80 protein-coding genes, 2 tRNA genes and 1 other RNA gene (1 of these 83 cut by a window edge) are annotated in these 89,874 nt (G+C 71.6%); 44 read left to right on the top strand and 39 right to left on the bottom strand.

Features of this window, described 5'->3' with window-relative positions:
• The first annotated feature begins 120 nt into the window (after nucleotides 1-120).
• The 3 genes from dapE (at nucleotide 121) to AC5RVZ_RS17270 (ending at nucleotide 2,666) form a co-directional block, all read left to right on the top strand.
• On the top strand, nucleotides 121-1,197 hold the full coding sequence (dapE, locus tag AC5RVZ_RS17280; protein ID WP_494066983.1) for a succinyl-diaminopimelate desuccinylase: 1,077 nt from the start codon (nucleotides 121-123) through the stop codon (nucleotides 1,195-1,197).
• On the top strand, nucleotides 1,179-2,399 hold the full coding sequence (locus tag AC5RVZ_RS17275) for a hypothetical protein (RefSeq protein ID WP_494066982.1): 1,221 nt from the start codon (nucleotides 1,179-1,181) through the stop codon (nucleotides 2,397-2,399). Before dapE ends, AC5RVZ_RS17275 begins: the two co-directional genes overlap by 19 nt.
• A gap of 93 nt (nucleotides 2,400-2,492) precedes the next feature.
• On the top strand, nucleotides 2,493-2,666 hold the full coding sequence (locus AC5RVZ_RS17270; protein ID WP_019179788.1) for a DUF3117 domain-containing protein: 174 nt from the start codon (nucleotides 2,493-2,495) through the stop codon (nucleotides 2,664-2,666).
• Between the two features lie 78 nt (nucleotides 2,667-2,744).
• Here the strand turns inward: AC5RVZ_RS17270 and AC5RVZ_RS17265 are convergent, their stop codons facing one another.
• On the bottom strand, nucleotides 2,745-3,380 hold the full coding sequence (locus AC5RVZ_RS17265) for an O-methyltransferase (RefSeq protein ID WP_494066981.1): 636 nt from the start codon (nucleotides 3,378-3,380) through the stop codon (nucleotides 2,745-2,747).
• Nucleotides 3,381-3,452: 72 nt separating this feature from the next.
• On the opposite strand from AC5RVZ_RS17265, the gene AC5RVZ_RS17260 reads away from it, so the two are divergent.
• On the top strand, nucleotides 3,453-3,845 hold the full coding sequence (locus AC5RVZ_RS17260; RefSeq protein ID WP_494066980.1) for a twin-arginine translocase TatA/TatE family subunit: 393 nt from the start codon (nucleotides 3,453-3,455) through the stop codon (nucleotides 3,843-3,845).
• Nucleotides 3,846-3,851: 6 nt separating this feature from the next.
• On the opposite strand, the gene AC5RVZ_RS17255 is transcribed toward AC5RVZ_RS17260, so the two are convergent.
• Genes AC5RVZ_RS17255 through AC5RVZ_RS17245 form a run of 3 tightly spaced genes read right to left on the bottom strand, consistent with a single transcriptional unit; the run spans nucleotide 3,852 to nucleotide 6,807 of the window.
• The gene (locus tag AC5RVZ_RS17255) at nucleotides 3,852-5,003 is read right to left on the bottom strand and encodes an Mrp/NBP35 family ATP-binding protein (RefSeq protein WP_494066979.1); all 1,152 of its coding nucleotides are present in this window, start codon (nucleotides 5,001-5,003) and stop codon (nucleotides 3,852-3,854) included.
• Nucleotides 5,000-5,533 (bottom strand): DUF1003 domain-containing protein, encoded by a 534-nt coding sequence (locus AC5RVZ_RS17250; RefSeq protein ID WP_494067011.1) that lies wholly within the window; start codon nucleotides 5,531-5,533, stop codon nucleotides 5,000-5,002. Before AC5RVZ_RS17250 ends, AC5RVZ_RS17255 begins: the two co-directional genes overlap by 4 nt.
• Nucleotides 5,533-6,807 carry a magnesium transporter MgtE N-terminal domain-containing protein gene (locus AC5RVZ_RS17245; RefSeq protein ID WP_494066978.1) on the bottom strand — a complete coding sequence of 425 codons (1,275 nt, stop codon included), beginning with the start codon at nucleotides 6,805-6,807 and terminating at the stop codon, nucleotides 5,533-5,535. The genes AC5RVZ_RS17250 and AC5RVZ_RS17245 overlap by 1 nt, the downstream gene beginning before the upstream one ends.
• Before the next feature lie 39 nt (nucleotides 6,808-6,846).
• Between AC5RVZ_RS17245 and AC5RVZ_RS17240 the strand changes: the two genes are divergently transcribed.
• A complete protein-coding gene (locus AC5RVZ_RS17240; protein WP_494066977.1) occupies nucleotides 6,847-7,491 on the top strand; it encodes a YflT domain-containing protein in 645 nt (214 codons plus the stop codon).
• Nucleotides 7,488-8,168, top strand: coding sequence for an alpha/beta hydrolase family protein (locus AC5RVZ_RS17235; protein WP_494066976.1), 681 nt, complete (start codon nucleotides 7,488-7,490; stop codon nucleotides 8,166-8,168). Before AC5RVZ_RS17240 ends, AC5RVZ_RS17235 begins: the two co-directional genes overlap by 4 nt.
• Before the next feature lie 25 nt (nucleotides 8,169-8,193).
• On the opposite strand, the gene AC5RVZ_RS17230 is transcribed toward AC5RVZ_RS17235, so the two are convergent.
• The 3 genes from AC5RVZ_RS17230 to AC5RVZ_RS17220 form a co-directional block, all read right to left on the bottom strand.
• Entirely contained in the window at nucleotides 8,194-9,933 is a 1,740-nt protein-coding gene (locus tag AC5RVZ_RS17230) for a gamma-glutamyltransferase family protein (RefSeq protein ID WP_494067010.1), read from the bottom strand.
• Nucleotides 9,934-10,013: 80 nt separating this feature from the next.
• The gene (locus AC5RVZ_RS17225) at nucleotides 10,014-11,456 is read right to left on the bottom strand and encodes an aminopeptidase P family protein (protein WP_494066975.1); all 1,443 of its coding nucleotides are present in this window, start codon (nucleotides 11,454-11,456) and stop codon (nucleotides 10,014-10,016) included.
• Between the two features lie 37 nt (nucleotides 11,457-11,493).
• Nucleotides 11,494-12,516, bottom strand: a complete 1,023-nt coding sequence (locus tag AC5RVZ_RS17220) for an endonuclease/exonuclease/phosphatase family protein (RefSeq protein WP_494066974.1) — start codon at nucleotides 12,514-12,516, stop codon at nucleotides 11,494-11,496.
• Nucleotides 12,517-12,589: 73 nt separating this feature from the next.
• Between AC5RVZ_RS17220 and AC5RVZ_RS17215 the strand changes: the two genes are divergently transcribed.
• Nucleotides 12,590-13,513, top strand: a complete 924-nt coding sequence (locus AC5RVZ_RS17215; protein ID WP_494066973.1) for a PHP domain-containing protein — start codon at nucleotides 12,590-12,592, stop codon at nucleotides 13,511-13,513.
• 42 nt (nucleotides 13,514-13,555) lie between these two features.
• Here the strand turns inward: AC5RVZ_RS17215 and AC5RVZ_RS17210 are convergent, their stop codons facing one another.
• Nucleotides 13,556-15,070 carry a DEAD/DEAH box helicase gene (locus tag AC5RVZ_RS17210; protein ID WP_494066972.1) on the bottom strand — a complete coding sequence of 505 codons (1,515 nt, stop codon included), beginning with the start codon at nucleotides 15,068-15,070 and terminating at the stop codon, nucleotides 13,556-13,558.
• 234 nt (nucleotides 15,071-15,304) lie between these two features.
• On the opposite strand from AC5RVZ_RS17210, the gene AC5RVZ_RS17205 reads away from it, so the two are divergent.
• Nucleotides 15,305-16,018 carry a ferritin-like fold-containing protein gene (locus AC5RVZ_RS17205; protein ID WP_494066971.1) on the top strand — a complete coding sequence of 238 codons (714 nt, stop codon included), beginning with the start codon at nucleotides 15,305-15,307 and terminating at the stop codon, nucleotides 16,016-16,018.
• Between the two features lie 43 nt (nucleotides 16,019-16,061).
• Here AC5RVZ_RS17205 and AC5RVZ_RS17200 read toward each other — a convergent pair whose 3' ends face one another.
• Nucleotides 16,062-16,352 carry a hypothetical protein gene (locus AC5RVZ_RS17200; protein WP_494066970.1) on the bottom strand — a complete coding sequence of 97 codons (291 nt, stop codon included), beginning with the start codon at nucleotides 16,350-16,352 and terminating at the stop codon, nucleotides 16,062-16,064.
• 11 nt (nucleotides 16,353-16,363) lie between these two features.
• The gene (locus AC5RVZ_RS17195) at nucleotides 16,364-16,588 is read right to left on the bottom strand and encodes a DUF3107 domain-containing protein (RefSeq protein WP_494066969.1); all 225 of its coding nucleotides are present in this window, start codon (nucleotides 16,586-16,588) and stop codon (nucleotides 16,364-16,366) included.
• 158 nt (nucleotides 16,589-16,746) lie between these two features.
• On the opposite strand from AC5RVZ_RS17195, the gene AC5RVZ_RS17190 reads away from it, so the two are divergent.
• Together AC5RVZ_RS17190 and AC5RVZ_RS17185 are read left to right on the top strand one after the other, a co-directional pair.
• Nucleotides 16,747-19,917, top strand: a complete 3,171-nt coding sequence (locus AC5RVZ_RS17190) for an ATP-dependent helicase (RefSeq protein ID WP_494066968.1) — start codon at nucleotides 16,747-16,749, stop codon at nucleotides 19,915-19,917.
• Nucleotides 19,914-23,231 carry an ATP-dependent DNA helicase gene (locus tag AC5RVZ_RS17185; RefSeq protein ID WP_494066967.1) on the top strand — a complete coding sequence of 1,106 codons (3,318 nt, stop codon included), beginning with the start codon at nucleotides 19,914-19,916 and terminating at the stop codon, nucleotides 23,229-23,231. The genes AC5RVZ_RS17190 and AC5RVZ_RS17185 overlap by 4 nt, the downstream gene beginning before the upstream one ends.
• A gap of 27 nt (nucleotides 23,232-23,258) precedes the next feature.
• Here AC5RVZ_RS17185 and AC5RVZ_RS17180 read toward each other — a convergent pair whose 3' ends face one another.
• Nucleotides 23,259-24,569 (bottom strand): phosphotransferase, encoded by a 1,311-nt coding sequence (locus AC5RVZ_RS17180; protein WP_494066966.1) that lies wholly within the window; start codon nucleotides 24,567-24,569, stop codon nucleotides 23,259-23,261.
• Between the two features lie 116 nt (nucleotides 24,570-24,685).
• Here AC5RVZ_RS17180 and nudC point away from each other — a divergent pair, with 116 nt between their 5' ends.
• Both nudC and AC5RVZ_RS17170 read left to right on the top strand, forming a co-directional pair.
• On the top strand, nucleotides 24,686-25,603 hold the full coding sequence (gene nudC, locus AC5RVZ_RS17175) for an NAD(+) diphosphatase (protein WP_494066965.1): 918 nt from the start codon (nucleotides 24,686-24,688) through the stop codon (nucleotides 25,601-25,603).
• Nucleotides 25,600-27,369 (top strand): ATP-dependent helicase, encoded by a 1,770-nt coding sequence (locus tag AC5RVZ_RS17170; RefSeq protein ID WP_494066964.1) that lies wholly within the window; start codon nucleotides 25,600-25,602, stop codon nucleotides 27,367-27,369. The genes nudC and AC5RVZ_RS17170 overlap by 4 nt, the downstream gene beginning before the upstream one ends.
• A 758-nt stretch (nucleotides 27,370-28,127) precedes the next feature.
• Here AC5RVZ_RS17170 and AC5RVZ_RS17165 read toward each other — a convergent pair.
• Nucleotides 28,128-29,555 (bottom strand): zinc-dependent metalloprotease, encoded by a 1,428-nt coding sequence (locus tag AC5RVZ_RS17165; protein ID WP_494066963.1) that lies wholly within the window; start codon nucleotides 29,553-29,555, stop codon nucleotides 28,128-28,130.
• 144 nt (nucleotides 29,556-29,699) lie between these two features.
• Here AC5RVZ_RS17165 and AC5RVZ_RS17160 point away from each other — a divergent pair, with 144 nt between their 5' ends.
• Both AC5RVZ_RS17160 and AC5RVZ_RS17155 read left to right on the top strand, forming a co-directional pair.
• Entirely contained in the window at nucleotides 29,700-30,824 is a 1,125-nt protein-coding gene (locus AC5RVZ_RS17160; protein WP_494066962.1) for a YlbL family protein, read from the top strand.
• Nucleotides 30,825-30,904: 80 nt separating this feature from the next.
• Nucleotides 30,905-33,826 (top strand): UPF0182 family membrane protein, encoded by a 2,922-nt coding sequence (locus AC5RVZ_RS17155; RefSeq protein ID WP_494066961.1) that lies wholly within the window; start codon nucleotides 30,905-30,907, stop codon nucleotides 33,824-33,826.
• 53 nt (nucleotides 33,827-33,879) lie between these two features.
• Here the strand turns inward: AC5RVZ_RS17155 and AC5RVZ_RS17150 are convergent, their stop codons facing one another.
• From AC5RVZ_RS17150 to idi, 7 genes are read right to left on the bottom strand one after another with little or no spacing between them, the layout of a single operon-like run.
• Nucleotides 33,880-34,764, bottom strand: coding sequence for a prenyltransferase (locus tag AC5RVZ_RS17150; protein ID WP_494066960.1), 885 nt, complete (start codon nucleotides 34,762-34,764; stop codon nucleotides 33,880-33,882).
• A complete protein-coding gene (locus tag AC5RVZ_RS17145; protein WP_494066959.1) occupies nucleotides 34,761-35,099 on the bottom strand; it encodes a lycopene cyclase domain-containing protein in 339 nt (112 codons plus the stop codon). The genes AC5RVZ_RS17150 and AC5RVZ_RS17145 overlap by 4 nt, the downstream gene beginning before the upstream one ends.
• Complete coding sequence (locus AC5RVZ_RS17140; RefSeq protein WP_494066958.1) at nucleotides 35,096-35,443, bottom strand: lycopene cyclase domain-containing protein; 348 nt, start codon at nucleotides 35,441-35,443, stop codon at nucleotides 35,096-35,098. The genes AC5RVZ_RS17145 and AC5RVZ_RS17140 overlap by 4 nt, the downstream gene beginning before the upstream one ends.
• 2 nt (nucleotides 35,444-35,445) lie before the next feature.
• The gene (crtI, locus tag AC5RVZ_RS17135; RefSeq protein WP_494067009.1) at nucleotides 35,446-36,996 is read right to left on the bottom strand and encodes a phytoene desaturase family protein; all 1,551 of its coding nucleotides are present in this window, start codon (nucleotides 36,994-36,996) and stop codon (nucleotides 35,446-35,448) included.
• Nucleotides 36,997-37,004: 8 nt separating this feature from the next.
• Nucleotides 37,005-37,883, bottom strand: coding sequence for a phytoene/squalene synthase family protein (locus AC5RVZ_RS17130; protein ID WP_494066957.1), 879 nt, complete (start codon nucleotides 37,881-37,883; stop codon nucleotides 37,005-37,007).
• A complete protein-coding gene (locus tag AC5RVZ_RS17125) occupies nucleotides 37,880-38,935 on the bottom strand; it encodes a polyprenyl synthetase family protein (protein ID WP_494066956.1) in 1,056 nt (351 codons plus the stop codon). The genes AC5RVZ_RS17130 and AC5RVZ_RS17125 overlap by 4 nt, the downstream gene beginning before the upstream one ends.
• Nucleotides 38,932-39,483, bottom strand: a complete 552-nt coding sequence (gene idi, locus AC5RVZ_RS17120) for an isopentenyl-diphosphate Delta-isomerase (RefSeq protein WP_494066955.1) — start codon at nucleotides 39,481-39,483, stop codon at nucleotides 38,932-38,934. Before idi ends, AC5RVZ_RS17125 begins: the two co-directional genes overlap by 4 nt.
• Before the next feature lie 74 nt (nucleotides 39,484-39,557).
• Between idi and AC5RVZ_RS17115 the strand changes: the two genes are divergently transcribed.
• Nucleotides 39,558-40,037 (top strand): MarR family winged helix-turn-helix transcriptional regulator, encoded by a 480-nt coding sequence (locus AC5RVZ_RS17115; RefSeq protein ID WP_494066954.1) that lies wholly within the window; start codon nucleotides 39,558-39,560, stop codon nucleotides 40,035-40,037.
• A gap of 93 nt (nucleotides 40,038-40,130) precedes the next feature.
• Here AC5RVZ_RS17115 and AC5RVZ_RS17110 read toward each other — a convergent pair.
• Nucleotides 40,131-40,204: transfer RNA gene (locus AC5RVZ_RS17110), tRNA-Met, on the bottom strand.
• 93 nt (nucleotides 40,205-40,297) lie between these two features.
• On the opposite strand from AC5RVZ_RS17110, the gene AC5RVZ_RS17105 reads away from it, so the two are divergent.
• Nucleotides 40,298-40,816, top strand: a complete 519-nt coding sequence (locus AC5RVZ_RS17105; RefSeq protein ID WP_494066953.1) for a DUF6328 family protein — start codon at nucleotides 40,298-40,300, stop codon at nucleotides 40,814-40,816.
• Nucleotides 40,813-41,622 (top strand): carbon-nitrogen hydrolase family protein, encoded by an 810-nt coding sequence (locus AC5RVZ_RS17100; protein ID WP_494066952.1) that lies wholly within the window; start codon nucleotides 40,813-40,815, stop codon nucleotides 41,620-41,622. The genes AC5RVZ_RS17105 and AC5RVZ_RS17100 overlap by 4 nt, the downstream gene beginning before the upstream one ends.
• 3 nt (nucleotides 41,623-41,625) lie before the next feature.
• On the opposite strand, the gene AC5RVZ_RS17095 is transcribed toward AC5RVZ_RS17100, so the two are convergent.
• On the bottom strand, nucleotides 41,626-42,825 hold the full coding sequence (locus tag AC5RVZ_RS17095) for an aminotransferase class I/II-fold pyridoxal phosphate-dependent enzyme (protein ID WP_494066951.1): 1,200 nt from the start codon (nucleotides 42,823-42,825) through the stop codon (nucleotides 41,626-41,628).
• Between the two features lie 128 nt (nucleotides 42,826-42,953).
• Between AC5RVZ_RS17095 and AC5RVZ_RS17090 the strand changes: the two genes are divergently transcribed.
• Genes AC5RVZ_RS17090 through AC5RVZ_RS17080 form a run of 3 tightly spaced genes read left to right on the top strand, consistent with a single transcriptional unit; the run spans nucleotide 42,954 to nucleotide 47,392 of the window.
• Nucleotides 42,954-44,618, top strand: coding sequence for a S1C family serine protease (locus AC5RVZ_RS17090; RefSeq protein WP_494066950.1), 1,665 nt, complete (start codon nucleotides 42,954-42,956; stop codon nucleotides 44,616-44,618).
• A gap of 42 nt (nucleotides 44,619-44,660) precedes the next feature.
• The gene (locus tag AC5RVZ_RS17085) at nucleotides 44,661-45,947 is read left to right on the top strand and encodes a CDP-glycerol glycerophosphotransferase family protein (RefSeq protein ID WP_494066949.1); all 1,287 of its coding nucleotides are present in this window, start codon (nucleotides 44,661-44,663) and stop codon (nucleotides 45,945-45,947) included.
• A complete protein-coding gene (locus AC5RVZ_RS17080; protein WP_494066948.1) occupies nucleotides 45,944-47,392 on the top strand; it encodes a CDP-glycerol glycerophosphotransferase family protein in 1,449 nt (482 codons plus the stop codon). The genes AC5RVZ_RS17085 and AC5RVZ_RS17080 overlap by 4 nt, the downstream gene beginning before the upstream one ends.
• 32 nt (nucleotides 47,393-47,424) lie before the next feature.
• On the opposite strand, the gene AC5RVZ_RS17075 is transcribed toward AC5RVZ_RS17080, so the two are convergent.
• A complete protein-coding gene (locus tag AC5RVZ_RS17075; RefSeq protein WP_494067008.1) occupies nucleotides 47,425-48,450 on the bottom strand; it encodes a glycosyltransferase family 2 protein in 1,026 nt (341 codons plus the stop codon).
• A gap of 129 nt (nucleotides 48,451-48,579) precedes the next feature.
• Here AC5RVZ_RS17075 and AC5RVZ_RS17070 point away from each other — a divergent pair, with 129 nt between their 5' ends.
• Nucleotides 48,580-49,869 (top strand): CDP-glycerol glycerophosphotransferase family protein, encoded by a 1,290-nt coding sequence (locus tag AC5RVZ_RS17070; protein WP_494066947.1) that lies wholly within the window; start codon nucleotides 48,580-48,582, stop codon nucleotides 49,867-49,869.
• Here the strand turns inward: AC5RVZ_RS17070 and AC5RVZ_RS17065 are convergent.
• From AC5RVZ_RS17065 to AC5RVZ_RS17050, 4 genes are all read right to left on the bottom strand, one after another.
• Nucleotides 49,758-51,230, bottom strand: a complete 1,473-nt coding sequence (locus AC5RVZ_RS17065) for a maltokinase N-terminal cap-like domain-containing protein (RefSeq protein WP_494066946.1) — start codon at nucleotides 51,228-51,230, stop codon at nucleotides 49,758-49,760. The two genes, AC5RVZ_RS17070 and AC5RVZ_RS17065, sit on opposite strands and share 112 nt — an antisense overlap.
• Before the next feature lie 98 nt (nucleotides 51,231-51,328).
• Nucleotides 51,329-51,562, bottom strand: a complete 234-nt coding sequence (locus AC5RVZ_RS17060; protein WP_494066945.1) for a hypothetical protein — start codon at nucleotides 51,560-51,562, stop codon at nucleotides 51,329-51,331.
• A 37-nt stretch (nucleotides 51,563-51,599) separates the two neighbouring features.
• Nucleotides 51,600-52,571, bottom strand: a complete 972-nt coding sequence (locus AC5RVZ_RS17055; protein WP_494066944.1) for a hypothetical protein — start codon at nucleotides 52,569-52,571, stop codon at nucleotides 51,600-51,602.
• A 74-nt stretch (nucleotides 52,572-52,645) separates the two neighbouring features.
• Nucleotides 52,646-53,338 (bottom strand): phosphocholine cytidylyltransferase family protein, encoded by a 693-nt coding sequence (locus AC5RVZ_RS17050; protein WP_494066943.1) that lies wholly within the window; start codon nucleotides 53,336-53,338, stop codon nucleotides 52,646-52,648.
• A 194-nt stretch (nucleotides 53,339-53,532) separates the two neighbouring features.
• On the opposite strand from AC5RVZ_RS17050, the gene AC5RVZ_RS17045 reads away from it, so the two are divergent.
• The 3 genes from AC5RVZ_RS17045 to AC5RVZ_RS17035 are packed head-to-tail and all read left to right on the top strand — an operon-like array spanning nucleotide 53,533 to nucleotide 56,934.
• Complete coding sequence (locus AC5RVZ_RS17045) at nucleotides 53,533-55,074, top strand: ABC transporter ATP-binding protein (protein ID WP_494066942.1); 1,542 nt, start codon at nucleotides 53,533-53,535, stop codon at nucleotides 55,072-55,074.
• Nucleotides 55,050-56,618 carry a hypothetical protein gene (locus tag AC5RVZ_RS17040; protein WP_494066941.1) on the top strand — a complete coding sequence of 523 codons (1,569 nt, stop codon included), beginning with the start codon at nucleotides 55,050-55,052 and terminating at the stop codon, nucleotides 56,616-56,618. Before AC5RVZ_RS17045 ends, AC5RVZ_RS17040 begins: the two co-directional genes overlap by 25 nt.
• A gap of 49 nt (nucleotides 56,619-56,667) precedes the next feature.
• On the top strand, nucleotides 56,668-56,934 hold the full coding sequence (locus tag AC5RVZ_RS17035) for a DUF3039 domain-containing protein (RefSeq protein ID WP_494066940.1): 267 nt from the start codon (nucleotides 56,668-56,670) through the stop codon (nucleotides 56,932-56,934).
• Between the two features lie 33 nt (nucleotides 56,935-56,967).
• Here the strand turns inward: AC5RVZ_RS17035 and AC5RVZ_RS17030 are convergent, their stop codons facing one another.
• Nucleotides 56,968-58,317, bottom strand: a complete 1,350-nt coding sequence (locus tag AC5RVZ_RS17030; RefSeq protein ID WP_494066939.1) for a nicotinate phosphoribosyltransferase — start codon at nucleotides 58,315-58,317, stop codon at nucleotides 56,968-56,970.
• Nucleotides 58,318-58,358: 41 nt separating this feature from the next.
• Here AC5RVZ_RS17030 and murI point away from each other — a divergent pair, with 41 nt between their 5' ends.
• From murI to rdgB, 3 genes are all read left to right on the top strand, one after another.
• Nucleotides 58,359-59,210 carry a glutamate racemase gene (murI, locus tag AC5RVZ_RS17025; protein WP_494066938.1) on the top strand — a complete coding sequence of 284 codons (852 nt, stop codon included), beginning with the start codon at nucleotides 58,359-58,361 and terminating at the stop codon, nucleotides 59,208-59,210.
• A 101-nt stretch (nucleotides 59,211-59,311) separates the two neighbouring features.
• Nucleotides 59,312-60,049 (top strand): ribonuclease PH, encoded by a 738-nt coding sequence (rph, locus tag AC5RVZ_RS17020; protein ID WP_494066937.1) that lies wholly within the window; start codon nucleotides 59,312-59,314, stop codon nucleotides 60,047-60,049.
• A gap of 3 nt (nucleotides 60,050-60,052) precedes the next feature.
• Nucleotides 60,053-60,658 (top strand): RdgB/HAM1 family non-canonical purine NTP pyrophosphatase, encoded by a 606-nt coding sequence (rdgB, locus tag AC5RVZ_RS17015; protein WP_494066936.1) that lies wholly within the window; start codon nucleotides 60,053-60,055, stop codon nucleotides 60,656-60,658.
• Here the strand turns inward: rdgB and AC5RVZ_RS17010 are convergent.
• Nucleotides 60,645-62,279: a CocE/NonD family hydrolase gene (locus AC5RVZ_RS17010; RefSeq protein WP_494067007.1), complete on the bottom strand. Its 1,635-nt coding sequence runs from the start codon at nucleotides 62,277-62,279 to the stop codon at nucleotides 60,645-60,647. The genes rdgB and AC5RVZ_RS17010 overlap by 14 nt on opposite strands.
• Nucleotides 62,280-62,386: 107 nt before the next feature.
• Here AC5RVZ_RS17010 and AC5RVZ_RS17005 point away from each other — a divergent pair, with 107 nt between their 5' ends.
• Entirely contained in the window at nucleotides 62,387-63,298 is a 912-nt protein-coding gene (locus AC5RVZ_RS17005) for a cation diffusion facilitator family transporter (RefSeq protein ID WP_494066935.1), read from the top strand.
• A 47-nt stretch (nucleotides 63,299-63,345) separates the two neighbouring features.
• On the opposite strand, the gene AC5RVZ_RS17000 is transcribed toward AC5RVZ_RS17005, so the two are convergent.
• Nucleotides 63,346-66,009, bottom strand: coding sequence for an ATP-dependent DNA ligase (locus tag AC5RVZ_RS17000; RefSeq protein WP_494066934.1), 2,664 nt, complete (start codon nucleotides 66,007-66,009; stop codon nucleotides 63,346-63,348).
• Between the two features lie 77 nt (nucleotides 66,010-66,086).
• Here AC5RVZ_RS17000 and ku point away from each other — a divergent pair, with 77 nt between their 5' ends.
• Nucleotides 66,087-67,016 carry a non-homologous end joining protein Ku gene (ku, locus tag AC5RVZ_RS16995; protein ID WP_494066933.1) on the top strand — a complete coding sequence of 310 codons (930 nt, stop codon included), beginning with the start codon at nucleotides 66,087-66,089 and terminating at the stop codon, nucleotides 67,014-67,016.
• An 18-nt stretch (nucleotides 67,017-67,034) separates the two neighbouring features.
• Here ku and AC5RVZ_RS16990 read toward each other — a convergent pair whose 3' ends face one another.
• The 3 genes from AC5RVZ_RS16990 to AC5RVZ_RS16980 all read right to left on the bottom strand — a co-directional run bounded on the left by AC5RVZ_RS16990 (nucleotide 67,035) and on the right by AC5RVZ_RS16980 (nucleotide 68,307).
• The gene (locus tag AC5RVZ_RS16990) at nucleotides 67,035-67,814 is read right to left on the bottom strand and encodes a DedA family protein (protein WP_494066932.1); all 780 of its coding nucleotides are present in this window, start codon (nucleotides 67,812-67,814) and stop codon (nucleotides 67,035-67,037) included.
• A gap of 54 nt (nucleotides 67,815-67,868) precedes the next feature.
• Nucleotides 67,869-67,950: transfer RNA gene (locus tag AC5RVZ_RS16985), tRNA-Leu, on the bottom strand.
• A 75-nt stretch (nucleotides 67,951-68,025) separates the two neighbouring features.
• Entirely contained in the window at nucleotides 68,026-68,307 is a 282-nt protein-coding gene (locus tag AC5RVZ_RS16980; protein ID WP_494066931.1) for a PLDc N-terminal domain-containing protein, read from the bottom strand.
• Between the two features lie 210 nt (nucleotides 68,308-68,517).
• On the opposite strand from AC5RVZ_RS16980, the gene AC5RVZ_RS16975 reads away from it, so the two are divergent.
• On the top strand, nucleotides 68,518-74,034 hold the full coding sequence (locus AC5RVZ_RS16975) for a DUF7507 domain-containing protein (protein WP_494066930.1): 5,517 nt from the start codon (nucleotides 68,518-68,520) through the stop codon (nucleotides 74,032-74,034).
• 65 nt (nucleotides 74,035-74,099) lie between these two features.
• Here the strand turns inward: AC5RVZ_RS16975 and AC5RVZ_RS16970 are convergent, their stop codons facing one another.
• A complete protein-coding gene (locus AC5RVZ_RS16970; RefSeq protein WP_494066929.1) occupies nucleotides 74,100-74,639 on the bottom strand; it encodes a hypothetical protein in 540 nt (179 codons plus the stop codon).
• Between the two features lie 304 nt (nucleotides 74,640-74,943).
• On the opposite strand from AC5RVZ_RS16970, the gene AC5RVZ_RS16965 reads away from it, so the two are divergent.
• From AC5RVZ_RS16965 to AC5RVZ_RS16930, 8 genes are all read left to right on the top strand, one after another.
• Nucleotides 74,944-76,107, top strand: coding sequence for a TadA family conjugal transfer-associated ATPase (locus AC5RVZ_RS16965; RefSeq protein ID WP_494066928.1), 1,164 nt, complete (start codon nucleotides 74,944-74,946; stop codon nucleotides 76,105-76,107).
• A complete protein-coding gene (locus AC5RVZ_RS16960; protein ID WP_494066927.1) occupies nucleotides 76,104-76,961 on the top strand; it encodes a type II secretion system F family protein in 858 nt (285 codons plus the stop codon). The genes AC5RVZ_RS16965 and AC5RVZ_RS16960 overlap by 4 nt, the downstream gene beginning before the upstream one ends.
• Nucleotides 76,958-77,899, top strand: coding sequence for a type II secretion system F family protein (locus AC5RVZ_RS16955; RefSeq protein WP_494066926.1), 942 nt, complete (start codon nucleotides 76,958-76,960; stop codon nucleotides 77,897-77,899). Before AC5RVZ_RS16960 ends, AC5RVZ_RS16955 begins: the two co-directional genes overlap by 4 nt.
• A 36-nt stretch (nucleotides 77,900-77,935) precedes the next feature.
• Complete coding sequence (locus AC5RVZ_RS16950) at nucleotides 77,936-78,124, top strand: hypothetical protein (protein ID WP_494067006.1); 189 nt, start codon at nucleotides 77,936-77,938, stop codon at nucleotides 78,122-78,124.
• Between the two features lie 59 nt (nucleotides 78,125-78,183).
• Nucleotides 78,184-78,579 carry a TadE/TadG family type IV pilus assembly protein gene (locus AC5RVZ_RS16945; protein ID WP_494067005.1) on the top strand — a complete coding sequence of 132 codons (396 nt, stop codon included), beginning with the start codon at nucleotides 78,184-78,186 and terminating at the stop codon, nucleotides 78,577-78,579.
• Nucleotides 78,554-79,039: a TadE/TadG family type IV pilus assembly protein gene (locus tag AC5RVZ_RS16940; RefSeq protein ID WP_494066925.1), complete on the top strand. Its 486-nt coding sequence runs from the start codon at nucleotides 78,554-78,556 to the stop codon at nucleotides 79,037-79,039. The genes AC5RVZ_RS16945 and AC5RVZ_RS16940 overlap by 26 nt, the downstream gene beginning before the upstream one ends.
• Nucleotides 79,036-79,464, top strand: coding sequence for a pilus assembly protein TadG-related protein (locus AC5RVZ_RS16935; RefSeq protein ID WP_494066924.1), 429 nt, complete (start codon nucleotides 79,036-79,038; stop codon nucleotides 79,462-79,464). Before AC5RVZ_RS16940 ends, AC5RVZ_RS16935 begins: the two co-directional genes overlap by 4 nt.
• A 190-nt stretch (nucleotides 79,465-79,654) precedes the next feature.
• On the top strand, nucleotides 79,655-80,479 hold the full coding sequence (locus AC5RVZ_RS16930) for a serine protein kinase RIO (protein WP_494066923.1): 825 nt from the start codon (nucleotides 79,655-79,657) through the stop codon (nucleotides 80,477-80,479).
• Between the two features lie 31 nt (nucleotides 80,480-80,510).
• Here the strand turns inward: AC5RVZ_RS16930 and AC5RVZ_RS16925 are convergent, their stop codons facing one another.
• Together AC5RVZ_RS16925 and AC5RVZ_RS16920 are read right to left on the bottom strand one after the other, a co-directional pair.
• Nucleotides 80,511-80,849, bottom strand: coding sequence for a hypothetical protein (locus AC5RVZ_RS16925; protein WP_494066922.1), 339 nt, complete (start codon nucleotides 80,847-80,849; stop codon nucleotides 80,511-80,513).
• Complete coding sequence (locus tag AC5RVZ_RS16920) at nucleotides 80,846-82,135, bottom strand: MFS transporter (RefSeq protein WP_494067004.1); 1,290 nt, start codon at nucleotides 82,133-82,135, stop codon at nucleotides 80,846-80,848. Before AC5RVZ_RS16920 ends, AC5RVZ_RS16925 begins: the two co-directional genes overlap by 4 nt.
• A gap of 25 nt (nucleotides 82,136-82,160) precedes the next feature.
• Between AC5RVZ_RS16920 and prfB the strand changes: the two genes are divergently transcribed.
• The 4 genes from prfB to smpB all read left to right on the top strand — a co-directional run bounded on the left by prfB (nucleotide 82,161) and on the right by smpB (nucleotide 86,058).
• Nucleotides 82,161-83,273 (top strand): peptide chain release factor 2, encoded by a 1,113-nt coding sequence (prfB, locus tag AC5RVZ_RS16915; protein WP_494066921.1) that lies wholly within the window; start codon nucleotides 82,161-82,163, stop codon nucleotides 83,271-83,273.
• A 65-nt stretch (nucleotides 83,274-83,338) separates the two neighbouring features.
• Entirely contained in the window at nucleotides 83,339-84,583 is a 1,245-nt protein-coding gene (ftsE, locus tag AC5RVZ_RS16910; protein WP_494066920.1) for a cell division ATP-binding protein FtsE, read from the top strand.
• Nucleotides 84,580-85,494 (top strand): permease-like cell division protein FtsX, encoded by a 915-nt coding sequence (ftsX, locus tag AC5RVZ_RS16905; protein WP_494066919.1) that lies wholly within the window; start codon nucleotides 84,580-84,582, stop codon nucleotides 85,492-85,494. The genes ftsE and ftsX overlap by 4 nt, the downstream gene beginning before the upstream one ends.
• Nucleotides 85,495-85,581: 87 nt before the next feature.
• Nucleotides 85,582-86,058 carry an SsrA-binding protein SmpB gene (gene smpB, locus AC5RVZ_RS16900; protein WP_494066918.1) on the top strand — a complete coding sequence of 159 codons (477 nt, stop codon included), beginning with the start codon at nucleotides 85,582-85,584 and terminating at the stop codon, nucleotides 86,056-86,058.
• A 3-nt stretch (nucleotides 86,059-86,061) separates the two neighbouring features.
• Here the strand turns inward: smpB and AC5RVZ_RS16895 are convergent, their stop codons facing one another.
• Complete coding sequence (locus tag AC5RVZ_RS16895) at nucleotides 86,062-86,733, bottom strand: SIMPL domain-containing protein (RefSeq protein ID WP_494066917.1); 672 nt, start codon at nucleotides 86,731-86,733, stop codon at nucleotides 86,062-86,064.
• A gap of 162 nt (nucleotides 86,734-86,895) precedes the next feature.
• Here AC5RVZ_RS16895 and ssrA point away from each other — a divergent pair.
• Nucleotides 86,896-87,264, top strand: a transfer-messenger RNA (tmRNA) gene (gene ssrA / locus AC5RVZ_RS16890).
• A gap of 67 nt (nucleotides 87,265-87,331) precedes the next feature.
• Here ssrA and AC5RVZ_RS16885 read toward each other — a convergent pair.
• Nucleotides 87,332-88,723 (bottom strand): MFS transporter, encoded by a 1,392-nt coding sequence (locus tag AC5RVZ_RS16885; RefSeq protein ID WP_494066916.1) that lies wholly within the window; start codon nucleotides 88,721-88,723, stop codon nucleotides 87,332-87,334.
• A 62-nt stretch (nucleotides 88,724-88,785) separates the two neighbouring features.
• Between AC5RVZ_RS16885 and AC5RVZ_RS16880 the strand changes: the two genes are divergently transcribed.
• Entirely contained in the window at nucleotides 88,786-89,211 is a 426-nt protein-coding gene (locus AC5RVZ_RS16880) for a winged helix-turn-helix transcriptional regulator (RefSeq protein WP_494066915.1), read from the top strand.
• Nucleotide 89,212: 1 nt separating this feature from the next.
• Here the strand turns inward: AC5RVZ_RS16880 and AC5RVZ_RS16875 are convergent, their stop codons facing one another.
• Together AC5RVZ_RS16875 and AC5RVZ_RS16870 are read right to left on the bottom strand one after the other, a co-directional pair.
• Complete coding sequence (locus AC5RVZ_RS16875; RefSeq protein ID WP_494066914.1) at nucleotides 89,213-89,752, bottom strand: YaeQ family protein; 540 nt, start codon at nucleotides 89,750-89,752, stop codon at nucleotides 89,213-89,215.
• 57 nt (nucleotides 89,753-89,809) lie between these two features.
• On the bottom strand, nucleotides 89,810-89,874 hold the 3' portion of the coding sequence (locus AC5RVZ_RS16870) for a hypothetical protein (protein ID WP_494066913.1). The gene runs 130 nt beyond the window's last position; 65 of the gene's 195 nt are visible here — the last part of the coding sequence; its start codon lies off the right edge, out of view; it ends in the stop codon at nucleotides 89,810-89,812.

The following is an 89,874-nucleotide window of genomic DNA, read 5'->3' as shown; positions in this document are numbered from 1 at the left end:
CCTGTGGGAGAGTAGGACACCGCCGGACTCCCTTTCACGAAATGGCCACCCCACCGGGGTGGCCATTTCGCGTTAACAACCCCACAGGGAACCACGCGCACGCCTCGGTAGACTTCTGGGATGCCCGCGCTCGATCTGTCCCTCTCCGCCGTCGACCTCACGCGCACGATCTGCGACATCCCGAGCGTCTCGAGCGAGGAGACGCCTCTCGCGGATGCGATCCACGACGCGGTCACGCGGATGCCGCACCTCGAGGTGTACCGCGATGGCGACACGATCGTCGCGCGCACGCAGCTGGGCCGGCCTCAGCGCGTTGTGATCGCCGGCCACATCGACACGGTGCCGATCAACGGCAACGTCCCCACGCGCGACATCGCCATCGACGGCGAGGCCTTCCTGTGGGGTCGTGGCACCGTCGACATGAAGGCCGGGGTCGCCGTGCAGCTCAAGCTCGCGGCCGAGCTTTCCGAGCCTCGTGTCGACATCACCTGGATGTGGTACGACCATGAAGAGGTCGACGCCGACCTCAACGGCCTGACACGACTGGCCCGCACGCGCCCTGATCTGTTCGCGGGGGACTTCGCCATCCTCGGCGAGCCGTCCAACGGAGAGGTCGAGGGCGGCTGCAACGGCAACCTCCGCGCCATCGTGCGCACCGACGGTGTCCGCGCGCACAGCGCCCGGGCGTGGATCGGCGAGAACGCCATCCACAAGGCCGCGCCCGTGCTGTCCCGTCTCGCGGAGTACCGCCCGCGTGAGATCGCCGTCGAAGGGCTGCTGTACCGCGAGGGTCTCAACGCGGTGCGGGTCCGCGGCGGCATCGCGGGCAATGTCATCCCCGACCTCTGCGAGGTCGAGGTGAACTACCGGTTCGCCCCGAGCCGCACGGTCGCGGAAGCGGAGCGTCACGTCCGGGACGTGTTCGCGGGCTTCGACGTCGAGGTCGTCGATGCCGCCGCCGGGGCACGTCCTGGCCTCGACGCGCCCCTCGCGCAGGAGTTCCTGGCCGCCGTGGACGCCCAGCCCCGGCCGAAATACGGCTGGACCGACGTGGCGCGCTTCAGCGCGCTCGGCGTGCCGGCGGTGAACTACGGCCCCGGCGACCCGCACCTCGCCCACCACGACGAGGAGCGCGTGGCCCTCTCCCAGATCGAGGCGGTCGAGCGGGGCCTGCGGGCGTGGCTGTCGAGTCGCTGACCACTGCGTCCGCGCGCTCCGGCTGGGGCGCCGTGGCGCTGCGCATCGCGTTCATCTATGCCGCGGCGCGCGTCGTCACGACGGCCTTCCTGCTGCTTGCGGCGGAGCTGTCGGGGTTCGGCTCGCGGATGGGGCCCGACGCGTCACTGTCGGACACGGTCGTCGCGTGGGACGGTCAGTGGTACTGGTACGTGGCGGAGGCGGGATACCCGAGCGATCTGCCCCGGACCGACGACGGCCGCGTCGCCGAGAACCAGTGGGCGTTCATGCCGGTGTTCGCCTACCTCGCCAAGGCGGTGGGCGCGCCGTTCGGCAGCTGGGCGGTCGGGGCCTTCCTGGTCTCCCTGCTCGCGGGGTACGCGGCATCCCTCGTGCTGTACCACCTGCTCCGCATCAAGCTGGACGACTCCGCCGCCACCTGGTCGGTGGTCTTCTTCGCCTCGGCGCCCCTGGCCGCGCTGTTCCAGGTCGGGTACGCCGAATCGCTGAACCTGCTGTGGCTCTTCTGCGCGCTGTGGTGCGTGCTCGCACGTCGCTACCGGTGGCTCTATCTGCTCATCCCGCTGATGGCGTTCACCCGGCCGGGAGTCCTCGCCTTCGCGCTGATGCTGGGCCTCGTCGGCATCTGGCGGTGGACGCGGCGCGCGAAGGAGCCGCTGGGCGCGGCCGAGATCGCCCACATCGTCGCACTCGGGAGCCTCGCGGTGGCCTGCGGCTTCGCCTGGCAGGTGATCGCGGGACTGGTGACGGGGGAGCCGGGCGCCTATCTCGCGACCGAGCTCGCGTGGCGCCGCAACTGGATCCCCGGCGACGCGGAGTTCTTCCCGCTCGAGGGGTTCCTCAGCGCGGCCGCGTTCTGGTTCGGCACCATGTGGCATCTCCCGGCGTTCCTGGGCCCCATAGCCCTGGCGGCCCTCGTGCTGGGTGCGGCGGCGGCGCTGATCCTCCTGCCGCAGGTGCGCGCCCTCGGCGTCGAGCTGCGCCTGTGGGCTGCCAGTTACCTCGTGTACCTGCTGCTGGTGTTCTTCCCGCAGTCGAGCATCTTCCGGCTGCTGATTCCGCTGTCGCCGCTGTGGGGCGCGATCGCCGTCCCGCGGTCGAGGGTCTGGCGGGGGAGCATCCTCGTGCTGTGCCTGGCGGGGCAGTGGTGGTGGATCTACAACATGTATGCGCTCGGAAGCACCCCGTGGCAGGTTCCGTGACGGCTCGAGGGGGCGCTTTCCGGCAGGAATGTCGCGAGGAAACGCTCTCACGATAAACTCATCTGTGCAGACCATCGATGAAAGGGAGCCGCAATGGCAGCCATGAAGCCGAGAACCGGAGACGGGCCGATGGAGGCCGTGAAGGAGGGTCGCCTCATCATCGTGCGCGTGCCGCTCGAAGGTGGGGGCCGCCTCGTCGTCTCGGTGAACGACGCTGAGGCCAAGGAGCTCTACGACGTGTTGGGCGGCGTGGTCAACGCCGCGTGAGTCGCATCGTCTCGCGGACGGCCGGTCTTCGGACCGGCCGTTTCCGTTCGCGCGAGGGCCCTGCTCGTCGATGCCCGCTCAGTCGCGGGCGACGGTGGTCAGCTGAAGCAGACCTTCCCCGGTGATCGAGAGGGCCCCGATGACGGCCGGCGACGACTGCGTCTCCTGGATGAGGGACCGGTAGGCGGTCGTGACGGGGTCACGGCGGACAGGGTCGGCGACCGCACCGCCGGCGAGGACGCGGGGCACCAGCACGGTGCCGCCGGCCCGCACGAGCCGGAGACCGTGCTCGACGTACTCGATCACGCCTTCGGGATCGGCATCCACGAGCACGATGTCGTAGGACGCCTCGTTCATGCGGGGCAGCACGTCCGCCGCCCGGCCCGTGATGAAGCGCGCGCGGGCAGGCGGGATCCGCGCGTCCGAGAACGCCTGCCGTGCCGCACCGAGGTGCTCGGGCTCTTTGTCGATCGTCGTCAGGGTCGCGCGCGGCGAGCCGTGGTGCAGCCAGAGCCCCGAGACGCCGGCGCCCGTGCCGATCTCGACGATGTTCAGTGCCTGGGATGCCGCGGCGATCAAGGCGCACTGCGCGCCCACGGCGGGACTGATGGGGGCTGCGCCCAGCTCGAGGGCGTGCGCGCGCGCCTTCGCGATGTGCTCCGGTTCCACCGTCGCCTCATCGACGAAACGCTGGTTCGCGCTCTGCTCTCCCATCGAAACCCTCCGCCGTCAGCCTACGCGGGCGGGCGGCGCATCCCGCTGAGGCGCGGCGGGTAACCTGATGTCATGTTCTTCGGCCTGACGATCGAGAAGCTGCTGCTCATCGGTCTCATCGCGGCGCTCATCGTCGGTCCGGAGCGCCTGCCGCGGTACGCGGAGTCCCTCGCCGTCTTCACGCGCCGCGCGCGCGACTGGGTGTCCACGGCCAAGACCCGCGTGCGCGACGAGATGGGCGAGGACTTCGACGACGTCGACTGGCGCACGCTGGACCCCCGCCAGTACGATCCCCGGCGCATCATCCGCGAAGCGCTGCTGGACGATGCGCCCGTGCCGACGGTCCGTGCCGCGGGGGTCGCCGGAGCGATGGCGGCGACCGGTGCGCCTCCCGCTCCGCCGGTCCGATCTCCGTTCCGCGGTCCCGAGGCGGAGCCTCCGCCGTTCGACTCCGAAGCGACCTGATCGTCCTCAGGCGGGGCGGAACGGGAGCGACTTCCCGGCGAGGCCCCGAGGAGTCCCGGCCAGGCTTTCGGCGACCTGGGCGATGGCGCGGGACGCCGGATCCCCCGGATGCGCCAGCACGGCCGGGATGCCGGCATCCGCATCCTGCCGCAGCGACGGACTGAGCGGAACCGACGCCAGCACGGGCACCCGGTCATCCGGTCGCGACAGCGCCGCCGCCACAGCCGCGCCCCCGCCGCTGCCGAAGACATCGACCACGGTGCCGTCGGGAAGCGTCATCGCCGCCATGTTCTCCACGACCCCGACCACACGCTGACCCGTCTGCCGGGCGACCAGGCCGCTGCGCACCGCGACATCGGATGCCGCCGTCTGCGGGGTGGTCACCACCAGGACGTCCGCGTGCGGGAGGAGCTGCCCGACCGAGATGGCCACATCGCCGGTGCCCGGCGGCATGTCCAGCAGCAGCACATCCAGATCGCCGAAGTACACGTCGGTGAGGAACTGCTGCACGGTGCGGTGCAGCATCGGCCCGCGCCAGGCGACGGCCCCCAGCGGCCCGTCGCCGGCGCCGCGGCGCAGGAACATGCCGATCGAGATGACCTTGACGCCATGGGCGACCGGGGGGAGCATCACGTCGTCGATCCGGGTGGGCTGCGGGACGCTCCCGTCCGCGGCGACGAGTCCGAGCTGGCCCGGGATCGAGAACCCGTGCACGTCCGCGTCGATCAAGCCGACGGACAGGCCGGAGTGGGCCAGCGCCACGGCCAGATTGGCCGTGATCGTCGACTTTCCGACGCCGCCCTTGCCGCTGGTCACCGCGATCACGCGCGTGAGCGCGTCCGGACCGAACGGCATCTCGCGGCTGCGCCCGCCCCGGAGCCGCTCGGTGAGCTGCGCGCGCTGCTGCGGTGTCATGACGCCCACCTCGAGGGAGACCTCGACGACCCCCGGAACGGATGCCGCGGCGGAGCGGACGTCCGTGCTGATCCGGTCCGCAGCGGGGCAGCCCACGATCGTGAGCGCGATGGCGACGTGGGCGACGCCGTCGGTCACGGTGACCTCGCGCACCATGTCGAGCTCGCCGATGGGGCGCCGGAGCTCGGGGTCGGGGACGGCCCCGACCGCGCGGCGGACATCGTCCGCGGTCGCGACGGTCATCGGGCGGCGCCCTCCTCGTCCTCGTCCTGATCAGCGTGCTCCAGCTTGTCCAGAAGGACGCGGAGCTCGGCGCGCAGGACATCGCGGGTGAGGACCTGATCCGAGAAGTCGTTCACCGCCATGCGCAGCGCGACGACCTCGCGGGCGAGGTACTCGGTGTCGGCGAGGTTGCGCTCGGCGCGCTGGCGATCCTGCTCGATCTGCACCCGGTCGCGGTCGTCCTGCCGGTTCTGCGCCAACAGGATGAGAGGTGCGGCATAGGAAGCCTGCAGGGACAGGATCAGGGTCAGCAGGGTGTAGTTGAACTCGCGCGGGTCGAACTGCAACTCCCGCGGGGCGAGAGTGTTCCACGCCAGCCAGACGACGACGAACACCGTCATCCCCAGCAGGAAGCCCGAGGTGCCCATGGCGCGTGCGAACGCCTCCGAGAACCGGCCGAAGCGGTCGCGTGAGGGCTGCGGCGTGCGCTGCAGCATGCCGCCGCGGCCGCGGGGGGCGTCCAGAGCGGGCCCCTTGTTGCGCCGCGCCATCATCGGCCCGCCCCGGTCGACGCGTGCGTTGACGCGGAGTGCTCCTCCTGCGAACGCCAGTCGTCGGGAAGCAGGTGGTCCAGCACGTCGTCGATGCTGACCGCGCCGACGAGGCGCCGCGCCTGATCGATCACCGGCACCGACACGAGGTTGTAGCTGGCAAGGAGCCTGGCGACCTCGGCCGCCGACGCGCTCGCCGGCACGGGTTCGAGGGTGTCGTCGATGATCGCGCCGACGCGCTCGTGCGGCGGATATCGCAGCATGCGCTGGAAGTGCACGGTCCCCAGGAAGCGGCCCGTCGGCGTCTCGTAGGGCGGCAGGGTGATGAAGACGGCCGCCGCGAGCGCGGGGTGGAGCTCATGGCGCCGGATCAGCGCGAGAGCCTCGGCCACCGTGGCGTCGGCCGACAGGACGATGGGCTCGCTCGTCATGAGTCCGCCGGCCGTGTCGGGGCCGTACTTCAGCAGCGCGCGGACGTCTTCGGCCTCCTCGGGCTCCATGAGATCGAGCAGCTCCTCGGAGCGCTCCTCCGAGAGCTGGCCCAGCAGGTCGGCCGCGTCGTCGGGCTCCATCGCGTCGAGGATGTCCGCGGCGCGCTCGTCGCCCAGCGCCTCGAGGATGTGCACCTGCTCGTCCTCGGGCATCTCCTCGAGCGCGTCGGCGAGCCGATCGTCGGGCAGTTCCTCGGCCACCTCGATGAGGCGCTCCTCGGGGAGGTCGAGGAGCGTGTTGGCCAGGTCGGCGGGCTTGAGGTCGGAGTAGGTCGCCACGAGCTGCTCGGCCGACTGCGCTTCGCCGGGATTCTGCTGCTCGCGCACCTCCGACCACGACGCGAAGGTCGTGGCGCCCTTGGCGAAGGGGGAGGCGCTGGTGCGCGGCCGGCGGAGGAAGAGCTGGCCGACGTCCCAGCCGCCGAGGCGATCGCGCTCGATCGCCACGTCCTCGATGACGGCCTCGCCGGATCCGTCGTTGAGATACACCTTGCGGCCGAGCAGCTCGGCCATCACGCGCACCTCGCCACCGCGCTGCTGGAACCGACGGACGTTGATGAGCCCGGTGGTGATGACCTGCCCGGTGGCGATCGAGGTGACACGCCCGATGGAGACGAAGACGTGACGCCGCCCCGGGATCTCGACGACCAGTCCGACCACGCGCGGCGGGTCGTTCTTGCGATAGATGACGACCACGTCGCGGACCTTGCCGAGGCGGTCGCCCGCAGGGTCGAAGACGGCGCAGCCGGACAGGCGCGCGACGAAAACCCTCTGCGTGCTCACGATCCCAGCGTAGTCGGCGGGCCGTGGGAGGATGGGGGAATGACCATGATGGGCGGCCGGTTCCCGAAGGGCTCGGACGAGGTCGGTCAGACCGTCGCGAGCTTCCCGACGTACGAGGCTGCGCAGAAGGTGGTGTCCTCCCTCATCGCGGCCGAGATCCCCGCGCGGGACATCGCCATCGTGGGGCAGGGGCTGCGCTCGATCGAACGCATCACGGGCCGGCTCGGCTACGCGTCCGCGGCGCGGTCGGGTGCGGTGAACGGTCTGCTCCTGGGTCTGCTCTTCTCGGCCATCCTCGTCATCGGGTCTCCGGCGGTCCCGATCCAGGCCTTCGTGGGGGTGCTGTTCGTCGGCATCGCGATCGGGATGCTGCTGAGCATCGTCACCTACTCCCTGGTCCGTCGCCGCCGCGACTACGCGTCGGTGGTCCAGGTCGTCGCCGATCACTACGAGGTGACGGTCTCGGCGGGAAGCCTGCACCGTGCGCGTCAGGTCCTGGGCCCGCAGTCGGCGCCCGTGGCAGCCGACGCTCCGCCTCCGGTGAGCCCGTCGTCGGCGGCGCCGGTCGAGCCGCCGCGGTACGGCGAGCGGATCGAGCCGACCGGCGACGAGCCCGAGAGCGACGTCCCGGGCGACGCCGGCGAACAGACGCCGGAGCGCCCTCAGGAGCGCGACGCTCGATGACCGCCGCGCCGGCCGAGGTCCGCATCCCGGTCGCTCTGCCCGCGGGCGCGACCGAGGTGTCGGCGACCCTGACCGTCGCGCCCGACGCCTGGTCGTCCGTCGCGCTGGCGCACGGCGCGGGGGCGGGCTATCGGCATCCGTTCCTGTCCGGCTTCGCCGAGGGGCTTCGGCGGCAGGGCGTGAGCACCCTGCGCTTCAACTTCCCCTATGCCGAGGCGGGACGCCGGATGCCGGGCCCCGCAGCCCACGCGGTCGCCGCGTGGCGCGCAGCCTTCATGTGGCTGCGGGAGCACGCCGGGAACCTCCCCGTCTTCGCCGCGGGCAAGTCGTACGGCGGGCGCATGGCGTCCATGGCCGCCGCCGAGGGCGTCATCTCGCCGGCCGGCCTGGTGTACCTCGGCTACCCGCTGCATCCCCCCGGCAGCCCCGACAAAGTCCGCACCGCGCATCTGCCCGACATCACGCAGCCGCAGCTGTTCGTCGAGGGCACCGAGGACCCGTTCATCGATCCCCACCAGCAGCTGGCGGATGCCGTCGCCTCCTGCCGTGCCGCCGACATCGCCTGGATCGAGGGCGGCGGTCACTCGTTCGAGGTGAAGGGCCGCAAGCGGCCTGCCGACGAGGTCGCCGCCGACCTCGCTCCGCTCGTCGCGGACTGGATGCGCTCGCACGCCTGACCGTCGCGACGCGATCCCGGAAGCGTCAGCGCCCTGCGGCGTATCCCTGCATCCCGCGCGGGTTCGCGGCGGCCCAGAGCGCGCCCGTGGCAGCGTCGCGACCCACGGCGGAGACGCGCCCGAGCGCCCAGTCACCGGCACGGGTGATGCGGTGCCCGCGGCGCTCCAGGCCCCGGATGACGTCCTCACCCAGCCGGGTCTCCACCACGGCGCCGGCGGGGGTCCAGGTGCGGGGCCAGAAGGACTCCGGCATCGCGGTGGTGTGCAGCGCCGGGGCGTCGATGGCCTGCTGGGGCGTGTAGCCGCCCACGATGATCCGCAGCAGCGCCAGCAGCTGCCACTGGTCCTGCTGGTCGCCGCCGGGGGAGCCGATCGCGAACTCCGGTCGGCCGTCCGAGAGCACGAGCGTGGGCGTGAGCGTGGTGCGCGGCCGCTTCCCCGGAACGAGGGAGGACGGATGCCCCGGTTCGAGCCACGTCATCTGCAGGCGCGTGCCCAGGCAGAAGCCCAGCGCGGGGATCGTCGGCGAGGACTGCAGCCAGCCGCCCGACGGCGTCGCGGAGACGATGTTCCCCCAGCGGTCCACGACGTCGAGGTGACAGGTGTCGCCCCGGGTCTCGCCCGTCTTGGCGACGGTCGGCTCGCCGGTCCCGACTCCGGTCGCCGCGTACGAGGTGCGCAGCGGCGGCTGGAATCCTGCTCGACCCGCGATCGTCCCGGGACGGAACTGCTCGGATGCCTCCGCCGTGATGAGCTCCCGCCGCTGGGCGAGGTAGTCCTCGGACAGCAGGGCGTCGAGATCGACCTCGTCGTCGCCGAACCAGGCGTCGCGGTCGGCGAGGGCGAGCTTCTGCGCCTCGAGGATGGTGTGCGCCCCCAGCTCCTGCGACGGGTCGAGGGCGTCGTCCGCGAGCGGTTCGAGGAGCGCCAGCGTCTGCAGCAGCGCCGGTCCCTGCGTCCACGCGCCCGCCTTGGCGATGGCGCGGCCGCGGAACGCGCGGGTCACCGACTCCTCGTACCCCGCCTGGAACGCCGCGAAGTCGTCGGGGGTGATCACGGCCGCGTGGGCGCCGCCGTGCGAGTGGCGATGCGGGCGGGCCAGGAACGCCGAGGCCTCGTGGGCCACGATCCCCTCCCGCCACTCCCGGCGGGCCGCGTCGATGCGCGCCGCGCGGCCGACCGGTCCGTCGTCGCGCACCGTGCAGGACGCGTGCACGAGGCTGTCGAGCACATCGCCGTACGCGGGATTGCGGACGATGTCGCCCGCTGCCGGCGGCGCACCGGAGGGCATCCACAGGTCCGCCGAGGTCGTCCAGTCATCGGCGAACAGCTGAGCGACCCGCGCGATGGTGGCGGCGGCGCCGGCGACCAGCGGGTGTCCGTCTCGGGCGTACCCGATCGCGTACGACAGCACGTCGGCCAGCTCCCACGTGCCGTGGTCGCGCAGCAGCAGCAGCCATGCGTCGACCGCGCCGGGCACCGCCGCGGCGAGACCGCCGGCCCCGGGCACCAGGTCGAGGCCTTCGTCGCGGTAGTGCTCGATCGTCGCACCGGCCGGCGCCGGACCCTGTCCCATCAGCACCGTCGGGGAGGAGGCATCCGCTGTCTGGAAGATCGCAACGAGATCGCCGCCGGGACCGTTCAGGTGCGGCTCGACGACGTGGAGGACGAAAGCGCCGGCGACGGCGGCGTCGAAGGCGTTGCCCCCGCGCTCGAGCACTGCCTGGGTCGTGGCCGTGGCGATCCAGTGGGTGGAGGCGGCCATGCCGAACGTCCCGGTGAGGGTGGGACGGGTGGTGAAGGCGGGAGGAGCGGTGTAGGTCGTCACGGCGCTGCGGCGGAAGGTCAGCGGTCCGTGCCGGACAGCCGTGCGACCCAGGCTTCGACCTCGTCGGCGGTGCGAGGGATGTCGGCGGAGAGGTTCACCGGGCCGTCCTCGGTCAGGAGGATGTCGTCCTCGATGCGCACGCCGATGCCGCGGTACTCCTCGGGGACGGTCAGGTCGTCGATCTGGAAGTACAGGCCGGGCTCGATGGTGAAGACCATCCCCGGCTGCAGCGTGCCGCCGGCGTACAGCTCCCGGCGCGCCTGCGCGCAGTCGTGCACGTCCAGGCCCAGGTGGTGGCTGGTGCCGTGCACCATGTACCGGCGGTGGTGATGCCCCGTGTCGGGGTCCATCGCCTCCTCGGCGCTGACCGGCAGGATGCCCCACTCCGCGGTGCGGCGCGCAATGACCTCCCACGCCGCGCGGTTGAGATCGCTGAACTTCGCGCCCGGCTGCGCTGCGGCGAAGGCGGCGTCCGCCGCTTCGCGCACCGTCTCGTAGATCCGGCGCTGGATGTCGCTGAACCGGCCGCTGACCGGCAGCGTGCGCGTGATGTCGGCGGTGTAGAGGCTGTCGATCTCGACGCCGGCGTCGATGAGGATGAGATCTCCCGGGAGCACCGCCCCGTCGTTGCGGGTCCAGTGCAGGTAGCACGCGTGCGGGCCGGATGCCGCGATCGTGTCATACCCGACCGCGTTGCCGTCGCTGCGGGCACGCTGGTGGAACACGCCCTCGACGACCCGCTCGCCGCGCGGGTGCTCGATGACCGTCGGGAGGTGGGCGACGATGTCGTCGAAGCCCCGCGCGGTGACCTCGACGGCGAGCTTGAGCTGCTCGATCTCGTAGTCGTCCTTGATCAGGCGCAGCTCCGAGACGAAGCGCGTGAGGTCCTCGTCCTCGTCCACGACGAGGTCGCCGTCGCGCGACTCGAACTCGTCGATGTGCGCCGTCTCCAGACCGAGGTCCGCCGCCACCGCGCCCAGAGCCGGGCGAGGACCGATCCAGAACTCGCCGATGGAGGCATCCGAGTAGAACTCCGAGGTGGTGCGGTCGGCGCGCTCGCGGAAGTACAGCGTCACGTCGTGTCCGTCGCCGTTCGGCTCGAACACCAGCATCGCGCCGGGTTCGGCGTCGGCGGCCCATCCGGTCAGATGTGCGAACGCCGAGTGGGCTCGGAACGGGTAGTCGGTGTCGTTGCTGCGCTGCTTGAGGTCGCCGGCCGGCACGACGAGGCGCTTGCCGGTGAACGCCGCCGAGACCGCGTCGCGCCGCGCGGCGGCGTACGAGGCCTGCGGACGTGCGGGCGGGATCGTCTCGGGGCGGTCGGCCCATCCCATCGAGATGGTGTCGAGGAAGCCCTGGCCGAAGGGCTGCCGCCGGTTGGTGCTCGAGGTCGTGGGTTCGGCGGGAGCCTCGGCGATCGTGTCGCTGGTGCCCGTCGGGCGGTCGGCTGCGCTGCTCATGCTCCCAGTGTCCCACGTCGCGCGGGCCCCTGCGGGATCAGTCTGCGGGCTCGAACTGGACGATGAGCGGCCGGTGATCCGAGCCCGACCCGTCCAGCGAGCGCAGCACCAGGGAGCCGGTGGCCTTCCAATGCTCGGACGCCATGACGTGGTCGATCGGCGCACCGAGCATCGCCGGGAACTGGGCCGACCAGGTGCCCACCGAGCCGCTGCCGGTCGCCACGGCGGCGTCGGTGCAGTGTCCCAGGGTCGCGCCGTCGATGCCGAGGCCGGTCATGTGGTCCACGGTGGCGTTGAAGTCCCCGGCCATGATGACGTTGCTCTGGCCGCACTGGTCCGCGAGCCACTGCAGGTCGTCGCGCCAGCGCTGCATGTAGCTGGGCCGCGGCGCGACCGCGTGCGCGGCGACCACGATCGGCCCGTCCCCATCGGTGGGCATCGCGACGGCGCTGGGAACGGTGGAGGTGTTGCTCATCCCCTCGACGGAGGACTCGATGACGGCGTAGTCGCCCATGTCGGGGGAGATGAGGAGGGTCGTCGACCCGGCATCCCACTCGGTCGAGGGGTCCTCCGCGTGATGCGCCCACATGCGATGGCCCAGCTCGCGCATCGCGACGGCCACCTTCTCGCCGGTTTCGATCGTCGTCTCCGGCAGGGCGACGATGTCGGCATCCATCGCCACGGCGATCTTGGCGATGGTCTCGGGCGCCGTCGCCGGTCCGGCGGTGTTCCACGTCATGACCCGCACGCTCGATTCGGTCTTGGCCGGAAGCGACTCCGGACCCATGCCGCCGCGGCCGACGATCACCACGGCGTTCGCCACGGCCGCCACGGCCGCGACGATCGCGAGCGAGAACGCGAACCCGCGCACGGGACGGGCGATCGCGAGCAGGAGGGCCAGGACGACCGCGGCGACGAAGACGGCGACCATCAGGCCGCGGAAGGACACGATCTGCGCGACCGGATACGTGCGCTCCAGCCGGAAGAAGGCCGGCCACGTGAGGACCGCCGCCGCGATCGCGCACAGCACGGTCACGAGGATCCCCAACAGGCGAAGCACGACGCGACTCTAGGGGAGCAGCCTGAAAGATCGGTCAGCGGTCGTGGGCATGTCGCCGCGCTACGCTCGAAGGATGCCGGGACCGTCGCCACGTGCTTCGTCCGCGTCGCGCGAGCGCCGCGAGGAGCCGCGGCTCGCGAGGGCCCAGCGGTTCGAGGGGCCGAGCGACCTGCACCTGCACTCCGCGAACTCCGACGGCACGCAGCCGCCCGCAGAGGTGATGTCCGCCGCGCACCGGCACGGGATCCGCACCGCCGCGCTCACCGACCACGACACGACCTCGGGCTGGGCGGAGGCGGCCGAGGCGGCGACATCGCTCGGCATGACGTTCATCCCCGGCATGGAGCTGTCCGCGCGCCACCAGTGGCGCAGCGTCCACGTGCTGGCGTATCTGCCCGATCCCGATGACGCGGCCCTGCGTGCGATGACCGAGCGCATCCGCTCGTCGCGACTGGATCGCGCGCGCCTCATGGCGGACCGCATCTCGCGGGACTACGACCTGGTCTGGGACGACATCCTCGCGCAGACCAGCGACGGCGCCACGGTGGGACGCCCGCACATCGCCGACGCTCTGGTGGCCCGCGGCCTCGTGCGCGACCGGGCGGAGGCGTTCTCGGGAATCCTCAGCCCGGGCGGGGACTACTACGTCGCTCTGTTCGCACCCGACCCGGTGACCGCCGTCGAGCTCGTCGTCGGAGCGGGTGGCGTCCCGATCATCGCCCATCCCGCGGGGCGGGCGGGCCTGCTGCCGCCCGCGCTCATGGAGCGGATGCTCGAGGCGGGGCTCGCCGGCTTCGAACTGGGGCATCGGGAGAACGTCGGCGCCGGGCTCCGGACGCTCCGTGAGCTGTGCCGCGACCGGGACCTGATCGTGACCGGCTCCAGCGACTACCACGGCATGGGCAAGCCCAATCAGCCGGGGGAGAACACCACCAGCGACGAGATGGTGGCCCGCATCATCGAGCGGGCACGAGGAAGCGCCCCCGTCCACCCCTGAGGGGACCGGAGGCGCTTCCTCGAGTGCAGCTCTTCGCGGGCGTCAGGCGCCGACGGAGGCGGCGCCGGCGGTGCCGGAACCGCCGCGGCGACGCCGCCGGCGCCGGGGCGCCGCATTGCCGTCGTGGTGGCCCTTCCCGGCGCCGTCGTGGGTACCTGCACCCTCGGCGGTGCGGTCGGCGCCCGCGGGCCGCGATGATCCTGCCGCGGCCTTCGCGTCGGCTCCCTGCTCGAAGCTCGCGCCCACGCGCTCGGCCGATGCGCTCGTCCGGCGGCGGCGCCGGCGCGTGCTGACGCGACCCTCGGACGCGGCTTCGGCGGCGGCGTCCGCCGCGCGCTCAGGCTGCACCCGCACGGACTGCGTCTTCGGCGCCGTCGCGATGCGGCCCTTCGTGCCCGCGGGGATGTCGAGTTCGGCGTACAGGTGCGGGCTCGACGAGTACGTCTCGACCGGCTCGGGCTGCCCGAACTCGAGCGCCCGGTTGATGAGGGCCCACTTGTGCAGGTCCTCCCAGTCGACGAAGGTGACGGCGATGCCGGTCTTGCCGGCGCGGCCCGTTCGACCGGCGCGGTGGAGGTAGGTCTTCTCGTCGTCGGGGATGGTGTGGTTGATCACGTGCGTGACATCGTCCACGTCGATTCCGCGCGCGGCCACGTCCGTCGCGATGAGCACGTCCTTCTTGCCGGCCTTGAAGGCCGCCATCGAGCGCTCGCGCGCCTCCTGGCTCATGTCGCCGTGCACCGCTCCGGCGTTGAAGCCGCGGTCGTTCAGCTCGTCGACGAGCTTCTGGGCGGCGCGCTTGGTCCGCGTGAAGATCACCGTCTTGCCGCGGCCCTCGGCCTGCAGGATGCGGGCGATGACCTCGTCCTTGTCGAGGCTGTGGGCGCGGTAGACCAGGTGACGGATGTTGGCCTGTGTGAGGCCCTCGTCCGGGTCGTTGGCGCGGATGTGGATGGGGTTCGACATGAACCGCCGTGCCAGCGCGACGATCGGTCCGGGCATCGTCGCGGAGAACAGCTGCGTGTGCCGGATCGCGGGGACCTTGGTGAAGATCTTCTCGATGTCGGGAAGGAACCCGAGGTCGAGCATCTTGTCGGCCTCGTCGAGCACGACCTCCGTCGCGTTCGACAGATCCAGCAGGCGCTGGTTGTTGAGGTCGATCAGGCGCCCGGGCGTGCCCACGACGATCTGCGCGCCCGCCCTGAGCTGGTCGATCTGACCCTCGTAGGCCTTGCCGCCGTAGATGGCCACGACGCTGGTCGAGCGGCCGGAGGTGAGCATGTCCATGTCCTCGTACACCTGCACCGCGAGCTCGCGGGTGGGAACGACGATCAGCGCCTTGACGCCGGGCGCGGGGTTCTGGCCGAGCCGCTGGACGACGGGGATGCCGAAGCCGAACGTCTTGCCCGTTCCGGTCTTGGCCTGCCCGATGATGTCCTGGCCGGGAAGCCCCAACGGGATGGTCTGCTCCTGGATCGGGAATGCGTCGACGATGCCGCGTGCTGCGAGCACGTCGACGATGTCCTGGTCTACGCCGAGGTCGGCGAAGGTCGTCACGATGAGTGCCTGTCCGGCAGTGAGATGCTGCCTGAGTCCGTGCCCTGGCGCGTCAGGCGGTGCCGTCGCGCGGGCGGAGATGAGGTCCACGCCCTTCTCTCAGCCACAGGCGCGGTGCCCCGATCCGACGCCGGGGCCGCATCCACGATACCGGAGCCAGCTGTGGGGTGCCCGCGAGACGTGCCGGGAGCGGGATGCCGCGTCGCGGCTCGGCCGGACCCTAGGCTGTTCTGCGTGGTGAAGTGGTTCTGGCAGCGCCGCGAACCCGGGCGTCGTCTGCAGCTCAGGTCGCGTGACGACGTGTCGGGCGTGCATCGTGTCGATTTCGAAGAGCTCGCCCCCGACATCGACACGTTCCTCGGGCAGGCGGCCTATCTGCAGCTGGGCTACTTCGAGACGCTGAGCGAGCTCATCCAGACCACGCCGGAGCTGGCGGAGAAGGAGGCGCTCTCGCGCGCCGCGGGCGCGGCGCTGCGCAAGCATCAGGACCTGATCCAGCTCATCCGCGAGCGCGGCGACGATCCGACGGCGCTGATGCGTCCCTTCCGGGAGCCGCTGGACGCCTTCCGCCGCGAGACCCACGGCGTGCGACCCCAGGAGACCATGCTCTCGGTGCACATCACGGCGGGGATGCTCGACGACTTCTACCTCGCCCTGTCGGCCAGCTACGGCCAGACCGGCGACCGCGTCGCGCGGATCCTCCGCGCCGACAGCGACCGGCAGGCGATCGTGGATCTCGTCACGACGACCATCGACAGCGATGCGGAATGGCGTTCGCTGCTCGCGCTGTGGGGGCGCCGGCTCGTGGGGGACACCCTGCTCATCGCCCGCGCCGCACTGCGCCGCACGGCACTGGGCGGCGCAGCCGCCGACAAGGCCGAGCCGGTGTTCACCGAGCTGATGGCCGCGCACTCGCGCCGCATGGACGCCATGGGGCTCTCGGCCTGAGCGGCCGGCGGTACGGCGCCGCACCGGCCGGATCGTGATGTGGTCAGGCGATGCCCAGACGCTGCTTCTCGCGCGCATCCCGCGCGACGCGCATGCGCGAGAGCACCGCGATGGCGGGATAGGCGACCGCGGCGGGCACCACGAGAGCGGCGAGCCACGGCCATGGCGTGTCGACGCCGACGCCCGACCACGTCAGGGCGGTCCAGGCGAGCCCGGCCGTCACGGCGCCGATCATGGGCGCCACGACGACGCCGCGGGTGAGGCGCTGACGCAGGTGGAAGTGCACGGCGACGCCGATCACGGCGCCGATGATGAAAGCGAGCAGGATCTGCACGGCGGCTCCGCTCAGGCGACGAAGCCGACGCGCCGCGACTCCTCGGTGCCCAGCTCGATGTACGCCAGACCCGCGGTGGGGACGATGTAGGAGTTGCCCTTGGAATCGGCGAAGGTCACGTGCGTCGCGCCGGCGTCCAACGCGTCCGCGATGCTCTTCTTGACCTCGGCGGCGGGCTCGTTCGTCTCGAAGTTGAGCTCGCGGCCGGTGTTCGCGATGCCGATGCGGATCTCCACGTGATGACCTCCTGCGCGGGGCGACGGTTGCTCGCCGGAAAGGCTGAGGGCTCCCCGGACGCATGGCCACTCTACGACACCCGGCGCGAGGTCCCGGTCGCCCGCGAAACGCTCTGGGCGAACGGTCGATGTCGGCCGGTCGCGCTACCGTCGAGGACATGGTTCCCCCAGGCGCAGCGACGATCACGGACGATGTCCGCGACGTCGCCGCGACGACCCGGACGCCGCCCCCGAGCGCGCTGCGGTTCGAGCCCGACGCCGATCAGGCCGACGTGATCGGGCTGCCGGCGGACGACTGCGGCGTGGTCGCCGGCGCTCCCGGATCCGGCAAGACGGCGACGCTGATCGCTCGCGTCGCGGCCCTCGTTCAGGCCGGGGTGGAACCCGACGGCATCCTGGTGCTGACGCCATCGCGCCAGACCGCGACGGCACTCCGCGACCGCCTCGGGCTCGCGGTAGGACGGGCGACGGCGGGGCCGCTCGCGCGCTCGGTCGCGTCGTACGCCTTCCAGCTCGTTCGCGCGCACGCCGTGGCGACCGAAGCCGAGCCGCCGCAGCTGCTCACCGGAGGCGAGGAGGACCAGATCATCCGCGACCTCCTGGACGGCGACGCGGAGGACGAGACGGCCGGACCGTCGCGCTGGCCCGACTGGCTCGGACCCGCCGTCCGCGGCACCGCCGGCTTCCGCACCGAGGTGCGCACGTTCCTGGCCGAGTGCACGACGCTCGGCATCGAGCCCGCGCGTCTGCGCGCACTGGGGGAGCGCGACGGGATCCCGGCGTGGGTGTCGCTGTCCTCTTTCTTCGCCGAGTACCTGCAGGTGCGCGCAGGCATGCGAGGTGCGCATCGCGACGCCGCAGGCCTGGTGCGCGAGGCGGTCGGGCTGCTGCGCACCGCGCCCCCCGGCAACCCGGCGATCGATCGCGTCCGGGTCGTGCTGGTCGACGATGCGCAGGAGCTCACGCTGGGCGGCGTCGAGCTCGTGGAGGCCGCGCGCATGCGTGGGGCCGCTGTGCTGGCCTTCGGCGACCCCGACGTGGGCTCGGGGTCCTTCCGAGGCGCGACACCCGAGAACTTCGCGCGTCTGGCCGCATCACTGGGCGTCGTCCACGTGCTCCGCGCCTCCCACCGGGGTACCGCGTGGCAGCGCGAGCTCGTGCGGCGGGTGACTCAGCGCATCGGCGCCGTCGGGGTCGTCGCGCACCGTACACCCGGATCCGACGCCCACCCGGACGGCTCCGTCCGCGCTCTCACCCTGCGGTCGCAGGCGGAGGAGTACGACGCCGTCGCGCGGCTGCTGCGTGAGCGGCACGTGCACGAGGGGGTGGCGTGGGACGCATGCGCCGTGATCGCTCACGACACCCGTCAGATCGCGGCACTCGAGGCGGAGCTGTCGGCACGGGACGTGCCGGCACGATCGAGCGGTCCCGGTCGCGCACTGGGAACGCTCCGACCTGTCCGGGATCTGCTGCGCCTGATCGATCTCGCCGCTCGCGAGGACTGGACCTTCGAGGACGTCACCGAGGCGCTCGTGGGCACGTACGGACGACTGGATCCGATCGAGCTGCGGCGGCTGCGATCGGCGCTGCGCCACGTCGAGCTCCGCGCCGGTGCCGAGAGCGAGCGATCGGGTCGCGAGCTGGTGCTGTCGGCGATGCTCCGGCCGCTCGAGTTCGACCTCCTCGACACGCGTGAGGCTCGCCGGGCGGCTGCACTGGCCCGCACGCTGGCCGCCCTGCGCGACGAGCTCGATCGCGGTGCGACGGCGCACGAGCTGCTGTGGACGGCGTGGGATCGCAGCGGCCTCGAACGGGTGTGGGCCGAGCTCGCCCGCGGGCACGGGCCGCTCGCCGAGCAGGCCAACCGGGATCTCGACGCGGTCGTGGCACTGTTCCAGGCCGCGAAGCGCTTCGTGGAGCGTTCGGTCGACGCCGACCCGCGGGTGTTCGTCCGCTCGATCCTCGACAGCGGCGTGGCCGAGGATCGCCTCGACGCGCCGCCGAGCGAGGGCACGGTCCGCATCCTCACCCCGGCCGGCGCCCTCGGACTCGAGTTCGACACCGTCGTCATCGCGGGCATGCAGGAGGGCGTATGGCCCAACACGCGTCTGCGCGGCAGCCTGCTCGACACCTGGCGCCTCGCGGATGCCGCCACGCGGGGGGACCACGCGCCGGCAGGCGCCGTCGATCGCCGGCGCGCCGCGATGCACGATGAGCTGCGACTGCTGGCCCGTGCGCTCTCGCGGGCGACATCCCGCGTCGTGGTGACCGCGGTGGACGATGACGACACCGGTCCGAGCGTGTTCTTCGAGCTCCTGCCCGACCCCGAGCGATACACGGTGGACCATCCGCTGTCGCTTCGCGGCTTGGTCGCGCTCCATCGCCGGACCTTGACCGAGGGTGCCCCGCGTGCGGCAGCGGAGCACGCCGCCGGTCAGCTCGCACTGCTGGCCGACGCCGCAGTCGCCGGTGCGGCGCCGCGGGACTGGTACGGCGTGGCGCCGCCGACATCCGCGGGACCGCTGCGTGATCTCTCGCGGGAGGACATCCGCGTGTCGCCGTCGCGTCTGCATGCGCTGGAGGAGTGCGAGCTGAACTGGGTCATCGGCGACCTCGGCGGCGACCCCGGCAGTACGACTGCGGGTCTGGGAACCATCATCCACGCCGCGCTGGAGCACGCATCCGGCATCGATGAGGACAGCCTGTGGGCGCAGGTGGAGGCACGCTGGGGCGAGCTCACGTTCGAAGCGCCGTGGCGGGATCGCGCCGAGCAGGCACGCGCACGCGACCTCGTGCGGCGCCTGCACCTCTACCTGCGTCGGTTCGAGCAGTCGGGCGGATCGCTCATCGAGGCCGAGCCGCACTTCGAGGTCGCGATCCCGGTGGCCGATGCCGGCGACGAGCACGGCGTGATCCTCTCAGGCTTCATCGACCGCGTCGAACGCACCCCGGAGGGCACCGTCGTGATCGTGGACCTGAAGACCGGCAAGCGCGAACCGCAGACCGACGCCAAGGTGATCGACAACCCGCAGCTGGCGGCCTATCAGCTGGCGTTCGAGGCGGGTGCCATCTCGGCGGCGGCGGATCTGGCGCCCGGCGGTGCGAAGCTCCTCGTGCTGCGGCCGACGGCGGCGAAGGCCGACTACGTCACGCCCTGGCAGCCGCCCTTCGACGACGAGCGCCGTGCGGCGTTCCTCGCCCGCGTGCAGGCCGCCGTCGACGTGATGCGGGGGACGACGTTCACGGCTCCCTACGAGGAGCACTGTCGGGACGAGCACGCGTACGGGCTGTGCCGGATCCACACGATCGGCGCGGTGAGCGCATCGTGAGCGCGGGAACCGGGCCCGTGCTGTCAGCGCGGGTGATCGCCGCGGCGCTCGGGCAGTTCTCTCCCACCGATGAGCAGACGGCCGTCATCGAGGCCCCGCTCGAACCCGCATTGGTGGTGGCGGGCGCCGGGAGCGGCAAGACCGAGACGATGGCGGCCCGGGTGGTGTGGCTCGTCGCGAACGGCATCGTGCGCCGCGACGAGGTGCTGGGGCTGACCTTCACGCGCAAGGCCGCGGGAGAGCTGTCCGAACGCATCCAGAAGCGCCTCGCGCGACTGGCCGAGTTCGAGCGTCGCGGTCTGCTGCCCGCACTCCCCGAGCTGGCCGCCGCGGGACGACTGGACGTCTTCGGCGACCTGGAGCGCTCCGGCGACGGTGCGCGTGCGGCGGCGGCCCGGCACGACGCGCTGGACGCACTCGCCCGGATGGTCGGCGCGCAGCCGCAGGAGGTCGATGACGACGCGCTCCTGCACCGCCCCACCGTTGCGACGTACAACAGCTTCGCGGATCAGATCGTGCGCGAGCATGCGGTGCGCATCGGGCGGGACGCCGAGTCGGCGGTGCTGTCGGAGTCGGCGGCATGGCTGCTGATGCGGCGCGTGGTGTTCGCCTCCGATGATCCCCGTCTCGAGCAGCGCGGCGAGGCGGTGCGCACCATCGTCGACGCGGCGCTGCGCATCGCGCGGGACGGCGTCGACAATCTCGTGGACTTCGATCAGCTCGCCGCCTTCCCCGCCCGGTTCCGGCGGGTGCTCGACCTTCCCTCCACCCGCAAAGGAACGACGGTGTACGCGCCCGTGGCGGAGGCGGTCGACAAGGTCGACGCGTTGAGCCTGCTGTGCGACCTCGCGCGCGAGTACGCCGCCGAGAAGCGGCGGCTGGGCGTCATCGACTTCTCCGACCAGGTCGCCGGCGCCCTGGAGGTGGTCGCGGGTCATCCTGCCGTGGCCGCAGAGCTCCGGGATCGCTACCGCGTGGTCCTCCTCGACGAGTACCAGGACACCTCGGTCGTGCAGACCGACCTGCTCGCGACGCTGTTCGCCGGCACCGGTGTGATGGCGGTGGGAGACCCGCATCAGGCGATCTACGGGTGGCGGGGAGCCAGCGCCGGGAACCTGGGCGGCTTCCCGGCGGCGTTCTCACCGGACGTCCCCTGCGCGCAGTACGCACTGCTGACGAGCTGGCGCAACAGCGCCTCCGTGCTGACCGCCGCCAACGCGGTGCTCGCGCCGCTGGCCGCCTCTGCGGCGGTGCCGGTCTCCGAGCTGCGAGCGCGGCCGGGCGCCCCGGACGGCGAGATCGAACTCGCCTTCGACGCCGACCTCGACAGCGAAGCCGATCGGGTCGCGGAGTGGTTCTCCCGCGTGCGCACCCGCAGAGCCGGCGAAGGGCGCACGACGACCGGTGCGATCCTGTTCCGCAGCAAGAAGCACATGGTGCGCTTCGCCGACGCGCTCGGGCGCCGGGGCATCCCGCACCGCATCCTCGGACTCGGAGGGCTCCTGTCCACGCCCGAGGTCGTCGACGTCGTCTGCGCGCTGCGGGTGATCAGCGACCCGACCGCAGGGTCGCCGCTGATCCGCCTCCTCGCCGGGCCCCGCTGGCGCATCGGCCTCCCGGATCTCCGGGAGCTGGCGGCGCTGGCGCGGCGGATCGCTCGGCACGACGCCGCTCTGCAGCCGCTGGCACCCGAGGTCGTCGAGCGGATCCGCGGCAGCGCCGGCGATGACGACGGCTCGCTCGTGGACGCGCTGGATTTCATCGCGCGCCACGCGCCCGACCACGGCTGGCTCGCGGGCTTCACTCCTGACGCGCGGGAGCGCCTGCGGGACGCCGCGTCCGTCTTCACCGGGCTCCGCCAGGCCATCGGGATGCCGATCCCCGATCTCGTGCGGCTGATCGAGCTGGAGCTGCGTCTGGACGTGGAACTGGCCGCGAACGAAGCGCGCGGACCCGCCCGCGTCGCGTCCGCGCAGCTGCGCGCGTTCGTCGACGAGGTGCACGCCTTCCTCGCAGCCGACGAGTCCGGGTCGCTGCCGAGTCTGCTGGCCTGGCTCGACCATGCCGAGCAGCTGGACGAGTTCGCGCCCCGCACCGAGCCGCCCGAAGACGACGTGGTGCAGCTTCTGACCATCCACGGCTCCAAAGGGCTCGAGTGGGATGCCGTCGCCGTGGTGCGGATGGTCAAGGACGAGCTGCCGAGCGCCCCGCGGGACACGAAAGCGTGGCTGGGATTCGGGGTCCTGCCGTACGCGTTCCGCGGCGACGCGCCCTGGCTTCCCTCACTCGCGTGGCAGTCGGCGCAGACGCAGCAGGAGCTCAAAGCCGCCATCGACGCCTTCGTCGAGGCGAACCGTGCGCGCCAGCACGACGAGGACCGCCGGCTGGCGTATGTCGCGGTGACACGCGCCCGCGAGCAGCTGATGCTGAGCGGGTCCAGCTGGTCGGGCACGAAGCGCCCGCGGGAGCGCAGCGTCTTCCTCTCCGAGATCGCCGACGCGCTCGGAGTGCCCCTGCCCGCGGACGATCCCGCCGACGACCCGTATCAGGGGGAGCGGCGCGCGCTGCAGTGGCCGATGGATCCGCTGGGCACCCGGCGTGCCGCCGTCGAGCGGGCCGCAGCAGCCGTGGAGCAGGCGATGTCGGCGCCGCGCGTCGAGCTCGATCCGCAGGCGGCGCTTCTGCTCGCCGAGCGCGACGCCCGACGCGCGCGACCGGTCAGGATCGCTCCGACCCGTATCGCGGCATCCCGCTACAAGGACTACGTCGCCGATCTCGAGGGGACGCTCGCACGCATCGCCCGGCCGATGCCCGAGCGGCCGTTCCGCCAGACCCGCCTGGGCACTCTTTTCCACGCGTGGGTGGAACAGCGATCCGGCGGCGTGGGGCTGGGCGGCTCGATCGACGACGCGCTGTGGGAGTCGGATGAGGAGCTGTCCGGGACGCAGTCGTCCAGCGAGGATGCCGCGGCGCTCGCGGCGCTGCGCGAACGATTCCTCGCGTCGGAGTGGGCGACGCTGCAGCCGATCGAGGTCGAGACCGAGATCGACTTCGCCACGACCGGGCCGGACGGCCGGCCGCACATCATCATCTGCAAGCTGGACGCGGTCTACCGTCGCGAGGATCGCGGAGGCCGCATAGAGATCGTCGACTGGAAGACCGGCGCGGCGCCGCGCACGGCGGCCGAGAAGCGGGAGCGGATGCTGCAGCTGGAGCTGTACCGGCAGGCGTATCACGCCAGGCACGGCGTCCCCCTGGATGAGATCGACGTGGCGCTGTTCTACGTCGGAGAGGACATCGTCCTGCGCGGCTGAACGGTTCGGCCGGTGGTCGCCGGAGCGTCAGTCGGCACGCCAGCGGCGCAGCGCCGCCTCCGAGGCGCGCTCGGCGTCGGCCGCGGCATCCGTCTCGGTGCCGTCGTCCGCCGTCGACGTGCGGCCGGACCGCGCGCCCGGAGACGTCGGCAGGAGGATCGGCGCGGTGGACAGTCGGTCGTGGGCGTGCGCGGCGCGTGACGTGTCGCCGGCGTCGCCCCGTTGGCCCTGCGCGCCCGTCCCGACCGCGTCATCGTCGTCGTGGCTGTCGTCCTGATCGGCCATCCACTGGGAGAGCTCTTCCGGATCGTACGTATCTGTGTGCATCGACGTGTCGACCGCAGGCGGGGCCGCCTCCGGCATCCGGTCCAGCAGCGCGATCGCCTCGTCCACGCCGAGACCCGGCGCCGCCACGAGGTCCTCGTCGGCGACGCCGCGCGCGAGCGACTCCAGCAGCTCGACGGCATCGGACACGAGGTCATCGCGCCCGGATTCGTGGCCGTGCACCAGCCACTTCGCGAACTCCAGCTCTGCGTACAGGCGCGACCTGTCGCGCACGTGCGCGTCGGGCGCGCGGTCGCTGTGCGAGACGTAGGACTCGTAGACGTCGTCCGCCGCCGTGGGCGCTGCGGCGAGCCACTGCAGATCCGTCGCGGGATCGCCCACCGACAGACCGTGCCAGTCGAGCAGTCCCGTCACCGTGGGAACGCCCTCCAGGTCCTCGTACAGGAAGGATGCGGCGCCCGCTCCACCGAGCACGACCGCCGACTCGAAGCGCCACAGATCCTCGGCGTCGAGCGCCCGATGCCAGCGCCGCTCCAGCACGCGAGGCAGACGTCCGGTGGCGTCGGCGCGGTCGACGATGCGAGCGGCGTCCGCGCGGACCTGCTGAGGCGTGCGCGCCGGAAGGCCCTCGGCCCGGACGATCGACGGGGGAAGCGCGTGGAGTGCGGCGAGGGCGGCACCGACCGAGGTCGCCGCCCCGAAGCCCGGCGGCACGTGCGCAGCATCGACCCGGTAGCCGGGCAGGAAATCGACCACGACGACGCGGGCGTCGCCCAGCCCGGTCTCGCCCAGCAGCTCCGGCGCCCGGAAGGGGAGCAGACCCCGCACCCCGGGTGTGAGCGCACGCAGCGCCCGCACTTCGGCCGCCAGCTCCTCGCCCGCCGCAGAGTCGGCGGGAGCGCGGACGACCACGCGCCGGCCGTCGTCGAGATCCGCCACCGCGGTGTCGAACCGACCGGCGGCGCCCTCGGTGAGCGCACCGACTCCGACGACGCCGACGCGCGGCAGAGCCGAGGTGACGGACGCGGCTAGAGTGAGGGGGGAGCGTGCCATGTGCCCAGGGTAGGTCGGGCTCGCCCGTCCACCTTCGCGCCACGCCCTGGCCGCGCGACCGCACCGGGGAACGGCGGCGGCCGGACCGGCCCGATCGACGAACCGGAGACATCTCGATGACGGCGCCCGACAGCTCGAGCGTTCCGCCGCTGGCGCGCGCGGGACTGGACCGGTCCGCCACGGACAGGCTCGCACCGGACCTGATCGAGACCGCGAGGCGCGACCCGGCGACGCGGGTGCTCGTCGTGGTGGGGGATGCCGCGCCGCTGGCTCGTCCCGACGCGCTGCTGTGGCTCGCGCCGGACGCGGTGCCGGGCGGCGCGGAGTGGGCCTTCCTCGGCCGCGACACCGGGGGCGGCGTGCGGCTCACCGCGGTGTTCGCTGCCGCCGAGGAGGAGCCCCTCGACGCGCCGGCGGGATGGGCCGGCCTCCGCTCGGTCGGCGGCGCCCTCGCCGCCGACGACGCCGGGGCGTTCGTGGAGGCCCTCAGCCTCGGACGCTGGCTGATCGATTCGCCGCACTGCCCGTTCTGCGGAGCCCTCACCATGCTGATCGACGCCGGCTGGTCACGTCGCTGCCCGAGCTGTGGACGGCAGCATTTCCCGCGCACGGATCCCGCCGTCATCGTGGCGATCACGAGCGCCGACGATCCCGATGCCCTGCTGCTCGGGTCGAACGCGCTGTGGGGCCCCGAGCGGTTCTCGTGCTTCGCCGGCTTCGTCGAGGCAGGAGAGTCGCTGGAAGCGGCGGTCCGTCGCGAGGTCGCCGAGGAGTGCGGCGTGGACGTCGCCGAGGCGACCTACCGGGGCTCGCAGGCGTGGCCGTACCCGCGCTCGCTGATGCTCGGCTTCCTCGCGCGCGCCCGGGACGACGCGGCGGCGCGCGCGGACGGTGAGGAGATCGCGGCCGTCCGCTGGTTCCGTCGCGACGAGATCGGGGCCGCGCTCGCCGGGAGGGGCGATGTGGTCCTGCCCGGCTCCGCCTCGATCGCCCATCAGCTGATCAGCGATTGGTATGCGGGGGCGACGACGTGAGCGGCCGTGCCCTCCAGGGACTGGACGAGCGGCAGCTGGAGGCCGTGACGGCGCTGCGCGGCCCCGTGGTCGTGCTCGCGGGAGCCGGCACGGGCAAGACCCGCGTCATCACCCACCGCATCGCGCACGGCGTCGACACGGGCGCCTACTCGCCCGGACGCGTCATGGCGGTGACGTTCACCACCAAGGCGGCCGGCGAGATGCGGGGGCGGCTGCGCGCGATGGGCGTGGAAGGCGTGTCGGCGCGCACCTTCCACGCGGCGGCCCTCGCGCAGCTGAACTACTTCTGGCCGACCCTCGCCGGTGACACCGCTCCCGGGATCGTCGACAACAAGGTCCGCCTTCTCGCGCACGCGGCCGACGGCATCGGCATCACGCCGGATACGGCGACGCTCCGAGACGTCGCGAGCGCCATCGAGTGGCGCAAGGTCTCGATGCTGAGCATCGACGAGTACGCCGCCGCGAGGCCCGGCGGCGTGGGCCGCCTGTCCGTCGACCGCGTCGTCGCGCTGCAGCACGCCTACGAGAAGCTCAAGGACGAGCGCCGCCAGCTGGACTTCGAGGATGTGCTGCTCGCCTGCGCCGGGATGCTCGAGGCCGAGCCCAAGGTGGTCGCCGCTGTCCGCGAGCAGTACCGGCACTTCACCGTCGACGAGTTCCAGGACGTCTCCCCGCTGCAGAACCGCCTGCTCGAGCTCTGGCTCGGCGATCGCCGTGACCTCTGCGTCGTCGGCGACGCCAGCCAGACGATCTATTCGTTCGCCGGCGCCGAGGCGCGGTTCCTGCTCGACTTCGACAGGCGATACGAGGGCGCCCGTGTGGTGCGCCTGGAGACGAACTACCGCTCGGACGCGCCCATCCTCGCCGTCGCGAACGAGCTGATGCGCGGCCGGCCGGGTGCGCTGCATCTGAGCGCCGCCGCACAGCGCTCGCCCGAGCCCGAGGCGGTGCCGACACTGACCGCGTTCGACGACGACGCCGCGGAGGCGCGCGCCGTGGCGAGCCGCATCCGGCAGCAGATCGCAGGAGGCGTCGATCCCCGGCGGATCGCGGTGCTGTATCGCGCGCACGCGCAGTCCGCCGAACTCGTCGCCGCTCTCGCCGACGCCGGAATCGCCTCCACGGTGCTGGGAGGGCGGCGCTTCTTCGACCTGCCCGAGGTGCGTCAGGCGATCATGGCGCTGCGCGGCGCGTCGGTCGCGCCGATGGAGCGCGGGTTCGTCGACGCGGTCCGCGACGTGCTGCGCTCGCTCGGCCTCACAGACGAGCCGCCGGAAGCCGGCGGCGCGTTGCGCGACGCGTGGGAAGCGCGAGCGGCGCTGCTGCGGCTGGCGGAGGAGGCGCCGCCGGGAACCAACCTGCGCGTCTTCACCGACGACCTCGCCGCGCGAGCCCGTGCCCACGACGAGCCGTCGCTGCGGACGGTGACCCTGTCGACCCTCCACGCCGCGAAGGGTCTGGAGTGGGATCACGTGCACCTGGTGGGCGTGGCGGAGGGGCTGCTCCCGATCTCGTACGCGACCACGTTCGAGCAGGTCGACGAGGAGCGCCGGCTGGCTTATGTCGGCATCACGCGGGCCGGGCGAACGCTGTCCCTGACATGGTCGCGCGGGGGAAGGGAACGGCAGCCGTCGCGGTTCCTGCGAGAGATCGGCAACGGCACGCTGCGTGCGGTCGGTGGGTCCGGACGCTCCGGTGCAGCGAGCCGGCGCGCAAGCCCACCGCGCGGGTCGCGGCGCGGGACGGGTGCCGATCGCGTTCGGTGAGAAGCCGCGCCGCGACGATCCCCGCCTCCCACGCCACCGACTCCTCGGTCTCGACCGGCCGGCCCATCAGCTGCGCCGCGACGGCCGGCCAGGCCGCATCCTCCTGCGCGCGGCGGGCGTCGACGCACGAGAGGCACGCCGTCACGCCCGGAATGACGAGGGGTCCTACTTCGGCCGCCGTGCCCGCGAGGATCACCGGGAGATGATGCGCGTCGGCCGCCATCAGGGCCGCCCCGGCGGCGGGCGGGACCACGTGCTGCGCGACCAGCACGACCGGGGCCGCTCCGGGCGCCACACCGCCGAGCGGATCGGATCCCGGGGCCTGTCGGACCTCCAGGCGTCCGGCGGTGAGCCCCGCCGCGACGGCGGCGCGCGCGGCATCCGGCACGTTCCCGATCGTGCGCAGGATCACCGTGCGCGGCGGGGACGCGGCCGCAAGACACGGCCTGATACAGGCGAGGAAGGCCGCAGCCGCCTCCTCCGACGGAGCGCCCAGCGCCTCGGCGAGTGGGCCGTAGGCGCTGTCGGGGATGCCCCGCTCGAGCTCGCGCACGACGCGGAGCTGCCACGGAGCGGGGTCGGCCACGCGGGCCACCGGCACGGCGCCGAACTGCAGAACCGTCGGCGAGCGCCACACCGGAGGATGAGCCGAGTCGATGCGCATGGCTCGATCCTGCCGTCGGCCCTGTCGCGGTGAACGGCTGTCCACAGGCTCGGCGCCTCCGCGCCGGCGCGCCGAACCTGTGGAGGAGTCGATGTCACTCCGAGCGGCTGCTCCCCGGCGCGTCGTCGTCCTCATCCGTCGGGCGCTCGGCCGCGGCATCGTCCTCCGGGGACGGCGCGTCGGCCTGCGCCGCACCGTCCTCGTCGGCGAGCAGCCGTGCCAGCGCGTCGTCCATCTCGTCGCGCACGGGAGCCTCCCCGCGCGCACGCGCCTCCAGGCGGGCCACGAGACCGGCCGGGTCGTCGATGTCGGTCGCCGAGGGCATCAGGTCGGGATAGTCCCAGAGGGCGTCCCGCGCCGTGGGGCCGACGGCCTCGGTGACGGCACGCCACATGGCCGCGGCCTCGCGCATCCGGCGCGGCCGCAGCTCGAGGCCCACGAGCGACCCGAGCGCCCGCTCGGCGGGGCCGCCGACGGCCCGGCGGCGCCGGACCGCCTCCGCGATGCGGGGCGCGGCGGGCAGGCGCGAGGTGGCGTCGTCGGTCACGACCTCCACCCAGCCCTCGATCGTGGCCAGCAGGTTCTCGAGGCGGGCGAGGGCGGCCTTCTGCGCTTCCGAGCGCTCTGGCAGCAGCGCGCCGCTCTCGAGCGCCCGGCGCAGCTCCTCCGGCTCGGACGGATCGAAGCGGGCGGCCATCTCCTCGAGCGCATCGGTGTCGACGTGCACGCCTCGGGCGAACTCCGTCACCTGCGAGATGACATGCAGGCGCAGCCAGCGCGCGTGCCGGAACAGGCGTGCGTGCGCGAGTTCGCGCGTCGCGACATAGAGGGCCAGCTGGTCCTCGGGCACCTCCAGGTCGCGGCCGAAGTCGGCGAAGTTCTGAGGCAGGATCGCCGCGTCGCCGTCGGGCATGAGGGGGATGCCGACGTCTCCGCCGCTGACGACCTCCTTCGAGAGGTTGCCGACGACCTGACCCAGCTGGGAGGCGAACAGCGAGCCGCCCACCGTGCGCATCAGGCGGCCTGCACCCTGCACGAGGCCCTGCATCTCCTCCGGCGCCTGAGCGCTCAGCGCCGAGGTGAGAGCGTCCGCGATGCTCGTGGCCACCGGCTCGGCCAGCTCCTGCCATACCGGCAGCGTGGCCTCCACCCATGCGCCCCGCGTGATCGAACGCGGCGGGGATGCCAGCTCGGAGATCGCCGTCGCCTCGCTCAGCCACAGGTTCGCCAGCGCGAACGCCTGGTCGAGGTCGGTGCGCTGGCCCGTCGTGACCACGAGCCCGTCCTGGTTGGCGATGTGCAGGGCCTGACGCTGCGTCATGTCCCACGAGATGCCGTTCTGGCCGGCGCCTGCGAAGGCGCCCTGCAGGTGGCGCATCACCGTCTGCATCATGGCCGGATCGATGTTCATGCCCGTGAGCTCCGAGAGCTGCTCCGGGTCGAGATCGCCTGCTCCGCCGCCGAAGAGTCGCCGGATCAGCTCCTGGAACTCCTCCTCGGGACCGCGGTCTTCGTCTGCCACTTCAGTCGCCTTTCAGCCGGTCGAGACCCACGCGTTCTACGCTAGTGGCAGCATCCGTCGCACTCCCCGGCAGGGACCTGAACGCCTTACGCCGGTCGCGAACGACCAGGCATCCCTCATCAGGCACGACAGGAAGGCCCCCGCGTGGCGCTGTTCGACGAGAGCACGACGATCGAGCCCGCTGCGAAGCATCCGCTGTCGCGCCGCTCGATCGCCGGGATCTGGGCGCTCGCCATCGCGATGGTCATCCTGCTCGTGATCACGTTCCTGCCGACGTCCTACGTCATCCAGCAGCCGGGACCGGTGTACAACACTCTCGGTGAGGCGGAGGCCACGGACGGCGAGGACGTGCCCCTCATCTCGGTGGAGGGGGCCCCGACGTATCGGACGGCGGGCGCGCTGGACCTGCTCACGGTGCAGGTGCAGGGCAATCGCGAACGGACGCCGTCCTGGTTCGAGCTGGCGACCGCGTGGTTCGATCCGAGCAAGGCGGTGCTGCCGATCGATGCCGTGTTCCCCGAGGGGCAGACCACGGAGGAGCGCAACGACGAGAGCGCGGCGATGATGGTCGACTCGCAGCACGAGGCCACCGCGGCCGCGCTCACCGAGTTGGGATACGACGTGGGCGCGCGGCTGTCGGTCTACTCGCTCGTGGAGGACTCCGCCTCCGCGGGGGTCCTGGCGGAGGGCGATGTCATCCTCCGTGCGAACGGGAACGAGGTCGCCGACGTGCAGGAGCTGCGCGCGGTGATCAACGACGCCGAGGGGGATCCGATCGAGCTGGTCATCGAGCGGGACGGTCAGGAGCGTACCGTCGAGGTGACCCCGAAGGAGGCCATCGACGACGGCGAGACCATCTGGATCATCGGCGTCAACCTGATCACCGACTACGACTTCCCGATCGACGTCACGATCCAGCTCAACAACGTCGGCGGTCCGAGCGCGGGGATGATGTTCGCGCTGGGGATCATCGACACGCTCACTCCCGGCGAGCTCAACGGCGGGCAGCGCATCGCCGGCACGGGCACCATCACGGCCGAGGGCACCGTCGGGCCCATCGGCGGCATCCGGCAGAAGCTGTGGGGCGCCGTGGATGCCGGGGCGGAGTGGTTCCTCGCACCCGAGGCGAACTGCGACGAGGTCGTCGGCCATGTCCCCGGCGACCTGCAGGTCTTCGCCGTCGACGACCTCGACGACGCGCTCGCCGTCCTGGATGCCGTGCGTGACGGCGGCGATCTCGACGCGCTGCCCACCTGCACCGCCGGATGAGGCCTGCCGACCGCGGCTTCGCGGCGTACGCCCAGCGCGGACAAGGCGGGGGCGCAGAGCGGTCCGCCTAGGATGGGATCGTGACCACGACCTCAGCGCCGACTCCGGCCACACCCTCCCGAACCAGACGCGTCATCGCCATCACCCTCGCGGTCATCGCCGCGCTCGTGGTGGCGTTCTTCATCTTCGCCAGCCTCTATGCGGACTGGCTGTGGTACGACCAGCTCGGCTTCGAGTCGGTCCTGCTGACCCAGTGGGTCGCGCGCGTCGTGATGTTCGTCATCGGGTTCCTGGCGATGGCCGTTCCGGTGTGGGTCTCCATCCAGCTGGCGTACCGGCTGCGTCCCGTCTACGCGCGGCTGAGCTCGCAGCTGGACCGGTATCAGGAGGTCGTGGAGCCGCTGCGACGGCTGGCGATGTGGGGCATCCCGATCTTCTTCGGCTTCTTCGCCGGCTTCGCCGCGTCCGCGCAGTGGGAGACCACGTGGATGTGGTTCAACGGCGTGGCCACCGACACCCGCGACCCCGAGTTCGGTCTCGACACCGGCTTCTACATGTTCGCGCTCCCGTTCTGGGGCGCGCTGGTCGGGTTCGTCTCGGCGGTGCTGCTGATCTCGCTGCTGGTGACGGCGCTGGTGTCGTACCTCTACGGCTCGGTGCGCGTGGGGCAGCGCGAGCTGCGCATCTCGAAAGCGGCGCGCATCCAGCTGGCGGTGATCGCGGGGCTCTACCTCCTCGTGCAGGGCGTGAGCCTGTGGCTCGACCGGTTCCGCACGATGGTCGACACCGGCGGCCTCGGGCGGATCACCGGTCCCGGATACACCGAGGTGAACGCGGTGATCCCCGGTCAGACGATCCTGGCCTTCGTGGCGGTGATCGTCGCCCTGCTGTTCTTCGTGACGGCCTTCATCGGCCGGTGGCGCTTCCCGCTCATCGGGACGGCGCTGCTGGTGGTCTCGGCGATCGTGGTGGGCGTCGGCTACCCCTGGATCGTCAACACGTTCCAGGTGCAGCCGAACCAGCTCTCGCTCGAGCGCGAGTACTACCAGCGCAACCTCGACGGCACGAAGGACGCCTTCGGCATCGACGACATGGAGAAGACCGAGTTCACGGCGCAGACGAGCGCCGAGGCGGGTCAGCTGCGCGAGGACGCGCAGACCACCGCGCAGATCCGCATCATGGATCCCGCCATCATCGGCCCGACCGTGCGTCAGCTGGAGCAGTACCGTGCGTACTACCAGTTCCAGGATCCGCTGGATGTCGACCGCTACGAGATCGACGGCCAGCTGCAGGACACCATCGTCTCGGTGCGCGAGCTGAACATGGAGCAGCTGGGGACCGGCTCGTCGTGGGTGAACGAGACGCTCGTGTACACGCACGGGTACGGCATGGTGGCGGCGGCCGGCAACGAGCGGACCACCGACGGCAACCCGGTGTTCCTCGAGCGCGGCATCCCGGCCACCGGGTTCCTCTCCGAGAGCGAGGACTTCCAGCCGCGGGTCTACTTCGGGGAGTTCTCTCCGGCCTACTCGATCGTCGGCGCGCCGGAGGGCACCGACCCGATCGAGCTCGACTACCCGTCGGGCTCGGACGGCAGCACCGGGCCGCGTACGACGTTCTCGGGCGACGGCGGCCCGTCGGTGGGGAACATCTTCCACCGGCTGATCTACGCGCTGAAGTTCCAGTCCGAGCAGATCCTGTTCTCCGACGACGTCAACGAGGAATCCCAGATCCTCTACGACCGCGACCCGCTCACCCGTGTGCAGAAGGCCGCGCCGTACCTGACGCTCGACAACGATCCGTATCCGAGCGTCGTGGACGGCCGGATCGTCTGGATCGTCGACGGGTACACGCTGAGCGCGAACTACCCCTACTCCTCGACGGTCAGCCTCTCGAACGCGATCTCGGACTCGAGCAACCCGGCTCCGCGCTACGCGCTCGATGACATCAACTACATCCGCAACTCGGTGAAGGCCACCGTCGACGCGTACGACGGGTCGGTGACGCTGTACGCCTGGGAGGAGGACGACCCGATCCTGCAGGCGTGGCAGAAGGTGTACCCGTCGACGGTGAAGCCCATCAGCGAGATGTCGGGCGAGCTCATGAGCCACGTGCGCTACCCGACGGACCTCTTCAAGGTCCAGCGCGCGATGCTGCAGACGTACCACGTCGACGACGCCCAGTCGTTCTACGAGCGCGACAACGCGTGGGCCACGCCGGAGGACCCGCAGAACGCCAACCAGCTGCAGCCGCCGTACTACCTGACGATGCGGATGCCGGGTCAGGACACCTCCACGTTCTCGATGTTCACCACCTTCATCCCGTCCTCGCAGGGGGCGGCCAGCCGCAACGTGCTCATGGGGTACCTCGCCGCTGACTCGAACGCCGGCAGCGAGGCGGGGGTCAAGGGCGAGGACTACGGGAAGCTGCGGATGCTCGAGATCGCCGCCGACACGACGATCCCCGGACCCGGTCAGGTGCAGAACCGCTTCGACTCCGACCCGACGGTGTCGCAGCAGATCAACGTCCTGACCATCGGCCAGTCGGAGGTTCTCAACGGGAACCTGCTGACGCTGCCCGTGGGCGGCGGCCTGCTCTACGTGCAGCCGGTGTACGTGCAGGCCGCCGAGGGAACGCAGCTGCCGCAGCTGCGGAAGGTGCTGGTCGCCTTCGGTGACGACATCGCCTTCGAGGACACCCTCACCGGGGCGCTGGACGTGCTCTTCGGCGGTGACGCGGGCGCGAGCGCCGGCGACGGCGAGGTCGTCCCGGACGACGGCGGCGAGCCCGTGCCGGCACCGGAGCCGACCGGACCCGGCACGGAGCCCACGCCGCAGCCGACGGCGCCCACGGATGAGTACGGCGCGGCCCTCGAGGAGGCTCGTCAGGCGATGCTGGACCGCGACGAGGCCCTGCAGGCCGGCGACCTGGCTGCCTTCGCCGAGGCCGACGAGCGGCTGACTGCGGCCGTCGAGAAGCTCATCGAGCTGGGCGCGCAGTAACGACGACGAGAAAGGGGCCGGTCCGTCAGGACCGGCCCCTTTCTCGTGCGCTCTCACGCCGTGAGCAGCGCGTACCAGATGAGCAGCAGCGTCACGACGAAGCCGGACAGCTGATTCAGCCAGAGGAAGGCGCGCCATCCGCGCGTGGCCCTCGACGCCTGCGCGTCGTCGATCGAGCGGTACGGCCACACGGTGGCCAGGTACGGCAGCGCCGCCACCGCCGCGAGCGGCCCGGGCCATGCGGCCAGGAGCATCACCAGGCCCGCGGCGGCGTAGCAGGCCAGGGAGAAGCGCACGGTCCAGCGGGCGCCGCGCGCCGTCGCGATCGAGGCGATCCCGGCCTCCCGGTCGGCCACGACGTCCTGGACGGCGCCGAAGGCGTGCGAAGCGACGCCCCACAGCGCGAAGGCGGCGATGACCGCGGCGAGCCGCCAGGTCCACACGACGCCGGCCAGCGTCAGGGCGTACACGGCGGGGGAGAAGAAGTGGATGCTGCTGGTGAGCGAGTCGGCGAACGGACGTTCCTTCAGGCGCAGCGGAGGCGCGCTGTAGAAGACGACGAAGAACAGGCTCACCCCGAGCACGAGCCACGACGCGGGAGAGCCGATCAGCACCAGATACGCCACGAACGGCAGGCATGACAGGCCTGCCGCCCACAGCGTCACCGCATGCAGCCCGGGGTCCAGGACGGCGCCATGCGCCCCGCCCTTGCGGGGATTGCGGAGATCGGATTCGTAGTCGAAGACGTCGTTGATCCCGTACATCGCGAGGTTGTACGGCACGAGGAAGAACAGCGTCCCCACGATGAGGGCGGGGTCGACCTCCCGGGCGGCGAGGAGGTACGCCGCCGCGAACGGGTAGGCGGTGTTGACCCAGCTGACCGGCCGCGACGAGATCAGCAGCTGGCGGGTGACGGCGCGGGCGGATGCCCGGATCATGACGACGCTCCAGCGCGCGTGCCGTCGTGCGCCGCCGGCGTCCGCGCACCGAGCAGCAGCAGGACGGCGGGAACGAGGAAGGCGGCGCAGACCGGATACGCGAAGTCCTCGATCGGGGCGAGTCCTATGCGCACGCCGGAGATGAGCTCCTCCGGATACGTGAACAGGCCCGCCGCGATCATGAGGTTGTCGAACACCGCGGTGAGTGCGACGAGCACCGCCGCTGCGACGGCGGAGGATGCCATCCGCCGGCCGAATCGCGGCCGCGGAAGAGTCGACAGGACGACGGCGAGCGTGACGCCCGCGAACGGGAGGACGAGGAGGGGGTAGGTCACGACGACTCCGGTGGACGGCGGGACGCGCGATCCGCGCGGTCCAGCATGCGCCGCGCGGCAGCTTCGACGACGAGGGCCAGGTAGCAAAGGAACGCCAGGAAGAACGGCTCCTCCAGCGGCAGGTGCGGTGCGAGGTCGATCCCGATCAGCAGCGGGCTGTCGCCCTTCACGAAGACACCGGATGCGATGCCGACGGCGTCCCATGCCAGGAAGAACGCGGTGCCCAGGAGCACGGCGCCCGCGGTGCGCGCCGGTGCGTGCCACGCGGCGAGGCGCCATCGACGGTCCAGCAGCGCGATGCCCGCGGCGGACCCGATGATCGCGGTGAGGTAGAGCCCCGGCACGGTCACACCTCGGCACGCTCGGCGAGACGACCCGGTGAGCGGTCGCCGCGCACGCGCTTGAGGACGAGCTCGGCCGAGATGAGGCACATCGGCAGGCCAATCCCGGGCAGCGTGGACGAGCCGACGTACATCAGGCCCGCCACCTTCCGTGACGCGTTGCGCGGTCGGAACAGCGCACTCTGCCCGAGCGTGTGCGCGAGTCCGAGCGCGTTCCCGCGCCACGCGCCGAAGTCGGCCGCGAAGTCCCCGGGTGCGATCGTGCGGCGCACGCGCACCCTCGAGGGCAGATCCGGGATGCCGCACCACGCACCGATCTGCGCGATCACCCGATCGGCGGCGACCTCGATCGCCAGGTCTCCATCGCCGCCGGCACCGCCTCGGCCGAGAGCCGGGTCGGCGGGCACGGGCACGAGGACGAAGAGATTCTCATGGCCCGGCGGCGCGACGGTGGGGTCCGTCGCGCTCGGCCGGCAGATGTACAGCGACGCCGGATCGGGGATCGCCCGCCGCCGGCCGAAGATGTCCTCGAACCCCACGCGCCAGTCGTCCGCGAAGAGCAGCGTGTGATGGGCGAGCTGCGGCAGCGCGCCCTCCACGCCCAGCAGCAGCAGGAGCGCGCCGGGACTGGGCGTGCGCTTGCGCCACCAGGACTCCGGATAGGTCTGCTGGTCGCGGGGCAGCAGTGCCGTCTCGGTGTGGTGCAGGTCCGCCCCGGAGACGACGAGGGTGGCGTCGATGCGCCGCCCGTCGGCGAGCTCCACACCGGTTACACGACGCCGCTGCGTCGTGATCGCGCGTACGCGTGCGCCGGTCTCGATGCTCACACCCGCGGCACTGGCCAAGCGCGTCACGGCCGCGATCAGCTCGCCGAATCCGCCCCGCGGATAGAAGACGCCGTCGTCCAGGTCGAGGTGGCTCATCAGGTGATACAGACTCGGCACGCCGTACGGGGATCCGCCGAGGAAGACCGCCGGGTACTCGAGGATCTGGCGCAGCCGCGGGTCGGCGAAGCGGCTTTCGACGTGGCGGGCGAGCGTCCGCGCCAGCAGCGGCGCCAGCTGTGGCATCCGCCGCAGGAGCGCGGGGTCCCGCAGTCCTGCCGTGCTCTGGTACGTGTCGTAGAGGAAGCGGGAGACCGCGAGATCGTACGCGCCGGCCGCCGAGTCCAGATAGGCGTCCAGTCGGGCGCCTGCGCCGGCCTCGAGCCCCTCGAAGAGCGCGGTCGCCGCGGCGCGGCCGGATCGCACGTCGATCGGGTCGCGCTCCGTGGCGGGGTCCGAGTACACGCGGTAGGCGGGATCGAGCCGCACGAGATCGAGCTCGTCCCGTGCGGACGACCCGAGCAGCCGGAAGAAGTGGTCGAAGACGTCGGGCATGAGATACCAGCTGGGTCCGGTGTCGAACCGGAATCCGTCCCGCTCCCACGTCCCCGCTCGTCCGCCCAGCTGGTCACGTGCCTCGAACAGGCTGACCCGGTGCCCCTCGGCGGCCAGCAGGGCGCCCGCGGCGAGTCCGGCGATGCCTCCTCCGATGACGACGACGTGCTCCGACATGGCGTCCGTCATGCGCGTGCCTCGAGGGGAGGCCGCCCCAGCCACGCGCGCGCGGCCACGCGGACCTTCACGCGGTCCGGCACGCGCACCCGGGCCGTCGCTCCGCCGTCGGCTCGTAGGCGCGCGGAGAGCTCGGCGAACAGATCGTGCGCCGCCGTCACCGCGCGGCGGCAATCGGAGGGCAGCATCGGAATGACCGCGGCGGCGGCCGACAGGTCGCCGTCGATCCGGTCGAGGATCGCCGCCCGCGTCGCGATGCCGCTGGCCAGACCGAGATAGTCGCGTCCGAGTGACGAGGCGTCGTGATCGAGGTCTCGCAGGAAGTTGACGTCCTGAAAGGCCGAGCCCAGGCGTCGCGCGCCGTCGGCGACATCGGCCGCGGGCTCCACCGGCCGTGGCATCCCGGCGTTGAGGAAGACGCGCAGGCACATGAGGCCGACGACCTCCGCCGATCCGTAGACGTACTCGTCGTGGGATGCCGCGTCGTGCCGCCGGGTGACCAGGTCGGTGCGCATCGCGGCGAAGAAGGGCCGCACCAGCGCCTCGCCGATGCCGCACTCGCGCGCGGTCCTGGCGAAGGCGTGCACGACGAGGTTCGCGCTGAAGCCCCGCTCGAGCGCATCGAGCGTCGCGCGCTCGAGGTCCTCGAGAATGGCGGCGGCGGCATCGGGGGAGAGCCCGGCCGCCGCAGCGGGACCGTCCACGATCTCATCGGCGACGCGGACGAGCGCGTACACGTTCCGCACGTGCGGGCGGGGACGGGGACCGAGCAGGCGGCACGCCAGCGCGAAGGAGGTCGAGTACCGCTCGATGACCGTGGCGGCGGCATCGCTCGCGGTGCGGTCGTACAGCGCGAGACCGGTGGGCTCGTGGCGGAGGCGCGTCACGGGATCCGCCCCTGGATGCCGTCGGCCAGGTCCTGCAGCAGACGCGCAGCCAGTGCGGGCAGCGCGGGGTCGGTCGCGATCGCGCGGACGTCGGCCAGCGTGCGGTCGATCTCGTCGACCAGCCGCTGCCGGGCGCCGCTGCGCTCCAGCGCCGCCTGCGCCTGCCGCACCGCCACCGGCCCGGTGCGCGCGAGCGCCAGCGCCTCGTCGACGTGCGGCCATGCCTCGGAGTCGCGTGCCAGGGCGACCAGGGGCGTGCGCTTGGCCTCACGGAGGTCGGCGCCGCTGTCGCGGCCGGCCACCTCGGCCGTGGCGAACGCGCCGATGAGGTCGTCGACCAGCTGGAACGCCAGTCCGATGCGCCCGCCCGCGATGCCGATGACGCGCAGCGCTTCTGGTGACGCGCCGCCGAGCATCGCCCCCGCCTGCAGCGGGGCTCGGAACGAGTAGACGGCGGTCTTGTTGAAGGCGGCCTCGAAGATCCGGTCCGATGACGCGCAGTCGGCGGCGACGCTGTGCGAGACGTCGGCGAGCTCGCCGGCCGCCGAGATGTACACGGCGTCGTCGAGCAGCGTCATCAGGCGCTCCCGTGCGCCCGGGTCGGCGTCCGCCATCGACACGAGGCGGATGGCCTCATGCAGCAGCAGGTCGCCCGCGAGGATCGCCGCGGCATCGCCCAGCAGCGCCGCGCCGTCGGCGTCCGCGCCGCTGCGGCGGCCGCGTGCGCGGAACTCGCCGGCGATGTTCGGGTTGCCGCGGCGCACGGTGTCGTGATCGATGACGTCGTCGTGGATGACGAACGCGGTGTGGAGCAGCTCGAACGCCGCGGCCACCGAGAGCGCCGCCGACGCGTGCGCGTCGTCGGTGCGGAAGGCGTCGAAAGCCGCCAGGACCAGCGCGGGGCGGAACCGCTTGCCGCCGCGCGACGCGCGCAGGATCGCATCGCCGAGCGCGACGAAGTCGGCGCCCAGGTCAGCCGCACGGCCCCGGATGCGCGTCAGAGCCCCTTCGATCGCGATGTCGATGGCCGGCTCCGGAGCGAGCGCGATCATGACACCCTGCGCTGGGGCGCCGCCTGCTCGAAGAGGTGGAGCTGCTCCGCCTGGAGCACGAGCCACGGGCTGAAGGCCCAGGGGGTGGCGGTGATCGACGCCGCGAGCGCGCCCGGCTCGACCCATTGCGCGTCGACGACCTCGAGGGGGTTGAGAACGGGCTCCTCGTCGGCTCGTGCGGTGTACACGGGGCACACCTCATGCTCGACGATGCCGTTGGCGTCGGTCGCGCGGTAGCGGAAGAGCGGGAGCGCGAGCTCGATGTCGGACAGGGTCAGCCCGAGCTCGTAGTCCGCGCGACGGCGGACCGCCGCGAGCAGCGGCTCGGCAGGCCGAGGGTGTCCGCAGAAGGAGTTGGTCCACACCCCGGGCCACGTGCGCTTGTCGAGCGCGCGTCGAGTGACCAGCACCTCGCCGTGGCGGTTGACGACATGGCACGAGAAGGCCAGGTGCAGCGCGGTGTCGGTCCCGTGCACACTGCTCTTGAGCGCGGTGCCGATCGCCTTCCCGTCCTCATCGAGCAGGACCACCTGGTCGTCGTCGGTCATCGCCCCTCCTAAGATCGCTAGCTTAGCTAGCGATAAGTGTTGTGCGATGCTACAACGGGGGAGGAGGAACGTCCATGAGCTTGACGCAGCGGTGGGTGCCGCAGTCGTCGCACGACCGCGCCATCATGCGCGTGCTCACGTCCATCCGCGCGCTCAGCGACGCGATGGACCGCATGCACAGCGGCATGAAGGACGACATGGACATGAACGGCAGCGACCTGGCCGCTCTGCGCATGCTCGTCATGCGAGAGCAGGAGGGGCGTCTCGTCAGCCCCCGCGACATCGCCGATCACCTGCGGATCTCCACCGCCTCCACGACGAAGCTCCTGGACCGTCTCACCGCGTCCGGGCACATCGAGCGCCGGCCGCATCCCACGGACCGGCGGGCGCGGATCGTGGTGCTGACGCAGCTGTCGCGCAACGACTTCTTCCGCCTGTACGGCGAGCGTCTCCGCGCCATGCGGTCGGTCGCGGGGGAGTACGGCGAGACCGAGCTGGCCGTGATCGCGCGGTTCCTCGGCGAGGTGACCGACGCCCTCGACCCCACACGCTGACGCGGCCGGATCCTTGGGGGCACAGTCCCGCGCCGGTCCCGGAACAGCAACAAGAAGAGGGCGTCCCTGGCGGGACGCCCTCTTCTTTTCTTGTTGCGGGGACAGGATTTGAACCTGCGACCTCTGGGTTATGAGCCCAGCGAGCTACCGAGCTGCTCCACCCCGCGGCACAAGAAATGAGCTTAGCACGGGCCGGCGCGGGTCGCGAATCGGGCCGGGCCGGCTTGCTGGCGGAGGCACCGCACGCGAGGATGGTCGGCATGCTTGCCGAGCGCGATCCCGACGTGCGCGACGACCACGACGACGGACGCAACGAGTCACCCGCAGAACGCGCCGATCGGAACTGGAACGAGGTGCTGCAGGAGCTGCGAGTGCTGCAGACCGGCACGCAGATCCTCACCGGCTTCCTGCTCGCGCTGGCTTTCCAGCCGGCCTTCGACGACTTGAACGACGGTCAGCGCGCCGCTTACCTCGGCCTCGTCGTCCTCTCGGCAGTGAGCTCGATCGTCGCGCTGACGCCGGTGGCCATGCACCGCGTGCTGTTCCAGCAGCGTGCGAAGCGGGAGGTGGTCCGGTACGGTCATGTCGCGCTGGTCACCGCGCTGCTTACGGTGTCGCTGCTGGTCGTGGGCGTCGTGGGCTTCGTCTTCGACGTCGTGCTCGGGGGCGCGGCGGTGTGGTGGGTCCTGGCGGCGCTCGCGGTGATGATCATCGCGCTCTGGGTGGTCCTGCCTGTCAGTGTGCGGATGAAGAAGCGAACGGACAGGGGACCCGGATGACCGAGACGATCGCCGTCGGCGTCGCCCAGTTCGCGCCGACCGCCGACACAGCGGCGAACCTGTCGACGATCCGGCAGCTCACGGCCACCGCAGCCGCGCGCGGCGCTCGCGTCGTGGTCTTCCCCGAGTACTCCAGCTACTTCGTCGACCCCTTCGACGCCTCCCTCGCCGAGCACGCGCAGGAACTCGACGGGACGTTCGTCCGGGAGCTGGGATCGATCGCCCGAGATCACGACGCGGTCGTGGTGGCGGGTCTGCTCGAGCGGGCGGCCGACGACCGCCGGGTCCGCAACACCGTGGTCGCTGTGGGCGGTGACGGCCTGCTCGCGCACTACCGCAAGCTGCACCTGTACGACGCGTTCGGCCAGCGCGAGTCGGACTGGGTGCAGGCGGGGGACCTGGATGAGCCGCGGACGTTCGAGACGGGCGGGCTGCGTTTCGGACTCATGACCTGCTACGACCTGCGGTTCCCCGAGGTGGGGCGCCTCCTGGCCGACGCGGGCGCCGACGTGTTCCTCGTGCCGGCCGAATGGGTCCGAGGCCCGCTGAAGGAGCACCACTGGCGGACGCTGCTGCACGCGCGGGCGATCGAGAACACCGTGTTCGTGGCCGCCGCCGACCACCCGCCGCCCCTCGGGGTCGGACATTCATCGGTGGTCGACCCGCAGGGCGTGGAACTGGCCGCGGTGGGCACGGCGACCGACGTCGCGGTCGCTCATCTGGATGTCACGGCCGTCGAGCGCGTGCGCCGAGTGAACCCTTCGCTGCGCCTGCGTCGACTCGGCGTCGTGCCTCGTGAGGCCTGACCGTCAGCCCAGAGCGGAGAGGCGGGATGCCGCCTCCTCCAGCACGTCCACGCGCTTGCACGCGGCGAAGCGCACGAGCGTCGCGTAGTCGGGCCGGCGGCCGGGCGTGACGAACGCGGTAAGCGGGATCGCCACCACTCCGGCGCGCTCCGGAAGGGCGCGGCAGAATGCCGCGGCATCCGTGACACCCAGGGGGCGCGCGTCGGCGACCGTGAAGTAGGAGCCTGCCGCCGTCGAGACCTCGAAGCCCGCGGTGCGCAGACCTGCACCCAACAGGTCCCGCTTCGTCCGGAGTGCGCCGGCGATGCCGCTGAAGAAGGCATCGTCCAGCCGCAGTCCGGTCGCGATGGCGGGCTGGAACGGGCTGCCGTTGACATAGGTGAGGAACTGCTTGACGGCGAGCACCGCATCCACCAGCGGAGCCGGGCCGCTGATCCAGCCGATCTTCCACCCCGTCGTGGAGAAGGTCTTGCCGCCGGAGGAGATCGTGAGCGTCCGCTCCCACGCACCAGGACGGGTCGCGATCGGGACGTGCGGACGATCGAACACGAGGTGCTCGTAGACCTCATCGGTGACGATGACGGCGTCGTGGCGGTCGGCGAGCCGGACGATCTCGTCCCGGATCTCGTCGTCGAGCATCGCTCCGGTGGGATTGTGCGGGTCGTTGACCAGGATCACGCGGGTGCGGTCCGTCACGGCGGCGCGCAGGTCGTCGAGGTCGGGCCGGAAGTCCGGCCACCGCAACGGCACCGTCACCAGACGGGCTCCGGCAAGAGCGGCCACGGCTGCGTAGGAGTCGTAGAAGGGCTCGAGGACGACGATCTCGTCGTCCGGCTCGCCCAGCAGCGCCAGAAGCGCCGCCGCGAGCGCCTCCGTGGCGCCGGCGGTGACGATCACATCCCGCTCGGGGTCGAGGCGAAGGCCGTAGAAGCGCTGCTGATGCTCGGCGATCGCGGCACGCAGATCCGGGATGCCGCGCCCCGGCGGGTACTGATTCACCCCGTTCGCGATGGCCGCCCGGGCGACCTCGAGCACCTCGGAGGGCCCGTCCTCGTCGGGGAAGCCCTGACCGAGATTGATCGCCCCGGTTCGCGCCGCGAGGGCCGACATCTCGGCGAAGATGGTGGGGTGGATCGACCCGTCCGAACCGACGAGTCCGGCACCGGCGGCCGTGCGGTGCCACGCTCCGGGGATCTGTCGCATCGCTTCACGGTACAGCGCCACGGTCCTGGGTCCGCTCAGGCTGATCGCATAGTCGGGTCCCATTCCCGGCATAAGAAACGCACAGCATCGGTGGGCACAGTGGTGAGTGCTTGGCAGAAGGAGCAATCATGAGTGAGATCCAGGGGGAGCGCCCCGAGGACCAGATCCCGTCGACCGGGTCCGAGGCCTCGACCGCATCGCAGCCTTCCACCGCCGGCGCTGACACGACTCCGGCGGCCGCCGGAGATCCGGCGCCGACGTGGGCCGCCGGTCCCGTGCCGCCGGTGCCGAACATGCCCGCAGCGGCGGCCGCTCAGCAGATGCCGCCCGCGCCGCACGCGGGACACTCCGGCGCGGCCGGCGCGACCCAGCCGGTTCCCCCCGCGGGCTACCCCGCCGGCCCCCATGCCTACGCGCGTCCCCAGGGATACGCCGGACAGCCCGCCGGCCACCACGGCGGCTTCGCCGGCCAGCACGGTGCCGCGTTCGGCGTCCGCGCCGGCGACACGCAGCCGACCGTTCCGCTCGGCGGCGGTCGCGACGGCGCGGAGGGCGACCCGACCGCCACCTCGTCCTCAGCCGGATCGCGCAAGTCCTCCGGCGCGGGCAAGATCGTGAGCCTCATGGTCGCCGCGGCGATCGTCGGAGGCACCGCGGGGCTCGGAGGCGCGTACGCGGGCGTCAACTGGTTCGCACCCGAGAACGCCGCTCCGGCAGCCGGTCCCAGCACCGTCACGGTGAACGACACCGAGTCGGTCAACCAGACCACCGGCATCGCGGCGAAGGTCGTGCCGAGCGTCGTGACGATCGAGGCGACGAGCTCGGCCGGCGCTGGGACCGGCTCGGGCGTCGTGCTCACGGAGGACGGCTACGTCGTCACCAACACCCACGTCGTGACGCTCGATGGGGCCACAGGCGACGCGGCGATCCGCGTCACCACCTCCGACGGCCGCGTGTACGACGCCGAGGTCGTGGGGCTCGACCCGATGTACGACCTCGCGGTCATCAGGCTCACGGATGCCGAAGGCCTCACGCCGATCGAATTCGCCGACTCCAGCGAGCTCAATGTCGGCGACAGCGCGATCGCCGTGGGGGCGCCGCTCGGGCTCGCGAACACCGTCACGACCGGTATCGTCAGCGCGCTGAACCGATCGATCTCGATCGCATCCGCCGCCGCCCCCGACACCGGTGACGGGGAGCAGAACCAGGAAGACGACGGACAGGGCGAGCAGGGTCCGTTCCGGTTCGATTTCGGTCAGCCCGATCAGCAGCAGACGCCGACGCAGACGATCTCCATCGCGGTCATCCAGACCGATGCCGCCATCAACCCTGGCAACTCCGGGGGCGCGCTGGTCGACTCGGAGGGGAAGCTCATCGGCATCAATGTGGCGATCGCCACGGCGGGCGGCGCCACCTCCGAAGGCTCCGGCTCCATCGGCGTGGGCTTCTCCATCCCGTCCGACATCGTTCAGCGCATCACGGACGAGATCATCGACAACGGCGAGGCGACGCACGGACTGCTCGGGGCGAGCGTCCAGCCCGCCGCGTCCGTGGAGGGCTCGACCATCACCGGCGCCTACATCGCCGAGGTGGTCGCCGACGGCGCGGCGGACCGGGCGGGACTGCGTGAGGGGGACATCGTGACCGGCTTCAACGATCTGCCGATCACCGACGCGACCGACCTCACCGCCCAGGTGCGCGCGGCCGCCGCCGGCAGCGAGGCCACCATCACGTATGTGCGCGACGGTGAGACCCGCACGGTCGATGTGACGCTCGGCGCGCTCGAGCAGTAGCACCGACAGGGGACGCCATCCCGCGAGCGATAGGCTCGCGGGATGGCGTCCTTCTCGTTCGGCGCGGGGAACGCGAGAAAGCTCGCGGGCATCCCGCTGTATGCCGCCGGGCGCATCCTCACACTTCTGATCCCGCGATCCCGCGACGAGTGGGTGTTCGGCTGCGGCGCAGGCATCGGCGACGGCGCGCTGGCGCTGTGGCGAGTCGCCGCGGCGCGCGGCCGGCGCGCGGTCTGGCTCGTGGGAAGCGAGCGTGAGGCGCGGGATGCCGCAGGCCTGGGCATCCCGACCCTCCGCAAGACGTCGCTGCGAGGCCTGTGGCGGACGGCGCGGGCTCGCGTGGTCGTCGTGACGCACGGGTTCGGCGACGTGAACCGCTACGTCGTGTCGGGCGCGTTCGTGGTGCAGCTCTGGCACGGCATCCCGCTCAAGAGGATCGGCCTGGATTCGCCCGAGACGCTCCGCGTGCCGGCGGTCATCGAAGGCACGCCGCTCGCCGCGCCGCTGCGTGCGCTGCTGCGTGCGATGTTCCGGTCCGCCGCCCGCCGCATCCGTGTGCTGCCGGCCGCGTCGCACCTCGTGCGCGGCCGGCTGGAGTCGGCGTTCGCCCTGCCGGACGGCCGGGTGCCCGTCACCGGGGAGCCGAGGGTCGACGTGCTTCTGGCCGGCGAGCGGTCGGAGCGCCGAGCCGCGGCGCACGCGCTGATCGCCGGGGCATGCCCGGGGATCGACACCACGGGCCGCTTCGTGCTCTACGCGCCGACGTGGCGGGACGGCGCCCCCGATCCCGCGGTGCCCACGCGCGCGGAGTGGACGCGCATCGTCGAGGTCCTCACGCGGCACGGCGCCACGCTCCTCGTGCGCTCGCACCCGCTGGGGGCCGGCGACTACGCCCCGCCGTTCCGGACCGACCGCGTCCGACCGTTCGGCAGTGATCTGGTGGCCGACGTCACCCCCGCGCTCCCCGCGCTCGATGCGCTGGTCACCGACTACTCCTCGCTGATCTTCGACGCGGCGCTGGTGCCTCTGCCGGTGATCTTCCTCGCGCCCGATGTCGAGGACTACGCCCGCCGCCGCGGGTTCTACGGCGCCTATGACGACATCGCGGGCGACGGATGCGCCCGCGACTGGGACGACGCGGCGGGCCAGCTGGATGCCGTCCTCGGGGACGAGGGGGAGCGCGAGCGCCGCGTCGACCGCGCCGCGGCGCTGAGCGCGCGCGTGCATGCGTTCCGTGACGGTCGCAGTGCCGAGAGGGTGTACCGTGCGATTCTGGCCGGTGCCGATGGGATCGACGGGGAGACCAACCCGGCGGAGGGAGATCGATGATCGACGCGCGCTTCACGACCGACCAGGGAGCGGTCCTCGTGCTCTCCGGCCAGGGCGAGCGTCCCGCAGCGGTCGAGCTCGTCGGCCCGCGCGCGCGCGTCGCGGCGGCGCTGACGGGCCGGGGCAAGACGTGGCGCGCCGTGCTGCCGCTGCGGGCGGCGCGCTGGGGCGGACCGGAGCTGCCGCTGCCGGCCGGCACCTATGAACTCCGCGTGACGGCTGCCGAGAGCCGGGAGACCCTCCCTCCGGCAGCGCTGCCCCTGACGCAGCTCGGAACGCTGCGTGCTCAGCTGGACGGCTGGACACTGCGAGTCGGTCCGCCGATCGATCCGGCGTACGATTCCGGCGAGGGTCAGGCGGCGCTGGAACGCCGCTACGCGACGCGGTCGGGCGACCTCGAGAACGCCGTCTTCTTCGAGAGCTTCTACGGACGCAACGCCAGCTGCAACCCGCTGGCGATCGATCGCGAGCTGGCTCGCCGCGTGCCGGGTCTGACGCGCTACTGGAGCGTCGTCGACCTGTCCGTCGCGGTGCCAGAAGGGGCCGTCCCGGTGGTCGAGGGCAGCCCGGAATGGTGGCGTGCCCGAGGCTCGGCGCGGCTGCTCGTCGTCAACGACTGGCTGCGACGCCGATTCGCGCGCCGCAGGGGACAGGTGGTGCTGCAGACATGGCACGGCACGCCGCTCAAGCGCCTCGCGCTGCACCGGCCGGGATTCGATCCGCGGCGCATGGCCGCCGTCGTCCGCGAGTCGCGCCGCTGGGACGTGCTGCTGGCGCAGAACCCGTACGCGGCGAGGATCCTCGGCAAGGCTTATGCATTCCTGTCGCGACCGGTCTGGGTCGAGGGGTATCCCCGCAACGATGTGCTGACCACCGGCGACGGGGCCGCGACCCGCGAGGCGCTCGGCATCCGCCCCGACGAGCGGGTGCTGCTGTACGCGCCGACGTGGCGGGACGACCGTGACGAGATCGTCGACTTCGTCGATCCCGCGGCGCTCGCCGAGGCGGCCGACGCCGTGGTGCTGGTGCGCGGCCATTCCCGCACGCTGCTGCCGGGGCGGGACGCGGAAGGCCCGCGGGTGGTCGACGTGACGGGCTTCCCCGACACCTCGCTGCTGCTGCTGGCAGCGGACGCGCTCATCACCGACTACTCGTCGGTCATGTTCGACTTCTCGGTCACCGGCAAGCCGATGTACTTCCTGGTGCCCGATATGGAGCACTACCGCGGCGAGCTGCGCGGGTTCTACTTCGACCTCGCGGCGCACGCGCCGGGTCCGATGGTGCGCACGCACGAGGAGCTCGTCGCAGCGCTCGCCTCACCGAACCCGTCCGCCCACGCCGAGCGCTATGACGCGTGGCGCGCGAAGTTCAACGCGCGCGACGACGGCCGCGCCGCCGAGCGGGTCGTGACCCGCATCCTGGATCAGGGGTTCGTCGACATCTGATCGATGGCCGCCGGCCGTGATCGAGGGCCGGCTCAGGGCAGCGGCGTGTTGCGGCTGCCCAGTCGCGAGGTGTCCACGGTGTCATGGGCGCCGACGACCGCTCCGACGAGGAACCCCCACCCCCATGACAGGTGCATCGTCGGGAGCACGGCCGCGGTCCAGAGCTTGTCGCGCCACCCGTGCCCGCCCCCCGGGCCTGCGGCGACGGCGATCACGAGGAGGGCATAGGCGATGATCGGCAGGTAGACCACCGACGCGGCGAGCGACCACCAGCCATCGAGCACGCGGGTCGCCTGCAGGATGCCGACCACGAGGGCGAGCAGGATCGTGAGCACGAGCACGGGCGGCGCGAAGAACCGCAGCGAGTTGCCCCGCCCGTAGCGGCGCACCAGCTCGCCGCGCCAGCGGCCTGTCGCGGAGAACTGACGCACGAGCCGCGTCCAGCTCTCCCGCGGCCAGTACGTCACGGCGAGGCTCGGGTCGAACCAGACGCGGTAGCCCGCGCGGCGGATGCGCAGATTCAGCTCCCAGTCCTCGCCGCGTCGGATGGTCTCGTCGAAGAGGCCCACCTCGTCGAGGACCGCGCGGCGCATGACCCCGAGGTACGCCGACTCCGCCTCGGCCTCCTGCGTGCCGCCGTGGTAGGCGCCTCCGCCGAGCCCGATGGGGGAGTTGTAGGCCCTCGCGACCGCCCGCTGGAACGGCGTCCGGCCGTCGGCCCGCATGACGCCACCGACGTTGGCGGCACGCACGCGGTCCAGCGTGGCAAGTGCCCGCCGGGCGTAGTCGGGCTCGAGCTCCGAGTGCGCGTCCACCCGCACGATCGTCGGGAACCGGCCGGCGCGGATGGCCAGATTCAGTCCGACCGGGATGTCGGCCGCCGGGTTGTCGACCAGCACGATGCGCGGCTCCTCGGCGGCGAGCCGATGCGCGAGCTCCGTGGTGCCGTCGGTCGAGGGTCCGAGGGCGAGGATGAGCTCCATCGGGCCGGCGACGTCCTGCGCGAGGACGGTCTCGACCGCGCGGCGCAGATAGCCGCGCTCGTTGAGCACCGGCATGACGAACGTGACCCCCGCGTCGGGAGGAACGACCGGAGCGTCCCTGCGCCCGCGCTGCTCGACATGCACGCGTCGATCATGTCATGGGGGTCCCCGAGAACCCGCTGACGACCCCGTTAGGGTGGAGGTGTGGGTCTGATCTCGGATGGGAAGAAGGCCGTCGGTCTCGTGCGCAAGGCGGTTCGTCACCGCTCGGCCGTCCGGGATGTGCGGCGGGCGCTCGCCTCGGCGCCGCAGCATCCGCCGTTCCACTACCGGGTCGCCGTGTACTTCGCCGATGGCGTGGTCAACATGTACCAGATGAGGCAGTGGTACAAGCCGCTCGCGGACATCGCCCGGACCTGGCCGGTCGTGGTGCTCAGCCGCGCCGCGACCGGCGCGCAAGCGCTTCTCGCCGACGGTGCGCTTCCCGTCGCGTTCGTCCCCACGATCCGCGACCTCGAGCGGTTCATCGCCCAGCAGGACATCCGCGTCGTCCTGTACGTCAACCAGAACACGCGGAACTTCCAGATGTTCCGGTACGGGCGGCGCTGGCACGTCTTCATCAACCACGGCGAGTCCGACAAGATGTACATGACGACCAACCAGTACAAGGCGTACGACTACGCGTTCATCGCCGGGGACGCCGCGCGGGAGCGGCTGTCGCGCGTGCTGTGGGACTACGACGTCGACCGCCGTGCCATCCAGATCGGGCGCCCGCAGGCCGACCACTACTCCGGAACGCTGCCGTACCGCCCGGATGAGCGGACGGTCGTGCTCTACGCGCCCACCTGGGAGGGGGACCGACCCTCGGCGCACTACGGGTCGGTGCGGTCGCACGGGGAGGCGCTGGTGGCGGCGCTGCTGGCCAGCGGCCGCCACCGCGTGATCTATCGGCCCCACCCGCGCTCTGGCGTCGTGGACCCGGAGTACGGTGCTGCCAACCGCCGCATCATCGCCGCGCTGTCCGCCGCCAATGCGGCCGATCCCTCGGCGCAGCACGTCTACGACGACGGCCCCGAGCTCGGCTGGCAGCTCGCGGCGGCCGACGTCGCGATCGTCGACATCTCGGCGATGGTCTACGACCGGCTCGCGGCCGACAAGCCGCTGCTCATCACGCGCCCGGTCGACCCCGCCGCCGCCATCGACACGCACGGATACCTGTCTGCGTGCGAGTGGCTGGATGCGGCCGACGCGGGATCGGTCGTGGAAGAGACCGAACGGGTGCACGGCGATCCCGAGTCGGTCCAGCGCCTGGAGCACTGGGTGCGCCACTACTTCGGCGACACGACCCCCGGAGCGGCCTCCGCGCGCTTCCGCGACGCGATTCAGCGGCTGATGGGCGAGTGGGATGCCTGGTACGCACGTTCCGTCGACGAGTCCACGGAGGACGAGCCGGACCCGGACGAGGCCGAGTTCGACGACGGCGTCGAGGGGTGACCCTCAGGGCGGTCCACCAGCCGCGTGATCGCGCGCAGGGGGATCGCCACCCACGTCGGGCGGTTCCGGGCTTCGTAGATCGCCTCGTACACCGCCTTGTCGAGCTCCAGAGCTTCCAGCAGTGCGTTCCCGGCATCGAGATCGACGCCTGACCGCTCGGCGTAGCCGGCGAGGAAGGCCCGGCGGGCGCCGCCCGCCCAGCCGCTGACGAGCTGGGGTGAGCGCTGGGGTTCGTCCCGCCGCAGGGACCCGGCCACGTAGTCGAAGGACCTCAGCATCCCGGCGACGTCGCGCAGCGCCAGGTCCGGTCGGCGCCGCTCGGCCATCGGCCGCAGCGGCTCGCCCTCGAAATCCAGCAGCACCCAGCCGCGCACGGGGACCTGCATCACCTGGCCGAGGTGGAGGTCACCGTGGATGCGCTGCAGAGGCGGCCAGTCGACCTCCAGGGCCCGCTGGAATACCGCTTCGGCGGCATCGCGTCGGCCGGCGACGTCGGGGACCTCGGCGATGGCGGTGGTGAGGCGACGTCGCCACGTCTGAGCGGTGTTCTCCCGATCCGCCGGGCCGGCCGGTCGGGTCGGGAACCGCTCGGCGAGGGCCACGTGCACTTCCGCGGTCGCCGCGCCGAGTTCGCGCGCGCGGTCGGAGAAATCCTCGCCACGGGCGGCCGCCTGCAGTGCCACCCGCCAGGCGTCCTGGACGTCGGGCAGGAACTCCTGCGCGAACGCGAGGGAGCCGGTGACGGAGCCGTGGGCCGTCTCGAGGTCCGGCCAGGAGCCGTCCACCCAGCCGACCGTGCGCGGCACGCGCGTCGAGCCGGCGCCGGCGAGGGCGGTCTGCAGCTCGATGTCGGGATTCAGACCCGGATGCAGCTGCCGGTACACCTTGCAGATGACCGGCGTCCCGTCGCCCTCGTAGATGATCGAGGTGTTGGACTGCTCGCCGCTGAGCACGCGTGCCGGTACCTTCTGCTGCGGGCTCGACGCGGCGACCGCACGCCCGATGACCCTGGTCTGAGGCCCGGCCGCGGTGCCGCCGCCGGCGACCAGGCGCAGCAGCGCCTCCGCGTACGCCGGGTCGAAGGGGCCGTCGATGAGCGTCGTCCCGGGAGTCGGGCTGCCGATGATGCGCTCGGGATCGGCCTCGACCGCCTCGGTGGCCCGAGCCACCACAGGGATCTGGTACAGCACGGAGGGAAGGGCGCCCTCATCCGCGACGAGATACGTGCGCGCGTGGACGTCTCCGACGTCCGAGGGGAGGTCCCACCAGGACACCAGCCGAAGGCTCGGCGGACGCCCCTTCGCGGCGTACCACCGCTGTCGCGGCATCCACGCCGCCAGGCACGCCAGGGTGCTGTCCATAGGTGAAGAGTAGGGCTCGACGCGTTCCGCTGTCGACAGCTCGATGGAAGCGCTTGCATGCACCCGCTTCCGGCAGGGCGATGTGCGCCGGAGCCGACTCAGTCCTCGTCGCCGGGCTCCTGCGGCTCGGCGACGGGCGTCGCCGGTGGGACGGCGAGGACGACCGACTCCACCGTTCCGCCGCCGGAGCCGATGGCGCCGAAGCCTATGCCGGCTGCGTCCACCGGTGGCCCGTCGGCGAGTCGCTCCGCCGCGGACTCCGGCTCCGCCGGCTCGGAGGGCAGTCCCGCCCACTCGACGGGATCGCTCTGACGCTGACCGAACAGACCCATGGGACCATTCTCACCCGCGAGTGCGGCTGCGCCGGGCTCAACCGGCGGGTTCGCCCGTGCCCGGCTCGCCGCCCGGATCCGCAGGCTGCTCCCCGCGCCCCCGACGGCGCACCACCTTGCCGCCCAGGCGGCCGACGCTCGCGGCCCCGCGACCGATCGCCGTGGCACCGCGTCCGACACCGCGGACGACGACTTCACCGGCCCGCCGGATGCCGCGCCCGGCCGCGTGCTCGAGGCGGAGCGTTCCGGGCTTCGGCTCGAGCTCCTCGGGAAGGGCGGCAGGCGGGACCCCGAACGCACGACGGGCGTTCACCAGGACGCGCCGGCCGAGGATGTTGTTGCCTGCGCCGCCGATCGCGGCGCCGATCCCGAAAGGAAGCGCCTTGCCGATCCAGGAGGCGCCGCCGCGGGCGGCGAACTGGTGGATGAAGGCGGACTTGAGGCGGTCCACGAGCGGTCCGACAGCTGCCCTCGGCAGCGTCTTGGTCACGAGCTCGCCCCAGTACTTGTCGCGGGTCGGCCCTCGACCGGCGACCTGTCTCGCCAGCTGCGCGACGAGGTCGACGCCTTCCTTTCCCAGCATGAGCGCCAGCACCAACGCGCGTGCGCGATCAGGATCGGCGACCGGGATGCCGTGAACCTCGGCGACGGACTGTGCGAACAGCGCCGTCGCCTCGAGGAAGCCGACCGTCTCGGCGCCGCTGAGGGCGAGGGTGACCCCCGTGCCGATACCGGGGACCACCGCGGTCGCACCCACAGCCGCCCCGCCCGTGGTCACCGCGGTCAGGTAGCGGCGCTCCAGGATGCGCACGATATCGCCGGTGTAGGCATCCGGATGCCGCAGACGGATGCTGCGGAGGTGGGCCAGGACGACCGGACGCTGGATGGCGAGGACCCGGTCGAGCGCCCGGATCGTGCGCGGATGCTCGGGGGAGCCGGCCGGCGGCAGGCCGCCCTGCCACGGCGAGCCGTCGGGCAGCGAGTGGATGCGTTGCACCTCGTCGGTCATCGGCTGATCCTATGCGGATGCGCCTGAGCGTCCGCCCGGGGTTGACATCCGGCCGGACCGGCGTGGCGCGGCTGTCAGACGAAGAGGTTCGCCCGCTCCAGATCCTCGGCGAAGTCGACCTCGACCGCATACAGGTCGGAGATGTCCAGCGGCTCCAGCAGCACGCCGTCCTCAGCGATCGCGAGCTCCAGGCCGCGCTCGAAGTAGTCCTGGTCGTCGACGCGGGTGAGCTGGCGGATGAACGCCTTCTTGTCGCGACTGGAGATGTAGTTGATGCCCACGGCCTCGCCGATGCCGCCCTTGACGGTCTTGGACAGCTCCTTGATGAATCCCTCGGGCGTGACGGTGTACTTCACCTCTTCGTCGCTCACCTTCGCGGTGTTGACGGTGACGAAGGACTGGTCGCGATCGATGAGATCGATGGCGCGGCCGAGCACGCGAGGGTCGAACACCACGTCGCCGTTCATCCACAGCACGCCGCCCCGGCCGGTCTTCGACAGAGCGCGAAGCAGGCTCTTGGACGTGTTGGTCTGGTCGTAGCGGTCGTTGTAGACGTAGTCGACGTCGGGGAAGGCCTCGACGATCGTCTCGGCGCGGTAGCCCACGACCGTCGTGATCCTGGCGTCGTCGCCGAATGCGGCACGGATGTTGTCATGCTGCTGCTGCATGATGCTGCGGCCGTCGCTCAGCTCCGTGAGCGGCTTGGGAAGGCTGCGTCCGAGGCGCGAGCCCATTCCGGCTGCGAGGATAACGGTCTGAAGGGTCAAAGTCTGCTCCTGAGTGCGTGGTTCACTGTCGGTTCACCGACACGACACCCCTTCGTGCCCTACCGATGGTAGCGATGGCTTCTGGGAGGGTGCAGAATCTGCGCCGCCCGTTGCGCGATCGTGACATTGGGTGTAGGAGTGCCACGCGGCGAAATCGACTGCCCACGATCAGTGCCCCTTGATACGTTTGATCGGTGACAGCCTCCCTCCCGGTGCCGAATGACGTCGATCCGGAAGAGCCGGACCGTCACTCCAGCGCGGAGGTCGTTCCGCTTCCGGCAGGCGCGACGCCGTCTGCGGCGCCGCGCAAGCCCCGGCCGCGGGGTTCGAAGTCCGCGAAGAAGGGCGCCCCGCGTGGCGGCGGGAAAGGCGAGGTCAAGCCAGGTCCCGAGGCGCCCCGGACGCCGCCGGCCATCCCCGGCCCGCCGCCCCCGTTGCCCGGAGACCTCGAGATCACGGCCTCCGCGGCGGCGGACATCATCATTCCGCCCAAGCCCCCGCTTCCGGTGGACCTGTGTCCCGTCGAGGAGCCCGTCGAGGCGGAGGCCCCCGCCGCGATCGCGGAAGCGGTCGACGTCGAGGAGCCCGCCCAGGGCGCGCAACCGACCGCCATCGACCAGCCGGTCGTGGCCGAAGAGCCCGTCGAGGTCGAGGAGCCGGTCGCAGGGGAAGCGGCTGTCGCGGTGGCGGCGCCCGCCGCGGTCGAGGGACCCGTCGAGGTCGAGGGACCCGTCGAGGCCGAGGAGCCCGTCGAGGAGCCGACCTCGACCGCCGTCGACCGGCCCGCCGACCCCGGAACGTCGGCTGAGACCGATGTCCGCCCGGAGGCCGCCGCGGCCGCAGCGCTCGAGCTCGACCAGCCGGCCGACGCCCTCTCGGACGTCCTGACCGAGACCGAGGTCGCAACCGCGACCGCCGTCGAGGCCGGCACCCAGGTGGTGGAGAAGGTCGCTCCGGCCAGTCCCGCCGCCACGGCGGACGACGTGCTGGTGATGCGCGGCGTCAGCAAGAGCTTCGGCGGCACGCCCGCTGTCGACGCGATCGACCTCACGGTGCCCGCCGGCACGTTCTACGGCCTGGTGGGCCCGAACGGGGCCGGCAAGACCACGACCCTCTCGATGATCGCGGGCCTTCTGGTCCCGGACCGGGGGACGATCCGGGTCGGGGGAGTCGACGCGCGCTCCAAGCCGCTCGCCGCGAAGAAGCTCATGGGCGTGCTGCCCGATCGCCTCCGCACGTTCGATCGCCTTACCGGGCGCCAGCTGCTCTACTACTACGGCGTGCTGCGCGGCCTGTCCGCCGCGGTGGTCGAGAGCAGGACGGCGGACCTCGCGCGGGCCTTCGACATCGGCGACGCGCTGGGTCGCCGGGTGTCGGACTACTCGGCAGGCATGCTGAAGAAGGTCATGCTCGCCGGTGCGATGATCCACTCGCCGCGCCTGCTGGTGCTGGACGAGCCGTTCGAAGCGGTCGATCCCGTCTCGAGCGCCGTCATCCTCGACATCCTCTCGGCCTACGTGTCGCACGGCGGCACCGTGATCCTCTCGAGCCACGGCATGGAGCTGGTCGAGCGCGTGTGCTCGCGCGTGGCCGTCATCGTGGCCGGCCAGGTCCTCGCCGAAGGCACCGTCGACGAGGTGCGCGGCGAGCTCACGCTGGAGCAGCGCTTCGTCGAGCTCGCCGGCGGACTCAGCGACGTGGAGGGCCTGGAGTGGCTGCACACATTCTCCGGCTGAGACTGGCGCTGCTGGTCGGCGCGCTGCGCGGTGACGCGCGCCAGGTCACGCGCACCGTGATCGCGCTCGTCGTGGTGGCCGCCGCGACGGTCGCGGCCTGCGCGGCTCTCCTCACGCTGAGGGATGCCTCAGACGACGTGCTGTTCGCCGTCACGGTGCTCGGGGGAGCCGCCGTGACGCTCGGCTTCGCTCTGGCGCCCATCATCGCTGCCGCCGAGGACCCTCTGGACCCGCGCCGGCTGGCGCTCGTGCCGGCACATCGCGGCCTGCTCGCCGCCGTGCTCGTCGTGGCGGGACTGCTCACCGTTCCGATCCTCGCGCTCCTCGCGGTCGCCGTGTGCGCCGGGGTCGCGTGGACCGCGCACGGCGCCGCCCCGGCGGTCGTCGTCGCCGGGGTCGCACTCGGCATCCTCACGTGCACGCTTCTGGCGCGCGTCTGCATGGCTCTGGCCGCGCTGTTCATCCGCGAGCGGCGGTCACGCGAGCTCACCGGTGTCTTCGTCATCGCCGTGCTCGTGGTCGTCGTGCCGGTCGGCGTGTTCCTGGCATCCCTGGAGTGGCGCGGCGCCGTGCCGATCCAGCTGCTCGAGGCGGTGTCGGTGCTCGGTCGCACACCGCTCGGCGCCGCCTGGGCCCTGCCCGCTGCCGTGACCGCGGGAAACGATGACGCGTGGATCGTCGCGCTCGTCGCCGTCGGAACCGTGGTCGTCCTCGCTCTCGCGTGGGCATGGGCCGTCACACGTCTGACGACCACGACCGAACGCCCCAGCGCGGAGCGCGACCGTGGCGGCATCGGCTGGTTCGGCGTCGCGCCCGGGACGGCGGGCGGAGCGATCGCCGCTCGCAGCCTCGTGTACGCGTTCGGCGATCCGCGCTACGTCGTCAACGCGCTCATCATCCCGGTCGCCGCCGCAGTCACCGCAGTGCCGCTGCTGGTCGCCGGGGTGCCTGCCGAGATCGTCGCGCTGGTCCCCGTCCCCTTCGCCGCACTCTTCCTCGGATGGCTGCCGCACAACGACCTCGCGTACGACTCGACGGCGGTGTGGATGCACATCGCCAGCGGCGTCCGCGGCGTGTCGGACCGCGTCGGGCGCCTCGTGCCGGTGCTGCTGCTGGGCATCCCCCTGCTGGCGGTGGCGATCCCCGTCGTCATCTCGATGCACGGGCGCTGGGCGATGCTGCCGGCGATGGTGGGGGTGTGCGCGTCGCTGTTCCTCGCGGGACTCGGGCTGTCCAGTGTGGCGTCGGTCGTCGCACCTTATGCGGTCTCGCGGCCGGGTGAGAGCCCGTTCCAGCAGCCGCAGCGCACCTCGTCGACCGGCGCGATCGCGCAGGCCGTCGTCATGCTCGGCGCGCTGGCGGCGACGGCTCCGGTGCTGTGGTGGTCGTGGCTCGCGCTCCAGGGCGATGCGGATGCCGCGACGACCGCACTGTGGGGCGGCCTCGGCATCGGCGCCGGCGTCCTCATCGTCGGGGTCGCCATAGGCTCGTTCGTCTTCGAGCGGCGCGGGGGTCGGCTCATGGAGTTCGCCGAGTCCACGTGACGGCGCCTCCGGACCCACCGGCGATGCCGCCCGGCTACACTGGCAGACCATGAGCACTCCCCTCGAAGGTCCGGATCAGGGCGGACTGGCGACCCTCGACCGCGAGCTCGAAGAGCTCATCCGCGAGGAGAACATCGAGCCCGGAGACCACGAGCGCTTCTCGCACTACGTGAAGAAGGACAAGATCCTGGAGTCCGCGATCACCGGCAAGCCGGTGCGGGCGCTGTGCGGCAAGAAGTGGACGCCGGGGCGCGACCCCGAGAAGTTCCCGATCTGCCCCACGTGCAAGGAGATCTACGAGTCCTTGGGCGGCTGACCCGCCGCGCCGAGCCGGGGGCTCGGTCCCGACTCACTCGGCGTCGACGTAGACCGTCGGGATCGCGGGGTCGGAGCGGCTGAGCGCGAGCCCGCGCACCGGCAGCTCCTCACGCACGCGCGCGTGATGTGCGCGCGCGGCCTGGACGCCTGCGACGCCCTCGAACGAGGCGTCCGTCTCACCGTCGACGATGAGCGGAACCTGCAGTGCCCGCGCGTCGGGGTGCGACGCGGCGGTGTGCAGCTCCTCGAAGCCGTCGGAGGCCGCGATGAGCTCGCTGGTGGCCGTGCCGTCGTCGAGGGTGCGGAATGCCGCTTTGCGGCCTCCCTTGGACCCCTTGTCGGTCGACGCCTTCGCGACGGCGACCCAACCGCCCGCGGCATCCTGCCGTGCCACGAGCTTGTACACCATGCCCGCGGTGGGCGAACCGGATCCGGTCACGACGGACGTCCCGACGCCGTAGGCGTCCACGGGAGAGGCGGCGAGGGCCGCGATGGCGTACTCGTCGAGGTCGCTGGTCACCGTTATGCGGGTGCCGGTCGCGCCGAGCCGGTCCAGCTGTGCGCGCACCTCCGCCGCGACGGTGGGCAGATCTCCCGAGTCGATGCGCACGCCGCCGAGCGACGTGCCGGCCACGCGCACCGCGGTGGCGACCCCCTCGCGGATGTCGTAGGTGTCCACGAGCAGCGCCGTCCCGGGCCCGAGGGCGTCGACCTGCGCTCGGAACGCCGCCTCTTCGCTGTCGTGCAGCAGCGTCCATGAGTGCGCGGCGGTGCCCATCGTCGGGATGCCCCATCGGCGGCCCGCCTCGAGGTTGGAGGTGGCGCTGAACCCGGCGATGTACGCCGCCCGCGCGGCGGAGACCGCAGAGGACTCCGCCGCGCGGCGGGAGCCCATCTCGGCGAGCGGCCGGTCGCCGGCGGCGATGCTCATGCGCGCGGCGGCGGTGGCCACGGCCGAGTCGTGATTCAGCACGCTCAGCGCGAGGGTCTCGAGCACGACCGCTTCGGCGAACGTGCCCTCGATCGTGAGGATCGGCGAGCCGGGGAAGTACAGCTCGCCCTCGCGGTACCCGGTGATCGTGCCGGTGAAGCGGTAGCCCTCGAGGAAGTCCAGCGTGGCGGCATCCACCACGTTCTCGTCACGCAGGAACCGCAGCTCGTCCGCGCCGAAGCGGAAATCGCGGATGAGCTGCAGCAGGCGGCCGGTGCCGGCGACCACGCCGAACCGGCGGGCGCCCGGGAGCCGGCGTGCGAACAGCTCGAAGACGCAGCGCCGATCGGCGGTGCCGTCGCGCAGCGCCGCGTCCACCATGGTGAGCTCATAGCGGTCCGTCAGCAGCGCGGTCGACGCGCCGCCGTCGTGAGCTTTCCCGAAGATCATGCGGGTCAGCCTACTGAGCGTCTGGCGTAGGCTGGATCATCGTGACCCTTCGAGAGGCTCTGGGCGGCGCTGACCTGCCCATCGGGATCTTCGACTCCGGGGTCGGCGGACTCACGGTGGCGCGCGCGGTGTCGGCGCAACTGCCGCGCGAGTCGATCCTCTACATCGGCGACACCGCGCGCTCGCCGTACGGGCCGAAGCCGATCGCCGACGTGCGGCGCTACTCGCTCGAGATCCTGGACTCCCTGGTCGATCAGGGCGTGAAGATGCTCGTGATCGCGTGCAACACCGCCTCCGCGGCGATGCTGCGCGATGCCCGCGAGCGCTACAGCGTGCCGGTCGTCGAGGTGATCGGCCCCGCCGTCCGCACCGCGATGTCCACCACGCGCAACGGGCGGATCGGCGTGATCGGCACGACGGGCACGATCAGCTCGGGTGCGTACCAGGACATGCTCGAGGTGAACGAGCGGCTGACCGTCTTCGCGCAGGCGTGCCCGCGCTTCGTCGAATTCGTCGAAGCGGGCATCACCGATTCGCCCGAGGTGCTCGCGGTGGCCGAGGAGTACCTCGCGCCGCTGCGCCACGCCGGTGTGGACACCCTCGTCCTCGGCTGCACGCACTATCCGTTCCTCGAGGGCGCCATCAGCTACGTCATGGGCCCCGACGTCAGCCTCGTCTCCAGCGACACCGAGACCGCGAAGGACGTCTACCGTCAGCTGGTCTCGCGCGACCTGCTCGCGGGGCCGGATGCCGCGCCCACCCACGTGTACGAGGCCACCGGCGCGTCCGCCGACGAGTTCCTGCAGCTGGCGCACCGGCTCATGGGCCGGGAGGTGAGCGCCGTCCGCCTGGTGCAGACCGGCGCCATCGACCTTCCCGCGCGCTCGGCGTGAGGCATCCGTGTCCCGAAATCCCGCTCCCGTGTCCCGATTCCTCGCTTCGAAGCGCCTTCGTTGTCGTTCTCTCGGGACATGGTCCGCCTCTGAGGAGAGAAATGCCTGACATCACCCGCGCCGATGGTCGTGCCGTCGACGAGCTCCGCCCCGTCACGATCGAACGGGGGTGGAGCGCCCAGGCCGAAGGATCGGCCCTGATCTCCTTCGGTGGCACCAAGGTGCTGTGCACGGCCTCGTTCACCAACGGCGTACCCCGGTGGCTCACCGGCAAGGGCAAAGGCTGGGTCACCGCGGAGTACGCGATGCTGCCGCGCGCCACCAACGAGCGCAACGACCGCGAGAGCGTCAAGGGCCGCATCGGCGGTCGCACGCATGAGATCTCCCGGCTCATCGGCCGCGCCCTGCGCGCGGTCGTGGACACCAAGGCGCTGGGTGAGAACACCATCGTGATCGACTGCGACGTGCTGCAGGCCGACGGCGGAACCCGCACGGCGGCGATCACGGGGGCGTTCGTGGCACTGGCGGATGCCATCGAGTGGGGCCGCGGCAAGAAGTTCATCGCGCAGAAGTCCCAGGTGCTGATCGACTCCGTCTCCGCCGTGTCGGTGGGCATCATCGACGGGGAGCCGATGCTCGACCTCGCGTACGTCGAGGACGTGCGCGCCGAGACCGACATGAACATCGTCGTGACCGGCCGCGGTCTGTTCGTCGAGGTGCAGGGCACCGCCGAGGGCGCGCCCTTCGACAAGCGCGAGCTCGACGCGCTGCTGGAGCTCGGGCTCGCCGGCTGCGGGTCGCTGCGGGACCTCCAGGCGGCCGCATTGGCGGGGGAGTGACCGATGCCGGGCCGCGTCGTTCTCGCCACGCACAACCCGCACAAGGTCGAGGAGTTCCAGGCCATCGTGGCGGCCACGCGGCCGGACCTCGAGGTCGTCGGCTACGACGGTCCTGAGCCGGTCGAGGACGGCGTCACGTTCGCCCAGAACGCTCTCATCAAGGCCCGCGCCGCCGCCGCGCACACGGGGCTTCCCGCCCTGGCGGATGACTCGGGCATCTGCGTGGACGTCCTCGGCGGCGCGCCGGGGGTCTTCTCGGCGTACTGGGCAGGACACGCGAAGAATGCCTCCGCGAACCTCAACCTCCTCCTGGACCAGCTCTCCGACATCCGGGATCCCCACCGCACCGCCCGGTTCGTCTCGACGATCGCGCTCGTCGTCCCCGGCGATGCCGGCCGAGAGAGCGTCGTCGAGGGCGTCTGGCCCGGACGCCTGGCGACACGGCCGTCGGGATCCGGTGGGTTCGGGTACGACCCGATCTTCATCCCCGACGAGCAGCCGACGGACACCGAGCGGACGGTGGGCGAGTGGAGCGCAGACGAGAAGAATGCGGTCTCTCACCGCTCGCGGGCCTTCGCCGCGCTGGCACCACTGCTCACACGGCTCTGACGTCGCGCTCCGCGTGGACGAGCGGCAGCTCGAGGGTCGCCTGCCCGTCGCCGAGGTGGATCTCGCAGACCGCACGGGGATCGGACCGATAGAGCGCCGGGAACGAGCCCCACAGCGGATTGCGCGGCGAGAGCTGCCGGCCGCCGATGTGCAGGCGCAGCTGGTCGCCCGCGCGGAAGAAGGTCGATGACGGCGAGAGTTCGATCTCGACGTCGCGCGGCTCGGCGGCCGCGGGGACCCGCATCGTGCCGGTAGCGATGAAGTCGCGGCCGAATCCGTACGAACCCTCGAACGGCACGAACCGTCCGCCGCTCCACTTCGACACCGCCGCGAACAGCGACAGCGGCACTCTCCGGGACGATGTCACGCGAAGCCGCAGCCGTATGTCGCCGGTGATCTCGATATCGTCCTCGAAGGTCCACGAGAAGGTCGCCGCCCGCCGTCTCGTCGGGAACGACACCGCCGACCCGGCGCCGGCCGGCGCGCCGGCGAGCGCACCGCCCGCCTGGAGGTGAAGAGTGAGGGGATCCGAGGCCGGCGGCCACTGGTCGGCCGCACGCACCTCGTGGACGGCATCCCGGCTCTCACGCACTTCGAGCCGCACCCGGGGCAGCTCCCGGGGAAGGCCCTTGAGGTGCCGCTCCAGGAAGGCCAGCTGGGATGCCTTCGCCTCATCGCCGTAGAAGGTCGCCCACTTGCCTCCGCGATGGGTGTAAAGGTGACGCTCCGGCGACGACACGTCCGTGAACGCCCGGAATGAACCACGGGAATGCAGATTCGCGTCCGAGAAGCTGCCGCACACGAGCATCGGGACCTCGATGCGTGCCAACTGGGGAACGAGCGACTGCCACCACGCGTCCTCCATGGGGCGGGATGCCGTTTCCACAGCGATGTCCGGGACCGTGCGGGTCGCGCGTCGGACGAGCGTCGTCCACAGCCGCGAGAACCCGATCTCGCGCACGCCGCCGGGGTAGAACAGATCGCGGTACGGGTCGGTGAAGCCCTCCCAGGGCACGATGGCGCGCAGATGCGGCGGCCGCGTGGCTGCCGCCTTGTACTGGGAGATCGCGAGATACGACACTCCCAGCATCGCCACACCACCGTCGCACCAGGGCTGGGAACCGATCCATTCGATCGCCTCGTGGATGTCGTCCGCTTCCGCGTCGCTCAAGAGCGACCCGACACCGTCGGAGCGGCCGGCGCCGCGGAGGTCGAGGTTCACCACGGCGAATCCTCGCGGCACCCACCACGCGGGGTCCGGTGCCTCCCAGCTCGTCTGATCGGAGATCCGGATGCGCGCGGTCTGCCGCAGCATCCGGAACTGCGGATTGATCCGCCAGCCGGTTCTGGTGCGCCGGGGGAGCGCGTCCTTGCCGTACGGGTGTGCGCACAGGATCGCCGGGTGGCTCCCGCCTCGGCTCGGTAGATACACGTTGGCGCGCAGGACGACGCCGTCGCGCATCGGGATCTCGACGTCCTCGAGCTTGCGGACGTCGGCATTCAGCGGCGTCACGGTCACCGGAGGGCGCAGGATGCCGCGGACGCGATCGAGGGCGTATCGTGGCGCGCCGCTGCGGTGCCACGGGCGGTCGGTGCTCGGGAAGCGGCGAGGTCGAGCCATCACGGCGCGACGCTACCACCCGCGGCGGTCCGGAAGTGAGAATCACACTCATTCCCGACATGGCGGAAGTCCCTCGAGGCGCGTGTGCCCGGACGTACCCTTGGCCCATGCACGATCACGCGCCGACCGGAATCCGAGGCGCCGGCCATCGCCGGCTCCTCGCGATCTCGCTGGGCATCACCGCGGGATCGATGATCGTGCAGATCGTCGGCGCGGCGCTGTCGGGCTCGCTGGCGCTCCTCGCCGACGCCGCCCACATGTTCACCGACGCCGCCGCTCTCGTGATCGCGCTGATCGCGAGCGGCGTGGCTGCCCGACCGGCCAATGAGCGGCGCACGTTCGGCTATCAGCGTGCCGAGGTGTTCGGCGCCCTCGTCAACGGCGTCATCCTGATCCTGCTGTCGGTGTGGGTCGCGGTCGAGGGCGTCACGCGGCTGCTCCGCCCGGACGATGTCGAGGTCGCGGGCGGTCTCATGCTCGTCGTGGCGATCGTCGGACTCGTCGCCAACGCCGTCGCGCTGTGGCTGCTGAGCGCCGCGCAACAGCACAGCATCAACGTGCGGGGTGCGTACCTCGAAGTGCTCGGCGACCTGATCGGCTCGGTCGCCGTCATCGTCGCGGCCATCGTCGTGATCGGGACCGGCTGGGGCAGAGCCGACGCGATCGCGTCGCTGTTCATCGCGGCTCTGCTCGTCCCGAGGGCGGTCAAGCTCCTCGGCGAAGTGGTCTCGGTCCTGGCGGAATCGGTGCCTCAAGGCACGCACGTGCGCGAGATCCGCGACCACATCCTCGCCACGCCCGGCGTCGTCGGAGCGCACGACGTGCACGTGTGGCAGCTGACGCGGGGCGCGCCGGTGTTCACGGCGCATGTCGTGGTGGATGACGCTGCACTGCGCGACGGCAAGGCCGCGGAGATCCTCAGCGAGCTGCAGGGGTGCCTGTCGAAGCACTTCGACGTGGAGCACTCGACCTTCCAGCTCGAACCGGCGGGCCACGTCGAGCACGACGCGCACGCGTGATGCGTCTCCTTCCGCTGCGGTCGCTCGACGACCGGACGGAACGCGCCTCAGTCCTCGCGGCGCACTTCCTCCGGCCGCTTGTCGGGTCGCAGGCCGCGCCAGCGCGGGTGGCGCAGGATGCCGCCGGGCGTGAATTCGCCGTACTCCACCTCGCCGACGAGCTCCGGCTTCACCCACAGCGCGTCGCGGGCGTCGAGCGGTGGCACCCCGACGAGGGGGCTCTGCTCCGTCCGCAGCGGGTCGAGCTTCTTCAGCAGCGCAGCCAGCGCGCTGTCGCTGAAGCCGGTGCCCACCCGGCCGGCGTAGCGCAGACCGTCCTCGCCGGGGATGCCGAGCAGCAGTGAGCCGAAGGTCGTGCTGCGGCCGCCCTTCCCCGGACGGATGCCGGCGATCACCACTTCCTGCGTGCTCGTGATCTTGACCTTGAGCCAGTCGTCCGACCGCTGGCCCCGGCGGTAGCGGGAACCGGGGTTCTTCACGACGATGCCCTCCAGGCGCAGCTGGGTGCTGGCCTCGAGCGCGGCATCGACGTCGTCGAACACCGGCGGCACGGTGATGGCGTCCACCACCGAAGCGGCGACCTCCTCGAGCTCCGGTCGCCGTTCGCGCAGGCTGTCACCCGTCAGGTCGCGCTCGCCGCGAGAGAGGACGTCGAAGAGGTAGTAGTGCACCGGCGTCCGCCGGGCCTCACGCGCGATGTCGCCGGCGCGCTCGAGGTTCATACGGGTCTGCAGCAGCGGGAAGCTCGGCCGGCCGCTCGGCTCGAGGGCGACCAATTCGCCGTCGACGACGGCAGGCTCGTGGCCGAAGCCCGCGTCCACCGCGGTCAGCTCGGGGTAGCGGTGGGTGATGTCGTTGCCGCTGCGCGCGAAGAGTCGCAGCCGTTCGCCGTTCCACACCCCGATCGCGCGGATGCCGTCCCACTTCGCCTCGACCCACGCCGGATCACCCCACCGGCGTGCGGCCTGGCGCGCGAGCGGCGGCGTCGACGACGTCGCGAGCATGGGCCGCAGGTCGTCCATCGCCGGAGACGCCGCGCCGGCGGCCGGCGCCGCGTCCGCTTCGCGTGCGGCTCGGGCCGTCGTGGCAGTCGCCTCGCCCGAGGCATCCGTCCCGGCGGCACGCCGTTCCCTCGTGCGCCGTCCCGGCTCGCTCGCGGCGCCGTTCGATCCTGCCGGCGGCGCCGCGCTCGCCGTCTCCGGCCCGGCGCGCGCGCGACGCGCCTTCGCGGCGGGGCGCGGCTCGTCGGCCTGTGGGCTGGGTTCGACGGGGATGCCGTCCGGCTGAGGGCGGCCCTCGGCGTCGGTCTTCATCCGGTGCAGCAGCCAGCTGGACTTCTCGCCCTCGCCCTCCGTCCGGATCAGCGCCAGCCGGACGCGGCCGAGCGGGCCGCCGGGGCGGCCTTCGAGCGTCGCGATGATCTCGTCGTCCCGCCACTTCTCCAGCTCGTAGCGGCCGTCGTCCCAGATGGTGACCGTGCCGCCGCCGTACTCGCCCGCGGGGATCGTGCCCTCGAACGTGGCGTACTCCATCGGGTGGTCCTCGGTCTGGACGGCGAGGTTGTTCCGCTTGTACGAGTGCGGCACGCCGCGGGGGACCGCCCAGCTGACCAGTACGCCGTCGTGCTCGAGGCGGAAGTCCCAGTGCAGACGGGTGGCGTGGTGCTCCTGGATGACGAACCGCGGCTTCTCGTCGTGCGGTGTGGCGCCCAGCGGGTTGGCCGGAACCGGCTCGGGGGTGCGGTCGGCGCTGCGCTTGGCGATGTACGCCGACAGCGGTCCGTTCTCGGCTTCCCGCCCGCCCGCGTGGAACCCCAGCGGCGCGATCGGGTCGCCGATCGCCTGGACGCGCTCGAGCACCTCGGTGAACTGCAGGTGACGCAGGTCGGGCTCCGCGATCTCATCCCACGTGCGCGGTGCCGCGACGGTGGGGTGCGAGCGCCCTCGCAGCGAGTACGGGGCGATCGTCGTCTTCGACCCGTTGTTCTGGCTCCAGTCGATGAGGACCTTGCCGTGCCGTTGCGACTTCTTCATGCTGCTGACCACGAGGTCGGGATGGTCGGCCTCGATGGCCCGGGCCAGCTCGTTCGCGAGCGCGGATGCCTGCTCGGTGGACTGCCCCGGTGGCAGCGCCGTGTACAGGTGGATGCCCTTGCTGCCGCTGGTGACGGGATAGGGGTCGAGACCCATGCCGACGAGGATGGTGCGGGCCCAGCCCGCCACGATCGCGCACTCCGGGAGACCGACGCCCGGCCCCGGATCGAGGTCGAGCACGAGCCGGTCGGCGTATCCGCGGCTGCCGTCGGGCGCGAACCGCCACTGCGGCACGTGCAGTTCCAGGCTCGCCACCTGCGCGAGGTACACGAGGGTCGGTACGTCGCCGACCAGCGGGTAGTCCTTCGGACCCGACGAGTGAGGGATCGGCATCCGCCGCACCCACGAGGGCGCACCGCGCTCGAGGTCCTTGGCGAAGAACACCATGCCGGGCTCGTCCTCGGTGCCCACGCCGTCGGGCCAGCGCTTGCGGGTGACCGGCCGCCCGATCACGTGGGGGATCATCACCTCGGCCACGCGCGTGTAGTACTCGATGACCTCGCCCTTGGTGGTGCCGGTCTCGGGGTAGAGGACCTTGTCCAGGTTGGTGATGCGCAGGCGCCTGCCGCCGATGCGCACCAGCTGCTCACCGGACCCCCGCACGCGCGCATCGGCCATAGGCCCATCCTGCCGTGTCGCGCAAGTCCCGGCGTGCGGGCTAGCCCTGGGCGGTGCGTCCGGTGTGTACTGGTGCGATGAGGGCGATCTGGAAGGGTGCGCTGACGTTCGGGCTCGTGAACGTCCCCGTCAAGGTGTACTCGGCGACCGAGGATCACGACGTTCCGCTGCACCAGGTTCACAACAAGGACGGCGGCCGCATCCGCTACCAGCGGATCTGCGAGATCGATGGCGAGGTCGTGCCGTACTCGGATATCGACAAGGCGTACGACGACGGCGATAAGACCGTCGTGCTGACCAAGGAGGACCTGGCCTCCCTGCCGGCTGAGAAGAGCCGCGAGATCGACGTGGTCGAGTTCGTCCCGAGCGAGCAGATCGACCTGCTCACGCTCGATCGCGCGTACTACCTCGAGCCCGACTCGGCGTCGCCGAAGGCGTACGTGCTGCTGCGCAAGACGCTCGAGCAGACCGACCGCACCGCGATCGTGCGGTTCTCGCTGCGCCAGAAGACGCGGCTGGCCGCGCTGCGCGTGCGCGGGGACGTCCTCGTGCTTCAGACGCTGCTGTGGGCCGACGAGGTGAGGGAAGCGGCGTTCCCGTCGCTGGATGAGAGCGTGCGCATCTCGGCGAAGGAGCTGGAGCTGTCGGCATCCCTCGTGGAGAGCTTCGCGAGCGACTTCGACCCCGAGGAGTTCAAGGACGAGTACCAGGAGGAGCTGCGCACCCTCATCGAGGCGAAGCTGAAGCAGGGCGACGCGGTCGACACCGCCGAGACGTTCGGCGATCACGAGGAGGAGGAGACCGGCGGCGAGGTCATCGACCTCATGGCGGCGCTGCGGGCGAGCGTCGAGAAGTCGCGCGCAGCACGCGAGGGCGGCTCGACGTCGTCCGGCGGCGCCTCCGCGAAGAAGAAGGATGCCGAACCGGCCGCCAAGAAGTCCTCGGGCTCGTCGTCGTCCAAGAAGACGACAGCGAAGAAGCCTGCCGCGAAGAAGAAGGCCTCCTGACGGCGTCGTGACCGCCGCTTACGCCTTGGGGGCGTCGCCTTCGCGGTGCTCGGGGCCGCGGTCGAACACCTCGGGATCCAGCACGAGCGCTTGCGCCTCGTCGGGATCGACCACCACATCCTCACCTGCGGCGGCCGCCAGCCGGGCCTTGCGGCGCTCGGCGAGATAGTGCCAGACGACGAAGATGAGAGTGCCGGCGACCGCCGCGAGCAGGATCACGTCGATGTAGTCGGTGACGAACTGGCCGACGAGCGGGATGAAGCCGATGGCGTAGCCGATCATGGTGAGCCCGAAGCCCCAGATCACCGCGCCGATGAAGTTGTAGAGGCTGTACCGACGCCACGGCATGTGGCCGACGCCGGCCGCGACAGGCGCGAAGGTGCGCACGATGGGGACGAAGCGGGCGAGGATGATGGTGAGCCCGCCGTACTTCTGGAAGAACGCGTTGGTGCGTTCGACATTGCGGCGGCTGAACACGCCGGATTCCTTGCGCTCGAAGACTGCGGGGCCGCCCTTGTGCCCGATGAGGTAGCCGACTTCACCGCCGATGAAGGCTGAGAAGCCGATGAGCAGCGCGACGACCCATGCCGGCACCCCGAAGACGCCGTTCGGTGCCACCTCGGTCGAATGCGACAGCAGTCCCGCCATGATCAGCAGCGTGTCGCCGGGAAGCAGGAAGCCGACGAGAAGGCCGGTCTCGGCGAAGACGATGAAGCACACCACGAGGAGGGCCCAGGGGCCGGCGGCGGCGATGATGGCGGCGGGATCCAGCCAGGGAATGAGGGCGATCTGGTGCACGGAGGTTCCCGTCGGTCATGTCGGTCGGCGGTCGGTCGCGAAGTAGTGCTCGCGTGCGGAAGGTGGGACTTGAACCCACACGCCCGAAGGCACAGGAACCTAAATCCTGCGTGTCTGCCAGTTTCACCACTCCCGCGAGTGGTGTCAGTCTACTGACGAGCCTGCACCGCCGCTGGAGGGTCAGCCCCCGGGACGGACGGGAAGTCCCAGGTCAGCGACCCTGATGACGGATGCCGAACAGGAAGTACGAGGCCGGGCCGATCCAGTTGACGAGGATCGCCGGAATCCACACGGGCTTCGGCCCTCGCACCTGCGCGGGGTCTCGCAGCGCCAGGTCCCAGAACGCCAGGAGGGCGAACGCGACCTGCACGATGCCGGCGAGGCTCAGACCCGCCTTCATCCGCGGCGTCAGAGCCATCCTCGTCATGGCCGCCGTCGCTCCTTCCGCGCCCATGGTGGTCCGCACGTCGTTCGTCGTTGCCCGTGTGCTCATCGCCGTCCCTTTCGCTCGTGCTCCCATCCTGCCCGCCCCGTGCGGTTCGCGCACCTGCCGACTGCGGGGACCTGCCGCCCGCGTCGGCCAGGCCGATGCCGGCCGACCGGGTAGCCTGACGGGTGGCGGGAGGCTGCGTTCACAGCGCGGGGGAGATCTGCACCGCCGGGACGGGTGATATCTGTGCGTGAGGCGGTGTTTCGTCGTGCCGTGCGCGGCGTCGGGATGGGGGTCAGTGCCCTCCTGGTGGCTGCGGGACTGACCGTCGCAGCCAACAGTGCCAGCGTCCCTCCTGCAGCCGCGGCGCAGAACCCCACCTCCTGCGCAGGCGGGGTCGCTCTCATCAACGGCGGATTCGAGACACCCCTCGCGCCGGCCGGCTCGTGGGACCTCTTCGATCAGGCACAGGTCCCGGGGTGGAGCACGACCGATATCCGTGGCCAGATCGAGCTGTGGAGCACCGGCTTCAACGGCGTCCCCGCCGCAGCGGGCCGGCAGTTCGCCGAGCTCAACGCCAACAGCCCCAGCCGGCTCTACCAGGACGTCGCGACGACGCCCGGCCAGACGCTCTCCTGGTCGCTGAAGCACCGCGGGCGCAGCGGGACCGATGTGATGCGCGTCGTCATCGGCGCGCCTGGCGGCGCGCTCACCCAGTCCGGCCCGAACCTGTCCGACGGCACGACGGCGTGGGGCACCCACACGGGTACGTACACGGTTCCCGCAGGGCAGACCGTCACCCGCTTCGGCTTCGAGGCCGTCAGCTCCGTCGGCGGCCAGGCCGTCGGCAACTTCCTCGACGACATCACCTTCGGCACCGGCCCGTGCCTGATCAGCACCAAGACCGTCACGAACCTCACGCGCACGGGCGCCGCCGCCGAGGTCGGCGATGTGCTGCGCTACACCGTGACGACCCGCAACGACGGCGGCAATCCGGCACTCCAGTCGGTCTCGACCGACGCCCTGCCCGCAGGGCTCGACTTCGTCCCCGGTTCGCTGCGGATCGCAAGCGGTCCCGGCGCCGGCACGCTCACCGACGCGTCCGGTGACGACCGCGGCGAGTACGCCACGGGCACGCGCACCGTCACGGTCCGCCTCGGCGACGCCGCCACGACGACGGCCGGCGGCTCGATCGGGGTCGGCACCACGACCAGCTACACCTTCGACGCGCGCGTCGTCACGACCGCTGCCGACACCACCATCGAGAACGAGGCGCGCGTCACCTTCCGCGACGCCGTCGCGAACCAGACCAGGACCTCCACGACGCAGACCACAGCCACCCCGGTCGGTCCTGCAGCCGACCTCGCCGTGACCAAGACGCTGGACACGGCCCCCTTGATCGCCGGCGAGCCGGTCTCCTTCACCATCACGGCGCGCAACAACGGCCCGCAGACGGGCGCCGGTGTCACCGTGACCGAGACGCTTCCGGAGGGGCTGACCGACGTCACCGTGTCGGGGGCGTCCTGCGTCACCCAAGCCTCAGCGATCACCTGCTCGCTGCCCGATCTCGCCGTCGGTGAGTCGACGATCCTCACTGTCACGGGCACCGCTTCCCCGAGCCTCGACCCGGGGGCGGCGCTGACCAACTCCGCTGCTGTCGCCGGCGCGCGCACCGACCCGGACCCGCGCAACAACACCGCCGTGGCATCCGGGACGATCAGCACCCTGGCGGACGTGTCGATCACGAAGTCGTTCGCGCCGGGAGCGCCGGTCGCAGGCGAGAACGTGACCTACACGCTCACGGCGCGCAACGACGGTCCGTCCGACGCCCGCGACGTCGTGCTCACTGACCCCCTGGACCCGCAGACAACCTATGTCTCGGCGACGGTGGATGGCGAACCTTGCACGTTCGACGGGACGACGGTGCTCTGTCCGGTCGGCACGCTGGCTCCCGGTGCGACCGCCACCGCCACCGTCACGGTCACGCTCGCTCCGGGCGCGAACGCCGTCGTGCAGAACACCGCCGTCGTGACCACCACGACGAGCGACCGCGACCCGTCCGACAACGCCGACTCGATCGGCTTCCGGCCGGTCGTCGAAGCCGACGTCGCCGTGGTGAAGACCGCCTCCCAGCCCGCGGTCGAGGCAGGCGACCCGATCTCGTTCACTCTGACCGTGTCGAACGCGGGTCCCTCGAACGCGACCGACGTCGTGCTCACCGACGCACTTCCGGCCGGGTTCCTGCACACCAGGACGGACGCGCCCTCCGGCGTCGCCTGCGCCACGGACGGACCGGCGATCCGCTGCGTCTGGGACGCGCTCGCCGCCGGGGCCACCCAGAGCGTCACCGTCCACGCGACCGTCGCCGCCGACGCGCCCGCCGGCACGGTCACCAACACCGCGTCGGTGGCCGCACCGGCCGAGGACACGGACACCTCGAACAACTCCGACTCGGCCGACGTCGAGGTCACCCAGAGCGCCGACATCCGTATCGCCAAGTCGGCGTCCCCCGCGACGGGCGTTCCCGGGGAGGCGCAGGACTTCGTGCTGACCGTCACCAACGACGGCCCGTCGCTCGCCCGCGGCGTGCGCATCACCGACCCGCTTCCGGCGGGGTACTCGGTGACCGGAACCGATCCTCGCTGCGCGGTCCTCTCGGGTGTCCTCGAGTGCCAGGTCGGCGACGTCGCACCCGGCACCACCGCCCAGGTCACAGTGACCGGCACGCTCGCCGCGGGACTGACCGGCGTCCTCCGGAACACCGCGACGGCGACGTCCGTCACCCCGGATCCGGACGAGACCGACAACACCGCCGGGGTCGACCTGCCGCTCGCGCCGAGCGCCGACGTGTCCCTGACGAAGACGACCTCGACGCCTCAGGTCGCCCTCGGCGGGACGGTCCGCTACGTCGTGACGGTCCGCAACGACGGCCCCTCGGCCGCCGCAGCGGTCGTCGTGGACGAGAGCCCGGGCGCCGGCATCCGCCTCACCGGCGCCGTGCCGTCGGTGGGCTCGTGGTCCGCCGGCGACGCGCGATGGGATGTCGGCACGCTGATGCCCGGCGGCGAGGCGACCCTCGAGGTCACCGCGGTGGCCGAGGCCGAGGGGACGCTCCCCAACACCGCGACCGCGAGCTCCGCCGCCACCCCCGACCCGGACTCGAGCGACCTCACGGGAACCGCCGAAGTGACGGTGAGCCCGGTCGCCGACCTCTCGATCGTGAAGACCGCGTCGGTGAGTCCCGTGGCGGTCAACGGCGCGATCACCTACACCCTCGCGGTCCGGAACCAGGGCCCGAGCGTCGCGGCTCAGGTGGTCGTCACGGATGCGATCCCGGCCGAGCTCATCGACGCCAGCACGACCAGTCCCGGCTGCACCATCACCGACGGCGTCCTCACCTGCACGACGGCATCCCTTGCTGTCGACGCCACGGTGGAGCACCGCTTCACGGCGACGGTCGACCCGGCGACGGGGTCGGCGTCGGTGGCGAACTCCGCACAGGTGTCGAGCACGACGCCGGATGCCGACACGGCGGACAACTCCTCGACCGTGATCACTCCGGTGACCGGCACACCTCAGGTCGAGCTGATCAAGTCGGGCGCCGCACCGGTGGACGCAGGCGGGGACGGCCGGATCGGCGCCGGCGACACGGTCGCCTACACCTTCACCGTGCGCAACACCGGTCCGACCGTGCTCTCCTCGATCGTTCTCGACGACCCGCTGCTCGGCGGGACGGTGCCGTGCGCCGCGCTCGCGGGTGTCACGCTGCCGCCCGGCGGTCAGGTCGTATGCGCCCCGGTGACGTACACGCTCACGCAGGACGACGTCGACGCCGGATCCGTGCGCAACGAGGCGTCCGTCACGGCACAGTCGCCGCGGGGTGAGGCCGAGGACGACGCGGCCGCGAACGTGACCGTTCCGCGCGTGAACGGGATCAGCCTCGCCAAGGCGGCGACGGCACCGGTCGATGTCGACGGCGACGGCGAGATCGGCGCGGGCGACGCCATCGACTACTCGTTCACCGTGGAGAACACCGGCACGACCACGCTGACGGGTGCCGCGATCACCGACCCGCTGCTCGGCGGCGCGGTGACCTGCGCGGAGCTCGACGCCGCATCGCTCGAGCCGGGTGGCAGTCTCGTCTGCGGGCCGGTGCGGTACGCGCTCACGCAGCAGGACATCGACGCCGCCCTCGTGGAGAACTCCGCCTCTGTCACCGCCTCGTCGCCCGAAGGCAGCGTCAGCGACACCGCCGACGCGGACGTGACGGTCGAGGGAACCGATGCGGTCGAGCTGGTCAAGACGGCGGGCGCGGTCATCGACGCCGACGGGGACGGGCGCATCGGCGCGGGGGACGAGGTTCCCTACACGTTCACCGTCCGCAACATCGGCACGACGACCCTCGACAGCGCCTCCATCGCCGACCCGCTTCTCGGCGGAGCGCTGGACTGCCCCGCGCTCGCCGGCGCGACGCTCGCGCCCGGGGATGCCGTCGACTGCGGTCCGCTGTCGTACACGCTGACGCAGGACGACATCGAGGCCGGCGCGGTGCGCAACGAGGCGGCGGTGACGGCGACGGGCGTCGCGGGCGTGGTGACGGACGACGCATCCGCCGAGCTGCTCATCGAAGGCGCGGCGGAGGTCGCGCTGACGAAGACGGCCGGCACGCCCGTCGACGCCACCGACGACGGACGCATCGGCGCCGGTGACACCGTCGAGTACGGCTTCACCATCCGCAACACCGGGACGACCGTGCTCAGCGGCCTCGAACTGGCCGACCCTCTGCTCGGCGGCACCGTCGAGTGCGCCGTGCTCGAAGGGCGCGAGCTGCTGCCGGGCGACGAGGTCGCGTGCGGGCCCGTCACCTACGCCCTCACGCAGGAGGACGTGGACGCGCAGCTCGTGCACAACGAGGCCACCGTGACCGCGCAGTCCCGCAACGGGGAGGTCGTCGACACCGCGACGGCGGACGTCGAGGTGCTGGGCACGGACGGACTGGCCCTGCGGAAATCGGCGGGTGCGATCGTCGACGCGAACGGCAGCGGACGCACCGACGCGGGCGACACGATCGCCTACACGTTCGCCGTCGAGAACACCGGCACCACGACGGTGACGGGTCTCGCCGTCTCGGATCCCCGGCTCAGCGGGGAGGTCGTGTGCGGGGCGACGAGGCTGGCACCGGGCGAGCTGACCGTGTGCGAGGCCGCTCCGGCCGCGCTCACGCAGGCCGAGATCGACGCGGGCGAGATCGTCAACACCGCCACCGCGTGGGCGACCGGGCCGGGCGACACCGTCGGGGAGGCGGAGGACTCGATTACCACGCCGATCGCCGCGCAGCCGGCCGCCGCGCTGCACAAGACCGGCGGCGACTACGCCGACGCCGACGCCGACGGCTCGATCAGCGCGGGCGACACCGTGCGCTTCGGATTCGTCGTCACCAACACCGGAGCCGTCACGCTCACCGGCATCGTCATCGACGACCCCAAGCTCGGGCGAGAGGTCGCCTGCGACATCCCCGACCTCGCACCCGGTGAGTCTGCCCAATGCGGACCGGTGTCGTACGCCATCACGGCGGCGGAGGCCGCCGCGGGGTCGGTGACGAACGCCGCGACCGTGACCGCGGACGCGGCCGGGGCCACGGTCAGCGCCGCCGCATCGGTGACCGTCGACCTGTCGCTGCTGGCGATCACCGGTGGCGTCATCTCGACGCTGCCGTGGGCGCTCGCGCTGCTCGCCGCCGGGGTCGTCGTGCTTCTGCTCTCCCGTTGGCGACGCATGCGCCAGGCCTGACACGACTGCGGCCCGACACGACATCGCGCCGGATCGAGCACGACGGGGATGTCCTGCGAGCGGCCTCAGACCGGTGCGGAGAGCCGAGCGGACGAGGGCGGACGTGGCGCAGGCCGCGCCGAGAGCGTGGCGATCCCGACGACGACCCACGCGACACCGAGCGGGACCGCGGAGAGCACCTGATCGGTCTGCGCGTTGAACCCTACGCAGGTCACGGAAGCCAGGGTGAGCAGAATCCCCAGCCAGGGGCGCAGCCACCGGCCGAGCAGCGCGGCGAGACCCGCCGCGATACTGCCGAAGACGGGCAGCGCTCTGGCCAGCGAGTCGGAGTCGTGCAGCCACCAGAGCGGCGATCCGCCCCTCGTCACGGCGTTCATCAGGAGCCCCAGAACGGCCGCGGCGACACCTGCGGAGGTCAGGATGAGAGCTGCCCGCCGTAAGGCGGCTCCCCTGGCACCGGGTCGGTCGCCGAGGGTGAACATGCCGGCGGCGATGCAGGCCACCGCGATGGCGAACAGCCACAGCAGGTCCTCGGTGGGTCGGTGCGGGCCGCTCGAACCGCACTGGTCCGCGACGCAGCCGGCGGGCCGAGAGAAGAGCAGCATGGCGTGAGCAGCCCAGGCTGCCCCTCCCGCCGTCCACACGGCGCCGGCGCCGAGCGTCCGACCTCTTCCGTTGCGCGAGGACGAGACAGGGATCGTCACGACAGCCGCTGCGGGAAGTGCCTGACCGCGCAGGACCGGAGTTCGTTCATGGCCGTCAAGGCTAGCCGTCGGGGCGAGGTCGGTGCGGGAGGATTCGCCGTCCCTGAGGTCTCCGGGTGCGTTCTCCTGCTCCGACTCGGCGCCGCCACGACGGCCCTGTGGATAACTCCGGGCGACCGTCGACGCATCTTGCGAGGATGCTTCGGTGACCTCGATCGCCGTCTCGGCCGGCGCCGCACCCGTGGCGACGCTCGTGGCCGACCGCGTGCGCGAGAGGCTCCGGGCCGAGCGGGCGGACCCGAGCCGCGACCCCGACCTCGCCGCCCAGGTCGCCTGGGCCGAGGTCCGGCGGCACAACGATTTCGCCCTGGCTCGGGGACTTGCGCCGGTCGATGACGAAGCCGCCTGCGTGCGGGACGTCCTCGCTGCCGTCGCGGGCTACGGCCCATTGCAGCCCTACCTGGACGACCCCACCGTCGAAGAACTGTGGATCAACGCCCCCGATCGCATCTTCGTGGCGCGCGGCGGCATCCCGGAGCGAACGCCGCTCGTGCTCACCGACACGGCCGTGCGCGATCTCGTGGAACGGATGCTGCAGTCCAGCGGCCGCCGCGTGGACCTGAGCCAGCCGTTCGTCGACGCGTCGCTCCCGGACGGTTCCCGTCTGCACGTCGTCATACCCGACATCACGCGGCGTCATTGGGCCGTCAACGTGCGCAAGTTCCTGCCGGCGTACCGCGACCTGGACCGCCTTGTCGCTGCAGGGTCGCTGCACCCGATCGCCGAGCGACTGCTGCGCGACGCGATGGCGGCAGGACGGTCGGTGCTCGTGTCGGGAGCCACGCACGCCGGCAAGACCACGCTCCTGGGAGCCCTGATCGCGGCGTGCCCGCCGCATCACCGCGTCGTCACGGTCGAGGAGACCTTCGAGCTGGCTGTCCAGGCCCCGGACATCGTCGCATTGCAGGGCAGGCAGCCGAGTCTCGAGGGCACGGGAGAGGTGACGCTTCGTCGACTCGTGAAAGAGGCCCTCCGCATGCGACCCGATCGGCTGATCGTGGGCGAGGTTCGCGATGCGGAGGCGCTCGATCTTCTTCTCGCGCTCAACACGGGAGTCCCCGGTGCGGCGACGATCCACGCGAACTCGGCGCGCGAGGCACTGGGCAAGCTCGCCGCGCTCCCGCTGCTCGCGGGTCGCAACATCGACGCGGCGTTCGTGCTGCCCGCCGTCGCGGCATCCGTCGATCTTGTGGCGCACTGCGAGCGCGACGCCTCGGGGATGCGTCGCGTGGTCGAGATCGTCGAGCCGACCGGCGTGGCCGACGGGGCGGTGGAGGCCCGCACGCTCTACCGGGCGGCCGGCGTATGACGTTCGTCTGGGGCGCCGTTCTGGCCGCCGGGGTGCTGCTGACCGTGTCGCCGTGGCTGTGGCCCGCCGGGAGCCGGAGCGCTGCCCGCCCGCGGGGGAGTCGACTCGCGCGCTTGCTCGAGGACGCCGGCATGTCACGCGTGTCGGCGGGCTCGGTGTCGATCGTCGCAGTGTGCTGCGCTGTCGTCGCGGCTGCCGTGGCGTGGCTCGTCGCGCCGGTTCCCGCGCTCTGCCTGGTCACCGCGGTGGCAGGGGTGATCGCGCCGTTCGCGTGGCTGCGCGCGCGACGGACACGGCTGACACGGAGCCGCCGCGGGATGTGGCCCGACATCTGCGACCTGCTCATCGCGTCGGTACGGGCCGGGATGTCCCTGCCGGATGCCGTCGCCGGGCTCGCCGACTCCGCTCCTGTCGAACTGCGGCCGGCGTTCGTGGCCTTCGCACGCGACATCGCCGCGACCGGGCATTTCGACTCCAGCGCGCTGCGCCTCAAGGCGACCCTCGCCGATCCGGTCGCGGACCGGATCGTCGAGACGTTGCGGATGGCGCGGCAGGTGGGAGGCACCGAGCTCACCACCGTGCTCCGTGCATTGGCGACGTCGGTGCGCGCCGATGCGGCTCTGCGCGCCGAGGTCGAGTCGCGCCAGTCGTGGATCCGGGGCGCCGCGGTCCTCGGCGTGGCGGCGCCCTGGGTGATCCTCACCCTGCTGGCGATGCGGCCGGAGGGAGCGCGGGCTTATGGCAGTGCCGAGGGGATTGCGCTCATCCTCGTCGGCGCGGCGGTGTCGTTCCTGGCGTTCCGGCTGATGATCAGACTCGGCCGGCTTCCCGAGCAGCGGCGGTGGTTCGGGTGAGCGTTCCGTCGTCGGGCCTCGTGGTGAGCGACGCGGCGTACGCGGTCGTGCTCGGCACGGCGTTCGGTATCGGCGTCTGCCTGCTGCTGTCCGTGGCGCCGCGATGGGGCGCGCCGTCGCTCGCTCGGCGTATCGGCCCGTACATCCGCGACGTCACCGCCCCGCGCGGGTTGGACCCCGCCTACCGGGCGCCACGCGACGCGGCATCGACGTGGGCGGTGCTCCAGACCCGCTTCGCGAGCACGATCGGCGGAGATGAGGGCGTGGTCCGGCGGCTGCAGCGAGCCGGATGGGGCATCGACGTCGCGCGCTTCCGCGGCCGGCAGCTCGCTTGGGCGGTCGCCGGCCTCGGAGCGGGAGGCGCACTCGTGGTGGCGCTCGTCCTCACCGGTCGCGGGTCACCGGCACTCGGCCTTCTCCCGCCGATCGCCGCCGTCGCCGGGGCGCTCGCGTGCGACGTGATGCTCAGTCGCGCCGCGCGAGGGCGCGTCGCCCGTATCGAGGACGAGCTTCCCACCGTGCTGGAATTCCTCGCGCTGTGCCTGTCGGCCGGCGAAGGCATCCTCGATTCGCTGCGCCGCGTCAGTGACGTGGGCGCCGGCGAGCTGAGCGCGGAGCTGCGCGGGGTCGTGGTGGCCGTCGGTACCGGATCGTCGCTGTCGGACGCTCTCGGCCGCCTGTCGAGACGACTGCAGATTCCGGCGCTGTCGCGCGCCGTCGACCAGCTCGTCGCAGCGATCGATCGCGGTGCGCCGCTTGCACAGGTGCTTCATGCGCAGGCGCTCGACGCGCGGGAGGAGGCCAAGCGCGGGCTCATCGAGCGGGCCGGGCGCAAGGAGATCTACATGCTCGTCCCGCTGGTGTTCCTGATCCTGCCGCTGAGCGTGCTGTTCGCGGTGTTCCCGGGGATCTTCATGCTTCGTCTCGGAATCGGCTAGGCAGCTTCGGAAGGGGAAATGATGAACGGAACGCTGATGCGCCGCGCGGTTGATCGACTGAGCGCCGCGAGCCGCGACATCGTCGATGACGAGCGCGGCGACGTGCCCGGTTGGGTGCTCATCACGTTGATGACCGCCGGGCTTGTCGTGGTCATCTGGGCACTGGCCGGACCGGCGCTGGCGAGTCTGTTCGAACAGGCGATCGCGCGCGTCTCGGGACTGTGACCGGTCCGCGGCACCGGCGTCGCGCTCCGTCCGGCGGGGTGCGCCTCCTGGCGCGCAGCATCCGCGGACGCATCGCGGGTCTCGGAGAGGAGGGATCGAGCCCTGTCGAGTTCGTGCTCGTCGGCTCGCTGCTCACGGTGCTGACCCTTGCCGTGCTGCAGCTGGGACTGGCGGTCTATGTCCGCAACGTCGTCCACGACGCCGCCGTCGAGGGCGCGTATCACGCCGCGCTCGCCGACACGTCGCTCCAGGAGGGCGCCGCGCGCACGCGCGACATCGTCGCCCGCACGGTGGGTGCCGAGTACGCCGCCGCCGTGACGGTGCGCGAGACCGTCGCGCTCGGGCACCCCGCCGTCGAGGTCCGCGTCTCGACGACCCTGCCGCTCGTCGGATTGCTCGGGGCGCCACGAGCGCTGGAGGTAGCGGCCCATGCGCCCGTCGAATCCTTCGACTGAGCCGCGCAACACGACCGCGGCGGGGGCGCTGTCGGAGGACGAGGAAGGCTCGGCCGCGCTGGAGTTCATCCTCGTGGGACTGCTCATGCTCGTCCCCCTGGTGTACCTCATCGTCGTGCTGGGACTCATCCAGCAGCAGTCGCTCGGTGCGGAAGCGGGGGCGAGACACGTCGCGCGAGCGGTGTCGACAGCGACCGACGCAGCGGACGCCCGGGACCGCGCAGGGCGCGTGCTCGCCTCTGTCTCGGATCAGTACGGCATCGACGATGTGGACCTCTCCCTCCGATGCCGCCCGGCGGGCGTCGAGTGCCCGTCGGCGGGCGCCACCCTCGTCGTCACCGTGCACACGACCGTCGCCCTGCCGCTCGTCCCACCGGTGCTCGGATGGGATCGGGCGGCGTCGATCCCGGTCGAGGCGACGGCCGCCCACAAGGTGTCGAGGTTCTGGGGGAGCGGATGACCGGAATCGAGGAGACTCCGCGGACGGATGACGAGGGCAGCGTCCTGATCCTCACCCTGGCGTACGGGGTTCTGGCTCTGGTCGCCATACTGGTCTGCGTCGCGGCGACCAGCCTCTATCTTTCCCAGAAGCGCTTGGACGCGCTGGCGGATGCCGCGGCGCTTGCGGCGGCCGACGGCTTCGAGCTCACGGTCGTCGAGGATGCGCCCGTCGCTCGCCTGACCAGCGAGGGCGTGCACCGTCAGGCCCAGCTTCTGGTCGCCGAGGTCGGAGGGGACGCATCGCTCGTCTCCGCGAGCACGCCGGACGGCGTCTCGGCTCGGGTGACGGTGGCCGACGAGTGGCATCCGCCCGTGCTCACGCTGTTCGTGCCGGACGGCATCGCTCTGCGGGCCACCGCCACCAGTCGCACGGCGCTGCGCTAGCCGCCTGTCTGCGAACAGCTGCGGCGACGCCGCGCCTCCACTACAGTGAGGGGCGCACGGTGCGCTGCACCCCGAACGGAAGGAGGAAAAGCGATGACCGTCTTCGTCGTGCCTCGCGTCAGTTCCCCTTCCCGCGAGGTCGCCCGCACCTTCTGACTCGCGGCGACCTCCTGTTCTCGGAGCGTCACCCATGTCATCACTGCGTTTCGACGCATCGTTCCACCCCTCGGCGCGGGAGCTCGAACCCGGGCCCGATCAACGCTGGTCCACGTGGCCGGCATCTCCTCCCACGCAGCGGGGCCCGCTTCCGCACCCGGCCTGGCTCGTCACCTCGGCCGGCGCGTTCGACACCGAGCTCGGCATCGTCAAGACCGGCAAGGAGGCCGACCTCCACCTCATCGAGCGGGCCGTGCCCGGCACGACCGGGTGCCTGCTCGCGGCCAAGCGCTACCGTGACTCGCGGCACAGCGACTTCCATCGCTCGGGCAGCTATGAAGAGGGCCGTTCGCTGCGCAACACGCGCGACACCCGGGCGCTGCAGCGAAAGTCGTCGTACGGCCGCTCCGTCGCCGCGGGGCATTGGGCGGCCAGCGAGTTCGCCGCGCTGCGCACCGCGTGGGAGGCCGGCGTGCCGGTGCCCTACCCGGTGCAGGTGCTCGACACCGCGGTCCTGATGGAGTTCATCGGCGACAGGCGGGTCGCGGCGCCCCGGCTCGCGCAGAGCCGGCTGCGCGGCGGCGAGCTGCGAGCCGCATACGAGCAGGTCATCGACATCCTGCGCGCGTTCGCGGCGGCCGGGTTCGCCCACGGCGACCTCTCGCCGTACAACCTGCTCGACCACCACGGCCGGATCGTCGTGATCGACCTGCCGCAGATCGTCGACGTCGCGGCGAACCCGCAGGGGTTCGACTTCTTCCACCGCGACGTCGTCAACGTGTCGACCTGGTACGCCCGCCGTGGCCTGCAGAACGATCCGGAAGAGCTTTTCGCCGAGCTCGTCGCCATGATGTGGTGAGGCGGTCCGGGCCGCCAGGACGCGGGACACCTCACCAGCCGTGCACGTTGAACCACTCCTGGCGGCGCCGGGCCTCACCCTCCGGCTCCGCCTCGGCGGACGTGTCGTGCTTGCGCAGTCGTCCGGCGGCGTCGAGCTCGACGAACCGCAGGCACGCCGCGCACAGCGCACGTCCGTCGGGGTAGCCGTCGGCCATCGTCGCGGCGGGCTCGCCGGGCTCGCCGGAGCCCGAGCAGCGGGCGGCGTCGGCTGAGGCATCCGTCCACATGATCGTGCGGTGGCGGTGCAGCCCCGGATGGTCGAGCGGTCGCGTGCAGCGGCGGCCGGCGCTGCGGCTGCGGCAGAAGCGCATCACCGCCTCGCCGCTCACGATTCGCTCCGCGGTACGAAGCGCGGCACCCAGCGGACGAATGCGAGGGCGCCGAGCAGCCCGATCCCGCCCATGACGCCGGTCGCGACGGCGAGCGACGACACCGCCGCGATGCCCGACACCAGGAGCGGGGCGGCGGCGCCGCCGGCATCGGTCAACGTGCGCCACGAGCCGAGGAACGGCGCCGGATCTGCCTTCGGTGCGACGTCGGCGCCGAGGGTCAGCAGGATGCCGCTCGACAGCCCGTTGCCGACGCCGAGCACCGCGGCGAACATCGCGAACCACATCGCGGACTGATCGAGATCGTGGGTGAAGGCGAGGGCCAGGAATCCAGCTCCCATGAGCAGCATCGCCGGCAGCGCCGCCCACAGCCGGCCGAAGCGGTCCATGACCTGGCCGCTGGCGTAGAAGAGGGCGAAGTCGATCGCGCCGGAGACGCCGACGACGAGGGCGATCGTCTGCGGGTCCAGACCGATCGACACACCCCACAGCGGCAGCACGACCTGCCGTGCCGAGCGGACGGCGGAGAGGGATGCCGCGGCCAGTCCCAGCCGGGACAGCACGTCGCGGTGCCGGGCCATCGTGCGGAACACCCCGGTGCCCGGCCCGCTCCTGCGGCCGGCAGCGGGGACGGAGCCGGTGACCGGCTCGCCGGTGTCCTCCATGCTCGCCGTCGCGTTGCGGCCGTCGATCCGGGCGAACCGCCGCTCGGGATCGGGGCCGAGGAGCACGAGGAGCACGGTCGCGACGAGGCATGCCGCGAAGAACCAGATCGTCGCGTGCTCGTCCTGGAACAGCGCGAGGAGCCCCGCGGCGACGAACGGGCCGATGAACATCCCGAGGCGGAACGTGCCGCCCAGCAGCGACAGGGCGCGTGCGCGGAACGACAGCGGCACGCGCGTGGTCATGAAGGAGTGCCGGGCGAGCCCGAACGCGGCGGCGCAGAACCCGATGAGGAACACCGCCATCGCGAAGACCGGCAGCGTCGGCGCGACGGCGAGGACCACCACCCCGGCGAGGGACACGGTGCCGGCGACCGACATCGTCAGCCGCTCGCCGATCCGGGCGACCGCCCACCCGGCCGGGATGTTGCCGCACAGCTGTCCGACGACCAGCGCCGAGGCGACGAGGGCCGCCGTCGCGACATCCGCCCCGAGCTGCGCGGCGATCACAGGGATCAGGGGGATCACCGCCCCCTCGCCGAGAGCGAAGAGCACCGTCGGGCCGTACACCATCGGACCGAACCGCCACAGCACGTCGCGGGCGGTGGGGGAGCGATCGGACATCGCTTCCACGTTAGTCTGGAGTGTCATGCTCGAACTCGACCTCTCCGACGACATCCAGGCGCTTCGCTCCACCTTCGACGACATCCGCGCCGTCGTCGATGTCGACGCGCTCACCGCTGAGATCGCGCGGCTGAGCGAGGAGGCCGGCGCTCCCGATCTGTGGGACGACGTCGAGAAGGCGCAGAAGGTCACCAGCGCCCTCAGCCACCGGCAGGCCGAGCTCAAGCGCATCACCGACATCGAGCAGCGGCTCGACGACCTCGACGTCCTCGTCGAGCTCGCCAACGAGATGGACGACGAGGACTCCGCCGAGGAGGCCCGCCGCGAGCTCGCAGAGCTCGAAGACATCGTCGGCCAGCTCGAGGTGCAGACCCTCCTCGACGGCGAGTACGACGACCGCGCGGCGGTCGTGACGATCCGCTCCGGCGCCGGCGGTGACGACGCCACGGACTTCGCCGAGATGCTCATGCGCATGTACCTTCGCTGGGCTGAGCGCCACAAGTACCCCGTCAAGGTGATGGACACCTCCTACGCCGAGGGTGCGGGCATCAAGTCCGCGACCTTCGAGGTCGACGCGCCGTACGCCTACGGCACCCTCTCGGTCGAGGCGGGCACTCACCGTCTCGCGCGCATCAGCCCCTTCGGCGGCGCCGACAAGCGGCAGACGAGCTTCGCCGCCGTCGAGGTCATCCCCGTCATGGAGGAGGCCGTCGAAGTCGACATCCCCGAGGGTGACATCCGCGTCGACGTCTTCCGCTCGTCGGGCCCCGGCGGGCAGTCGGTCAACACGACCGACTCCGCCGTGCGCATCACGCACATCCCCACCGGCATCGTCGTGTCGATGCAGAACGAGAAGTCGCAGATCCAGAACCGCGCCGCGGCGATGCGGGTCCTGCAGACGCGCCTGCTCCTGCTCAAGCGCGAGGAGGAGGCGGCGAAGAAGAAGGAGCTCGCCGGCACCATCACCGCCAGCTGGGGCGACCAGATGCGCTCGTACTTCCTCTACGGCCAGCAGCTCGTCAAGGACCTCCGCACCGGTCACGAGGTCGGCAACCCGGCGACGGTGTTCGACGGCGATCTCGACGGCTTCATCGCCGCCGGCATCCGGTGGCGCAAGCGCAAGGACGACGACGACTGACCGGATGCCGCTGCCGGGGTGTCGCTGAACCCGGCCACGAGGCATCCGCTTAGGCTCGATAGGCCATGATCCGGTTCGAGAACGTCACGAAGCGCTTCCGCGGCACTTCGAGACCCGCCCTCAGCAATGTCGACTTCGAAGTCCAACGGGGGGAGTTCGTCTTCCTCGTCGGGGCCTCGGGTTCCGGGAAGTCCTCGTGTCTGAGGCTCATCCTGCGGGAGGAGACCCCCAGCGAGGGCCGCGTCGTCGTGCTCGGGCGCGACCTCCGCTCGCTGTCGAACCGGAAGGTGCCGTACTTCCGCCGCCACGTCGGCGCGGTGTTCCAGGACTTCCGGCTGCTGCCGACCAAGACCGTCTTCCAGAACGTCGCCTTCACGCTGCAGGTGATCGGATCGTCGCGCGCCTTCATCCAGCAGGCGGTGCCGGAGGTGCTCGCGCTCGTGGGCCTCGCCGGCAAGGAGAAGCGCTTCCCGCACGAGCTGTCCGGCGGTGAGCAGCAGCGCGTCGCGATCGCGCGGGCGCTCGCGAATCGGCCCCAGGTGCTGCTCGCCGACGAGCCCACGGGAAACCTCGACCCGGCGACCTCGGTCGACATCATGCAGCTGCTTTCGCGCATCAACGCCAACGGCACCACGGTCGTCATGGCCACGCACGAGGCCGGCTTCGTCGACCAGATGCAGCGCCGCGTGATCGAGCTGCGGCACGGCGAGATGATCCGCGACGAGCGTCACGGCGGCTACGGCGACACCTCGAGCATCCCGAGCCTCGCACCCGAGCCCGAGCGTGGGGCCGCCGCCGTCGCCGCCCTCACCGCGGTGCTCGAACTGCACCGCGAGATCGTCGAGACCGGGACGGTCGAGCCTGAAGTGGTCGACGCCGCCGTCTCGGCCGCGAGCATCGCCGCCGAGTCCGAGATCCAGGAGCAGGTGGCCGAGGCGACGCAGGCGGCGGCCGCGGAGTCCGCCGCGGCACTCGCGCGGCAGACCGAGACAGAGGACCCGCGCCCCGCGTCCGCGCAGCCAGCTCCCGCTCGGCCCGTCACCCGACCTGCCGCATCGACGGGCTCCCGCCCGTCGTCTCCGGACCCGGTCTCCGCACCGCAGCAGGCGCCGACCGCTCAGCCGACGCATGACGCCGCCCGCACGTCCGCCGGGCGACCGCCGGAGCCTGCACCGCGGCCGCCGACGTCTCAGACGAACCCCATCCCGGTCGTCGAGGCGCTCGAGCTGGATGTCGCCGAACTGGGCCTCGCCGACCGGCTGGGTCTGGGCAAGAAGGATCGGGACGACGAAGTGGGGCCGACCTCGTGAGGCTGGGACTGATCCTGTCGGAGGCGTTCACCGGACTGCGCCGGAACGTCTCGATGGTGGTGTCCGTCGTCCTCGTCACGTTCGTCTCGCTGACGTTCGTCGGCGCCGCGATCCTCATGCAGATGCAGATCGGCACCATGCGCGACTTCTGGGTCGACCGCGCTCAGGTGGCGATCTACATGTGCACCGACATCTCGCAGTCGCCCACGTGCGCCAACGGCGTGGCGACGCAGGAGCAGCTGGACGCGGTGCAGGAGAAGCTCGATGGTCCCGCGCTCTCGCCGCTCATCCGCGACGTGCGCTTCGAGAACAGCGAGGAGGCGTACCAGAACGTCATCGAGCTGCTCGGCGAGGACTACGCCAGCGTCATCACGCCCGACCAGCTCAACCAGACCTACTGGATCAACCTCGTCGATCAGCGCCAGTCCGACGTGATCATCGAGGCGTTCACCGGAACGGACGGCGTCGAGGAGGTGCAGGACCAGCTGCAGTACCTCGAGCCGCTCTTCTCCGCGCTCACCATCGCGACCTACATCGCCGTCGGCATCGCCGCACTCATGCTGATCGCAGCCGTGCTGCTGATCGCGACCACGATCCGCCTGTCGGCCTACGCGCGCCGGCGGGAGCTCGGCATCATGCGCCTCGTCGGAGCGTCCAACCGGTTCATCCAGACGCCATTCATCCTCGAGGGCGTGTTCGCGGCGCTCATCGGATCGCTGCTGGCCAGCGGGGCCGTGCTCGCCGGCGTGCACTTCGGCGTAGCGGGATACCTGCGGACACGCGTCGAGTTCGTCACGACGTGGGTGGGCATGGGCGAGGCATGGCTCGTCGTGCCGGTGCTGATCCTCGTCGGCGTCGTCCTCGCCGCGCTGTCGGCGGGATTCGCCATTCGTCGCTGGCTGCGCGCGTAGCATCCGCCCCCGGTTCCCGCCCCGTCCGCCCGCCGCGGTAGACTGACAGGCTGCCGCCTCGGATGCGGCATCCAGCGAGGAGAGATCATGCCCCGGGAACGCGGTGAGAAGGTCGTCGCGACCAATCGTCGCGCGCGCCACGAGTACAACATCGAGAAGACCTACGAAGCAGGTCTCGTGCTCACGGGCACCGAGGTGAAGTCGCTGCGCGAGGGTCGGGCGAATCTCACCGACGGCTATGCGTACATCGACGGCGGCGAGGCGTTCCTGGATGCCGTGCACATCCCCGAGTACGCGCAGGGCCACTGGACCAACCACTCCGCCAAGCGCACCCGCAAGCTGCTGCTGCACAAGGAGGAGATCGTCAAGCTGTCCCATGCGATCTCCGCGGGCGGGTACACCCTCGTGCCGCTGAAGCTCTACTTCTCCGACGGGCGCGCGAAGGTCGAGATCGCGGTGGCGAAGGGCAAGCGCGAGTACGAGAAGCGCCAGACCATCCGCGAACGCGAGGACAAGCGCGAGGCCGAGCGCGCCATGCGCACCCGCAACCGTCTGGGGGAGTAGCGCTCAGCGCGCGGTGAACCGCGCCTCCACGGCGGCGGCGACGACGATGTCCTCCGGCTGCAGCTGCACCGCCGGCGCATCGGCGCTCTCGCTCGCGAAGGACGCTCGGGCCATGAGCATGCGCGGGGTGGGGGATGCCTCGGCGCTGTCATGACGGAGAAGTCCGACATCGGCGACCTCGAGAGGCGCCACATCCGCGAGGCCCAGCGCTCCCGCGTACGCGGTCGCCCGGGTGACCGCCACGCCGACCGCCTGCGTCGCGACGTCCCGCTCCACCGCGGCGCGCGTCTCGGGCGTCAGTCGCCAGTCGATTCCCGTCAGCTGCACCCCGTCTCGCTCGGCGACGTCGCCCGCCCACCACGACAGCACGGCGAAGTCGGAGAAGGTCGCCGTGACGTCGACGCTCGCATGATGCACCGGCGCGAGCCGCCGGCCCTCGGGGCTCCACGGACGCTCCGACCACACCGTGACCCGCTGGCTCGTCCACTCGATCACCGTGCCGGCCTCGGCCCGCGACGCGAGATCTTCGCGGACGGGCTCGGCGAGGGCCGCCATGCGTTCGACGACGGCCCCACGCTCGCGATCCTCCGCCCGGATGGTCAGGTGCGCCACCGCGCGCTCGGGCGGGATCCGCACCTCGTGCTCGCCTCGGACGGTGATGACCACATCGCTCATGACGCCGACTCTACGCACCCCGGCCACCTGCACGAGGATTCCGCCCCGAGGACGGGAATGGCGACCCCGCGGCATCCGTTGTATCCTGATGTGCTCGGATGCTTCGGCGCCGAGTTGTGACAACTCCACAGTGTGACAGCGGTCCTTCGCACGAAGGCTCACGGGGATGATCGGTTTCGACATCGCCTGCGAATCTGCGTGAAGCGGGCCGAGGATGCAGGGTTATCTCGTGAACGCTCCCTGCGAACCAATAACTGCCAATAAGCAGCAGTCTGACTTCGCCCTCGCTGCCTAAGCGAGTCCGATAGTCCGTCAGTCCGTGGGTGATCCCGACACGGTTCCTGGCGTCATCTAGGGATCTTGCTGCGCGTCGGTGCCTGAACGCCGCGCGGGACTCTTTCAGGCTGGGCCCGTCGACTCAGGTGTCTGTGACAAGAGTCGGGGCCGAGCAGAACGTCTGCACAGACTGCGCCCGGAGAAGCCGCAGTATCTCAGCGATGGACGGGGGTTCGATTCCCCCCATCTCCACCAGCCGCTGTCACCGAGAAGGGCCCAGGCTGCGTCATCGACGCGGCCGGGCCCTTCTTCTTTCGTCGCGTCAGTCCGCGCGCCGACGCGGCTGCCAGAGGAGCGCCGCGATGATTCCCAGGACGGCGAACGCCAGCGGCACGAGCAGCGCGGCGCGGTACGCATCGATCGGCTCGAGCGCGGCCGCGATCGTCAGCGCCGCGCTCGTCGCCCCCAGACCCAGCGCCGCGCCGAACTGGAAGAACGTGTAGAGGATGCCGCTCGTGAGCCCTTGATCCTCGTCGGCCACGCCGTCCGTCGCCGCAATGGTCAGCGGCCCGTACGCGAGCGTGAACGCCAGACCCAGCGCGAGGAAGCTCGGGAACATGAGCGCGTACGTCCAGTCCGGCGCCACAGGCAGGAAGAGCAGATAGGAGAGGGCGGCGAACCCCAGCCCTCCCACCGCCACAGGCCAGGTCCCGAACCGGGCGACGAGCCGGGGAGTCACCGTCGGGGCGAGAACGGCATCGATCGCGAGCACCACCATCGCGAGCGCCGCCTGCAGGGCGGTCCACCCTCGCAGTTCCTGCAGGTACAGCACCACGATGAACTGGAAGCCCATGAATCCCGCGGCGAGGGAGCCCGCGCCGACGTAGGCGCGCAGGAGCGCGCGTGAGCGGAGGAACGTCGTCGGAATCAGCGGTGCGCGGCTCCGGCGCTGACGCAGGCCGAACATCAGCAGGGCGGCGACCGCTCCCGCCGCGGCCCATACCGCGGCGGCGGCACCATGCGACGCCTGCTCGACAGCCAGGACCGTCAGGACGATCCCCGCCGTCAGCGACACTGCGCCGGCGGCATCCACCGGGACGTCGGTCCTGTCCCCGGGATCGCGGGGAAGAAGCGCGAGCGCGCCCACGAGGATCCCGGCGCCGAGCACCACCGGTGCGAAGAACACCCAGCGCCAGCCGATCGCCGTGAGCAGGCCACCCGCCACCAGGCCCAGCGAGAAGCCGGCGGCGCCGATTCCGGAGTAGATCAGCACAGCTCGATTGCGGGCGGCGCCCTCCGCGAAGCTCGTCGTGATGATGGCAAGTCCGGCGGGCATCATGAACGCCGCTGCGACCCCCGTGGCGAAGCGCGCGAGCACCAGCATCCAGCCCTCTCCCGCGACCCCGCCGGCCAGCGAGAACGCGATGAACACCGCGAGAGCGACGAGGAAGACCCGCCGCCGGCCGAGCCGATCGCCGAGCCGGCCGCCGAGGATCATGAACCCGCCGTACGCGATGACGTACGCACTCAGGATCCACTGGAGCTGCGTCGTGCCCAATCCGAGATCGGCGCGGATGACGGGGAGCGCGACGTTGAACATCGCGACGTCGATGCCCTCGAGGAAAGCGGCGCCGCAGAGCGTGATCAGCAGCAGGATGCCGCGTCCACGTAGCGATACGCCGGGCGAGAGTGGGACGGTGTCGGTGCTGGGCACGGTGCTTCTCCGGAACTGGGTTACTTCTTGTGCGTGGCAGCATCGTGCGTCATCATTGCGGCATGGCGGAAGTACGCACTTCGGAGTACCTCGGTTCCTGCCAGGTCACCGACATGCTGAACGATCCCTTCCAGTGGGACGCGCGCGAGGACTGCGAAGTGCGGCAGATCCTCGACCGGATCGCCGACAAGTGGTCGCTGCTGGTGATGGCCCTGCTCGAGAACGGCACCCTGCGGTTCACCGAGCTGCTGCGACTCGTCGACGGCGTGAGCCAGCGCATGCTGACAGTGACGCTCCGGCAGCTGGAGCGGGACGGCCTGGTGTCACGGACGGTGCATCCGGTGGTTCCGCCGCGCGTGGAGTACTCGCTGACCGAGCTCGGCCGCAGCCTCAACACGACCGTTCTCGCGCTGGTGTCGTGGACCGAAGCCCATCAGGCCGACATCGCTGCGGCACGTGCGCGGTATGACGGCGCGGTCGCGTCGTGAGCTAGGGAACCGGATGGTCGACGATCGCCGACTCCAGGCTGCGCCCGTTCAGGTCCAGGTAGATCCGGCGCTCCGTGATCGACAGGACCATGGTGTTGCGGCGCCCCAGCACGTTCGTCGCCGCATCCACGAACCCCGGATCGAAGCTGTGCAGCGTGATCTCGTCGGAGCGATGGATCCGCTTGCCGGACCACAGCGCCGCCACCTTGGCCGGGTCGCGATGGGTGTACACCGCGACGCGCTCGGACTGCATGCTGCCATGGTGCAGACGTGACGCATCCGGAGCGCCCACCTCGATCCACGCGGTGATCCGCCCCGTGCGATCGCGCACGAGGACGGCCGGCTCGTCGGTCGTCGAGATGCCCTCGCTGAAGGCGATGCCCTCTTCGAACTCGAGGGCGTACGCGAGCACCCGGGTGATCAGGAACGCGTCGGTCTCGGACGGATGCCGGGCGACGCGGAGCGACACGTCTTCGTAGACGCCCCGGTCGACGTCGGCCAACTGGAGCCCGAAGGTGAGGATCGTTGCACCGGCTGCCACGGGATCCGAGCCTACGCGGCGCCGTCCGGGACCGACGAACCGGCTGATCCGCCCCCGTCAGGTGCGCGCGGCGTCGGCGTCGGTGCCGGCCTCGTCCTCGCCGGCGATCTGCTGCTCGGTGT

It is taken from the genome of Arthrobacter sp. Cza30, from assembly GCF_059090765.1.
Note: the sequence above shows the minus strand (reverse complement) of the source record. Positions and strands in the feature narration are given on the sequence as shown.

Bases quoted from the DNA above. Each gene is read 5' to 3' on its own strand.
- AC5RVZ_RS17270 (WP_019179788.1), top strand. From the start codon at position 2,493: ATGGCAGCCATGAAGCCGAGAACCGGAGACGGGCCGATGGAGGCCGTG.
- crtI (WP_494067009.1), bottom strand. From the start codon at position 36,996: ATGTCGGAGCACGTCGTCGTCATCGGAGGAGGCATCGCCGGACTCGCC.
- idi (WP_494066955.1), bottom strand. From the start codon at position 39,483: ATGACCGACGACGACCAGGTGGTCCTGCTCGATGAGGACGGGAAGGCG.
- AC5RVZ_RS16895 (WP_494066917.1), bottom strand. From the start codon at position 86,733: ATGAGCGATGTGGTCATCACCGTCCGAGGCGAGCACGAGGTGCGGATC.
- AC5RVZ_RS17240 (WP_494066977.1), top strand. From the start codon at position 6,847: ATGACCATGATGGGCGGCCGGTTCCCGAAGGGCTCGGACGAGGTCGGT.
- AC5RVZ_RS17090 (WP_494066950.1), top strand. From the start codon at position 42,954: ATGAGTGAGATCCAGGGGGAGCGCCCCGAGGACCAGATCCCGTCGACC.
- AC5RVZ_RS17080 (WP_494066948.1), top strand. From the start codon at position 45,944: ATGATCGACGCGCGCTTCACGACCGACCAGGGAGCGGTCCTCGTGCTC.
- rph (WP_494066937.1), top strand. From the start codon at position 59,312: ATGCCTGACATCACCCGCGCCGATGGTCGTGCCGTCGACGAGCTCCGC.
- AC5RVZ_RS16980 (WP_494066931.1), bottom strand. From the start codon at position 68,307: ATGAGCACACGGGCAACGACGAACGACGTGCGGACCACCATGGGCGCG.
- AC5RVZ_RS17235 (WP_494066976.1), top strand. From the start codon at position 7,488: ATGACCGCCGCGCCGGCCGAGGTCCGCATCCCGGTCGCTCTGCCCGCG.
- AC5RVZ_RS16880 (WP_494066915.1), top strand. From the start codon at position 88,786: ATGGCGGAAGTACGCACTTCGGAGTACCTCGGTTCCTGCCAGGTCACC.
- AC5RVZ_RS17075 (WP_494067008.1), bottom strand. From the start codon at position 48,450: ATGCCGGTGCTCAACGAGCGCGGCTATCTGCGCCGCGCGGTCGAGACC.
- AC5RVZ_RS17230 (WP_494067010.1), bottom strand. From the start codon at position 9,933: ATGGCCGCCTCCACCCACTGGATCGCCACGGCCACGACCCAGGCAGTG.
- prfB (WP_494066921.1), top strand. From the start codon at position 82,161: ATGCTCGAACTCGACCTCTCCGACGACATCCAGGCGCTTCGCTCCACC.
- AC5RVZ_RS17055 (WP_494066944.1), bottom strand. From the start codon at position 52,571: ATGACCGACGAGGTGCAACGCATCCACTCGCTGCCCGACGGCTCGCCG.
- AC5RVZ_RS17225 (WP_494066975.1), bottom strand. From the start codon at position 11,456: ATGAGCAGCGCAGCCGACCGCCCGACGGGCACCAGCGACACGATCGCC.
- AC5RVZ_RS17095 (WP_494066951.1), bottom strand. From the start codon at position 42,825: ATGCGACAGATCCCCGGAGCGTGGCACCGCACGGCCGCCGGTGCCGGA.
- AC5RVZ_RS17060 (WP_494066945.1), bottom strand. From the start codon at position 51,562: ATGGGTCTGTTCGGTCAGCGTCAGAGCGATCCCGTCGAGTGGGCGGGA.
- AC5RVZ_RS17215 (WP_494066973.1), top strand. From the start codon at position 12,590: ATGCCGGGACCGTCGCCACGTGCTTCGTCCGCGTCGCGCGAGCGCCGC.
- AC5RVZ_RS17115 (WP_494066954.1), top strand. From the start codon at position 39,558: ATGAGCTTGACGCAGCGGTGGGTGCCGCAGTCGTCGCACGACCGCGCC.
- AC5RVZ_RS17180 (WP_494066966.1), bottom strand. From the start codon at position 24,569: ATGGCACGCTCCCCCCTCACTCTAGCCGCGTCCGTCACCTCGGCTCTG.
- AC5RVZ_RS17125 (WP_494066956.1), bottom strand. From the start codon at position 38,935: ATGATCGCGCTCGCTCCGGAGCCGGCCATCGACATCGCGATCGAAGGG.
- dapE (WP_494066983.1), top strand. From the start codon at position 121: ATGCCCGCGCTCGATCTGTCCCTCTCCGCCGTCGACCTCACGCGCACG.
- ftsE (WP_494066920.1), top strand. From the start codon at position 83,339: ATGATCCGGTTCGAGAACGTCACGAAGCGCTTCCGCGGCACTTCGAGA.
- AC5RVZ_RS17035 (WP_494066940.1), top strand. From the start codon at position 56,668: ATGAGCACTCCCCTCGAAGGTCCGGATCAGGGCGGACTGGCGACCCTC.
- AC5RVZ_RS17255 (WP_494066979.1), bottom strand. From the start codon at position 5,003: ATGACCGTCGCGACCGCGGACGATGTCCGCCGCGCGGTCGGGGCCGTC.
- AC5RVZ_RS17190 (WP_494066968.1), top strand. From the start codon at position 16,747: ATGGTTCCCCCAGGCGCAGCGACGATCACGGACGATGTCCGCGACGTC.
- ku (WP_494066933.1), top strand. From the start codon at position 66,087: ATGAGGGCGATCTGGAAGGGTGCGCTGACGTTCGGGCTCGTGAACGTC.
- AC5RVZ_RS16930 (WP_494066923.1), top strand. From the start codon at position 79,655: ATGTCATCACTGCGTTTCGACGCATCGTTCCACCCCTCGGCGCGGGAG.
- AC5RVZ_RS16960 (WP_494066927.1), top strand. From the start codon at position 76,104: ATGACGTTCGTCTGGGGCGCCGTTCTGGCCGCCGGGGTGCTGCTGACC.
- AC5RVZ_RS17085 (WP_494066949.1), top strand. From the start codon at position 44,661: ATGGCGTCCTTCTCGTTCGGCGCGGGGAACGCGAGAAAGCTCGCGGGC.
- AC5RVZ_RS17000 (WP_494066934.1), bottom strand. From the start codon at position 66,009: ATGGCCGATGCGCGCGTGCGGGGGTCCGGTGAGCAGCTGGTGCGCATC.
- AC5RVZ_RS17100 (WP_494066952.1), top strand. From the start codon at position 40,813: ATGACCGAGACGATCGCCGTCGGCGTCGCCCAGTTCGCGCCGACCGCC.
- AC5RVZ_RS17030 (WP_494066939.1), bottom strand. From the start codon at position 58,317: ATGATCTTCGGGAAAGCTCACGACGGCGGCGCGTCGACCGCGCTGCTG.
- AC5RVZ_RS16920 (WP_494067004.1), bottom strand. From the start codon at position 82,135: ATGTCCGATCGCTCCCCCACCGCCCGCGACGTGCTGTGGCGGTTCGGT.
- AC5RVZ_RS17260 (WP_494066980.1), top strand. From the start codon at position 3,453: ATGTTCTTCGGCCTGACGATCGAGAAGCTGCTGCTCATCGGTCTCATC.
- rdgB (WP_494066936.1), top strand. From the start codon at position 60,053: ATGCCGGGCCGCGTCGTTCTCGCCACGCACAACCCGCACAAGGTCGAG.
- AC5RVZ_RS17150 (WP_494066960.1), bottom strand. From the start codon at position 34,764: ATGATCCGGGCATCCGCCCGCGCCGTCACCCGCCAGCTGCTGATCTCG.
- AC5RVZ_RS16940 (WP_494066925.1), top strand. From the start codon at position 78,554: ATGCGCCCGTCGAATCCTTCGACTGAGCCGCGCAACACGACCGCGGCG.
- smpB (WP_494066918.1), top strand. From the start codon at position 85,582: ATGCCCCGGGAACGCGGTGAGAAGGTCGTCGCGACCAATCGTCGCGCG.
- nudC (WP_494066965.1), top strand. From the start codon at position 24,686: ATGACGGCGCCCGACAGCTCGAGCGTTCCGCCGCTGGCGCGCGCGGGA.
- AC5RVZ_RS16935 (WP_494066924.1), top strand. From the start codon at position 79,036: ATGACCGGAATCGAGGAGACTCCGCGGACGGATGACGAGGGCAGCGTC.
- AC5RVZ_RS16970 (WP_494066929.1), bottom strand. From the start codon at position 74,639: ATGCTGCTCTTCTCTCGGCCCGCCGGCTGCGTCGCGGACCAGTGCGGT.
- AC5RVZ_RS16950 (WP_494067006.1), top strand. From the start codon at position 77,936: ATGCGCCGCGCGGTTGATCGACTGAGCGCCGCGAGCCGCGACATCGTC.
- AC5RVZ_RS17005 (WP_494066935.1), top strand. From the start codon at position 62,387: ATGCACGATCACGCGCCGACCGGAATCCGAGGCGCCGGCCATCGCCGG.
- AC5RVZ_RS17010 (WP_494067007.1), bottom strand. From the start codon at position 62,279: ATGGCTCGACCTCGCCGCTTCCCGAGCACCGACCGCCCGTGGCACCGC.
- AC5RVZ_RS17265 (WP_494066981.1), bottom strand. From the start codon at position 3,380: ATGGGAGAGCAGAGCGCGAACCAGCGTTTCGTCGATGAGGCGACGGTG.
- AC5RVZ_RS17105 (WP_494066953.1), top strand. From the start codon at position 40,298: ATGCTTGCCGAGCGCGATCCCGACGTGCGCGACGACCACGACGACGGA.
- AC5RVZ_RS17250 (WP_494067011.1), bottom strand. From the start codon at position 5,533: ATGGCGCGGCGCAACAAGGGGCCCGCTCTGGACGCCCCCCGCGGCCGC.
- AC5RVZ_RS17065 (WP_494066946.1), bottom strand. From the start codon at position 51,230: ATGGACAGCACCCTGGCGTGCCTGGCGGCGTGGATGCCGCGACAGCGG.